The 115343-nt window shown below is 41.7% G+C and carries 113 protein-coding genes, 1 tRNA gene and 1 pseudogene (2 of these 115 only partly in view); 27 read left to right on the top strand and 88 right to left on the bottom strand.

What is annotated here, in order from left to right; translation table 11 throughout:
* The 27 genes from sigG to MKX97_RS05185 form a co-directional block, all read right to left on the bottom strand.
* A protein-coding gene (gene sigG, locus MKX97_RS05315; RefSeq protein WP_009765585.1) for an RNA polymerase sporulation sigma factor SigG crosses the window boundary here: on the bottom strand, window positions 1–116 show its 5' end (the start). Its footprint begins 673 nt before the window's first position; only the first 116 of its 789 coding nucleotides appear in the window; the start codon lies at window positions 114–116; its stop codon lies off the left edge, out of view.
* A gap of 104 nt (window positions 117–220) precedes the next feature.
* Window positions 221–931, bottom strand: a complete 711-nt coding sequence (gene sigE / locus MKX97_RS05310) for an RNA polymerase sporulation sigma factor SigE (RefSeq protein ID WP_009765586.1) — start codon at window positions 929–931, stop codon at window positions 221–223.
* Entirely contained in the window at window positions 925–1773 is an 849-nt protein-coding gene (locus tag MKX97_RS05305; RefSeq protein WP_078817808.1) for a sigma-E processing peptidase SpoIIGA, read from the bottom strand. The genes sigE and MKX97_RS05305 overlap by 7 nt, the downstream gene beginning before the upstream one ends.
* Window positions 1774–1883: 110 nt before the next feature.
* A complete protein-coding gene (locus MKX97_RS05300; RefSeq protein WP_176132548.1) occupies window positions 1884–2051 on the bottom strand; it encodes a hypothetical protein in 168 nt (55 codons plus the stop codon).
* 537 nt (window positions 2052–2588) lie between these two features.
* Complete coding sequence (gene ftsZ, locus MKX97_RS05295; protein WP_009765590.1) at window positions 2589–3755, bottom strand: cell division protein FtsZ; 1167 nt, start codon at window positions 3753–3755, stop codon at window positions 2589–2591.
* A gap of 47 nt (window positions 3756–3802) precedes the next feature.
* Window positions 3803–5089: a cell division protein FtsA gene (gene ftsA, locus MKX97_RS05290; RefSeq protein WP_078817809.1), complete on the bottom strand. Its 1287-nt coding sequence runs from the start codon at window positions 5087–5089 to the stop codon at window positions 3803–3805.
* A gap of 100 nt (window positions 5090–5189) precedes the next feature.
* Window positions 5190–5555, bottom strand: coding sequence for a small basic family protein (locus MKX97_RS05285; protein ID WP_078817810.1), 366 nt, complete (start codon window positions 5553–5555; stop codon window positions 5190–5192).
* Between the two features lie 4 nt (window positions 5556–5559).
* Window positions 5560–6279: a DUF881 domain-containing protein gene (locus MKX97_RS05280; RefSeq protein ID WP_078817811.1), complete on the bottom strand. Its 720-nt coding sequence runs from the start codon at window positions 6277–6279 to the stop codon at window positions 5560–5562.
* 121 nt (window positions 6280–6400) lie between these two features.
* On the bottom strand, window positions 6401–7126 hold the full coding sequence (locus MKX97_RS05275; RefSeq protein ID WP_009765594.1) for a DUF881 domain-containing protein: 726 nt from the start codon (window positions 7124–7126) through the stop codon (window positions 6401–6403).
* On the bottom strand, window positions 7098–7883 hold the full coding sequence (locus MKX97_RS05270) for a cell division protein FtsQ/DivIB (protein ID WP_342537136.1): 786 nt from the start codon (window positions 7881–7883) through the stop codon (window positions 7098–7100). Before MKX97_RS05270 ends, MKX97_RS05275 begins: the two co-directional genes overlap by 29 nt.
* 14 nt (window positions 7884–7897) lie before the next feature.
* Window positions 7898–8986, bottom strand: coding sequence for a putative lipid II flippase FtsW (gene ftsW / locus MKX97_RS05265; RefSeq protein WP_009765596.1), 1089 nt, complete (start codon window positions 8984–8986; stop codon window positions 7898–7900).
* A gap of 57 nt (window positions 8987–9043) precedes the next feature.
* Window positions 9044–10393, bottom strand: a complete 1350-nt coding sequence (murD, locus tag MKX97_RS05260; RefSeq protein WP_342537135.1) for a UDP-N-acetylmuramoyl-L-alanine--D-glutamate ligase — start codon at window positions 10391–10393, stop codon at window positions 9044–9046.
* Window positions 10394–11365 carry a phospho-N-acetylmuramoyl-pentapeptide-transferase gene (gene mraY, locus MKX97_RS05255; RefSeq protein ID WP_078817814.1) on the bottom strand — a complete coding sequence of 324 codons (972 nt, stop codon included), beginning with the start codon at window positions 11363–11365 and terminating at the stop codon, window positions 10394–10396.
* Between the two features lie 53 nt (window positions 11366–11418).
* On the bottom strand, window positions 11419–13314 hold the full coding sequence (locus tag MKX97_RS05250) for a penicillin-binding transpeptidase domain-containing protein (protein ID WP_221836216.1): 1896 nt from the start codon (window positions 13312–13314) through the stop codon (window positions 11419–11421).
* Window positions 13315–13389: 75 nt separating this feature from the next.
* Window positions 13390–15570 carry a penicillin-binding protein gene (locus tag MKX97_RS05245; protein ID WP_245799496.1) on the bottom strand — a complete coding sequence of 727 codons (2181 nt, stop codon included), beginning with the start codon at window positions 15568–15570 and terminating at the stop codon, window positions 13390–13392.
* Between the two features lie 32 nt (window positions 15571–15602).
* Window positions 15603–15974, bottom strand: a complete 372-nt coding sequence (ftsL, locus tag MKX97_RS05240; protein ID WP_078817816.1) for a cell division protein FtsL — start codon at window positions 15972–15974, stop codon at window positions 15603–15605.
* An 18-nt stretch (window positions 15975–15992) separates the two neighbouring features.
* Window positions 15993–16925: a 16S rRNA (cytosine(1402)-N(4))-methyltransferase RsmH gene (gene rsmH / locus MKX97_RS05235; RefSeq protein WP_342537134.1), complete on the bottom strand. Its 933-nt coding sequence runs from the start codon at window positions 16923–16925 to the stop codon at window positions 15993–15995.
* A 17-nt stretch (window positions 16926–16942) separates the two neighbouring features.
* Window positions 16943–17374: a division/cell wall cluster transcriptional repressor MraZ gene (gene mraZ / locus MKX97_RS05230; protein WP_040758850.1), complete on the bottom strand. Its 432-nt coding sequence runs from the start codon at window positions 17372–17374 to the stop codon at window positions 16943–16945.
* Between the two features lie 882 nt (window positions 17375–18256).
* Window positions 18257–18448 carry a hypothetical protein gene (locus tag MKX97_RS05225; protein WP_078817818.1) on the bottom strand — a complete coding sequence of 64 codons (192 nt, stop codon included), beginning with the start codon at window positions 18446–18448 and terminating at the stop codon, window positions 18257–18259.
* A 194-nt stretch (window positions 18449–18642) separates the two neighbouring features.
* Entirely contained in the window at window positions 18643–20259 is a 1617-nt protein-coding gene (gene bshC, locus MKX97_RS05220; protein WP_078817819.1) for a bacillithiol biosynthesis cysteine-adding enzyme BshC, read from the bottom strand.
* An 86-nt stretch (window positions 20260–20345) separates the two neighbouring features.
* Complete coding sequence (locus MKX97_RS05215) at window positions 20346–20726, bottom strand: DUF3397 family protein (protein WP_009765607.1); 381 nt, start codon at window positions 20724–20726, stop codon at window positions 20346–20348.
* Complete coding sequence (locus MKX97_RS05210) at window positions 20726–21622, bottom strand: 2-dehydropantoate 2-reductase (protein ID WP_342537133.1); 897 nt, start codon at window positions 21620–21622, stop codon at window positions 20726–20728. The genes MKX97_RS05215 and MKX97_RS05210 overlap by 1 nt, the downstream gene beginning before the upstream one ends.
* A gap of 56 nt (window positions 21623–21678) precedes the next feature.
* Window positions 21679–23229 (bottom strand): acyl-CoA carboxylase subunit beta, encoded by a 1551-nt coding sequence (locus tag MKX97_RS05205; RefSeq protein ID WP_342537132.1) that lies wholly within the window; start codon window positions 23227–23229, stop codon window positions 21679–21681.
* A gap of 18 nt (window positions 23230–23247) precedes the next feature.
* Window positions 23248–23463, bottom strand: coding sequence for a biotin/lipoyl-containing protein (locus MKX97_RS05200; RefSeq protein WP_009765610.1), 216 nt, complete (start codon window positions 23461–23463; stop codon window positions 23248–23250).
* Window positions 23464–23599: 136 nt separating this feature from the next.
* Window positions 23600–24403 (bottom strand): enoyl-CoA hydratase/isomerase family protein, encoded by an 804-nt coding sequence (locus MKX97_RS05195; RefSeq protein WP_340758504.1) that lies wholly within the window; start codon window positions 24401–24403, stop codon window positions 23600–23602.
* 80 nt (window positions 24404–24483) lie between these two features.
* A complete protein-coding gene (rpmF, locus tag MKX97_RS05190; RefSeq protein WP_009765612.1) occupies window positions 24484–24657 on the bottom strand; it encodes a 50S ribosomal protein L32 in 174 nt (57 codons plus the stop codon).
* A gap of 24 nt (window positions 24658–24681) precedes the next feature.
* Window positions 24682–25215: a YceD family protein gene (locus tag MKX97_RS05185; RefSeq protein ID WP_342537130.1), complete on the bottom strand. Its 534-nt coding sequence runs from the start codon at window positions 25213–25215 to the stop codon at window positions 24682–24684.
* Window positions 25216–25341: 126 nt separating this feature from the next.
* On the opposite strand from MKX97_RS05185, the gene MKX97_RS05180 reads away from it, so the two are divergent.
* Window positions 25342–26544: a nucleotidyltransferase gene (locus tag MKX97_RS05180; RefSeq protein WP_342537129.1), complete on the top strand. Its 1203-nt coding sequence runs from the start codon at window positions 25342–25344 to the stop codon at window positions 26542–26544.
* A gap of 7 nt (window positions 26545–26551) precedes the next feature.
* On the opposite strand, the gene MKX97_RS05175 is transcribed toward MKX97_RS05180, so the two are convergent.
* Window positions 26552–27598 (bottom strand): SepM family pheromone-processing serine protease, encoded by a 1047-nt coding sequence (locus MKX97_RS05175; protein WP_340758501.1) that lies wholly within the window; start codon window positions 27596–27598, stop codon window positions 26552–26554.
* 128 nt (window positions 27599–27726) lie between these two features.
* Here MKX97_RS05175 and MKX97_RS05170 point away from each other — a divergent pair, with 128 nt between their 5' ends.
* Complete coding sequence (locus MKX97_RS05170) at window positions 27727–28614, top strand: hypothetical protein (RefSeq protein ID WP_342537127.1); 888 nt, start codon at window positions 27727–27729, stop codon at window positions 28612–28614.
* Window positions 28615–28697: 83 nt separating this feature from the next.
* On the opposite strand, the gene coaD is transcribed toward MKX97_RS05170, so the two are convergent.
* The 3 genes from coaD to MKX97_RS05155 are packed head-to-tail and all read right to left on the bottom strand — an operon-like array spanning window position 28698 to window position 31178.
* Window positions 28698–29180: a pantetheine-phosphate adenylyltransferase gene (gene coaD / locus MKX97_RS05165; RefSeq protein ID WP_040758278.1), complete on the bottom strand. Its 483-nt coding sequence runs from the start codon at window positions 29178–29180 to the stop codon at window positions 28698–28700.
* A 4-nt stretch (window positions 29181–29184) separates the two neighbouring features.
* The gene (gene rsmD / locus MKX97_RS05160) at window positions 29185–29739 is read right to left on the bottom strand and encodes a 16S rRNA (guanine(966)-N(2))-methyltransferase RsmD (protein ID WP_009765618.1); all 555 of its coding nucleotides are present in this window, start codon (window positions 29737–29739) and stop codon (window positions 29185–29187) included.
* A complete protein-coding gene (locus MKX97_RS05155; RefSeq protein WP_342537126.1) occupies window positions 29736–31178 on the bottom strand; it encodes a hypothetical protein in 1443 nt (480 codons plus the stop codon). The genes rsmD and MKX97_RS05155 overlap by 4 nt, the downstream gene beginning before the upstream one ends.
* Window positions 31179–31282: 104 nt before the next feature.
* Here MKX97_RS05155 and MKX97_RS05150 point away from each other — a divergent pair, with 104 nt between their 5' ends.
* Window positions 31283–31678, top strand: a complete 396-nt coding sequence (locus MKX97_RS05150) for a methylthioribose kinase (protein ID WP_342537125.1) — start codon at window positions 31283–31285, stop codon at window positions 31676–31678.
* 5 nt (window positions 31679–31683) lie between these two features.
* On the opposite strand, the gene MKX97_RS05145 is transcribed toward MKX97_RS05150, so the two are convergent.
* Complete coding sequence (locus MKX97_RS05145; RefSeq protein ID WP_040758281.1) at window positions 31684–31956, bottom strand: YlbG family protein; 273 nt, start codon at window positions 31954–31956, stop codon at window positions 31684–31686.
* 245 nt (window positions 31957–32201) lie between these two features.
* Between MKX97_RS05145 and MKX97_RS05140 the strand changes: the two genes are divergently transcribed.
* Window positions 32202–33080 carry a glycerophosphodiester phosphodiesterase gene (locus MKX97_RS05140; protein ID WP_342537124.1) on the top strand — a complete coding sequence of 293 codons (879 nt, stop codon included), beginning with the start codon at window positions 32202–32204 and terminating at the stop codon, window positions 33078–33080.
* A gap of 624 nt (window positions 33081–33704) precedes the next feature.
* Here the strand turns inward: MKX97_RS05140 and MKX97_RS05135 are convergent.
* Both MKX97_RS05135 and MKX97_RS05130 read right to left on the bottom strand, forming a co-directional pair.
* Entirely contained in the window at window positions 33705–34148 is a 444-nt protein-coding gene (locus MKX97_RS05135) for a YlbF family regulator (protein ID WP_009765623.1), read from the bottom strand.
* A 68-nt stretch (window positions 34149–34216) separates the two neighbouring features.
* Entirely contained in the window at window positions 34217–35629 is a 1413-nt protein-coding gene (locus tag MKX97_RS05130) for a UDP-N-acetylmuramoyl-L-alanyl-D-glutamate--2,6-diaminopimelate ligase (protein WP_342537483.1), read from the bottom strand.
* Between the two features lie 135 nt (window positions 35630–35764).
* On the opposite strand from MKX97_RS05130, the gene MKX97_RS05125 reads away from it, so the two are divergent.
* Complete coding sequence (locus MKX97_RS05125) at window positions 35765–36496, top strand: aspartate kinase (RefSeq protein ID WP_009765625.1); 732 nt, start codon at window positions 35765–35767, stop codon at window positions 36494–36496.
* On the opposite strand, the gene MKX97_RS05120 is transcribed toward MKX97_RS05125, so the two are convergent.
* Window positions 36493–37560, bottom strand: coding sequence for a CAP-associated domain-containing protein (locus MKX97_RS05120; RefSeq protein ID WP_340758496.1), 1068 nt, complete (start codon window positions 37558–37560; stop codon window positions 36493–36495). The two genes, MKX97_RS05125 and MKX97_RS05120, sit on opposite strands and share 4 nt — an antisense overlap.
* 215 nt (window positions 37561–37775) lie before the next feature.
* On the opposite strand from MKX97_RS05120, the gene MKX97_RS05115 reads away from it, so the two are divergent.
* Both MKX97_RS05115 and ytvI read left to right on the top strand, forming a co-directional pair.
* Entirely contained in the window at window positions 37776–38135 is a 360-nt protein-coding gene (locus MKX97_RS05115; protein WP_176132551.1) for a YugN family protein, read from the top strand.
* Window positions 38136–38239: 104 nt separating this feature from the next.
* Window positions 38240–39295, top strand: a complete 1056-nt coding sequence (gene ytvI, locus MKX97_RS05110) for a sporulation integral membrane protein YtvI (RefSeq protein WP_078817830.1) — start codon at window positions 38240–38242, stop codon at window positions 39293–39295.
* A 50-nt stretch (window positions 39296–39345) separates the two neighbouring features.
* Here ytvI and MKX97_RS05105 read toward each other — a convergent pair whose 3' ends face one another.
* The 7 genes from MKX97_RS05105 to cyoE all read right to left on the bottom strand — a co-directional run bounded on the left by MKX97_RS05105 (window position 39346) and on the right by cyoE (window position 45960).
* Window positions 39346–39807, bottom strand: a complete 462-nt coding sequence (locus tag MKX97_RS05105) for a DUF420 domain-containing protein (protein WP_078817831.1) — start codon at window positions 39805–39807, stop codon at window positions 39346–39348.
* Window positions 39808–39832: 25 nt separating this feature from the next.
* Window positions 39833–40765, bottom strand: a complete 933-nt coding sequence (gene ctaG / locus MKX97_RS05100) for a cytochrome c oxidase assembly factor CtaG (RefSeq protein ID WP_078817832.1) — start codon at window positions 40763–40765, stop codon at window positions 39833–39835.
* A 221-nt stretch (window positions 40766–40986) separates the two neighbouring features.
* Window positions 40987–41334, bottom strand: coding sequence for a cytochrome C oxidase subunit IV family protein (locus MKX97_RS05095; RefSeq protein WP_078817833.1), 348 nt, complete (start codon window positions 41332–41334; stop codon window positions 40987–40989).
* Between the two features lies 1 nt (window position 41335).
* The gene (locus MKX97_RS05090; RefSeq protein ID WP_009765632.1) at window positions 41336–41962 is read right to left on the bottom strand and encodes a cytochrome (ubi)quinol oxidase subunit III; all 627 of its coding nucleotides are present in this window, start codon (window positions 41960–41962) and stop codon (window positions 41336–41338) included.
* A complete protein-coding gene (locus MKX97_RS05085) occupies window positions 41962–43839 on the bottom strand; it encodes a cytochrome c oxidase subunit I (protein WP_078817834.1) in 1878 nt (625 codons plus the stop codon). The genes MKX97_RS05090 and MKX97_RS05085 overlap by 1 nt, the downstream gene beginning before the upstream one ends.
* A gap of 33 nt (window positions 43840–43872) precedes the next feature.
* Window positions 43873–44940, bottom strand: a complete 1068-nt coding sequence (coxB, locus tag MKX97_RS05080; protein WP_078817835.1) for a cytochrome c oxidase subunit II — start codon at window positions 44938–44940, stop codon at window positions 43873–43875.
* 102 nt (window positions 44941–45042) lie between these two features.
* The gene (gene cyoE / locus MKX97_RS05075; RefSeq protein WP_078817836.1) at window positions 45043–45960 is read right to left on the bottom strand and encodes a heme o synthase; all 918 of its coding nucleotides are present in this window, start codon (window positions 45958–45960) and stop codon (window positions 45043–45045) included.
* Between the two features lie 412 nt (window positions 45961–46372).
* Here cyoE and MKX97_RS05070 point away from each other — a divergent pair, with 412 nt between their 5' ends.
* The gene (locus tag MKX97_RS05070; protein WP_040758288.1) at window positions 46373–47281 is read left to right on the top strand and encodes a heme A synthase; all 909 of its coding nucleotides are present in this window, start codon (window positions 46373–46375) and stop codon (window positions 47279–47281) included.
* A gap of 119 nt (window positions 47282–47400) precedes the next feature.
* Here MKX97_RS05070 and pyc read toward each other — a convergent pair whose 3' ends face one another.
* The 3 genes from pyc to MKX97_RS05055 all read right to left on the bottom strand — a co-directional run bounded on the left by pyc (window position 47401) and on the right by MKX97_RS05055 (window position 52374).
* Window positions 47401–50847, bottom strand: coding sequence for a pyruvate carboxylase (gene pyc, locus MKX97_RS05065; protein WP_078817837.1), 3447 nt, complete (start codon window positions 50845–50847; stop codon window positions 47401–47403).
* A 14-nt stretch (window positions 50848–50861) separates the two neighbouring features.
* On the bottom strand, window positions 50862–52028 hold the full coding sequence (locus MKX97_RS05060) for an FtsW/RodA/SpoVE family cell cycle protein (RefSeq protein WP_009765638.1): 1167 nt from the start codon (window positions 52026–52028) through the stop codon (window positions 50862–50864).
* 64 nt (window positions 52029–52092) lie between these two features.
* The gene (locus tag MKX97_RS05055) at window positions 52093–52374 is read right to left on the bottom strand and encodes a YlaN family protein (protein WP_040758289.1); all 282 of its coding nucleotides are present in this window, start codon (window positions 52372–52374) and stop codon (window positions 52093–52095) included.
* Window positions 52375–52725: 351 nt separating this feature from the next.
* Between MKX97_RS05055 and MKX97_RS05050 the strand changes: the two genes are divergently transcribed.
* Both MKX97_RS05050 and MKX97_RS05045 read left to right on the top strand, forming a co-directional pair.
* Window positions 52726–53226, top strand: coding sequence for a hypothetical protein (locus MKX97_RS05050; RefSeq protein ID WP_078817838.1), 501 nt, complete (start codon window positions 52726–52728; stop codon window positions 53224–53226).
* A 13-nt stretch (window positions 53227–53239) separates the two neighbouring features.
* A complete protein-coding gene (locus MKX97_RS05045) occupies window positions 53240–53443 on the top strand; it encodes a YlaI family protein (RefSeq protein WP_078817839.1) in 204 nt (67 codons plus the stop codon).
* 858 nt (window positions 53444–54301) lie between these two features.
* On the opposite strand, the gene MKX97_RS05040 is transcribed toward MKX97_RS05045, so the two are convergent.
* Window positions 54302–54637 carry a YlaH-like family protein gene (locus MKX97_RS05040; RefSeq protein ID WP_245799498.1) on the bottom strand — a complete coding sequence of 112 codons (336 nt, stop codon included), beginning with the start codon at window positions 54635–54637 and terminating at the stop codon, window positions 54302–54304.
* 24 nt (window positions 54638–54661) lie between these two features.
* Window positions 54662–56503: a translational GTPase TypA gene (gene typA / locus MKX97_RS05035; RefSeq protein WP_009765644.1), complete on the bottom strand. Its 1842-nt coding sequence runs from the start codon at window positions 56501–56503 to the stop codon at window positions 54662–54664.
* Window positions 56504–56801: 298 nt separating this feature from the next.
* Between typA and MKX97_RS05030 the strand changes: the two genes are divergently transcribed.
* Entirely contained in the window at window positions 56802–56987 is a 186-nt protein-coding gene (locus MKX97_RS05030) for a YlaF family protein (RefSeq protein WP_009765645.1), read from the top strand.
* Between the two features lie 67 nt (window positions 56988–57054).
* Here the strand turns inward: MKX97_RS05030 and MKX97_RS05025 are convergent, their stop codons facing one another.
* A complete protein-coding gene (locus MKX97_RS05025) occupies window positions 57055–57846 on the bottom strand; it encodes an inositol monophosphatase family protein (RefSeq protein ID WP_078817840.1) in 792 nt (263 codons plus the stop codon).
* A gap of 151 nt (window positions 57847–57997) precedes the next feature.
* Complete coding sequence (locus tag MKX97_RS05020; RefSeq protein WP_009765647.1) at window positions 57998–58198, bottom strand: hypothetical protein; 201 nt, start codon at window positions 58196–58198, stop codon at window positions 57998–58000.
* Between the two features lie 159 nt (window positions 58199–58357).
* On the opposite strand from MKX97_RS05020, the gene MKX97_RS05015 reads away from it, so the two are divergent.
* Window positions 58358–58990 carry a DUF1054 domain-containing protein gene (locus tag MKX97_RS05015; RefSeq protein ID WP_176132552.1) on the top strand — a complete coding sequence of 211 codons (633 nt, stop codon included), beginning with the start codon at window positions 58358–58360 and terminating at the stop codon, window positions 58988–58990.
* A 97-nt stretch (window positions 58991–59087) separates the two neighbouring features.
* Here MKX97_RS05015 and MKX97_RS05010 read toward each other — a convergent pair whose 3' ends face one another.
* From MKX97_RS05010 to MKX97_RS04980, 7 genes are all read right to left on the bottom strand, one after another.
* Entirely contained in the window at window positions 59088–59360 is a 273-nt protein-coding gene (locus tag MKX97_RS05010) for a UPF0223 family protein (RefSeq protein WP_078817841.1), read from the bottom strand.
* A 12-nt stretch (window positions 59361–59372) separates the two neighbouring features.
* Window positions 59373–60335: a nitronate monooxygenase family protein gene (locus MKX97_RS05005; RefSeq protein WP_342537123.1), complete on the bottom strand. Its 963-nt coding sequence runs from the start codon at window positions 60333–60335 to the stop codon at window positions 59373–59375.
* 76 nt (window positions 60336–60411) lie between these two features.
* Window positions 60412–61824: a dihydrolipoyl dehydrogenase gene (lpdA, locus tag MKX97_RS05000; RefSeq protein ID WP_342537122.1), complete on the bottom strand. Its 1413-nt coding sequence runs from the start codon at window positions 61822–61824 to the stop codon at window positions 60412–60414.
* A 5-nt stretch (window positions 61825–61829) separates the two neighbouring features.
* On the bottom strand, window positions 61830–63188 hold the full coding sequence (locus tag MKX97_RS04995) for a dihydrolipoamide acetyltransferase family protein (protein WP_342537121.1): 1359 nt from the start codon (window positions 63186–63188) through the stop codon (window positions 61830–61832).
* A 39-nt stretch (window positions 63189–63227) separates the two neighbouring features.
* On the bottom strand, window positions 63228–64205 hold the full coding sequence (locus MKX97_RS04990) for an alpha-ketoacid dehydrogenase subunit beta (RefSeq protein WP_340758493.1): 978 nt from the start codon (window positions 64203–64205) through the stop codon (window positions 63228–63230).
* Window positions 64206–64208: 3 nt separating this feature from the next.
* Complete coding sequence (gene pdhA / locus MKX97_RS04985; RefSeq protein WP_009765654.1) at window positions 64209–65324, bottom strand: pyruvate dehydrogenase (acetyl-transferring) E1 component subunit alpha; 1116 nt, start codon at window positions 65322–65324, stop codon at window positions 64209–64211.
* Window positions 65325–65604: 280 nt separating this feature from the next.
* On the bottom strand, window positions 65605–66240 hold the full coding sequence (locus MKX97_RS04980) for a YkyA family protein (protein ID WP_342537120.1): 636 nt from the start codon (window positions 66238–66240) through the stop codon (window positions 65605–65607).
* A gap of 98 nt (window positions 66241–66338) precedes the next feature.
* On the opposite strand from MKX97_RS04980, the gene def reads away from it, so the two are divergent.
* From def to MKX97_RS04965, 3 genes are all read left to right on the top strand, one after another.
* Window positions 66339–66896 (top strand): peptide deformylase, encoded by a 558-nt coding sequence (def, locus tag MKX97_RS04975; protein WP_009765656.1) that lies wholly within the window; start codon window positions 66339–66341, stop codon window positions 66894–66896.
* A gap of 241 nt (window positions 66897–67137) precedes the next feature.
* Entirely contained in the window at window positions 67138–67347 is a 210-nt protein-coding gene (locus tag MKX97_RS04970) for an RNA polymerase epsilon subunit (protein WP_040758295.1), read from the top strand.
* Window positions 67348–67351: 4 nt separating this feature from the next.
* A complete protein-coding gene (locus MKX97_RS04965) occupies window positions 67352–69019 on the top strand; it encodes a ribonuclease J (RefSeq protein WP_009765658.1) in 1668 nt (555 codons plus the stop codon).
* A gap of 54 nt (window positions 69020–69073) precedes the next feature.
* On the opposite strand, the gene MKX97_RS04960 is transcribed toward MKX97_RS04965, so the two are convergent.
* From MKX97_RS04960 to MKX97_RS04940, 5 genes are read right to left on the bottom strand one after another with little or no spacing between them, the layout of a single operon-like run.
* Window positions 69074–69733, bottom strand: a complete 660-nt coding sequence (locus MKX97_RS04960) for a TrkA family potassium uptake protein (protein WP_078817846.1) — start codon at window positions 69731–69733, stop codon at window positions 69074–69076.
* Window positions 69734–69778: 45 nt separating this feature from the next.
* Window positions 69779–70852, bottom strand: a complete 1074-nt coding sequence (locus MKX97_RS04955) for an ABC transporter substrate-binding protein (RefSeq protein WP_342537118.1) — start codon at window positions 70850–70852, stop codon at window positions 69779–69781.
* A complete protein-coding gene (locus MKX97_RS04950; protein WP_342537117.1) occupies window positions 70849–71649 on the bottom strand; it encodes an ABC transporter permease in 801 nt (266 codons plus the stop codon). Before MKX97_RS04950 ends, MKX97_RS04955 begins: the two co-directional genes overlap by 4 nt.
* Window positions 71633–72457 (bottom strand): ABC transporter permease, encoded by an 825-nt coding sequence (locus MKX97_RS04945; protein WP_342537116.1) that lies wholly within the window; start codon window positions 72455–72457, stop codon window positions 71633–71635. The genes MKX97_RS04950 and MKX97_RS04945 overlap by 17 nt, the downstream gene beginning before the upstream one ends.
* Complete coding sequence (locus tag MKX97_RS04940) at window positions 72447–73553, bottom strand: ABC transporter ATP-binding protein (protein ID WP_009765664.1); 1107 nt, start codon at window positions 73551–73553, stop codon at window positions 72447–72449. The genes MKX97_RS04945 and MKX97_RS04940 overlap by 11 nt, the downstream gene beginning before the upstream one ends.
* Before the next feature lie 202 nt (window positions 73554–73755).
* Here MKX97_RS04940 and MKX97_RS04935 point away from each other — a divergent pair, with 202 nt between their 5' ends.
* From MKX97_RS04935 to MKX97_RS04920, 4 genes are all read left to right on the top strand, one after another.
* Window positions 73756–74058 carry a hypothetical protein gene (locus tag MKX97_RS04935; protein WP_342537115.1) on the top strand — a complete coding sequence of 101 codons (303 nt, stop codon included), beginning with the start codon at window positions 73756–73758 and terminating at the stop codon, window positions 74056–74058.
* A 175-nt stretch (window positions 74059–74233) separates the two neighbouring features.
* On the top strand, window positions 74234–74776 hold the full coding sequence (locus tag MKX97_RS04930) for a peroxiredoxin (protein WP_078817851.1): 543 nt from the start codon (window positions 74234–74236) through the stop codon (window positions 74774–74776).
* Window positions 74777–74880: 104 nt separating this feature from the next.
* On the top strand, window positions 74881–75336 hold the full coding sequence (locus tag MKX97_RS04925) for a TlpA disulfide reductase family protein (RefSeq protein ID WP_078817852.1): 456 nt from the start codon (window positions 74881–74883) through the stop codon (window positions 75334–75336).
* Between the two features lie 138 nt (window positions 75337–75474).
* The gene (locus tag MKX97_RS04920; RefSeq protein ID WP_221837003.1) at window positions 75475–76665 is read left to right on the top strand and encodes an MFS transporter; all 1191 of its coding nucleotides are present in this window, start codon (window positions 75475–75477) and stop codon (window positions 76663–76665) included.
* 315 nt (window positions 76666–76980) lie between these two features.
* On the opposite strand, the gene MKX97_RS04915 is transcribed toward MKX97_RS04920, so the two are convergent.
* The 7 genes from MKX97_RS04915 to MKX97_RS04885 form a co-directional block, all read right to left on the bottom strand.
* On the bottom strand, window positions 76981–77868 hold the full coding sequence (locus tag MKX97_RS04915; protein WP_342537114.1) for a LysR family transcriptional regulator: 888 nt from the start codon (window positions 77866–77868) through the stop codon (window positions 76981–76983).
* Window positions 77855–79321, bottom strand: a complete 1467-nt coding sequence (locus tag MKX97_RS04910) for an MDR family MFS transporter (protein WP_342537482.1) — start codon at window positions 79319–79321, stop codon at window positions 77855–77857. Before MKX97_RS04910 ends, MKX97_RS04915 begins: the two co-directional genes overlap by 14 nt.
* A 95-nt stretch (window positions 79322–79416) precedes the next feature.
* Complete coding sequence (gene cbpB / locus MKX97_RS04905; protein ID WP_009765673.1) at window positions 79417–79860, bottom strand: cyclic-di-AMP-binding protein CbpB; 444 nt, start codon at window positions 79858–79860, stop codon at window positions 79417–79419.
* 143 nt (window positions 79861–80003) lie between these two features.
* Entirely contained in the window at window positions 80004–80231 is a 228-nt protein-coding gene (locus MKX97_RS04900) for a hypothetical protein (protein ID WP_009765674.1), read from the bottom strand.
* 76 nt (window positions 80232–80307) lie between these two features.
* The gene (locus MKX97_RS04895) at window positions 80308–82326 is read right to left on the bottom strand and encodes an EAL domain-containing protein (RefSeq protein WP_342537113.1); all 2019 of its coding nucleotides are present in this window, start codon (window positions 82324–82326) and stop codon (window positions 80308–80310) included.
* A gap of 236 nt (window positions 82327–82562) precedes the next feature.
* Entirely contained in the window at window positions 82563–83432 is an 870-nt protein-coding gene (locus MKX97_RS04890) for an NAD(P)-dependent oxidoreductase (protein ID WP_342537112.1), read from the bottom strand.
* Between the two features lie 181 nt (window positions 83433–83613).
* Window positions 83614–83784, bottom strand: a complete 171-nt coding sequence (locus MKX97_RS04885; RefSeq protein WP_078817856.1) for an aspartyl-phosphate phosphatase Spo0E family protein — start codon at window positions 83782–83784, stop codon at window positions 83614–83616.
* A gap of 451 nt (window positions 83785–84235) precedes the next feature.
* Here MKX97_RS04885 and MKX97_RS04880 point away from each other — a divergent pair.
* Together MKX97_RS04880 and MKX97_RS04875 are read left to right on the top strand one after the other, a co-directional pair.
* Window positions 84236–84409 (top strand): annotated as a pseudogene (locus MKX97_RS04880) (DUF2187 family protein); the annotation flags it as partial.
* Between the two features lie 59 nt (window positions 84410–84468).
* On the top strand, window positions 84469–85125 hold the full coding sequence (locus MKX97_RS04875; RefSeq protein WP_342537111.1) for a hypothetical protein: 657 nt from the start codon (window positions 84469–84471) through the stop codon (window positions 85123–85125).
* A 76-nt stretch (window positions 85126–85201) separates the two neighbouring features.
* On the opposite strand, the gene MKX97_RS04870 is transcribed toward MKX97_RS04875, so the two are convergent.
* Window positions 85202–86584 (bottom strand): ATP-binding protein, encoded by a 1383-nt coding sequence (locus tag MKX97_RS04870; RefSeq protein WP_040758304.1) that lies wholly within the window; start codon window positions 86582–86584, stop codon window positions 85202–85204.
* A gap of 184 nt (window positions 86585–86768) precedes the next feature.
* Here MKX97_RS04870 and MKX97_RS04865 point away from each other — a divergent pair, with 184 nt between their 5' ends.
* On the top strand, window positions 86769–88535 hold the full coding sequence (locus MKX97_RS04865) for a B12-binding domain-containing radical SAM protein (RefSeq protein ID WP_342537110.1): 1767 nt from the start codon (window positions 86769–86771) through the stop codon (window positions 88533–88535).
* A 58-nt stretch (window positions 88536–88593) separates the two neighbouring features.
* On the opposite strand, the gene MKX97_RS04860 is transcribed toward MKX97_RS04865, so the two are convergent.
* The 5 genes from MKX97_RS04860 to MKX97_RS04840 form a co-directional block, all read right to left on the bottom strand.
* Window positions 88594–89943: a TrkH family potassium uptake protein gene (locus tag MKX97_RS04860; protein ID WP_342537109.1), complete on the bottom strand. Its 1350-nt coding sequence runs from the start codon at window positions 89941–89943 to the stop codon at window positions 88594–88596.
* Between the two features lie 370 nt (window positions 89944–90313).
* A complete protein-coding gene (locus tag MKX97_RS04855) occupies window positions 90314–91072 on the bottom strand; it encodes a TerC family protein (protein WP_040758305.1) in 759 nt (252 codons plus the stop codon).
* Window positions 91073–92163: 1091 nt separating this feature from the next.
* Window positions 92164–95235: an efflux RND transporter permease subunit gene (locus tag MKX97_RS04850; RefSeq protein ID WP_342537108.1), complete on the bottom strand. Its 3072-nt coding sequence runs from the start codon at window positions 95233–95235 to the stop codon at window positions 92164–92166.
* A 172-nt stretch (window positions 95236–95407) separates the two neighbouring features.
* On the bottom strand, window positions 95408–96982 hold the full coding sequence (locus tag MKX97_RS04845; protein ID WP_342537107.1) for a peptide chain release factor 3: 1575 nt from the start codon (window positions 96980–96982) through the stop codon (window positions 95408–95410).
* Between the two features lie 102 nt (window positions 96983–97084).
* A complete protein-coding gene (locus MKX97_RS04840) occupies window positions 97085–98575 on the bottom strand; it encodes a UDP-N-acetylmuramoyl-L-alanyl-D-glutamate--2,6-diaminopimelate ligase (RefSeq protein WP_342537106.1) in 1491 nt (496 codons plus the stop codon).
* 438 nt (window positions 98576–99013) lie between these two features.
* On the opposite strand from MKX97_RS04840, the gene MKX97_RS04835 reads away from it, so the two are divergent.
* Entirely contained in the window at window positions 99014–100096 is a 1083-nt protein-coding gene (locus tag MKX97_RS04835; protein WP_078817350.1) for an ATP-binding protein, read from the top strand.
* Here the strand turns inward: MKX97_RS04835 and MKX97_RS04830 are convergent.
* Together MKX97_RS04830 and MKX97_RS04825 are read right to left on the bottom strand one after the other, a co-directional pair.
* Window positions 100073–101461, bottom strand: a complete 1389-nt coding sequence (locus tag MKX97_RS04830) for an aldehyde dehydrogenase (RefSeq protein ID WP_078817376.1) — start codon at window positions 101459–101461, stop codon at window positions 100073–100075. The two genes, MKX97_RS04835 and MKX97_RS04830, sit on opposite strands and share 24 nt — an antisense overlap.
* A gap of 93 nt (window positions 101462–101554) precedes the next feature.
* Window positions 101555–103660 carry a heavy metal translocating P-type ATPase gene (locus tag MKX97_RS04825; RefSeq protein ID WP_342537105.1) on the bottom strand — a complete coding sequence of 702 codons (2106 nt, stop codon included), beginning with the start codon at window positions 103658–103660 and terminating at the stop codon, window positions 101555–101557.
* A 324-nt stretch (window positions 103661–103984) separates the two neighbouring features.
* On the opposite strand from MKX97_RS04825, the gene MKX97_RS04820 reads away from it, so the two are divergent.
* Window positions 103985–104617 (top strand): LysE family transporter, encoded by a 633-nt coding sequence (locus MKX97_RS04820; RefSeq protein WP_340758478.1) that lies wholly within the window; start codon window positions 103985–103987, stop codon window positions 104615–104617.
* A 246-nt stretch (window positions 104618–104863) separates the two neighbouring features.
* Here MKX97_RS04820 and MKX97_RS04815 read toward each other — a convergent pair whose 3' ends face one another.
* The 7 genes from MKX97_RS04815 to MKX97_RS04785 all read right to left on the bottom strand — a co-directional run bounded on the left by MKX97_RS04815 (window position 104864) and on the right by MKX97_RS04785 (window position 111758).
* Window positions 104864–105778: an RluA family pseudouridine synthase gene (locus MKX97_RS04815; RefSeq protein WP_342537104.1), complete on the bottom strand. Its 915-nt coding sequence runs from the start codon at window positions 105776–105778 to the stop codon at window positions 104864–104866.
* A 202-nt stretch (window positions 105779–105980) separates the two neighbouring features.
* Window positions 105981–106053 (bottom strand) — tRNA-Val (locus MKX97_RS04810).
* A gap of 187 nt (window positions 106054–106240) precedes the next feature.
* Window positions 106241–106390: a hypothetical protein gene (locus MKX97_RS04805; protein ID WP_009765693.1), complete on the bottom strand. Its 150-nt coding sequence runs from the start codon at window positions 106388–106390 to the stop codon at window positions 106241–106243.
* A 364-nt stretch (window positions 106391–106754) separates the two neighbouring features.
* Window positions 106755–108737: a TRAP transporter permease gene (locus tag MKX97_RS04800; RefSeq protein ID WP_342537481.1), complete on the bottom strand. Its 1983-nt coding sequence runs from the start codon at window positions 108735–108737 to the stop codon at window positions 106755–106757.
* 40 nt (window positions 108738–108777) lie between these two features.
* A complete protein-coding gene (locus tag MKX97_RS04795) occupies window positions 108778–109305 on the bottom strand; it encodes a DUF1850 domain-containing protein (protein ID WP_342537103.1) in 528 nt (175 codons plus the stop codon).
* A 93-nt stretch (window positions 109306–109398) separates the two neighbouring features.
* Entirely contained in the window at window positions 109399–110406 is a 1008-nt protein-coding gene (locus MKX97_RS04790) for a TAXI family TRAP transporter solute-binding subunit (RefSeq protein WP_009765696.1), read from the bottom strand.
* Window positions 110407–111203: 797 nt separating this feature from the next.
* Window positions 111204–111758 carry a phosphatidylglycerophosphatase A gene (locus tag MKX97_RS04785; RefSeq protein WP_040758313.1) on the bottom strand — a complete coding sequence of 185 codons (555 nt, stop codon included), beginning with the start codon at window positions 111756–111758 and terminating at the stop codon, window positions 111204–111206.
* A gap of 109 nt (window positions 111759–111867) precedes the next feature.
* On the opposite strand from MKX97_RS04785, the gene MKX97_RS04780 reads away from it, so the two are divergent.
* The 3 genes from MKX97_RS04780 to MKX97_RS04770 all read left to right on the top strand — a co-directional run bounded on the left by MKX97_RS04780 (window position 111868) and on the right by MKX97_RS04770 (window position 113641).
* A complete protein-coding gene (locus MKX97_RS04780) occupies window positions 111868–112590 on the top strand; it encodes an alpha/beta hydrolase-fold protein (RefSeq protein WP_009765698.1) in 723 nt (240 codons plus the stop codon).
* An 87-nt stretch (window positions 112591–112677) separates the two neighbouring features.
* Window positions 112678–113193: a YjcG family protein gene (locus MKX97_RS04775; protein WP_009765699.1), complete on the top strand. Its 516-nt coding sequence runs from the start codon at window positions 112678–112680 to the stop codon at window positions 113191–113193.
* A 7-nt stretch (window positions 113194–113200) separates the two neighbouring features.
* Window positions 113201–113641, top strand: a complete 441-nt coding sequence (locus MKX97_RS04770) for a GNAT family N-acetyltransferase (protein ID WP_009765700.1) — start codon at window positions 113201–113203, stop codon at window positions 113639–113641.
* A 63-nt stretch (window positions 113642–113704) separates the two neighbouring features.
* On the opposite strand, the gene MKX97_RS04765 is transcribed toward MKX97_RS04770, so the two are convergent.
* The 5 genes from MKX97_RS04765 to MKX97_RS04745 all read right to left on the bottom strand — a co-directional run.
* Window positions 113705–114016, bottom strand: a complete 312-nt coding sequence (locus MKX97_RS04765; protein ID WP_009765701.1) for a hypothetical protein — start codon at window positions 114014–114016, stop codon at window positions 113705–113707.
* An 83-nt stretch (window positions 114017–114099) separates the two neighbouring features.
* The gene (locus MKX97_RS04760; RefSeq protein ID WP_009765702.1) at window positions 114100–114354 is read right to left on the bottom strand and encodes a stage VI sporulation protein F; all 255 of its coding nucleotides are present in this window, start codon (window positions 114352–114354) and stop codon (window positions 114100–114102) included.
* 15 nt (window positions 114355–114369) lie between these two features.
* Window positions 114370–114513: a YjcZ family sporulation protein gene (locus tag MKX97_RS04755; RefSeq protein ID WP_078817345.1), complete on the bottom strand. Its 144-nt coding sequence runs from the start codon at window positions 114511–114513 to the stop codon at window positions 114370–114372.
* A gap of 71 nt (window positions 114514–114584) precedes the next feature.
* Complete coding sequence (gene spoVAE, locus MKX97_RS04750) at window positions 114585–114947, bottom strand: stage V sporulation protein AE (protein WP_009765704.1); 363 nt, start codon at window positions 114945–114947, stop codon at window positions 114585–114587.
* Window positions 114944–115343, bottom strand: partial view of a stage V sporulation protein AD gene (locus tag MKX97_RS04745; RefSeq protein ID WP_342537100.1) — the final stretch only. The gene runs 620 nt beyond the window's last position; only the last 400 of its 1020 coding nucleotides appear in the window; its start codon lies beyond the right edge, outside the window — the gene reads right to left on this strand; its stop codon occupies window positions 114944–114946. Before MKX97_RS04745 ends, spoVAE begins: the two co-directional genes overlap by 4 nt.

Genomic DNA, 115343 nt, shown 5'->3' with positions numbered 1-115343 from the left:
CTGGCAAATTCGTCGCCGCTTTGCAAACGAATGAATGTTTCTTTCATCACATCGCTTGTTAATAATGGCAGCTCGGACGTATTGATTCCACAAATTTCTACTCTTGTACGTACCATTGGCTTTTCCTCCGCATTCTATAGGTGAGTGTACAAAGTAGTTTGTCCTCAACGCTTTAGAATATGCGGTTTAGAGAATCGCCAATTTCTACCGATACGTCCAATTAAGAAATGGGCTGGTTGAGCCGATCACGAAGCTCGGAAATGATTTTTTTCTCCAATCTTGAAATATAGGACTGTGAGATTCCTAATAAATCCGCAACTTCCTTCTGTGTCATTTCCATTGTGCCCATCAGTCCAAAGCGCTGTTCCATAATATATCGCTCTCTCTCATCAAGGCATTGAATAGCATCTATCATATATTGACGTTCCAACTTTTTTTCAACATCATCTGTAATAATATCTTCATCTGTACCCAGAATATCTGATAGCAGCAATTCATTCCCATCCGCGTCTGAATTCAACGGTTCATCGAATGATATCTCTGAACGCATTCGGCTTGTCTTGCGTAAATGCATCAAAATTTCATTTTCAATACAGCGTGATGCGTACGTAGCGAGCTTAATATTTTTATCAGCTTTAAAAGTTTCGATTGCTTTTATAAGGCCAATTGTTCCGATGCTGATCAAATCTTCAATATTCGTATTGGTATTATCAAAACGTCTTGCAATATACACAACTAACCTTAAATTTTTCTCAATTAAAGTATCACGTGCGGCTGGATCGCCATTCATTAATGCTTGAATTGTTTTGGCTTCCTGTTCTTTGTCCAGTGGCTTAGGGAGGGATTCATGTCCTCCGATATAAAATGTTCCATTCTTTTTTCTAAAAAAACCTGCGATAAAGGAAACCCATTTTTTCACTTCAATTAACATGTATCCGTTCTCCTTTCTTCTTTCATCACTTCCATTGCGCTGACTTGCAAAATTGCTGATGCGCCTTGTGGATATTGACGTTGCTCTTTCGTTAGGACAATATATCCTGAAGGCAATGGCTGTTCATCCACCAACCAGCTTTTGAATTTGATACCAACAGTCCAAGATGCACCCTGTACAGTTTGTAGGCGGATAAGTCGTAGATCTTTTTGATACACAGAAGGAAATCCAGATAGATCAGGCGAATTGTCTGGTTTCCATTTTTCCAAAGCATCTGCAAAATCGGCAGGTAACTGTTCTTTTACTGCCTGATATCCAATAAAATGTACAGGAGCTCCTGAAATCGGCTCAATACAATGATTGCCGGTGTCAATAAACACTTTTAACGGAATAGATTGTCCCCATAGTTGCACGACGGAATCCAGTGTATAACGAATTAAGCTTGTGTTCTTGCGTGTATCTAGCCATTTGATTTTCACAATATAAAGTGAGAGATAAGTTAGTCCGATAGCAATTAACAATAAGTTGTTGTTCTGCATGGTTGGGACATTTGCATAGACGAGTGTCAGAAGTCCACCTGCAAAAAATGCAGCGATTAGGACCGCAAGGACGGAGCTTTTCCAACTGCTGAGCGTTTGTCCAAAGGCGATATATGTCATGCCCAAAAAAGTTACAATGATCGCTAGCATGGAGTATGGAAACAACGTAATAAAGAAGGCTCCGATAAACGAGGCACTCCATAGCCTCCTTCTGCTCGTCTGATGGTTTCCTACTTTATTCGTGAATGACAGGATGGCGTAGTTAAAGAGCATGTTGATTCCTATCATTAGTTCCCCATACATATGCCGGCCTCCTTAGGAATAGATTATCATGGACCTCCTAAAAAAAATGTCAGGACGCGGACGCTTTCCGGCAAAGCCTTCGACAAAGTTTGAGTAGTTTGCTTGTGGAGTTAAATGCAAGACAGGACCAGGAACAGAGTAATTTCATCGAACACACTTCGGCGCTGGCAGATGGCTCCCGCGATGAGCCAGTCAGGAAGACCGCCTGTCTGTCTCGTCGCTACGCCTACCGCTTGTAAGGCGCCTTCGTTTAGCAAATGGAAGAAAAGGAAGCTCATTTTCTGCACAAGCTAGCACTAACAACAAAGTGGTTATTAGATTAAACACCACACATTATTTTAACCACACTAGCGAAGCAGCAACTGCGGGGTCGGCCGTTGCCGTGAGACGACTAGCGCTCTTTGCTAATTGGCTCATGGCAGAAGGCAATCCCCCAGCGGCGAAGCGATGACAATGTACAACCCTATATCCTTGCCTGAATCCACTGTAAGTCGAGCTACGAGACAACGTAATAGTACTTTTTTAAATACTATACTCAAGCACTTTACGCACTCTAGCGTAGCCGCAACTGCGGGGTCGGCCGTTGCCATGAGCCAATTAGCGCTCTTTGCTAGTTGGCTCATGGCAGAAGGCAATCTCCCAGCGGCGAAGCGGTGTCAATGTACACACCCCGTCTCTTGCCAGAACCCACTATAAATCGAGCCACGGGACAAAACAAGCTTCTAAAATTGAATACATCGGATACAGGAGCATGCAAAATAAAAAAGCTTCCCACTAGAGAGCTTAGTCTCATGTGGAAAGCTTTGGTTTATAAATTATTTACGTCGTTGACGGTTGCGTAAGAACGTTGGGATGTCCAGTTGTTCTTCGTGTTGGTTCGTTTGTGGCTGTCTTGGTTCAGGTTGCTCGTAACGAGGCTCTTCACGTCTAGTTGGTGTAGGTGCCTGTTGTTGAACCGGCTTGCTTTCGCGTTGACGAATGCCGCTTCCAACTCCTGGGCCTCTGCCTGGACGTGGTGCTGTCAGGTGTTCTTCGTTAAAACCGGTTGCGATGACTGTGACGATGATTTCGTCCTTTAGGTTATCGTTGATGACAGAACCGAAGATCATGTTAACATCTTCATCGGATGCTGTCGCTACGATGTCTGCCGCTTCTTGTACTTCAAATAAACTTAGGTTAGAGCCGCCTGTAATATTCATCAGGACGCCTTTTGCACCATCGATGGACGTTTCAAGCAATGGACTGGAAATCGCTTTTTTGGCTGCTTCCGCTGCTCTGTTTTCTCCAGTGGACATGCCGATCCCCATCAAGGCAGAACCTTTATTTGACATGATCGTTTTGACATCTGCAAAGTCCAAGTTAATAAGTCCAGGAACCGCGATAAGATCGGAAATACCTTGAACCCCTTGACGCAATACATTGTCGGCTTCTCTGAACGCTTCAAGCATTGGTGTATTTTTATCGACGATTTCAAGCAATTTATCATTTGGAATAACGATTAATGTATCGACAGCTTCCTTCATGCCGGTAATTCCACCGATGGCTTGTGTCGATCTCTTTCTTCCTTCAAACGTGAATGGACGTGTCACGACACCGACCGTCAATGCACCTAGATCTTTAGCAATTTGAGCGATGACAGGTGCTGCACCCGTACCCGTACCTCCACCCATTCCCGCTGTAACAAATACCATATCTGCTCCGCGTAATGCTTCTTCAATTTGTTCTTTGCTTTCTTCTGCTGCCTTTTTCCCTACTTCAGGATTCGCACCAGCACCTAGACCCCTAGTCAATTTCTCCCCAATTTGCAACTTCACTTCAGCCGAAGAAAGTTTCAATGCTTGGGCGTCTGTGTTAACTGCAATAAATTCAACGCCTTGCACCCCGTGTTCAATCATTCGATTCACTGCGTTGTTCCCGCCGCCACCTACTCCAATAACTTTTATTACTGCTAATGCATCTACATTCGTCTCAAATTCAAGCATTGGTACTCCTCCTCTTCTTTATCTGCAATTCCCGTCTACACTATTTCTTATTCAAAGAAATTATCAAACATCTTCTTGGCTTTTTTCATGAAGCCTTCGCCTTTTTCTTTTTTCGGTCTGACCAATTTGGTGTTTTGTTCAGCTGGCTCATAAACCGCTTCATCCGCTTGAGACAGACTAGCCTGTCCTTCTTCATGACCAAAGAAAACATCTTCCATGTATGCATAGCGGATTAAGCCAACTGCAGTGGAATACATCGGTTCTCTTACACCTATATATTCTGGCGTATACAGACGAACTCTTGTCTTGAAAATTTCACGCGCTAATTGTAAAACACCATCCAATTTAGCCGTGCCGCCGGTAATGACGATTCCGCCAGGCAAGTCATGTATTCCAGCTTCATATAAATCTTCTAATATCAAATCAAATAATTCTTCTAAACGTGAACCGATGATTTCAGAAATATAACGCTGGCTGTACTGATCCTTGGAGTCTGCCCCAATTACCGGCACTTCAAATAATTCATCATCTGAAGCATCATCATAAAAGGCATGTCCGTGTTGATGCTTAATCATTCTGGCTTGTTCAGTCGGTGTCTTTAAAACAATCGACAAATCTTTCGTAATATGATCTCCGCCGATCGGCAACACAGACGTTTTGACCAAACGATTTTCTGCAAATACGGATATCGTAGTGGAACCGCCGCCAATATCGATAAAGGCTGTTCCATGATTCATTTCGTCTTCCGACAATGCGAAGGTACCTGCTGCTAAAGGTTGCAAATAAATCTCACGTATTTGCAATCCCGCCCGTTCCACACATCGTAAAATGTTATGTACTAGAGTTTTGGACGTCGTAATTAACGTTGCGTCCATTTCCAATCTAACCCCCATCATACCACGAGGATCAGTAATTTCATCATAATCGTCTACAATAAATTGTTTAGGGACAAGATTGACGATCTCTCTTTCAGGCGGCACATTCATCACTTGAGAAGATTTCATGACGCGTTCTAAATCATCATCAGTGATTTCACGGTTCTCTGAATTGACTGCCACTACTCCCTTGACATCTTGAAGTTGCACGCCATTTGCCGGGATTCCGAGAACAACGTCTTCTATTTTCAAGCCCGTCATGCGCTCCGCCTGTTCAATTGCTTTTCGAATTGATTGAACCGTTGCATCGATATCAATAATTGTACCTTTTCGAATGCCTGCTGATTGAACATTTCCCACACCGATTACATGCAGGGAGTTATGATCCATTTCTCCGATCAACACTTTAATAGTGGATGATCCTATATCAAGTGATACATAATTATATGATTGACTCAATTATTGACACCTCCTAAAGGCAACTATTAACTTACATTCTATTGTATTTTGACTACTTTGTCTAAATATTTTCAGCACCCTCTTCTGTAAATGTTTTACGTCAGACATTCGTACTGGAATTTTGTTTCCTCGATGTCCACTTTGCCAGCAAAATTCTACGGATTACAGCTATGTTTTGGAACAACCTAACACCAAAGGCAAAGACTGCTGCAAGATAAAGGTCTAAGCCTAAATGCACGCCAATAAATGCCAAAGCTGCTGCAAGGAGAATATTAAAGAAGAACCCCGAAACGAATACTCTGTCGTCATATACTTGCTGAAGATGAGCGCGAATTCCGCCAAACAGTGTATCAAATGCGGCCAAAATCGCGATGGATAAATAATTATTATAGACTTGCGGGATTTGAATATCCGAGAGCAAACCAAGTGAAACGCCAAGGAGCAGCCCAAGCAGTGGTAGCCACATATTGTCATTCCTCCTTCGTTTGTTCTTTTAAAAATTGATTTTCGAAACCACCCGTCCAGCTTTGTAACGTTATATGATCTACCGGCTTACTGATGGTGAGGATAAGGTTATCCAAATAAAATTCGTCTTGTATCGCAGAAGAAAGCAAATGATTGTAGAGTTTCTTACTATCCTCAATTGTCGGCGATACGACTTTGATTTTGAATGGCGGTGTAGAAACATTTTCCCCATTAACGGTTAACTTTCCATTAATATCTCGGATCCAACTAAGTGTTGTGAAACGTTTCTCATCAATTTCCAATTCATTACCTTTATATTGATTCACCACATTGATAAACCGGGTTAGAAGCTCAGATGATAAAGGCTCCACTTCATAACCGAACGCGATACTTTCAGGAGATGGTGCTACTTCTATTACAAAGCCTGGACCCGTGGTCGGCATAAAACCCGCTTGTTTGTACAATTTATCCAATGTATTCTGCAAAGCTTCAGCTGTTTTTTCATTCGTTAATTCTGTATAGGAAGCAAGCGTTTGATCCACTTCCCGTATCTCACCTAATAACTCGGAATGAATTTTCTTTTCTTTGGCCAATTCATTACGGATGGCCCACATATCTCTTGTATCTCGGGTAGATGGTGTGTTCATGGAATTGTATTGCAAAGCTAGCATGAAGCCGACAATGCATAAAATTAATGTGAACTTCCAGTTTACTTTCCCACTCACTCTAACCCCCCTCTACCTCTTGATCTTTGTTCAGCTGGCGTTTGAACACCCTCTGAACAGGAAATAAAACCGCATTCATTCCACAACCTAAGAGAAGTGAGAGTCTTCTACTGCATAAAGATTAGGCTTTATCACGGATTGCTGGTAGTTGAATTTCTTTTATTTCCTCTGTTGTGACAACGATATTATCTCTCAGCAGTCCGTCTATTACCCCTCCTTTCAAATGCAAAGCAGGAGACAGCACTTTCGGGTCGCCAATTGCTTCGATTGTAAAGGGGGCTGGAAATGTCCGGCCATCAATCATAATAACAGGGCCTGTACATTTTATGTACGAATTGGAATTGACTCGCTGCCCGTTAATTGCCACGCCTTGAGCACCCGCTATCTTCAGCTCGTTGACCACACGTAATACGTGGCTTTCATGGACAATATAGTCGTTCGGATTTTGTATAGATGGATCATAATCCGAATCTTCCATTGTTACCTTGATGCCTGTACCTTTGGCAGGAATCACACCTAATAGTAAACGTAAATCTTGCGCTTTATCCACCAGCACTGCATGATCTTTCTGCTTGCTGGAAAAATCTTGTTCGAATTCATGCACTTTTTTTTGCTTACTTAATAATTCGTCGGTTAATTCTTTATTTCGTTCTTGCTGCCCAATTAACTCTTCTCTATATTGCTCTTCCTGCAAAAAAAGTTCGGATTGTACTTCATCCAACTCTTTATGATTGCTGCCGATCGTTCGATAGGAGAAAGCAAGAATGAAGCCGAGCACAAGGAAGACGACAGAGTATAGCAACTGCTTTCCTCTTTTTTTACTCGATTGTTTCGGTTTCTTCTCCATCTTCCTCCCCCTGTCCCAGTTCGGCATAATAGTCAGTAAACGTTTTAAAGAACACACCGATTTCTATGTCCAGTACACCTTTTTCTTCTTTAGGCAACTGTGCAATAATTTCAGGATAATAGGACATTTTTTCAGCAAAGCTCATGATCGCCGCGTGCACCTCATATCCATCGTTCATGAATACCCGGATTTTATCTTCCTCAATATATTGAAGTTCTGAAATCAACTCAAAGACAGAGTTGTCCATCTTCTGAAGCTGCTGAATCGTCTGTTCAATCACATCCGGCTCAGTGAACCCCGAAAGAATAGGTGCATGCAAGAGCGAATCTGCCTCATTCGCTTCAATGCGATCCCCATTCACCAGCAATAAATCATACTGTGCTTTATCTTCTATATACGCTATCGGTTCCCATTCAGTAATCGTAATCTTGACGTTGTTGAGGAACTTTCTGGACACCGTGACTTCTTTTACACCTGTGATTTTCAATAATCTCTTTTCGATGTCCTCTGTATGGAACCCCCACAATGATTGACCGGTAAACAACCCGCTCTGATTTTTGTAGAAAGCCCCATCAGATAACTTCGTATCATTGATGGTTATATCTTTAACATCACTCAATGGAGATTGAAAATACAGCAATGAAAGGAGAACAATTAAGAATAAAGAAACGAGTAGAATAAATTTTTTATTCGTCTTCCTCCTGCGCTTCTTACGCATTGATGGGATTCGTTCTTCAATATCGATTACTTTATCCATACGCTGTTCTCCTTTCAGCCCATCCTTTTGCCTTTTGAAAAGTGTAAGATCGTTCCAACCGCTAGCCAGGTTGTCAATAGCGATGAACCGCCATAACTAATGAAAGGTAATGTAACCCCTGTAACGGGCAGTAACCCCGAAACGACACCCATATTTAAAAATGTTTGGAAGATAATCATGGACACCATACCGGATACGACCAAAAACGAATTCCAATCACGCAGCCGAATGGCGATACCAAATGTCGATGCCAACAATAATATGAAAAGCAAAATGATAGATGCTGCGCCGATAAAACCGATTTCTTCCGCAATAATCGAAAAGATGAAGTCATTTTGAGGTTCTGGTAAGTATAAGAACTTCTGACGACTATTTCCAAGTCCATGTCCGAACAATCCGCCTGGTGCTATGGCAAACAAGGATTGAATTCCTTGAAAACCTGTTCCTAACGGGTCATTCCATGGATCGATATACGATTTTATTCGATCTAATCGGTAAGGTGCCGCTAAAATCAGCCCGATAAATGCAGTCACTCCCGAAACAAAAAGAAAAATAAAGAAAGAGAGTGGGTAGCCCGCTAAGAAAAGAATCACAAAAGCAGAAACGATCATTATGACGGCAGAACCTAAATCAGGTTGCATCATAATTAAAGTAGCCGGCAATAAAATGAGTGCGAAATCTTGCCATTGCCAAGATTTCTTCTTATTCCGCTTCATACTGCTGGCCAATTTTCCAAGCAAGGCAACCTTCACAAACTCGGCGGGCTGCAAACTGATCGGTCCGAGTGCTATCCAACTTTGAGAGCCGTTTCGCACAACTCCAATGCCAGGAATTAAAACTGCTACTAACATCAAGATCGAACCCACATAAAAATATGTCCAAAATTTTGGATGTGAAGTCAATGGGCTTCTATATAATGCATAGGCGATACTTAAAGAAACAGCCATATAAATCGCTTGCTTGACGATGAATGGAGAGGAATCCTGATAATGCACTTCTCCCCAATAAGAACCCGCCGATTGGACAAACACGAGCCCAATCACCGACAGCAACAAAGCAGATGTCAAAAAGACTGCACGATATGTTCTTTCCAGCGTTCGCATCCTTCCGCAAATTAATCAGTCGCTTTTCAATTATACGCTCCTACTATTACAACTCATTTACAATTTCATTACCGCTTGAATAAATTGATCTCCTCGGATTTCAAAGTTTGGATATTGATCCCAACTGGCACAACTTGGCGATAATAAAATGACATCATCTTCTGCACTTGATTCATAAGCAATTTGCACAGCATCTGGCATAGTAGAAGCGATGAACGTTTGGGGGACACCGCACGACGTTGCGAATTCGGTAAAACGCTGAGCAGTCTCCCCTATCGCAACTACAACACGCACATTGGCCATATAGGGACGCAATTCCTCAAAGGAATGTCCTCGCTCCAAGCCCCCCGCTATTAAGACAATCGGTGTGCGGAATGAGGATAAAGCGCTTTTCGTGGCCAAAGTGTTCGTTGCTTTTGAATCATTATAAATGGTGCGGCCTTTCAGCTCCCTGACATATTGCATCCTGTGACGGACACCCGTAAACGAACTCAAGACATTTTCAATAGCCGACTTTTCACATCCTGAGAGAATTGCAGCCGCAGTTGCCGCCAAGATATTTTCCAGGTTATGACGTCCTGGCAATTTGATAATTCTTGTTTCAATAAATGGCTCTCCCAACCAATAAATCCATTCTTCATCGGCTGAAATACCGGTAGTTTTTTTCCCTTCCACAGAAAATGGAACTTTTTGAGAAGACAAAGATTCAACGGATCGGCTCACAACCTCTTGATCATCATTGTAAATCAGGAAATCATCCATTGTTTGATTTCGAGCAACCTGTAACTTGGCTTCCAAATATTCGTCGATCGAACCGTGATAATCTAAATGAGCTTCGTACAAATTAGTAAAAATGGCGATTTTAGGCTTGAAATTTTCAGTGCCTGCTAATTGAAATGAAGATGCTTCTAATACCATAACTTCATCCGACTTTGCTTCTTCCGCTACCGTACAAGCAACCGTTCCAATGTTACCGGCGATAAGCGGTTTTTTCTTCCCGATATTCAGCATGTGGTAAAGCAGAGTCGTCGTTGTCGTTTTACCGTTTGAACCGGTAATCGCAATGATTGGTGCCTCACTAATTATTCCAGCCAATTCGATTTCGGTCCAAATCGTACTATTTGCAGCAACTGCTTTCGCAATCAATGGATTACTATACGGAATCCCCGGACTTTTCACGATAAAGTCAAAACCCCGTTCCAATAAATCACTCGGATGACCGCCGCCAATCACTTCAACACCTTGCGCTTGAAGTTCAGCGGCTTCCTCATTCCCCTCAAGCGGCTTGGCGTCATTGACCACTACCTCCGCTCCAAGACGCCGCAGTAAACCTGCAGTTGCAAGACCGCTTTTAGCCAAACCAACAACCAACACTCTTTTCCCTATGAATTGCTCTATATTTTTCATCTACATGACCTCCAAAAAGACCGGTACGAGAGCAGCCAATAATGCCACTCCCCAAAATACAACGACGACTTTCCATTCAGACCATCCTGATAATTCAAAATGGTGATGAATCGGACTCATTTTAAAAACACGCTTTCCTGTCAACTTAAAACTAATAACTTGAATGATGACAGACAAGGTTTCAACAACGAAAACTATACCGATCACGAGCAATAGTAATTCTTGTTTGATCAGCACGGACATCATGGCAAGAACCCCGCCAAGCGCCAATGAACCTGTGTCTCCCATGAACACTTTAGCCGGCTTAATATTAAACAATAAAAATCCTAGCATCGCACCCGCCACAACAAACGCAAACAATGCAATGTCATTTTGCTCGTAAACTAAAGCAAACACACCAAACGTTGCAAATGCAATCGTCGATGTTCCGCCAACGAGACCATCCAGTCCATCTGTCAAATTGACGGCATTGGAAAAGCCGACTAGCCAAAAAATAAGAAACGCCACATAAAATACGCCTAGATCCAACCCGATCGTAGTGAACGGTATGGTGACTGTTGTTTCGAATGGCCCTAACTTCAACAAGAAAAAAGCGACGATCGCAATTACGATCTGTCCTATTAACTTCTGCAGCGATGTCAATCCTAAGTTTCTTTTCGCTATGATGATAATGAAGTCATCCAAAAAGCCAATGAACCCAAAACCGAGCAGCACAATTAGCAATACAATTGTATGAGTTGTCAGCGAATCATTTATGTAAGATAGAGCAAGTGTTGAAATTGTAATGGAAATTAGGAAGATAAGTCCCCCCATTGTAGGGGTACCGGCTTTTTTCATATGCGCCTGTGGACCTTCCTCCCTAATGCTTTGGCCAAATTTCAGCCTTCTGAGTAATGGGATGATGATCACCCCGACAATTGCTGAAACAAAGAATGCTACAGCAATTGTCGTGACTGTCGTACCGAGTGTCATGATAGGTTCTCCTTCTAATTTACAGCAGATACATATTGGTTCTGCTGTTTTTGTTATTCTGTGTACAGATGAATCGTATCCTCCACGGTCATTAATGTATTCGGAGCCGGCAATTGACGAATGACTTTTTTGCCTTTGCCGTGCCATTCCATTTTGAACGTGTACTGTTGGGCAAGCAATTCTTTTTCACTCATGCCCAGTAGATCAGGCGCGCGAAACGTAACAGCATCCCCCCATCTGTACTCTTTTTCGAGCTGGTCTTTCCTTCTTTCGATCTTCGCAATCGGTGCCACTTCTTCTATGATCCGCCCGACAATAGGTGCGGCAATAACACCACCGAATTGAACCGAGTTTTTCGGGCTATCCACTGCTACGTATACGAGTAGTTCAGGGTCATCCGCCGGCGCGAAACCAATGAATGAAACAATATAATCACCATCTTTATATCGACCATCAACTACTTTTTGAGCCGTTCCGGTTTTGCCACCAATTCGTAAACCATCCGCAAATGCATTGCGTCCGGAACCATTAGCAACGACAGATTCGAGTGCATGTCGGACCTGCGCAGAAGTCTCTTCACTGATTACTTTTCTTTTCAGTTCTGGTTCGAACTTTTTCAATGTCTTCCCTTCGGAATCTTTTATTTCTTTCACGATATATGGTTTGAAAAGATTTCCTCCGTTAATAGCAGCGGCTACTGCTTGAACCTGCTGTATCGGTGTAACGGAAATTCCTTGTCCGAAAGATGTTGTTGCTTGTTCAACAGGACCAAATTTTTCTTTGGAGAACAATATCCCTTTCGCCTCACCTGCGATTCCAGAATCCGTCGTTTCACCAAATCCGAATGACCGGATATATCGATCCAGCTTTTCACTTCCTAAGCGCTGCCCCATCGTGATGAAACCTGGGTTACACGAGTTTTCCACGACTTCAAGAAACGTTTGGTCTTTATGTCCTTCTCGCTTCCAGCAACGTAAGCGAGCATTCGCGACCATCGTGTAGCCTGGATCATAAAAACTTTCATTTTCCAAATCAATGACTTTTTCTTCAAGACTGGCGGCTAAAGTGACGATTTTAAAGGTAGAGCCAGGTTCATATGTCATCCAAACCGGTAAATTGCGATTATAGATTGTCGAATCCGTCGATTGATAATTTTTGGGGTCGTAGCCAGGGACGGATGCGAGAGATAGCAATTCCCCTGTCTTAGGATTCATGATAATCGCCAACGCTTGCGTAGCTTCATACTTCTCCATCGCTTGGATCAGTTCACGCTCCACGATTTGTTGCATTTTCAAATCAATGGTCAGTTCTAGAGATGATCCTTCTTTCCCATGTTCAAAACCATCTTCGACATGTGGCAACGGAATTCCTTTCGCATCTGTAAACAGTCTAATTTTATCACCAACACCGCTCAGAATCTCATCATACGCATACTCAATTCCTGCCAATCCTTTACTGTCATACCCAGTAAATCCAATTAACCTAGCCAGCAAGTCGTCATATGGGTAATGACGAACAAAATCCACACCTACATACAAGCCTTGTACTTGAAGTTTCGTTATTTCATCTGCTTGTTGTTTCGATATGTTCTTTGCCTCTGGTGCCAGTTTTACCATGTATTCCTTTTTCTTCATTTTCTCTTCCAATACTTCTGGAGGTAAATCAAGAATTTTGGCGATATCAGGTATCGAACTGGAGATATCTGGATTTTGAGAGGGCATAAAATATAGGGTAGGCGCTAATTTATTACCCACCAACAGGTCGCCATTGCGATCCATAATGTCACCTCGCATGGCGCCAAAAGGAATTTCCCGATCCCAGTTTTCTTTTGCTCGTTCTTTTAACCATTCGTGCTTAATGATTTGCACGTGAAATAATTTGCCCACAACTAGCAGCATACTGATAAAGAAAATGATAAAGGCTGCTCGTAAACGTTTCTTCGACTGCATATCAATGAAAGACCGCAATGACTCACTACCTTTTGTTTTTCTACTAAGGTATGTCACTGGAATGCGCCCTATTCATTAGCCGCCCATGATTACTTCCTCTTCTTCTTGCTCTTTAGACTTCTTATCGTTATATTGTTCTTCAGGTGTACGCAACTCAATGACAATTGGGTCATCGGCGCTTACTTTCGTCCCCTTGGTTACACTTTGACCAACTACATACCCTTCACCGTTTATCCGTATATCCAGATTGGAAAGATGTTTGAACGACAGCACTGTTTTTTTAGACCAGCCTTGGAAATCTGGGAGAGTTGTTTTTCCAGAAGTTTTCAAGAGAACAACTGAGTTCTCCGTCAATTTCGTTCCCGCCGCTGGGATTTGTTCTGTCACTTTTCCGCCTTCACCTATAGTGATCGGCTTAAAGCCTTCCTGCTGCGCAAGTCCTGCAACTGTCTTGGCATCTTTCCCCACATAATTACCGACTTTCTTGACTGGTATTTCCGCTTCATTTTCCGGAGCGATGTTTAAATACTTTAAACTATTTTCCATAATCGGGTTGAACACTTTCGATACAGGATCGGAACCAAATTCTCCAGCCTTTAATTTTGGCTGTTGTACTGTCACATAAATCAATAGTTGCGGATCATCTATTGGTGCCATTCCAAGGAATGAATACAGATAGTTGCCAAAGCCGGACATATATCCCGGACCTTTCTTTCTAGGAATTTCAGCTGTCCCTGTTTTCCCGCCTACTGCATAATTGGGCAGATTGTATTTTTGTGCGGTCCCTTTATCTGAAGTTACTGTAGTAGCCAATATTTCCCGCACTTTTTTCGCTGTTTCAGCAGATATTGGAGAGCCGCTTTGTTCAGGTTTATGATCCTCTAAAACTTTGTTCGTATTCGGGTCGATAATTTTATCAATGACATATGGTTTCATCATGACGCCGTTATTAGCAATAGCAGAAGCTGCCTGAATCATTTGCAACGGCGTAACAGTAGAACCTTGACCGTATGATGTGGTCAAGCGTTCTGCCGGATAATTATCGAGCACAACACCTTTTGCTTCGTTCGGCAAATCAATTCCGACACGTTTTCCAAAGCCGAAGTCATGAATGTATTCAATGAATTTTCGATCGCCTATTCTCTCAAGCAAATAGGCCATTCCTACGTTGGAAGATCGCTGAAGTCCTTCGAGGAAAGTGATCGTCCCCCAACCTGTGCCGTTGACGTCACGAATGATTCGGTCATAAATTTTGTAGGATCCCGATTTGAAGTATGCATTTGGATCCCATTTATTCTCTTCGACCGCAGCAGCCAATGTGAACATCTTCATCGGAGAACCAGGTTCGATTGTCTGTTCTACTGCATCGTTCAGCCAGTTTTCCGTCAATCCTTCCCTCGTCATCGGGTTAAATGTCGGTCGTTGGCTCATCGCTAGAATTTCACCTGTTTTCGGATCGGATACGACCACCAACATTTTCTGGGGTGCATATTCTTTTTCAACTTGGTCCATCGCTTCTTCTACAAAGTTTTCAATCGTTTTATCGATTGTTAGCTTGATTGTATGGCCGTCTTTAGGTGGCACCACTTTTTTATCGGTCGATGGCAAGATATATCCCCAGCTATCAGACTGGTAATTTACCTTTCCATCTTTTCCGGCCAATTGCTTATCATACGTCTTTTCCAACCCCATCTTGCCGACGGTTATAGCTTTCTTATCTTCGGTTTCTTCTTTTTGAGCAAAGCCTACTAGATAAGAAGCAAAACGGCCATTCGGATAAAATCGTTTCTTGCCTTCCACAAACAAAATTCCCGTCAAGCCTTTGCGTTCAAGCTCCTCATCCATCTTGAGAACTGTTTCACGTTTTAAATCCCTACCGGCTCGACCAAATTCAATTTGCCAAGTACCCTCTTTAGCATTTTTCATTTTCGCCAAGATTTCCTGCTCTTCAAGGGGTATATACTTCGCTAACACTTTTGCGGTTTCTTCATAATCAACCACATGATAATTTCTTTTACTATTTTTACTCGCAGCTTCACTTAATACTGCCACTACATGGTAGCTGAGTGTATCGGATGCAATCGGGTCATCATTTCGGTCTACGATAGACCCCCTATTCGCCTGCAAAACACTATGCTTTTCATATTGGTTCGCCGCGATTTTGGCTAGTTCTTTGCCGTCTACTTGGCCAGTCAGCTGAATAAAAAGAATTCTGCCGAATAATATGAAAAAGAGCCCTCCGAATACTACAAACATTAGAAAGGCTCCCCATTGAAAACGAAACTTCTTCATCGTCCCGGCACGACCTTTACATTGTTCTTGTTGAGGTTCAAGCCATTTTCTTGTGCTTTTTTCCAAATGCGCTCATACGTAGACTTATCGCTCACTTGGATGGACAATTCGGTATTCTGTTTTGTAGTTTCATCAATTTCTGAATTCAGCAATTGTACTTCTTTATTCACAGCATTTAAATCGGAATGCGTTTGTAGGAGCATCGAAGAAAGAAAGATCGTAAATGCTGCAGATAAAGCGAACAATATATTTTCGCCTTTAGAAAAACGTCTTTTGACACGGCGGACAACATGCTGTTGTTCTTTCGGTGTATGCTGTTCGACTTCCGGCGTATGTGGAGTGTATAGTTTCCGTTGTTCTAGTCCCATTTCTCGATTTCCCCTTTTCTACTTTTTCTCTGCAATCCGTAATTTTGCTGATCTAGCCCTTTTATTACGTTCGATTTCTTCATCTGTAGGAACGATGGGCTTTCTAGTAATCAGCTTAAAATCCGGGTCCATTCCCTCTGGTATTACAGGTAAATTAGGCGGCAGGTCTGGCATAGACGCTGCTTCCTTAAAGATATTTTTACATAAACGGTCTTCTAACGAATGAAATGTAATGACACTTATCCGGCCTTTTCCCCTCAGTACGGTTAATGCGTCTGTCAGCGACTGTTCTGCCGCTCCCAACTCATCATTCACTGCAATACGTATCGCTTGGAAGACTCGTTTAGCCGGATGTCCGCCTGTCCTTCTGGCTGCGGCTGGAATACCTGTTTTGATAAGCTCCGCCAATTCCCCTGTTGTGCGGATTGGTTCATTTTTTCGTGCTTCCTCAATTTTTCGGGCAATTTGCTTCGAAAACTTCTCTTCGCCATAGCGGAAAAAGATTCTCACCAAATCTTCATACGGCCATTCATTCACCACTTCATATGCCGTTAAGGGGGCTGAGGTGTCCATTCTCATATCGAGAGGTGCATCATGATGATAACTAAAACCTCTTTCGGGCGTGTCCAGCTGTGGTGATGAAACGCCGAGATCATACAAAATGCCGTCCACTTCAGTAATACCTAGATTTTCTAGTTCTTTTTTAAGTTCTTTAAAGTTTGCATGAACAAATTGCACTTGCGCTGCATATTTTTCTAATTTTTTCTTTGCTGCTTCAATAGCTGTCATATCTTGGTCAAAACAGATAAGCTGACCTTTCGGAGAAAGAAGCTTAACAATTTCTTCACTATGTCCTGCACCGCCAAGGGTACAATCCACATAGATACCGTCTTCTTTTACATTTAAGCCTTCGACGGCTTCATGCAATAAAACTGTTGTATGGTTAAACATAATTACAACGCCTGCTTTCAAAAATCAAAATCAATAAGGTTTTCTGCAATGTCGTTAAATGATTCCTCTGATTCCTCGTAGTACGCTTCCCAAAGTTCTGTAGACCAAATCTCGATTCGGCTTGATACGCCGATGACCATACAATCCTTTTCAATCTTAGCAAACTCCAGCAAGTTGGCAGGAATATTTACTCTGCCTTGCTTATCAAGCCCTACTTCAGCGGCCCCTGAGAAGAAAAAACGAGTGAATGCTCGGGCATCTTTTTTCGTAACCGGCAACGCTTTCAACTTCTCTTCGAGTCGTTGCCATTCATCCAGTGGGTATCCGAATAGACAATTGTCTAGTCCGCGGGTCAAAATAAAGCCTTCTGCTAACTGTTCCCGAAATTTGGAAGGAACGATTAAACGGCCTTTCATATCAATCGTATGTTGATATTCCCCCATGAACATACCCTTCACCCCACTATATGAAATAATGTACCACATCCCCCCACTTTCCTCCACCCACTTGGCTATTTTTCTTTGCATAATTAATAAAATGTGTCAATAGTACTTCTTTAGTTATTGGTTTGCGCGTTTTCTCGCTATGTATTCATGTTTTTCCGCATGTTCTGCGAGTTTATTAATCAATTTCAGTTCAGCGTACATCCATTCAAAATTTTTCAAGCTCCGGTAAAAAGCTCTCCTAAAAGTCTGAAGCTCCTAAAGTGACCTTTGACCTATAACTTGTCAGTCACTGTCGATCTCTCCGTCGAAGGGGGAACCTTAACGAATTTTGGAAGACCATATTTTCTTATTGAGGTATATGATATGTGCTGAATTAACTTACAGATAGGGTCATGAAATGTGCTATGGGAAAGGATGAAGTGTAACTTTGAGGAAGGTAGATGGATGGATGTGCAGATATCTTGCAATCAGCCAACCATTCAATTGGATAGACAGGTTTATGCCGTGCACTACAGTTTGTGCGGGTTGTAGTTTTATATCCGTATTATGTAGCATTTAGATAAACAAACAGGGCTAAGTTAAAACTAATTTGTTCATAATGAAAGACGAACGATCGCAAAAAACACAATAAAGTTCGGGTTACTTAGCGTGCGGTTAGGATTTTCCCGCAGCGGAAATTCCATACGCGGCTCCAAGTCTGCAATACTTTTGCATTAGAAAAAACCGAACGATTACAAAACTATGATCGAATGTTTTGTAATCGTTCGGTTTTTTAATCGTTTGGAACCCTTTTGTCCCAACCTCTGTTTGTCGAAATAATCACTTTGCTTTTAAGGTGATAATGATGCATGTTTTTTTTAAAAAAACCTAAAAATGAGCAAACTTCTAGTGGTCTTCTTTACTTTTTTCCGGTTTTTCACTCGCCTCTCTTTCTTTCTCTGTTGCTGAAGATTTTATCTTAATATCATAATATTTTTCAGCTCCTAAACCACCTTCGCTGATCATTTTTGCTATTTCCTTTGTCCGCATCTCTTTATCCTTGTCTATTTTGATCTTAGTTCTGTCTTGATGTGTCATCTCTAATCCCTTCCTTTCTAGTTATTATTTATATTCTAACAAATTTTGAGTGAAAAATCAGTCGATTAGAGTTGCTAATAATAACTTCAAAGGATGTTTTATGAATTCACTAACAAACAGGCATGATTAAGAAGCCCAGCTAATCCTTGGAGAGTTAGCTGGGCATTTAAATATATAGGCACGCTATTAGTAGATCAGAGATAAACCAATTGGTGAGAACCATCGAATTGATAAGGCTGTTTCAGTAATTGATCGATGAATCCTTCCCCATATTGATTGATGAAAAAGTAAGGTGAATACAAGCGTTCCTGCAAAGAACCTTCCGGGAAGAGCTGTTCACTAAGCGTCTGGTAGCGCTCATATTGCACATGATGTTTCCGTAAGATGGACTGCTCTTTAGTCTTTTGAAGGTAATCAAATTGACTCTGATGGAACTGGAGATTTTTCTTCACTACAGGCAGCAGCCCTGGATCCGTTTTCAATAAATGGGATTGCATCTTCTCATACTGCAATTCGAGCAGTTTCTTTGACTCCTCAAGAAGTGAGTCGAACTGCTCATCCCGCTGCTCATTCATCCATTGTTCTTGGCGCCAAGGAAGTTGACCATCAAGTACTTCATTGATTGTTAAACCTGTCTGTTTCAAAGCTTCTTGCGTTTTTCTCGTAATTAATGTGATGGATAATCTTGGGACGATAACGGGCATACGGATCCCCAGCGTATGGAAAGCCTCACGCAATAATGACCAGTACGCAATTTCCCCCGGCCCTCCGACAAAAGCCAGAACCGGAAACACGAGATCCTGCATGAGTGGCCGTGTTGCCACATTATTGCTTAACAACCAAGGTTGCTCGGCTGCGATTTCATGCATCTCTTCCTCTGAAAAAGACAGACCCGTCTGCTCATTAACGAATTTCCCCGCTTTTCTTTTCAGCAGCACACGGCCTGTTTCATGCACGTAAAATAGGTTCGCATCCTGCGCTTCGGATTCGATCGGCTTTTTATGACCCATGGCATGCAGGTCCTGCTCTGCCGAATAAATGGTTGAAGCCATTTTATCCGCATTCTCAATCATTTGCGAGAAGTACTTTGACTCCAACTGACGAAGCGGTTTGTAGGCAGCATCAAGAAATAACAAACCATGCTGAGTGAACAACTCGTTCATTAGCGAAGTAAAGAATCCGGTATACGTCTGCTGTTCCTCCACAGTTCGCAGTACGTTCTCCAATAAATCATGCGTGTAAGCTGTTTCTCCATAGCTTTTGAAGATTTTTTTGATAAACGCAGTCAGTTCTTTCTGGTCATACACGGTATCTGAAGCCATGGTTTTCAGCACGGTCGGCTGTTTGAATTGCCGCTTCACCGCCTTCCCTAGGTTCGCGGTATATGTATGATTGATTTCATTAATATCATGATCTTCTCCTGCAATCCAAAAAACGGGCACAACAGGTTTCTGAAGAAGTTCTCTTTGCTGACGAGCCATTAAAATGACCGAAACCGCTTTATGTACAGAATATAAAGGTCCTGTTAAAATCCCTGCCTGCTGACCGCCGATCACTACGAATGCGTCTGAAGAAAGCTCTTTAATATACTGCGCTGCTAGCGGGGAAATTCCGTGCGGCTGCATATATTGTTCGATCACAGCTGCAAGCTCGGCCCTTTGGAAAGAACGTTGCATCAGCTCCTGTGCTCTGGCTTCATATCCAGCAGCCGACAGTTCATAATCGAAAAATCTATGAGAAAATTGAGGATCATGTTGATAAGCTTCCATTAATTTGTTTTTTCTTGGCAATTCCATTGTGTCCAGTTCCATCTCATAAACTCCTTTATGTCAAATACTAACGCAAGTATATCATCTCACTCAGACAGGTTGAATAGATACGCCTGAAGAGATGTTGATCAATTGGCATATTGTATGATTTGCAATGCAATCCCTATCCCGAGCAAGAGAATATATGCACATGTCAAAAGCAGAAAGTAGACTCGCCATGTCTTGCGGAGTACAAGAAACGTCCGAAATTCTTTCATCTGTAAACGCTCAACAATAGAAAATAAAATAGCCAAAATACAGACGGTTCCTGCTACATAGAACCCAAGCCACTGGTCCCAAATCGTATGTATGAGCACTGTCACTGAAACGCCTAAAAATGGTGTAGTCCAATCAACAGCAAAACCGAATCGTCTCGACGGCGATACGCCTATTTTTTTTGAAAGTATCAAACAGACGATTAATATGAGAAACGGAAATAACAAAAGTCCGCCAAGTATGTTTTGCAGCATTAGCTTTCTTCACTCCCATTAATACCGAGCAGCATCATTTCAAGATTTTTCAAGATTGGGGCGTGCCCTTTCCTTTGTTCAATTTTATGTAAAACTGCTGTAACAATCGTTTCAATCTCCATCGCATTTCCTTTTATTCGATCCACTAGCATAGAGGATTGATTATTGGCTGTCCTTTGACAGACCAATGCGATGTCCTCAAATGTCAACATATCTTCCATCTCCGGAAAATTGGTGAGTAATTCCTCGCACAGCTGACGAAAAAGCTGATAGAAATGAAAGTTTTCCGTCAACTGTCCATTCCTCACTTGCAAGATCGCAGTCAGCGGATTAATCGCACAGTTGATCAACACTTTTCTGAGCAGCAATTTCTCGGCATTTTCTTGTATTTGTATAGGAAAACACTGTGGATCAATTTTTTCCAGCCACTTGATTGTCTGTTCATTTTTTTCATCCACGGCGATCGTGATCGGACCGATCCCATTATGAAGAACCGTTCGATCGTCCACTCTTCCTGCCCCGTGTTCTACTGTGGCGAAGGAAACATGGCCAAGTTCAAATTGATCGACGAGCGACAAATGACCAATACCATTTTGGATAAATAGCAAATTCGGCTGTCGCGGCAGGCTGCTGATAGCCGGCAATACCTCTTGCAATGCATCATATTTCACTGCAATAATCCATAAGGCGTCTAGCGGAAGATCTTCCATATTGGTCACGGCAGCCACTTCAAAACGGGTGCGCGCTTTAGAACCATCCAATCGAATCAAGCCTTGCTTCAGCTGGGTTGCCTGCGTTTCCCGCCGCACCCAAAATGTCACGTCTGCTTTATTTTGCGCCAAATAAGAGCCGATCAATAACCCTATGGAGCCTGCACCTACTACTACAAACCGCATATTTTTCCTCCTTGAAAAGAGAGACCCATCAAAGGCGCCTCTCTCGATTGACTCTATTATACAGGATAAACGGGATGTTTTCTCGGGGGACGAGCGATTTCTTTCGTTTCATAATATGCAAACCTATCCGCTAGTACTTCTCGAAGTTCATGTGGCGCAACGATTTCATCGATGATCATTTCAGAAGCCATTTTATAAATATTGATTTCCTGTTTATATTCCTGCTGCTTTTCTTTAATGAATGCAATTTTTTCTTTCGGGTCGGTGATCGCTTCGATTTTATTGGAATACACCGCGTTGACAGCCGCCTCTGGGCCCATGACAGCTATTTGGGCAGTCGGCAGCGCGATACAGACATCCGGCTCAAAGGCAGGACCTGCCATCGCGTATAAGCCTGCTCCGTACGCTTTACGTACTATCACAGAAATTTTGGGAACGGTTGCGGAGCTCATCGCCATGATGAGCTTGGCACCGTGGCGAATAATTCCTTGCCGCTCGACTTTCGTTCCGATCATAAAGCCAGGGACATCCGCTAAGAAAAGCAGCGGAATGGAGAATGCATCGCAAAGCGTGATGAACTTGGTCACTTTATCTGCCGAATCAACAAACAATACGCCGCCTTTTACTTTTGGCTGATTCGCGATAATTCCGACCGGACGACCGTCAAGCCGGGCGAGTGTCGTAATCACTTCCGCGGCAAACAGCTCTTTAATTTCAAACAAGCTATTTTCATCAACCAATCGATCGATCGCTTCATACATATCGAACGGTGCGTTTTGATTTTCAGGGATAATTTCTTCCAGTGAACGTCCTTCCTTTATTTCTCCAGGCTTCGCTGCCCTGGCAGGGGCTTCGTAATGTGCAGGGAAGTAGGATAGATATCTCCGGGCTTCAACGATCGCTTGTTCTTCACTTTCAACCAAGACATCCCCGCATCCACTGACTGAACAGTGCATGTGCGCGCCGCCCATCTCTTCAAGCGACACTTTTTCTCCGATGACCTTTTCTGCCATCCGAGGCGACCCTAAATACATCGACGCATTTCCCTCAACCATGATGACAATATCACAGAATGCGGGAATATACGCACCGCCAGCAGCCGATGGTCCAAATAAAATACACACTTGCGGAATCATACCCGATAGGCGAACTTGATTGTGAAAGATCCGTCCTGCCCCTCGGCGGTTCGGAAACATATCCAACTGGTCTGTAATCCTGGCGCCGGCAGAATCCACTAAATACAGCAGCGGAACCCGTAGTTTCTCAGCAGTTTCCTGAATGCGTATGATTTTTTCAACCGTCCGTGCTCCCCACGAACCTGCTTTTACAGTGGCGTCATTGGCCATGACACAGACTGTCTGTCCATTTATCTTACCTGTCGCCGTCACGACTCCGTCTGCTGGAAGATCGACCGCTTCACAATTGGCAAACTTGCCATCTTCCGCATATTTCCCCTCATCAAACAGCAAGCGAAGGCGGTCTCTGACAAATAATTTTCCTTGCGATTCAAGTTTATTGTGATATTTTTCGGCTCCGCCAGTAAAGACTCGGTTGGCCGTTTCCTTCAATTTTGCATTATAAGCTGTCTCTGTCGAATTGTTTGTCAATAAACTCCCCACCTTCCGTCAAGATTGGATTGTCACCAACACATCATCTTCGTTTACAAAATCGCCTTCATTCCCGTTAATTGCGGTAACGGTGCCGTCAACTTCCGCTTCCAAAGGGATTTCCATTTTCATAGATTCCATGATCAAAACGACTTGTCCTCTCGTTACAACATCTCCCACTTTTATCTCAATCGAAAAAATCGTGCCTGCCATAGCAGCTTTCACTTCTTGCATACAATCACTCCTCGTATTCTATTTGTCGAGATGGTTGTTGCATAAGGCTTATTCCATTTAGTGTAACTTATTTATGAAATCGTTTACAAGTAAATAGATAGTGCCCCAACAGTGTATGTTTTTCGGTTGTCAAACTTTACTTATTTTTAGTCAAGAACCTTTGAACTGCCTCATGATGCGCGTCACTTTCCCAAAGCACAGAACAGACACGCGCTTCTTCTTGCATCGCTTCTCTCAAATTATTCGCCTGCCATTTTCTTGTCGCGATAGATTTATATGCACGATGTACATTGCGATGCACTTTTAGCATAGGTGCTAAAAATTGATCCAAAGCCGCATCAGCATCTCCATTATAGACCTCCGTAGCCCATCCGAGTTCTTTCAACTTATCTGCCGAATGAACACTCGCTCTGCTTGTCAACTGAAGAAGTTGATCATGAGGGCTATTCTTCTCGAACAATAATGTAGCTCCGCCCCAGCCCGAAGTAATTGCCAAAGTACCTTGAATGAAACCTGCCTTCGCATGGGAGGCAACCAGACGATAATCGCAAGCCGTGGCAAGCTCACAGCCACCGCCAACTGCTGCTCCATTTATTAAGGCAATCGTCGGCATCGGCAATGTCGCAATACGATAGAGAATTTTAGCTCCTCTGCTTAACATCGGCCAAGCATCCTCCGCTGTTTGGAAGCCATGAAAATCACTTAGGTCGCCCCCCGAACAAAACGCCAAATTGCCTTCACCAGAAATGACTGCAAATGAAATTTCCGGGTCGTCCTCAATCCGATCCAAGAATTCTTCCAAACCTGACATAACGTCATAGTTAACCGCATTTCTCATTTCAGGTCTCATGATACGAAAATACGCAATGGACTCCCCATTTATGGTTGGTTCGATTACAAATGAAAAAGACAAAACAATTCCCCCTTTTCCACTTAGCATACCATTTTTAAGAAAAACAAAAAAGACTGCTCTGAGCCATGGTCTCAGGGCAGTCTTCTATTCGCTGTGTAGAATCTAAATTATTCGCCTACAACGTCTTTTCCTTTGTAGTGTCCGCATGATTTGCAAACGTGGTGTGCCAATTTCATTTCGCCACAGTTTTCGCAAGTAGTCATACCTGGCGCTTCAATTTTGAAATGAGTTCGACGCATATTTTTCTTCGTTTTAGAAGTTCTTCTTTTTGGTACTGCCATTGGGGGGCACCTCCTTATAAGGGTTTACTCTTTATCGGTTTCAAAAAAATTAGCCAATCCCGCTAAACGAGGATCTACTTTTTCTTCTGCTTCTTCTTGCCGTTTCGCTTCCAATTCTTCATCGGTTGTATAGGACCATCCTTTGCCTTCTGCCTGCTGCATATCTTCTGCTGATTTGCAGAATACTTGTAACGGGATTTCAAGCAAAATGAGTTCTTCCAATACAGGCGTAAAATCGATTATTTCTCCTTCAACAGGATGAATTTCATCATCTGTCAAAAGCGTTTCCTGATCCCAACTGAATTGTTCTATCGATTCAATGGAGAAAGGATAATCGACATCTTCCCACGTACGTGCACAAGGCAAAATCATCGAACCTTCTAGCCGGAGCTGGCATGTTAACTTTTTCTCACCAATTGAACATGTTCCGCTTACTCGAACAGGCTGAATTGCCCTAATTTCTTCATTCCGCTTTTTGACGGAATCTAAATTTACTGCTTCGTCAAGCAGTAGCGGGCCTTGCCTATGTTTCCGTAATTGATGAATGGACCATTTCATGTCTATCACCTCAAGACAACAATGTTGATTATAGTATTTTAAATAATGGATGTCAAGATATTTTCTTGTCACTTCATCAAGCTTAACGTTATAATTCACTATACACAAGCAGAAAGGATGATTCCATTGATAGCTACTGGAATTGTAGTCGAATATAATCCATTTCATAATGGCCATCTTTTCCATTTACAAGAGGCAAAAAGACAAACAGACGCCGACACCATTATTGCCGTCATGAGCGGAAACTTCCTGCAACGCGGAGAACCTGCCATAGTGGACAAATGGACACGGACAAAAATGGCACTTGCCGGCGGAGCCGACCTCGTCATCGAACTGCCGTATGCATTTGCTACTGCTCATGCTCCTCAGTTCGCCAAAGGTGCCATCCAACTTCTTGACGCGCTGTATTGCAGTTATTTTTGTTTTGGCAGCGAGGAAGGATCCATTGCACCTTTTACGAACAGTCTCACATTAATTTCTACACATCAGCAACTTTACGAAAATGTGATAAAAGAAGCGATGAGAGAGGGGATAAGCTATCCGAACGCATTGCGAAAAGGCTATGAAGCCATATCCCATGATACATCGATCGACTTAGCCGATTTATCCGAACCAAATAACATTTTAGGATTTCATTATATGCAAGCAGCAAATGACATCCACTCTTCCATGATCCCGCTGACAATCGAACGAAAAGGAACGCATTACCATGATCCCGCTTTGCCTGCCGACTCCATAGCGAGTGCGACAAGCATCCGGAAGTCCATTTTCACAAACGAATCGGCTGAAGACGTGCAACCTTTTATGCCGTCAACAAGCTATCGTTTATTGAAAAACTGGGAAGATCTGTATGGTTTTCATAGTTGGGATGCGCTTTATCCCCTTCTCCGTTATAGCATTCTTCGCGAGGAGCCACAACGGCTTATAGAAATCGCTGACATTAGAGAGGGCATTGAATTTTCTTTTTTTCGCGCAGCAAAAGAACAGACCACTTTTCAAGGGTTTATGCAAGCTGTCAAATCCAAACGTTACACGTGGACGAGTATCCAACGAATGCTCGTTCATATTTTAACAGGTTATCGGAAAGCTACACGCGAGCAAATCACAGATCCCTCTTATATCCGATTGCTCGGCATGACAGTGTCGGGACGAAGCTATTTACGTTCCATAAAGAAACAACTGCCATTACCCCTTGTCAGCAGAGTGGCTTCGCTGTCCGACCCTGCTTTGCTGATGGATGTAAAAAGTACGGATATTTACATGTCCGGCATCCAATCACCTGCCCTTACGCTCGGAAAGGATTATAGGACGCCGCCGATTTTTCTCTAACGTCCTTTTACTTTTCTTCTAACTGTTCTAAATAGCGCAGCGCATCATCCACTGTTTTTACGGGTACGATTTTCATTTTGGTACCGATTTTTTCTGCAGTCGCTTTTGCTTCTTCATAATTGGACACCAACTGCGGATTTTTCTTCTTAACTTCTTCAGGCAGTTCATCGTCAGGTGCAAAGAAAATCTCGATGTCCTGGCGATCTGCCGCAATTACTTTAAAGTCGATTCCACCGATTCGCCCAACCGATCCGTCTTCCAACATTTCTCCTGTTCCAGCAATATTATATCCTTTCGTCAAATCTTCATCCAACAAGCGGTTCATCAGCTCTAGCGTGAACATCAGGCCTGCTGAAGGACCACCGATGTCTTCTGTAAAGATATCCACTTTCGGTTCCGTTTGAAGCTCAATCTGTTCTTCGAATTGAATGCCGAGACCCACGCGTTGATCGGTTCCTGGAAGTTTTTTTAATTGCAGAGGAATAGTCAACTTCTGGTCTCCACGCTTTACTTGAAGGCTTACTTCGGCTCCTTCATCTTTTGCGCTAATTTCATCCATAAATTCTTCAGCAGAAGACAGCTTTTTTTTATCAATCGACTCAATCAAATCACCGACTTGCAATTTTTCGTCAGCGGCCCCGTTCGGGATCACTCCAGCAACATACACACCGTTAAAAATCCGTTCCATCGGCAGTCCCGTTTTATCAAACGCGACAGAAATCGCATGTATTTTGGAGTCTGTCATTAGTTTTTTTTGCCGCACAGAGTATTCTTCGTCGCTTTCCCCATGCCTTCTCACTTTTGTGGCAGGCATCAGTTTCATTTTATCTGACACAAATGAAAACGCGTAAGTTATAGGCGTTGCTTTCCCAATTGCGATGGTCATAAGACTAAAAGTCCCGCGATCGTCTGAATCTCCTCCCGCCACTTCTACAAGCGGCTCCAAATTATAAGCGCCTCCCGGCCGGGAAATATACATATCTAATGGATATAAGGCCAGAACCGCTACGAGGACAAGGACTACAGCCAATATCCCCCACTTACGCATCTTCATAAAAGCACACCTCCATTAATAGCCTGTACGAATACAACATATATATTACGGTAGATTTCATTGTAGTTCAAAATATAGGAAGGAGAGAGAGATTTGAATAGCCATTTTCCTATCCGCCACACTTGCCTATGATAAATGTTACGGTCATTTGGGCTTTGATCATCCTCTTCATTATCCAGCCCGATATTGCACACGAAGGCGCTGTTTCAGGTGCTCAATTATTTGTCCATGCCCTGCTGCCCTACTTGCTGCCCTATATCATTTTAACGCAATGGCTATTGAAAATGCCCAGCAATCATCTTCCTTCGAGTCAGTGGAGCAGATACATAAAAGCGTATGTACTCGGTTCTTTCGGAGGTTTTCCGGTTGGTGCTGTGACAGTCAGCGAAATGAAGAAGAACGGAGAGATTTCTACAACCGAAAGCAGTTTGCTGCTTGCGTCCTGTCATGCGCCTGGACCGATGTTTATAATCGGATTTGTTGGGAATGAACTTTTCGGCAGCGTAGCGAGCGGCTGGAAACTGCTTATCGCCATACATTTGGCTAATATTATGTTCTTCCTTGTACTGCTAGTGTTTTTGAGGAAACAACGGGTGAAGACAGTGCCGCAGCCACCTGTTGAACGCGATCAAAAGACATCTCCTCTGCTAGGTTCAATTAAAGATAGCTCTTCAGTCATTTTGTTGGTAGCCACCACAGTGATTTTCTTTTCTTCATTGGGAAATGTCCTATCGCATTTAGTCTCGAGTATTTTCCCTATCGATATGGGTATTTCGAAAACCTTATTATTAGCTGTCTTTGAAATGACTTCTGGTGTTCAATCCGCCACGGAACATTTTAGCGGTGACGCAATGTATCCGATGCTCATAGCTGCCATCATTTCAATTAACGGTCTAAGCATCCACATACAAGTCATGACGCTGGCAAAAGGTGCTGGCATCAGCATCCTACCCTACATCATCGGAAGAGCTTGGAATACCGTTCTGGTCCCTCTGCTGTTTATCTTGATTTATTAAGTAGTTACCATACTAAGGAAAAATGGTTATGATGAAAAATCCATCATAACCATTCTGTAGTATATCTAATTTTCAACTATCTATTACTTACGGAATTTTTCAATCAATGCCTTATTCACATGCGGCGGAACGAGAGAAGAGATATCGCCGCCATACTGAGCAACCTCTTTAACAATACTAGAACTCAAGAAAGAATATTGGCTCTTCGTCATAACGAAAAACGTCTCAATACTTTCATCTAGCACTCTATTCATAGACGTAATCTGCATTTCATATTCAAAATCTGAGATCGCCCGCAAGCCACGGACGATAACAGATGCATTGATTTTATGCGCGTAATCGATGAGTAGTCCTGAAGATGAATCGATGGTTATATTGTCGTACTGAGAAGTTACTTCATGGATCAGCGCAATCCGTTCTTCCACTGTAAAAAGCGGTTTCTTAGAAGAATTATTCATGACCGCCACATGCACTTGCGGGAATGTCCTGGCTGCTCTTTGTATAATATCTAAATGTCCATTCGTCACCGGATCAAAACTTCCCGGTACGATTGCGATTTTTGACATGCGATTATCCTCTTTTCTCATAAATTGTGATAGCTGTATTTCCATATATTTTAGAGCTTATTTGGGTATACGCTTCATACTGTTCAGGCAATGTCACTTCTTTCTCATGTTCACAAACCACCGTTGCATCTTCCGCTACCAGGCCCTGATCGATGAGTTCTTTTATACCATCATAATAATCCACTGCTGCGTAAGGCGGATCGACAAATAACAAATCAATCCGCACGTTCTTTTGCTTCAGGACCGCAGCAGCTTGTCTTGCATCTTTTCGTTCAATATGTACTTGCTGTTCCAATCGGCATTTTTCAGCATTGGCTTTAATGACTGCACAGGCTTTCGAATTTTTTTCAAAAACAATCGCTTGATCCATTCCCCGAGATAACGCCTCGATTGAAATAGAGCCACTGCCACCGAAGAGTTCGACGACAGTCCCTCCATCGAAGTATGGTCCAATTTTATTGAATACTGATTCTTTTACTTTGTCGGATGTCGGACGCGTGGAAGTACCCGGCAAAGATTTTAGCGGCGTACCTCTTCTGGAACCAGAAATGACCCTCACTCTTTTTCCATCCCCTTTATTAGCCGTTCAATCTGTTCAATGGCGATTGACTCATCGGACTTCTCAATTAACACTAAAAATATCCGTCTTAACCAAACTTCATCGAAATATAACTTTCCATTGATATACTTGTACGGTTCTTCTTGGTAGTCGTATTTCCGGTCATTCATGACGTAAAAAGGTTCGATCTTGGAAAAGCGGTAATTACGTTTTGGACTTTCAATATAGATGGATTGCTCATTTGAAGTGATTTGATAACCCATCCGTGTTAATAATTCGTCTGCCGGATACAAGCTTTTCCCATCTTGAACAACCGCTTTTAGATCTTTTATTTCTTCTCCATCCAACAACACATTTCGCGAGTCCAACAACAAAAATGGATAACTATATTGCTGTTCATGCATCGTTTTTTGGAAATATTGCGAATCAAAGTTCGTCACGTTCTGCAATTCCTCGTCTAACTGCGCAGCCGACAATTCTTGTCCAATTCGCCCACGTACTTTTTGACGGAACGCATTGTATTTCTCTTCGTCCAATGATTCCTTCAGGCGATTAAAAGCACCTTGTTCAGCTTTCGTCCCAATTGCCTGATCGCCAAGAATGGATGCCAGCATACTATTCATCGATGGCTCATTCGCCGGTATCATAAAACGCGACTGGACACTCATTCGAGCTACTTGCTTTACTACCTGATCCATATTCATCGGTTTCTCCACTACAAAACGCTGCGCATATAAAGTTTTATTGAGAGGCGACAATACCACGCTCACGTGATCACCGCCGATCTCCTCCAGTATGTTCTCCATCTCTTTGATTTGCTTCTCTTTGATCCCTTCACCGTATACAGACAACTTATTACCGGAATACGCAATCGGTACATCTTGCGGTTGCCAATACAACTCATTAACAAAGCCTACTCCGCGATATAATCGATAGGAAATTCGCTCTTTATCCGCTTTGCCGACTCGTTCAAGACCATTCACCCACATGCCGCCGATATTTTGTTCATCCGTCATATGAAAGACTGTTGTCAATGGTTTGGCATCTTGAAGCAAAACAAAAGGTCGTTTGAATAATTTCCGACCTTTTAACGAACCTTTCTTCGGTATTTTATACGCAATAGACTGCTGATCTCCTTCTCCTTCATCGAAAGCGATACCCGCTTCATTCAATCGGGAACAGGAAGCGGACCCCTCAGTCAGACATTCTTGCTCTACACTCCCCTCAGGCCAAATTATTTCGTATCGGCCTGTTGCCAAATCATAAAAGTGGTGACGGATGTATAATCCATCTGCACGATTAATGACTTCAATTTCTTGGCGGTACGTATCCGGATGATCCTTCGCCCCATTTGCTGCAGCCGACTGACTATAATGCAAATAAAGGAGACCTGCATTTACTCCTAGTAAAAGAAGCAAAATCCTCAAGATGATTTTCAAAGTACAACACCTCATCACATGGTATGATGTATAAGATCCATTCACAAGACTATAACTACAACGGCAGTTGCATGAACCAATTGCATGAAAGGAAGAGTACTAAAATGATTCAACAACGTTTTATCGAACTGGGAGAAGGCTATAGTGACATTTACGAATTACTTGAGTTAATGTCCACAAATTCCCACAGGATCTATAAATCCTATATTTTTTCATCCGGAGACGGTTCGGCTGAACGTCTTTCATTTGCCGTATCATTTTCACCGGCACGTGCCGACAGCCATTATATGCCGATTTATATTTGCCGTGAAGGCATCACATATTCTGCAGATAAACCATCCAAACGATATGATTTGTTTGTTGAGCATGCAGAAGCGATGAATGCATCACCTATTAGAGTAGAAGTTAAGCATTCATCTCAATTTGCTGAAAAAGATTTGTTTTACCAGTACATTATCGGTATTTTACGTTTGAATCACTTGCTGCCGCCACTTCAGTGAGAACATTATAGGCCAGTTTTATAATCATATTCTTTGGCTTTATCAGGTTTGGCATTTTCATATACGGTGCTTACGAACGGCCGCTGGGAAGGCAAAACCTTTTTCACAGCAGGCAAACGTTCCAACTTGCCCATCGTAGCTTCCACGTCGTCTTGATCACAGTATAGGACGACGTATTTCATTTTTTTAGAAATATAGTGAACATGCCCAAATTTGCGCAATGATTTTGCTTGTTTTAAATGATGGAGATAGACAATTATTCCTTGCCGATCAATCATAATTCTCCCCCTCTTTCTTACTCCATACAATACCATAGGTGAGAAAAGTCCTGCAACCTTGCATGATTAATGTTTACATTATGTTGCATATCATGAGAGCGGACATCTTCATCGGCTAAATATCCATCAATCAATGATTGCGCACATTCCAATGAATGAGTTACACTAGGTAAGGTATATATTCAGTAAAAGCTGGGTGAGAAAAAATACAGTGGAGAATGACTGACTACTGAGGAGGTTTTTGAGTGGGGAGGAAAACAAAAGTTGCTTTAACTGTAGGAGCCGCGAGTGTTGCTGCTTGGGCGGCTTCAAAAGTTGTTGTGAAACAAGAGCCGCGGGAAGAGAAGAAAGCGCTTCAATTTTCTGAAATAGCAGTATTAGCAAATGTCGATATTGCCGAAGACCCTTCCGTCCATTTGCTCACAGCATACACAAATGCAGCCGATTTGGGCGTACACGGATTTGCAGTGAACATCCGGCTTACAAAAGATGAAGAAATTATTTTAGCACCGAGCCATGATCTACAGCTTACCGGTGTTATTGCAGACTATACGTTAGCAGAATTACAGAATGAGAAACTTCCTGTTATTGATGATTCCGAATCGCTTGCAGATCAAGAGGCCTCATCTATTGTATCTCTGCGCGAACTGCTGGAAACGTTCCCACAGCTTTTGCATGTCATTTCAATGAGTGACTCGCCTGATACATATGAAGGCAGCTTAATCCCTTCGAAGTTGTGGCGATTGCTGAAAGAGATGGATGCTGCGGATCGGGTTGTAGTGACAAGTTCATATGATGAACAAATCGATCGCTTTAATTTATATGCACAAAACTCTGTTGCGTTGGGTGCCGGCAACGAGGAAATTAAAAAAGCTTACGTGGCGTATTCGAGTAAATTTGGTCATTTATACAAACCAAACGCGGACTTATTTTGCCTGCCGGAGAAAATCGGAGTATTCCCTCTTGCATCGGATGGGTTCGTGCAATTTTTGCAGCAATTGAATATCACAGTGCTATATGAGTTAACCGACACAGTTGATATTCAAAAACTATCTAAACTGGAAATCGCCGGATTTATCACAACAGAACCTAAACAGGTCTTGAGCTATTTCAATGAAAACTAAAACCGTTGCATGGTTTTTGCAAGGGTTAAGCTTTTTAACAAAAGATTTGGCAAGTGGGTACGGCACCGTTGATCTACGTTCCAGGCGGACGCTTTCCGGGGGCGTGGCTTGAGCCTCCTCGTTCGCTTCGCTTCCTGCGGGGTCTCAAGGCGCACGCTGATCCCCCAGGAGTCGCCTTCCACTACGATCAACTAGCGTATCTTCCTAACTTTAATGAGTTGACCGTCTATCCTAAGAATGTTGTAAATACAAGAAGTAACGTCCAAGTGAAAGCACTGGTATTTTTCTGTTCAGGTGGGCTCTAACTCGCACTTCACACTATCTACAGAGAGTTCACTATGTGTCACAATTCACTTTTAGAGATTGGTGCGGAAGATGGGCGACTCCTGCGGGATTAGCGTGACAGGTGAGACCCTGGACTGAGCGAAGCGAGGGAAGCGGCTCACCGCACGCCCCGCGGAAAGCGTCCCATCTGGAGCGCAAATCTCCGGAACGCAAGCCTACTTCCTCTTGCTTTATTTTTCTACGGCATTAATTCGACTTTATTACTCTAATATTCGCCAACAAACTAAACCCTGCATTTTAAATGCAGGGTTTTCTCGTAGAAAGAAATTGTAGAAGTTTTTACGCTGAGCAGGAGCAGCTGCCGCCTGAGCTGCAACCTCCGCCACAGGAGCTGTTTGTGAATGCTCCGTCTCCAGCAGGAACTTTCACAGCTTCTGACACGGAGTTTCCGATCAGAATACCGACTTCATCCAAAAGCGATTGGACATCGTTTTCTGCCAAACGTAGAGCCGCCACTTCTTCGCGCAAATCCAAGGCTCTTTTTTGAAGACGTATTTCCTTCATGATCACTTTATAATCAGGATGATATCGTCCAAAACGTTGAACCTCTTCATATTGTTCTTTCATTTTATTAAAATCAATGATCTTTTTCCGCAGATCAGAATTTGAATACACACGGGCGTACGCGTCTTGATAGGTTTTCACAACCTCAGAACGCAGCAGCATATCGGAAAGTTCTTCCGCCATATCGATGACACGCATCCATTCATCCGTCATCATCATAAATTGCCGCACCTCCTATCTCCACCATCATACCAAAAAAGAACCCGTTCGCCTATTCATTAAGAATTTCAATCCAAACGGTTTTTATCGAAAAAAGCATGCTTTACTTCTTCCATATCGCAAAAATGATAAACGTTATCGCCAATCTGCTGTGTCTGTTCATGACCTTTCCCAGCAATCAATACGACATCTCCAGCTTGAGCTATTCGTATCGCATACTGAATCGCATATTTTCGATTGAGCAGGACATCTATCGGCGTAGGAAAGCCTGTAGTACCTGCCAAGATGTCTAAGATGATCTGCGAAGGTTCCTCAGACCTCGGATTATCTGAAGTAAGTATGACATGCGTGCTGTACTGTGCGGCTATCGCCCCCATTTGAGGTCTCTTTTCATGATCCCGATCTCCGCCGCAACCAAATACCGTGATTACCCTCTGGCTTGCATGCGCACACAAAGCCTCTAGTACGACTTGCAAAGCATCCGGTGTGTGCGCATAATCTACATAGATTTCTACCCCGTCTTGGCTATATCTCTCAAGTCGCCCTTTTGGCAAGCACAACGCAGACAATTTGGAATGGATTTCATTATATGAATACCCTAATGCCAATAATGCACAAATAGCTGCTTTTGCGTTCATTTCATTATGCTTTCCCAACACAGAAAAAGAAGACTCCTTAAGTTTGTCGGCAGGATAAGGCTTACCATTCAAATGCGCAGCACTGAAATACATCGGCTTGCTCGCTGAGTCCTTGCTCATCTCATAACAAATTGGGTCGTCTTCATTGGCAATCAGCTTTTCAGCTAACAGAATCAAACGCTTTTTCGCCTCTATATATTGCTGTTTTCCTCCGTGTTCAGCATAATGGTCAACCCCTATATTCAAGAGGATGCCAATTGAAATAGGACAATGCGCCAATCGATTAGAAGATAGGCCTAAAGAAGAAGCTTCAAGTACAACATGAGTGATTTGTCGATCTACACATTGTCTTAGAATAGGATGCAAACGTTCTGCCGGCATTGTAGTCATGGAATCTTGTATGGTCTCTGTCAGTTCTCCATTCATATAAACCCCCGTCGTACCAATTATAGCTGTCCGGCATCCTGCAGCCATTAATAATTGACCAATGAAATGACTGACAGTCGTCTTTCCATTCGTCCCTGTAACCGCAATGATCGTCAGTTCCTCACCTGGGGTCCCAGCCAATTTCGCGCTTCCATAAGAGATAAATAAGGAGCTATCCGGAACCAGTAGAACGGTGATCTCCGAAGGAATATTTGAAAGATCCAAATTGACTCGATCCACTACGATCGTATTCGCCCCTTTGATTAATGCTTCCTCAACAAAGTCCAATCCATCGCGTACAGTGCCTTTCCTTATTACAAACACATATCCCTCCTTAATACATTCTGAAGATTCAGTGATACCATTAATTTTTTGACGGATAGAACCTTTAAGCAACGTACATGGCCAATCCTTCATTAATTCAGATAAAAGCACGGAGTCTCGCCCCTTCCCGAACATTTTGTTCAAAGCAGAATATAATGAAACGAAACATAATTTCACTGTATCTTATGAGGGCTGTAAGAAGAATGTCACGAAGAAAGTTGGGATTCTATGATTATCCAAAAATTCGGTGGTGTCGCTATGCAGAATCAGCAACAACGGGCGAAGTGCATTCAACATATTAAAAAAGCTTTATTAAAGTATCGTTCAGTAGTCGTAGTTGTTTCTGCAATGGGGCGCGGGGATGATGCGTATTCAACGGATCGATTGCTGAACGTAACAGACGCTTTCGAAAAATCCAGCGAAGCAAAAGACTTAGCCGCTGCTTGCGGAGAACTCATCGCATCCGCCGTGATGTCCGCGGAATTAGTAAGTGAGGGAATAGACAACACGATCATCTATGGACAAAATACAGGCATTCGGACAAACGGTGATTTCAGTAACGCAGCAATTGAAAAAATTAATACTTCCCATTTGTTGAAAACGCTGGAGACTCATTCTTGCTTAATTGTTCCGGGTTTTCAAGGGATGAATAAACAAGGGCAATTCATGACACTCGGAAGGGGTGGAAGTGATTTAACGGCTATCGCTCTCGCAGCCGCGCTCCAAGCAAGCCATGTAGAATTTTATAAGGATGTGCCGGCCGTCATGTCTGCAGATCCGCGCACAGTAACTCATTATGAACGTTTTGATAAACTAACCTTCGACGAATTTCTCCCATTATTAGATTGCAGCCGGCCCATTATTCAGAAGAAAGCCGCCATTCATGCAAAAAAAACAGCGACGCCTCTCCATATAAGAGGCATCGCGTCTAATGAGGAAGGTACTTGGATTCTTCCTTAGTCAGTTAATTCCTGTGTCTTTGCAATGGATGATTGGGTGTAGTATTTGTTATACACTCCGATACCTGTATGCGTGAAAGATGGATTGAGTAAAACTTCTCTGTGTTTCGGTGAATTCAGCCAGCCATGAACTGTTTCAATCGCATCAATATAATTAAAAGCAGTATTTTCTCCAGCTTTATTCGCTTGAATTTCCATCACTTTCAAACGCTCGGAAAAATTCTCCACTGGCTCTTCACTGTGTGAGCTGTACTTCTGGAAAATCATTTCTTGGCTATGCTCCCACGATAGCGTAGCCAATTTCGTGTCTTCCTCCAAAATGGGCAGATCATGTTTCTCTCTCAGTTGATTCGTTAGCTCAAATGTTTGCCGCTCCATCGACCGATCGACTTCTGTCTGAACAGCAGAGGAAGGCTTTGGAGCTTCAATTATTTCTCCTAAATACGTCATATCATAAGGCTGATGCTTCACTAGCGTACTTGGGCTGAGGAACCGGACCCCTTCTAACTCTTCATCCACTTGGTCGATATAAAGCTGTACATATAAGCCTTCATATGGGATCAAAATTCGGTTTTTAATATCTTCACTGTTCAATGAAAAAGTATATACATTCTCTTCTATCGCTACATCTATTTCTGACTCTATGGGTGTGAAACGATGGATCTCCTGTACATTTTGTCCAATCGTGAAAGGTGCAACGTCTGCAATTTCATCAGATGTATAGATCTGGTTCACTTTTCCATTTAGAACTCCCGCCAGAAAACTCGGCTCGCCCGTATATACCCACCATTCATATTGAAAGCTCGAAGGTTCGATCCGTGCGGGCTTGCCGAACTTTTCCTCCAGCTTTTCTGACTTTTGCCCGACAAGTAAAGATATTCCTTCCTCGGGTCTTGGCATATTTTGCCCTCCCATCGATTGGCCTTTTTCAGGTACAGCAATGGGAGAGCCATGCTGGACAGGTGATTCAAGCGGCTCGTTTTCACTAATCCTGTCACTCATCACATAAAAAATTCCCATAACGACAACTAAAATGAGAAGTATTTTCCAACCTACTCTCCACATGTAATCTCCCTTTCCTTTATTACTAGTATACTTAAACCGTTATCTCCCCTAGAACGTTTCTTTCCCTTATTGTACAGAATCCGACTGCTGTAGTCACCTATATAAGATGGTACAGAAAGCGTTGACACAATGTTGTCATTGCAAGTAAATTTAATTTGTTCTATGATATAATGGTATAAGTATTCGTTTGGACGAACATGAAAGGGGATTTACAGATGTATGTTGAAAATATAGGCATTGATGGCCTTGTAACGGATCTAAAGTTAATGGAAGAAGTTATGTTGAAGAATGGTCTTGTTCTTGAAGGACAATGGGATTATGAGCGTGTAACTTTTGACAAAAAGTATGTCATTCGAGAAGGTACATATTACTTACGCATTTTCGGCGAATTGGTCGAAGGCGATATTGACGGCAGAAAAGCAACGGTTCGCTTGAAGCAACCTGTCCTTGGTAAGTATTATTATCCTTTTGGCGTCGAATACGGCGAAGGTGAAGAATTTCCCGCAAGCTTAGTCAAAGATTGTGAACTAACTGCTAAAGCAGTGTATGACGAGCTAAAGCAATATAGTGTGTAACAATGAAAAAAGCCGACGAGCATAATGTTCTTCGGCTTTTTCCTATTATTACTCCACTTGTTTGGTTATAATAAACTCAGTACCTATGTGGAGGACGATGACTTTTGAAATTACTCACGAAACGAAATTTGATGATTGTTTTAACTACTGTTGTTTTATTAGTAATTGCGTTTTTTATTTTGCCTGTTTCAATACCTATCATTTTAGCATTTTTAACGGCTCTTTTTCTAGACCCTCTCGTGAAGTGGGTGGAGCGCAAGTTTAAATGGAAAAGAAAAGTATCCGTTATAGTGAATTTTATTGCTTTTGTGGGTGTCAGTATATTTTTCTTTTTCTATACCGTCAATACACTCATAGGGAAAATCGTCCATTTCACTAAAGAGATTCCTAATTACTTGAATTCCCTTTCTAGCGTTTGGATTAATACACAAAGTAAACTTTTTCAATACACAGTAGGAATGCCCGAAGATATTATTAAAATGCTTGAGAATGAGTTTAACGAGATTATTGAATCCTTCCGTGTTTCTTTGATTACACTTTTGAGCTATGATAAAATTTTGGGATTGATCTCCGAAATACCGAATTTCTTAGTCAGTTTCATCGTGTTTATGATTGCTTTATTCTTATTCATGCTTGAACTGCCAAATTTGAAGAATACTTTTTATCGGCATTTGACTGAGACGACAGCTCAAAAAGTTCACTATATGACGAATAAATTAAACAGCGTGATATTAGGTTTTGCTAAAGCACAACTGTTGGTAAGCCTGATCATTCTTGTTGTTTCATTTATTGGATTATTGTTAATTGCCCCTAAGTATGCAGTCGTGATGTCCCTTGTCATTTGGATCATTGATATCATTCCCATACTAGGTTCCATCATTATTCTGGCTCCCTGGTCAATCTATCAGTACGTTTCAGGGGACATAGCATTGGGTACAAAACTCGCGATATTGGCGATTATTCTGCTGATCATCAGACGTACAGTCGAACCGAAAGTAATGGGTTCACAAATCGGATTGTCTCCATTGCCTACTTTAATTGCCATGTTCATTGGATTGAAGTTATTTGGAGTCCTGGGCTTTTTTATCGGACCTATGATCGTCATTCTCTTCAATACAGCGAGGGAAGCTGGCATCATCAAATTGAATTTCAAGATTTAATGCAAAAAGGGTATATCTCGGAATATGAGATATACCCTTTTATTATTCAATTAAATCCCCAAGATAGCTTTAAACATAGAAGTCGTTTCGCCGCCTTTGTAGAAAACATAAAGAAGCAGATAGACAGCTACCCCAGTAATTGCTGTGACAAACCAAATCATACTTGTAATAGGACCTATTTTCCGATGCAACGCCAAGTTATTCTTAAATCCGGCAATAATCGTTATAACCCCAAATACAGCCCCTACTGTAGCCAAGATGATATGGAAGACCAGAAATACAGTGTAATAAATCTTTAGATGATCAGGTCCGCCGAAAGAAGTATTACCGATAAATATGGTCCGTGAAATGTAAATGATAAAGAACAGTACAGCAGATACAGCTGCCGCAACCATAGTTTTTTGATGAGCCAGCTTTTTCTTCTGAAGAATTAAATACCAGCCAATTGCAACTAAAATTGCTGATAATACAATGAAAAATGTACTAATAGTCGGTAATAACGGAAGTTCCATCCCTATTAACCCCTTTTGTTCTCAGTCAGCCATGCATCGTTAATTTCTGACGCTTTAGCAAATCTTGACGTGTAATTTCGTCAGCATTCTCTCTTTCATATTTTGCCCAGCTCATGAAAATACGTCCGATTACTACAATGTATATAATCTCCTGAATGACTTTCATCAGAATACCGCCTAATTGCTGATCATAAAGTGTCGGCATGTCCGTAAAAAGCTCAGGACCTGACAAGCCGATGTTTGATAACCCGGCAAGTGTACTGCTAGGCACACACAATGCCATTGCTTTTAGCCACGCTTCTCCACTGCTATACGTCTCATAAACCGGGACGTCCACGAAAATGATCAATGAACAAGCAGGCGTGATCAGTAAAGCACTTAATATGACATAACCAATTTTCTTCAATCCATGCAATTGAGGTTGCCCTTTTACTGTATTAACGACTGGCCACCATAAAAAGATAGCAGAAATGAAAAGTGTCACTGTGAAGACGGTATGCAACGGTAAACTTAACTTCACTTGATCCAAAATAAGTGGATAATGGTACATCGAAAACATAAGGGTGAATAACAATAAGCTAATTATAGGTCTAGTTAGCAGCATAAAAAGCTTTTTAAAAATCGCAACAGTTAACAGTCTTTCCCATACCCAATTGGGGATACCAATTATGAAAAATGGTGCTACCACCAGAAGCAATAATGCCATTTGTGCCATATGAACAGAGAACAGAATATGACCTATTAAATCCATTGGCGATCCTTTAACTATATACAACAAAACCATCGAAGCTAGAAAGTAGCTGATCTGACGCTTAGTTACTGGTTCAGACCCTTCAAAACGATCTCTCCATTTAACGGTGATAAGATAATATAGGACTATGCCAAGTGCGATAGCTAATAAGAAATAAGGGCTCCACAACGCCCGAAAACCAAAAATACTTAATGGCAATACAGTCACTCTCCTTTTATAATCAAGCTGCTGGATCCGCGTTCCTAAGTATCAATCTAAGCTGTATATATTATGCAAAACAATACGTTCGCACAGCAAGGTTACCCGGATAACATCCCTCTTTCCATTATACGAGCAACTAAACCATAACTCAATGTACGAACTTTGACAATTTCACGATCAACAAAAAAAGAGCTTATGGAAGAATCCATAAGCTCTTTTTAGTACAATTACCACCAAACGATTGTTACAAACGTTAATGGAATTAAAAATCCTAGTACTGCGCCTGTAAACATAAACATTTGTGGAATGCCATGTCCTTTTTCACTCATATGCATGAAGTAGTAAAGTTGTAACCCAACTTGAACCGCTGCAAAAAGGAATAATGTTGGAATGACAAAGAATTTAGAAAAACCAACAACGTCAGATAGATGAGCAACTACCATCGAAAATGAAATGAGGGTTAAGAAGATCATCAAAGAAAACATTGCAACTTGATTACGCATCGCTTCTTTCGCACGACGTTGTGCCAATGACTGTTCAGCTGGAGATCTTTTAATAATTTGAATATCCGCCATCTTAACCAATCACTCCCATCAAGTAGACTACAGTGAAGATGAATACCCAAACTACGTCAATGAAGTGCCAGTATAGTGAGAATGTATAATACTTAGTTGCGTTATACAAATTCAGTCCTCGTTTGGAGTTACGGAAAATTAATAATGTAACCCAAACCAAACCAATTGCTACGTGAAAACCGTGTGTACCTACTAGTGTAAAGAAAGAGGAACTGAACGCACTATTATTAAACGTAAAGCCTTCTTGAACATAGTGAGAGAACTCATAGACTTCTAGCATCAAGAATCCAAGTCCTAAAAATGCAGTAAGGGCTAACCATAATTGCATCTTTTTGAAATTGAAACTCTTCAAATGATACATCGCATAAACACTTGTCAATGAAGATGTCAGAAGCAACATCGTCATAACAAATACTAATGGCAATGTGTACAGCTCTTGCGTAGTAAAACCAAAGCCGCTTGGCCCTTTATTTTTCAGCGCCATATACGTTGCAAACAAAGTAGCGAATAGAATTGTCTCTCCGCCAAGGAAAAGCCAAAAACCAACGAACTTGTTTTTTGCTTCCAGGGTAGCCTTCTCAGGATGAGCCGGCCATGTTTCAGGGGTGAATTTCTTGTTCAAATCCATTAGTTACGCCCCCCTTTTTCATTCTTCATATCTTCAAGGATTTGCTCTTTTGTTACATAGAATCCAAGATCATCTTTCAATGAACGTGCAGCCATCATAACAAATGTAAACGCTAGACCAAATATCAATACAGGAAGTCCCCAAGAAGTCTCTTGGTGGAACATCGCACCAAATCCTGCGATGAACAATCCTAATGTCATCAATAATGGAATGATTGAACCATTCGGCATATGAATATCCGTAACAGGTTCAGCCGGCGTAATCATTTCTTTACTGCCGTCCATCTTCTCAACCCATAATGTGTCCAAACCACGAATCAATGGAGTTTGAGCAAAGTTATAGAACACTGGAGGTGAAGGGATCGCCCACTCAAGTGTACGTCCATCGCCCCATGGATCATTTCCGACACGCTCGTTCTTAATAGTTGTCATAACGATATTGATGACCATTACAGTGAAACCAATCGCCATCAAGAGCGCACCAATCGTACTGATCATGTTCGCCATATTCCAGCCCTGTCCGTCCATAAATGTCCAAACACGACGTGGCATTCCCCAGAAACCTAACCAGTGTTGAATTAGGAATGTCATGTGGAAGCCGATAAAGAAGAATACAAACGTTATTTTTCCTAAGCCTTCATGCAACATCGTACCGAACATTTTCGGCCACCAGTAGTGAAGTGCCGCGAAAATTGCTAATACAACCCCACCAACGATAACGTAGTGGAAGTGAGCTACGATAAAGTACGTATCGTGCAATTGATAGTCAAGTGGTGCAGCACCTTGCATAACTCCAGTAACCCCACCCATTACGAATGAAGGGATAAATCCTAGAGCATACAACATTGGCGTTGTAACTTTAATGCTACCGCCCCAAATTGTGAGCAACCAGTTAAAGATCTTAACACCTGTCGGTACAGCAATCGCCATAGTTGCAACTGCGAAAATCGCGTTTGCTGTCGGTCCTAGACCAACTGTAAACATATGGTGAGCCCATACCATGAATCCTAAGAAACCGATTAATACTGTAGCGAATACCATCGCTGTATAACCAAAGAGACGTTTACGTGAGAATGTCGCAAAGATCTCAGAGAAAATACCGAATGCAGGCAAGATCAAGATATATACTTCAGGGTGACCGAATATCCAGAAAATATGCTCCCAAATAATCGTGTTACCACCCATTGTATGATCAAAGAAGTTACCACTGAACATACGGTCAAACGTCAAGAAGAACAATCCAATTGTTAATGGAGGGAAAGCGAATAAAATCATCGCTGATGCAACAAACGTAGTCCATGTAAACAATGGCATACGCATGTACGTCATCCCTGGTGCACGCATGTTGATAATTGTAACAAGGAAGTTAATCCCTGCCATTAATGTACCACCACCGGCGATTTGTAACCCAATTGCATAGAAATCAATGCCATGACCCGGTGAGTGAAGTGATAAGGACGCATACGATGTCCAACCAGCATCTGGAACTTCACCGAAAAGCCATGAAATGTTTAGGAATAATCCACCAAAGGCGAACATCCAAAAGCCTAATGAGTTGATGAATGGGAACGCTACGTCACGTGCCCCGATTTGAAGCGGAACAATGGCGTTCATAAAACCAAATAAAATCGGCATCGCTGCCAAGAATATCATGGTTGTTCCGTGCATTGTAATTAAGTCATTAAAAAGCCCTGCACTTACGAGATCGTTGTTTGGCGTCATCAATTGAAGACGAATGATCATCGCTTCTATACCACCAAGGACGAAGAAGAATAATCCCCCAAGGAGATAAAGAATTCCAATCTTCTTATGGTCGACTGTCGTCAGCCAATCCCAGAGTGTTGCGCCAAAGCCTCTTTTTTGAGCAACTGAACTCACTGTGTTACCTCCTATTCAATTTCCGTTTGAAAATTATTTTTCGACTTTTAAGCCCATTAAGTAATCCGCCAATGCATCTAGCTCCGCGTCAGAAATCTGATCTTCGCTAAATGAAGGCATTATATTGCCTGGTTTATGTTTCTGTGTATCACGAATCCAGTCTTTCAGATTCTCTTCATCGTGCTCTAGGAAACCAGCTACTCGGTTACGATCTCCAAATGTAGCTAAGTTCGGACCTTGGGCACCAGATTCCCCTACTCCTGAAACTGCGTGACATCCGATACAGCTCTGTGCGAATACTTCTTCACCGTCAGCATTAGCAACGACAGGCTCATCAGCTGTTTTTTGCATTGAAGCAACCCAGTCATCAAACTGGTCTCTCGGTAAAGTTTTCACCTTGAAGTCCATCAAAGCATGCGAAGGTCCGCAAAGCTCCGCACATTTTCCGTAGAAAACGCCATCCTTCAAGCCTTCAGATTCTTTTTCGAATGATAGATAAAATTTATTCACGTTCTCAACGTTCGTATCTAGTTTACCTCCTACTGAAGGTATCCAGAATGAGTGCTTTACATCTGCAGCGATCAAGTTGAAATAAACTTTTTCGTGTGTAGGCACGACTAGCTCCTGAGCTGTAACAATTCCTAAGTCAGGATACTCGAACTCCCACCAATACAATTTTGCTGTAACATCTACTACTAGATTTTCAGCATTTCCATCTTCATCGACCGCTTCCATTGCTTTTACGTCACCAAGTTTGTACGTGTAGTAAACCGTCGGGACTGCAAGGATCAGAACCAATAGAATTGGAATGAACGTCCACACCATTTCTAGTGTATGACTCCCTTCCACTTGCTCAGGCATATGATCTTCACCCAATTTGGAACGTCTGAAGCGTACTAGTGCAATTAAAAAGATTGCTACTACTACGATAATGACTAGTAACATGATTCCTGAAGCTAACAGCAACAAGTTGAACTGATCTTTAGCGACTTGCCCAGCTGGTTGGAAAGTTGAGATTTCTTCTTGTCCACAACCTGCTAAGAACACTGCGAAAACCGCTAATAAAGAAAAGAGACGCCACTTTTTGAGTCCTTTAATCATCGCTAACTAATACCTCTCTTTCTAAAAAAATGTTTTTCTACTTAATGGAGGACTTGAGCCTCTCTATGATGAATTCCTGTTTTAAAGAAAGAATTCCGTATTTCAGATGAATAGTGAGAAAATAATCATGGATACAAACAAAATAGTCATGTAGTTCAATGAATACACAAACATAGATGTTGCCCATTTCAAATCTTCTTTTGCTTTAAATCCTTTAATAGCTAAATAAAGCCAACCGACATTCAACAAAGTTGCAAATACCACAAACCCCGTGCCGAGTCCTTGAAGTAAGAAAGGCAGTGGGAAAAGCAATAATACCCACATAAGCATGGATTTCTTGGTCCGTTCAAACCCTTTTACTACAGGTAGCATAGGAATGTTCGCTGCACGATATTCCTCAGTTCTGCGCATAGCCAACGCATAAAAATGGGGTGGCTGCCATATGAACATGATCAGGAACAATGCCCAGGCTCCCATCGGCAGTGTAGGATCGACCGCTGCCCATCCAATAAGGGGTGGAATTGCACCCGATAAACTTCCCACAACCGTATTACTGACATGCTGACGCTTTGACCACATGGAATATAGGACGACGTAAGCTAATACGCCAGCGATTCCAAGCCAACCAGCCATCCCGGAAGCAGAGAACAATAGAACTTCTCCAGCTACTAGAAAAACAATCGCCAATGTCAATACAGCAGGCGTTTTAAATCTTCCAGTTACTGTCGGTCTAGACTTCGTTCTCGACATGATTGGATCAATATCCCGGTCAATCAAATTATTCAGAGCTCCAGAAGCTGCAATGATTAACCCAGTACCCAAAATTGCAAATACCAATAGATCGATGTTATGGAGAAAACTCTTCCCAGTGAATTGAAATGCCAAAAATAGACCGGTGAACGTAGTAATCAAATTTGAATTGACGATACCTATTTTGATAAGCGCCAAAAAGTCTTTCCATAATGTAATTGTCTCCACTTTGGGATTTGCAACCGTCGAAAGCGTTCGACCGTTTGACATAATAACCCTCCTTTCAAAGTTTTCAGCAAAGACCCTAACACTTACTATATCGAAATTCGTCGAAAATTTCTAGACCATTTCGCAATTTATAGCTGTTTAGTGCAACCTAAGCGTCTTTGTCCTTCACCTACTATATAGTAAAGCATTTCTACAGGGCATTTGTGAAGTTAAAGAGGCTTTTTTATGAACAATTTGTGAAAAGCCTTTCACCTTGCTGGTTTATTGACCTACGGCATTGTGTTTCATTGTTTTTTTAGATATCATAATATTTGGAACGTGTGCCCGAAATACACGATATTTCTATACTTTTGCGAAGTCATATACTTTACTAAGTTTTTTGCGTTTTTGGGCAAAACATCATTTAGATTGGCCTGATTCAAATGGTCAAATCATAGAAGAAGGTGTCTCATACTTGCAATACAATCGATTTTTAAAATGGTTCGGAGTCGCTTCAACTATTGGCATGCTTGCAATCTTGCTCGGAGGAGCGCTCGTTACAAAAACAGACAGCGGGATGGGTTGCGGCAGACACTGGCCCGGCTGTAACGGCCAGTTGATTCCGGATGAAATTACTGCTGAAGTACTTATTGAGTTTTCCCACCGTCTTGTAACAGGCGGCGTTGGAATTTTTATTGTAGTTTTAGCGGTATGGTCATGGAAATCTCTTGGTCATATACGTGAAACAAAATTTTTAGCCTTCATGGCCGTATTCTTTTTAATACTCCAAGCATTAATTGGAGCAGCTCAAGTTTTATGGGGTCAAGGTGATTTTATTCTTGCCTTGCACTTCGGGATTTCCCTTATTTCATTCGCAGCTGTCTTTTTGTTGACATTACTGATTTTCGAGGTCGACCAAAAATTTGACGCAGATAAAATCAGGATAGGTTCCTCATTACGATTTCATACAATCGGAGTAACCATTTATTCTTATTTCGTTATTTATACAGGGGCGCTCGTTCGTCACACCAATTCCGGTCTCGTCTGTTCGGATTGGCCGCTTTGTCGAAATAACGAATTCAGCCTACCTCTTAATATGTATGAATGGGTTCAAATGGGACACCGTTTGGCTGCGGCTCTCATTGTTGTGTGGATCGGTTTTATCGCGATTAAGGCTATTAAGCACTATAGCGATCAGCGCGTGATTTATTGGGGCTGGATTTCTGCATTTGCCTTAGTACTCGCACAAGCGACAACAGGGATGATCGTTGTTTTAACGAAATTAAACCTTTACATTGCCTTGTTGCATTCGCTTTTCATCACATTATTATTTGGTTTATTGACGTATTTAGTGCTCCTTGTTTCAAGAAGTCGTTCGAAGTAATCAATTAAACTTCACTATAAAGCGTACAAAAGTTGTTTAACAGCTCTGTACGCTTTTTCATATGGATGTTTGACCATAGAACAGCTCCTGCAGCCACATAAGGCTGTAGGAGCTGTTTCTTAGTGTTCTATTTCAATTAGTAAGTCACCAGTCGAGATAGAGTCTCCTGGACCAGCGTAAATTGCTTTCACGACGCCATCAAATGGAGCTTGGATCGTTGTTTCCATCTTCATCGCTTCTGTAATCAGCAAATGTTCTCCACGTTTCACCTTAGCGCCTAATGACACAGCTACTTGAAGTACAGTTCCTGGCATTGTAGCCGCGATATGAGTCTCATTTGAAGGGTCTGCTTTTTGTTTCTTCACGTCCTTCGTCTCGATTTGGAAATCTTGAATGACGACCTCACGCGACTGACCATTCAACTCAAAGTAAAGTACTCGAGTTCCATTTGGCTGCGGCTCTCCAATCGATACAAGCTTAACAATCAAAGTCTTGCCGATTTCAATTTCAATCTCGATCTCCTCGCCTAAACGAAGACCATATAAGAATTCAGGCGTATTAATTACCGAAACATCGCCGAATTGTTTTCTCGTTTCGATAAATTCCTCAAACACTTTCGGATACAAGACGTAAGCTAGCGCATCATGCATCGTAGCAGGCTTCTCCATCTTTTCCGTCAGTTCGCTCAATACTTCTTCAAAATTAACAGGTTCTAACAGCTCGCCAGGACGAACTGTAATCGCTTCTCGGCCCTTCAATATTACCTCTTGCAGTTCTTTCGGGAAGCCGCCATAAGGTTGTCCGATCGAGCCTTCAAAGAATTCAATAACCGATTCCGGGAAATCAATTGACTGACCTTTAGAAATGACTGAGTGTTCATTCAAGTCGTTTTGAACCATGAAAAGTGCCATATCCCCTACTACCTTAGAAGATGGAGTTACCTTCACAATATCTCCGAACAGGAAGTTTACACGAGAATACATTTTCTTTACTTCTTCCCAGCGCTCACCAAGACCGACCGCTTTCGCTTGTTGCTGCAAGTTGGAATACTGGCCTCCCGGCATTTCATGAACATAGATTTCGGAGTGCGGGCTATTCATACCACTCTCAAATGGCTTGTAATACTTTCTTACGTCTTCCCAATAATGAGAAAGTTTTTCTAAGGACTCTGTTTCCGCACGAACTTTCCTCTGGTTATCCTGCAGTGCATATGCCAGTGAGTTAGCAGAAGGCTGAGATGTCATGCCAGACATTGCGCCGATTGCCGTGTCAACGATATCCACACCTGCTTCAATCGCTTTGGCATACATATAAATTCCGTTTCCGCTTGTATCATGTGTATGCAAATGAATTGGAAGATCAGTAGTAGCTTTCAATTCGGATACTAGTCGATAGGCAGCTTCAGGCTTTAATAACCCCGCCATATCTTTAATTGCCAACATGTGAGCACCGACTGCTTCTAATTCTTTCGCCATTTCTTTGTAGTAATTGACCGTGTACTTGGCACGATTATCATCGAGAATATCACCTGTATAGCAAATTGCTGCTTCTGCAATTTTGCCTGACGCGCGCGTCTGATCTATGGCAACTTCCATTCCTTTGATCCAGTTCAAGCTATCGAATATTCTGAACACGTCAATTCCAGATGCCGCAGATTCCTTAATGAACTCCCGTATGACATTATCCGGATAATTCGTGTAACCGACTGCATTCGCACCTCTAAAGAGCATTTGGAACAATACGTTCGGAATTTGCTCACGAAGTCTTTCCAAACGATCCCACGGGCTTTCCTTCAAGAAACGATAAGCAACATCAAATGTGGCGCCTCCCCACATTTCAAAGGAAAATAAATCTGGCAGTAGATGCGCACTTTCCGTAGCGATTTTAGTCAATTCAGATGTTCTCATGCGTGTTGCTAACAAAGACTGATGTGCATCTCTGAAAGTCGTGTCCGTCAGTAACACATCTTCTTGCTTGCGAATCCAGTCGACCAACCCATCCGGACCTTGCTCGTCCAATATTTGCTTTGTCCCCTTCGGCAGCGGAGCATTCTTGTCAATCTCAGGAATCCTCACCGGGTGCAAAACAGGTCGTGTCGGGTCATCAATGCCTGGGAATCCATTAATGGTAACGTTTCCAAGATAGGATAGCATTTTCGTACCGCGGTCTTGTCTGTTATCAAAGACAAATAGCTCGGGTGTTTCATCAATAAAGCTCGTATTGTATTCGCCAGATAAAAAGTCTTCATGGCATACTACATTTTCAAGGAATGGAATGTTAGTTTTAATCCCTCTGATTCTGAATTCCTTCAAATTTCTGAGCATTTTGCTTGCAGCATCGCCAAATGTCGGTCCCCACGTAGAAACTTTGACTAGCAATGAATCGTAGTATGGACTGATGACAGAGCCTTGATATGCGTTTCCTGTATCTAACCGAACCCCAAATCCGCCTCCGGAACGATACACGCTCATCTTTCCAGTATCCGGCATGAAATCGTTTAGCGGATCTTCCGTCGTTACACGAGACTGAATCGCATAACCGAACAATGGAATGTCTTGTTGTTCAGGAATATTTACTTTGCCAGAATGAAGTTCTTCGCCCCCTGCAATATGAATTTGCGATTGGACAATGTCGATACCTGTAATCATTTCAGTTATAGTATGTTCCACTTGAATACGCGGATTGACTTCTATGAAATAAAATTCGTTGTCTGCTACTAAAAACTCAACGGTTCCAGCGTTTATATAGCCTACATTTTTAGCCAACTTGACAGCAGCTTCACAAATAGATTCTCTTAATTCATTTGTTAAAGAGATGGAAGGTGCAATTTCTACTACTTTCTGATGACGTCGCTGGATCGAACAATCACGCTCATACAGATGGACAATCTCCCCATATGTATCACCAAGTATTTGCACTTCGATATGTTTTGGCTGGTTAATATACTTTTCTACATATACTTCATCCGAACCAAAAGCTGATTTCGCTTCAGATTTCGCACGATTATACGCTTCTTGTACTTCATCTGCAGATTCCACGATACGCATGCCACGTCCGCCTCCGCCTAATGAAGCCTTTATAATAATTGGGTATTTATGCTGCGCACCGAAAGCCTCTACTTCCTCGACAGAAGTTACCGGTCCGTCCGTTCCTGGAATGACTGGGATTTCCGCTGCAATTGCTTGCTCGCGCGCCTTCACTTTATCTCCGAACATCTCTAAGTGTTTAGATGTTGGCCCGATAAAAATGATACCTTCCTCTTCCAATCGAGCCGCAAATTCTGCATTCTCTGCTAGGAATCCATAACCCGGGTGAATCGCATCAACATTTGCTTTCTTTGCAATGTCTATAATCCCTTCAATGTCCAGATAGGCATCGATCGGTTTTTTTCCTTCACCTACTAAAAACGATTGGTCGGATTTATATCGATGTAAAGATGCACGATCTTCTGCTGAATAAATACCAACTGTAGCAATACCTAATTCTGTACATGCTCGAAACACTCGGATCGCAATTTCCCCGCGGTTTGCGACCAGCACTTTCTTAATCTCTCTTCTCTCCACCAACAACACAATCCTCTCTACTTCGATTTCTCATACTTCACAAACATAGATACATTCATCAGTATACCAAGCGCAATCGACAAGAAGACAACAGACGTACCGCCATAGCTAATAAACGGCAGCGTGACACCTGTTAATGGAATTAATCCTGTTAAACCACCTAAGTTTACTAGTGTCTGAATGGAAATCAGACTACCGACACCGGCTGCCAACATTCTTGCATGTGCATCTTTCGTGCGCAAGGCGACAATAAACGCCCTCGATACAATGAAAAGCAAACCTCCTAGAACAGCCGTCGTACCCAACAAACCAGTTTCCTCGGAGATTACTGCCATTATGACATCTGTATGAGGTTCAGGTAAATAACCAAGTTTTTGTATAGAGTTTCCAAGCCCCACCCCTTTCAAGCCACCGGCACCTATTGCAATATAACCGTTGACAATTTGTAAACCCGACCCTTGAATATATTCAAACGGATCGGTGAATGCAAGAAAACGTCCGATACGGGAACCCGTCATGACGTCATCCCACTTTATCCATAAAAGGAGGCTCAACGCAACCCCTAATACAGCAAAAAACTTACTAATTTTCAAATAATTCCTCATATTCATTCCACTTGCTGCAATTACTGACACCGCAACAAGGAACAAAATCATAGTCGCTCCAAAGTCAGGCTCCAGGATGACTAGAACAAGTGAAGCGGTCAATACGGAGAATGTCGGAATGATGGTAGTCTTAATTTCATCAAGCGTACCTGCATAATATTTATTCGCAAATACACCTGAGAAATAAATGATAAATGCAATTTTAGCTACTTCTGTCGGCTGAAGATTTCCTAATCCCGGAATTGCTATCCAACTTTTCGCGCCTACCGTATCTCCGAAACCAATCATCTTGACAAGAATTAATAGAGCAAACATTACTCCAACTGTGAGATACAAGAATTTTTTATTTCGATAATGTCTGTAAGGTATGATGGCTGTTATAAGAAATGCAGGTATAGCAATAATCAGATTTATTAACTGCTTTCGATAAAAATGAGTTGGTTCAAAATTATAAATATTTACTGACCATACCATACTAGCGCTGTAAATCATAATTAATCCGAATAAACAGAGCATCAAATAGACTGCAAATAGCGGATAATCAAAGTTTCGTAGAATTCGGTTTACATAAGTCTTCATGTACTAGTTACCTCATCGTCCTAAATAAAAAACTCAAACCGTATGAGAAGTTTGAGTCTTTCATTTATTTTTTTGTATACAGTTCGTGCAAGACGTTCAACTCTTTTTCCAACAACGCGAGTATCTCACGGCCTTTTTCTTGCTCAACCAGACCGAGTTTCACAGCAAAATCAATTTCACGAGATAGCCCGTACATTTGCGTATCGAGCACTTCCTCGTAAAGCGGGCATTGCGGCATAGTTAAGTTGTCCATCTGAACCTTTATCAACTTAGCAATCTTCTCCGCATCTATATGCAGCTGCTTCATCGCTTTTTCTTTGTAAGTATCTTGAACTTCTATATCCATGGAGACGCCCCCATTATTCATTATTCCCGCAAGGTGTTGATGTCTAAATTGTATCTTTTGCAATTAAAAATTGCAAGTATTACCCGATGAAAATATATAACCAAAATGAATTCCTTTTCACTTCTATGATGAAAAGGTATACTTAAAATAGTTTATTTGAATTCAGCAGAAAGCTTCCACTTCTAAAGGCAGTGAGGGAAATGCAATTTTGTTACTGTTCAGATGGTGTTCAAACGCTTGTTGAATTCAGATAAAGCTTCCGGCGAATGTCACAGAGATTTAGAGCAAGCTAGAAAAATCCGGATATAATTCTGCCGTGGCATAATGGATAATGATTGAGGGGGAAGAATTTTGGAATCAATTGTACCAATTAGAGGTAATGTGAAGCACGCTATCACATTGGACCCTACAGTTTGGATATTTGACGATCGGCGTATAGATCTAGATATTTTCTTTACAGAGGATTTTGTTGAAAGAGATGAAATGGAAGAGTATAAAGAAAAAATGGGCAAGCACTGGTCAAGAGAAATCATGGAAGGTGCTACATATCCGCCAACTTTAAAAAGTGAAAAAAGATATGAAAAAGATAAAATGTTGACAGGCAGCTTCGCTATGGTTCTAGAGCCTTTCATTCACAATGCAGTGCCGAATGCTAGCGCATCAACGTTTTCACTCATTACAAAAGACAATGAAAAATACACGTATCCACTTTCCGATGCTACAAATATTCTTTTTAAATTCAGTCATGAAGGCAAACCTCTGAGAGAAGACGGGCCTGTACATGTACTATTTAAGGACGGCTCGAATCAACACTCCCCGATCCGTCATGTTCAAGCAATCGAAGTGGATTGAAGGAGATGACCGCATGCGTGTCAAATGCGTCCTATGCGACCAAATCGACCAGTTAGCAGATGATGATCCTCATGCTAAAAAGCTGCGAAATCGGCCCATTCACACATATATGTGTCCCACATGCAAGCTGCGAATCAGCGAATTAACCGAGTCGAGAATAGCAACAGGCAACTTCGTTTTCCATCGAAGTTCACACTTAACTGAAAAAGATTTTTGATTTTTAAAGCAAAAAACTCCGTTGTCATCACACAACGGAGTTTTTTGCTTTATAGATATTTTAAGTGCTGAGTAGTGGAGTTTAAAATCAATAAAAGAAAGCTGGGATTGCGGTTCAGGATTTGCGCTCCAAATGGAGACATTTTCCGTAGGGAGTGGCTAGAGCTAATCGAACAGCGAATGGTCCGATTTGTAAAATTACTGTGTTTCTTTGCAGAATTTTTACAGCACATACTCCTAACGCTTTGCACAGTCCAAGGCCACAAGAAGAACGCTGATCCTCCCGAAGTCGCCCCATCTTCCGCTCCAATCCTTACTTCGAATGTAGAAGCATATAGCAATCTCACTGGATTTTTTCTTAAAATCTAAGAAGAATAGCCTTACTCAGATTATAAAACGGGCATCTTTCCTTGATTATGTTCAAAGACATTAAGCGAAATGTGCCGCTAACACTTTGCTTTTGTTCCAATCTAGATAGTTAGCTCGGATACGTATTGAATTCTTCGTTTACAGCAAGTGTTTGCTTGCTCGTAATGAAAAGCCTTTAAGTCCGAGATGTTCTTCCTTGTTTTATAGCTTTCTGAGCGCGAAGATACACTCAATAACTTCAGTTAAATACGCAGTTGATCGGAGTGCAGGGTGGCGAAAGGCAAAGATATGCTCTCAACGCTACGCTTTTGTTCGCAAAAGCAGTTCCACGTTACGGCTATTCCTGTGGGGGACAGCGCGACAGGTGAGAACCCGCAGAAGCGACGAGGAGGCTCACCGAGCGCCCCACGGAAAGCGTCCACCCGGAACGCAAATCAACGGTGCCGTACCCTCTGTCGAATTCTTCTATTCACATAAAAAGACTCCGTTGTCATTGCACAACGGAGTCTTTTTTATGTTCATTTAAACGACGAACACGGTAAATAATAAGAATGGCAGCGGCTACGATCAATCCTTCTACGATTGGAAGGAAGAAGGCCAAGAAAGTCAAAACCAAGCACCCTATAAACAAAAATGCATAGATTACGACATTCTGCCAAAAATTGATTTTTTTCGCAAATCCAAGCTTATAAACAATAGCAGACATGATGAAAACGAGGGCGAACAGAATATAGCCCGCGATGTCGAAATTAGGAGCTAGTTCATAGACCATCCGTGCGATTCCCGACATCCGATTGTAGACCATTTCCGAATCCTCTACTCTCATTCCATACATTCCCTTCTATCTATATTATTCCCCAAGTTTTTTCCTTTTATTTGCGCGATCACGTTCACTCTTGTCGAGAATTTTCTTTCGTAAACGAATCGTTTGTGGGGTAATTTCACAATACTCGTCGTCCCCAATATACTGAAGAGCTTCTTCTAGTGACATAATACGCGGTTTTTTCGTCGTAACCGTTTGATCTTTCGTAGCAGAACGGACATTAGTCGCGTGCTTAACTTTTGTTAAGTTAATCGTCAAATCGCTGTCACGATTGCTCTCGCCCACTACCATACCTGCATAGATTTCAGCACCTGTTTCAACAAACATTGTACCACGGTCTTCTAGTTGCATAACTCCGTAGCCCGTCACAGTTCCATTTTCCATAGAAACTAGAACTCCGTGTCTTCTTCCACCAATTTTACCTGAAGTGACCGGTTTATAGCTATCAAATGTATGGTTTAAGATACCATAACCACGAGTCAATGTAAGGAATTCAGTTGTGTAACCGATCAACCCACGCGCAGGCACTAGGAAAATTAGACGAACTTGTCCATTCCCATTGTTGATCATATCTAACATTTCACCTTTTCGCTCACCGATCGACTCGATGATCGAACCCGTATGATCTTCTGGAACGTCGATCTGAACACGCTCAAAAGGCTCGGAACGCACACCGTCAATCTCACGGATAATGACTTGCGGCTTCGATACTTGCAATTCATATCCTTCGCGACGCATATTTTCAATTAGGATGGATAAATGAAGCTCACCGCGTCCTGAAACGATCCACTCGTCCGGGGAATCAGTAGGATCTACACGTAATGAAACGTCCGTCTCCAATTGTTGATCCAAACGCTCTTGAATCTTCCGGGCTGTAACCCATTTACCTTCCCGACCTGCGAATGGACTGTTGTTCACTAAAAATCTCATTTGAAGCGTCGGCTCATCAATATGAAGTTCTGGTAGAGCTTCCTGATGATCCGTCGGACATACAGTCTCTCCGACATCAATATTGCCCATTCCTGAAACCGCCACGAGATCTCCCGCAAAAGCTTCCTCAACTTCCACTCTCTTTAGACCCATGAATCCATATAATTTAGTCACGCGTAGATTTTTCACAGACCCGTCACGTTTCAATACGGAGACTTGCTCGCCTACTTTCATCGTTCCACGGAAAATTCGTCCGATTCCGATACGGCCAACATAATCATTATAGTCCAATAGAGACACTTGGAACTGTAAAGGCTCATCACGATTATCGATCGGCGCCGGGATATGTTCCAAAATCGCATCATATAGAACACGCAAAGTATCTTCCTGTGTTGCTGGATCCGGCGAAAGACTCGCAGTACCATTAAAGCCTGATGCATACACTACAGGGAATTCTAATTGCTCATCGTTCGCATCCAGCTCAATGAATAATTCCAATACTTCATCAACCACTTCTTCAGGTCTTGCGAATTCACGGTCAATTTTATTTACTACAACGATTGGTTTCAAGTTCGTTTCCAATGCTTTCTTCAAAACGAAGCGAGTTTGAGGCATACACCCTTCAAACGAGTCGACAACTAGGATTACGCCGTCTACCATTCGTAAAATTCTTTCCACTTCTCCACCAAAGTCCGCGTGTCCTGGTGTATCCATGATGTTAATTTTCGTATCTTTATATTCAATAGCTGTGTTTTTAGCTAATATCGTAATTCCGCGTTCACGTTCCAATTCATTAGAATCCATCGCCCGGTCGTCTACATGCTCATTTGATCGGAAAATACCTGACTGTTTTAACAACTGGTCAACTAATGTAGTTTTACCATGGTCAACGTGGGCTATAATTGCAATATTTCTAAGATCTGCTCGTTCGTTTGTCATTTTTTCACTCCGTTTATCTTTTTTCAGATGTTCAACTGTGTTATTATAGCACAAGATAGTTCATTTCAATAATATTTAATTTTATCTTTTTTCAGCAGAAGACTTCCACCTCTATAGGTGGTTGGGATGATTGCAGTTTTATTTCCTGTTCAGCGGGTGCTCAAATGCTTGCTGAACAAAGAGATAGCCTCCGATTTTGATGGTGTTAAAGGTTAACTGCCTGCGTCACGCAGGCCTAAGCACAATTCAAAATCTGGACACAATTACACCGAGGCATAATTGATAAGGAGGGATTTTCTTGAAAGATATTAAGTGGATTTTTGTTCTTTATTCACTTGGGGCCGTTTTATCTATGTCTGCGATCGGCATTGGGATAGGCATGCGGAGCATTTTTGTTGTCGTTCTTGCCATCGTCGCCCTTATTCTAATCATGGGGAATGGCTTTAAAACAAAAGCTCGTATGCGCGAACAAGGTACATTGTAACTATATTTTACATACAGGTAAAGGGACTGTACATTAAACCAAACCGGTTTAACAAACAGCCCCTTTTTTATTTTAGTCGGATATATTTTGATAGTATTTCCTCATGCAAACCTGGTCGTGTTACAATAAATGTATCCGTCCCAAGTAAATGAGGCGCTTCGCCTTGCAAGCTTGTTGCTACAGCTCCTACTTCTTGGGCAATTACGATGCCGCCCGCTATGTCCCATGGCGCTAATCGCATCGAGATATAGGCATCGATCCTGCCTGATGAAACGTATGCTAACTCAATCGCCGCAGAGCCATAAGAGCGCGTTCCTCTACAACGAGTTACGAGTTGAATGATTTTATCATTATCTACCTTAGTGTTTGGCGCCACCCAACTTGCATTAATACCAATTAACGCTTCCTCAAGAGGCGTTATTTCAAGTTGTGGAAGTCGCTCATCATTGAAGTAAGCTCCCTCGCCTTTTGCAGCGTGATATAAATCATCACCCATTACATCATATATGTAGCCCAGCATCCCCACGCCGTCTACATAAATCCCCAAGGAAATAGCGAAATTCCTTCTTTGATGGATGAAATTCATCGTCCCATCTATTGGATCCAAGAACCATACAGTCCCGTCCAATGAAGTAATTTTATCTCCAAATCCCTCTTCAGAAACAATTTTATGTTCCGGAAAATCTTGTTTCACTCGATCCACAACGAACCTTTCGATTTCCTTGTCGATATTTGTAACTAAATCATTTGCATCTGCTTTTGAATCGATGTCTATCGTATTAAAAAAAGACACACGTATTTTGTGGCCAGCCTCTTTGATTAACGATTTTGCATATCGATCGATCGCATTAAGATTCATCTTGCCACCTCTTCCCATTCCGACTAGTGTTAGTATAACATACAGTAGAAAGAACAGAAGAGAATACGGTTACAGCCTGTTAAGTAAAAAGGCATCCGTCACATTTTCTTCAAATCTGAAGGAAATGGGGATGCCTTTTACAATTCGACACTCACGCTGTGAAAACATTTAGCGTCTCCAACTCGCTGTGGATTTCAGCAAGCCGTTGTTTACTTTTTTCAACTTGTTTTGAATCCTCTTCTTGCAATGCATCATACAGAGTCGCCAATTCGTAATCAAGTTCTAAATTCAGCGTTCGGACATATTCTCTTTCCACATCTTCTTTGCGTATGAAATGAACAACTTGTTTCATGAGTAAGCACCCCTTTTAATTAATTAGCTTTCACTAACCGCCTTATATCATAGTATGTGAAAATTCCGACTTTAAGTGGTTAGAAGCCTTGTTATTTTAAATTATTCCCCGTTTATTGATAAGATAAACGTAGACATTTCAAACTGGAGGAGAATTTCATTGACTCAAAATTATTGGTCAGCAACAGATTTCAATGTTTTTACGATAGAAGGCCTTGATCAACGCATGGCTGCACTGCAACAAAAAATTCAACCGAAATTCAAGGAATTAGGAGACCATTTTTCACACACCCTTTCAACTCACGGTAAAGGAGAATTTTTCCCTCATGTTGCAAAACATGCTAGACGTACAGTAAATCCACCAAAAGATAGCTGGGTGGCATTCGCTCCCGCGAAAAGAGGATACAAAGCGTTACCTCACTTTCAGATTGGCTTGTGGGGCACTCATTTATTCATCGTGCTGGCAATTATTTATGAAAATCCTGATAAAAAAGGGATTGCAGAACGGTTAGAAAAAAACTTGGAAGTTTTGACGTCTTTGCCGAATGATTTCATTGTTTCGGGGGATCATATGAAGCCGGACGTCGACTTAATTAGCGAAGTACGTACAGAAGGCCTTAAAAAACTGTTGGAGCGCTTGCAGACAGTGAAGAAAGCTGAATTTCTAGTCGGACGGCATCTATCTAAAGAGGATGCAGCAGAAATGACAGAGCAGCAATTTTACAACTTTGCCACAGATACGTTCAATCACCTTCTGCCTGTCTATGATATTGTGATAAATTCTTATGATTGATATGTTGAACAAAAAAACACGGTATCAGTAATTTACTTCTGATACCGTGTTTTTCAGTATGTTTTTTTCAATGCAAGCAGTGTTAGATTTATAAGTATTACACTTTTAACAACTCTCCAGCTTTGCGTTCTCTCGCTAACTTTACAACTCGATAAGCGACATAACCGCTGCTTTCCTCGAACTCTTTACACAACGTCTTTTCTTCCGCCATAGAGGGCACAACTTTCTTGAATGAACGATAATGGTTCATAAAATCTTCTCGCTCAACAGAAGACTCGTAGGCTTGTTCTACTTTAGTGAAAAAATCGATTACTGACACGATTTCTTCCGTAGACCAATCTGCTCGCAGCGGATATTGATATTCAGCCATTTAGCTCTCCCCTTATTGGATATACCATTTTTCTTGGATGTTTTCAGCTTCATTTTTCATTCGAGCAAATAACTCAGAAACACTCGGGACGTCGTCAATCATTCCAGCGATCTGACCGCCCCATCCAAAGCCTTCGCTTGCAGCTCCATCGTGGATGAGCTTACAGTTCGCTTCGCCGCTGACATACGATTTTAATCCCTCATAATCGGCGCCCTCAGCCTCTAACCGCAAAATCTGCTCGGTCCATTCATTCTTCAATGCACGTGCCGGTGCTCCTATTGTTCTTTTAATTATCGTAGTATCTTGCTCCGTGCTGTCCAGCAAGGACTGAACGTAAGCTTCAGATGCATGAACACATTCTTTTGTGGCGATAAATCTGGTACCCATCTCAATACCTTCCGCGCCAAGAGCATGCGCAGCCATCCAGCCGCGGCCGTCTCCTATTCCACCTGAACCAATGACAGGGATACTCACAGCGTCTGCAATTCGAGGAATCAGCACCATTGTTCCAATATCATCGCGCCCTAGATGACCTCCGCCTTCCTGTCCGACAGCAATAACTGCATCCGCACCAATTTCTTCTGCTTTTTGTGCCTGTCTCCTTGCAGCTACCAATACCATCTTTTTAACGCTCGTTCCTTTTAGCATATCAAATAAAGGTGCTGGATTTCCACCTGTCACCGAAAGAATCTCTACATCTTCTTCAAGGGCAGCTTCCACCATCGATTCATACGCTCTGCCGTGATTACCAATTGCGAAGTTCACTCCGAACGGCTTAGCTGTTTTCTTTCGTACACTGCGTATTTCCTGTTTCAATGCTTCCGGCGAAGGTAGACTCATTGCGGTAATTTGCCCTAAACCTCCAGCTTCCGAAACTGCCGCAGCCAAATCTGCATAAGCTAAATACGCAAGACCTCCTTGTACAATTGGATATTCAATTCCAAACAACTCAGTCACCCTTGTTTTCCAAATCACAACTCCACCCCTTTTCTCAATTCAAAAACAACTCATGAGAAAGTAATCCCCATGAGTTGTTTAATTTCTAGTTGTTTTATTTCGTCATCATATGGATTGGCTTACCAAGAGCAACTTCAGCTGCTTCCATGGAAATCTCGCCAAGTGTAGGATGCGCATGGATCGTCATAGAAATATCTTCAAGAGTCATTCCCGCTTCAATGGCTAGTCCCATTTCAGCAATCATGTCAGAAGCATTTTCACCAACGATTTGTGCACCTAGAAGCAAACCGTCTTCCTTACGTGCAACAAGCTTCACGAAGCCGTCTGTTGCATCCAAAGAAAGTGCGCGACCATTTGCAGCAAACGGGAATTTACCGCTTAATACATCATAACCTTCATCTTTTGCTTGTTGTTCATTCAAACCAACAGTAGCAAGTTCAGGATCTGTAAAGCAGACAGCCGGAATAGCCAAGTAGTCTACTTCAGATTTCTCACCAGAAATTGCTTCAGCTGCGATTTTCGCTTCATAGGAAGCTTTATGAGCAAGTTGTGGACCTGGTACGATATCACCGATTGCATAGACATTCGGAACATTCGTACGGCACTGTTTATCCACTTCAATCAAGCCGCGGTCTGTCATGTTCAAGCCTAGTCCTTCAAGACCGATTTCGTCAGTGTTCGGACGGCGGCCAACTGTCACAAGAACATAGTCCGCTTCAACTTTTACTTCTTCACCGTTTGCTTCATACGTTACTACTACACCATCTTTTGTCTCTTCTACACCTTTAGCAGATGCTTTAACGACAACTTCAACGCCCTTTTTCTTCAGGCCTTTTTTAACGATTTGAGTCATTTGTTTTTCAAAGCCTGCAAGAATGTCATCTGCCCCTTCAATGATCGTCACTTCGGAACCTAAGTTCGCATAAGCCGAACCTAGCTCAGTGCCGATATATCCGCCACCAATAACGACAAGTTTTTTAGGCAATTCCTTCAGATTTAAAGCTCCTGTTGAATTAATTACACGGTCAGTAAATTTGAACGATGGGATTTCGACAGGGCGTGCACCTGTTGCAATGATCACATTATTGAATTTATATGTTTGTGCAGAGTTATCTGTCATCACACGTACTGTATTAGCATCCACAAAGTATGCTTCACCATTAACAGTTTCAACTTTATTGCCTTTTAAGAGTCCTTCCACGCCGCCTGTCAATTTAGAAACTACTCCGTCTTTAAATTTCTGAGCTTTTGAGAAGTCTAATTTGACAGATTCAGTAGTGATCCCCATAGAATCAGAATCTTGAGCTGCTGCATACCGATGTCCGACAGAGATCAGCGCCTTGGATGGAATACATCCTACGTTCAAACAAACGCCGCCTATCGTCTCTTTTTCTACGATTGTTACTTTCTGTCCCAGTTGAGCTGCACGAATTGCTGCTACATACCCTCCTGGGCCTGACCCGACTACGAGTGTGTCTACTTCGATTGGAAAATCTCCTACTACCATGTGCTTTACGCCTCCATTAATAAAAGTGATGGGTTACCTAGTAATTCCTTAAGATAGTTTAACGCTAATTGCCCCGTTACGCCATCAATTACTCGGTGATCGAACACTAAAGATAATGCTAACATAGGTGCTGCTACAATTTCACCATTTTTTACTACAGGTTTTTCAGAAATTCTTCCGACACCTAAAATAGCTACTTCTGGATGGTTAATAATTGGTGTAAACCATTGGCCGCCTGCTGAGCCGATATTCGTGATCGTACATGACGCGCCTCTCATTTCTGAAGCTTGCAATTTACCTGAACGAGCTTTTTCAGCCAATTCATTTACTTCATTCGAAATAGAGAACACGGATTTACGATCTGCATTCTTCACGACAGGTACCAAAAGGCCGCGATCTGTATCTGCCGCAATCCCAATATTGTAATAATGTTTCTGAATCAATTCTTCCGTCGCATCGTCCAGTGATGTATTCAGTTGCGGGAATTCACGAAGAGTCGCTACCAAAGCTTTGACAACATACGGCAAGTACGTCAGCTTAATGTCTCTTTCCGCTGCAATCGCTTTGAATTCTTTTCGGTGTGCAACAAGTGCTGTGACATCTACTTCATCGAGCAATGTAACATGCGCTGCTGTATGCTTGGAATTCGACATAGCCTTCGATATCGCTTTACGTATAGGAGACAATTTTTCACGTGTTTCAGAGAATTCACCTTCAAAAACAGGTTTCTGTTTTTCTGAAACAGTTTCATCCACCGCAGGCTCTTCTGTTTGAGGAGCTTCTGCGCTTGGCTGTTGCTGACCGCCTGCTTTAAATGCATCGATATCTTCTTTAAGTACCCGGCCGTTTTTCCCGCTACCTGTAACGCTTGAAATCGTTACATCTTGCTCTCTTGCATACTTACGGACAGAAGGCATAGCGATTACTCTGCGATGTTCATCAGCAGATTGTGAAGAACCCTCTTGTTTTGTTCCGACAGGTTGGTGATCATCAGCAGGCTGCTCCGGCTTTTTCGCTTCGGCTGCGCCAAACGCCTCTTCCACTTGTTCATGTGATTTTTCAGCGCTCGCTTCTTCGGATGAAGAATCTTGACCAGCGCCCTCATCATGATCCGGAATATCATGATCCGGTGCGTCAAAACGAACTAACTTATCGCCAACAACTGCCACTGTGCCTTCATTGACATAGATTTCTTCAACTGTACCTGATACAGGTGATGGGATTTCCACCACGGCTTTATCATTTTGTACTTCTAGCAATGTATCATCTTCCTGGATCGAATCGCCTGGTTTCACAAACCATTTTACGATCTCTCCTTCATGTATACCTTCCCCAATGTCCGGTAAACGAAATTCATAGGTCACGTAATTCACCCTTTCTGGATTGTCTTACAATTGGTCTGATTAAAATGTCAGTACTTCTTTTGCTTTTGCTGCTATATCTTTCGCATTCGGAAGCCATGTATTTTCACCAGCTGCAAACGGATAAACAGTATCTGGCGCTGTTACACGCAATACAGGCGCTTCCAAACTCAAAATTGCTCGTTCAGTGATTTCCGCTACGACATTCGCTGCGATCCCTGCTTGACGCTGCGCTTCTTGAACAACGATCACGCGATTGGTTTTTTCGACAGAGTTAATAATTGTTTCGATGTCGAGTGGCTGAATCGTCCGCAAGTCGATTACTTCCACAGAATACCCTTCTTTTTCCAACGCTTCCGCAGCTTTCAGGCTTTCTTGAACCATCGCACCGTAGGCAATGATCGTCAAATCTGTTCCTTCACGCTTAACATCTGCTTTCCCTAACGGAATTGTATACTCCTCTTCAGGTACTTCCTGTCTGAATGAACGATATAATTTCATATGCTCTAAGAATATTACAGGATTATCATCCCGAATCGCAGAGATCAACAAGCCTTTTGCATCGTAAGGTGTAGAAGGGATGACGACTGTTAAACCAGGCTGCGCTGCCACAAGGCCTTCTAAACTATCTGCGTGCATTTCCGGAGTAGCTACCCCGCCGCCAAACGGCGCACGAATCGTGACAGGTGCATTGAAGTGGCCACCCGTTCTAAAGCTCATTCTAGCCAATTGTCCGCTAACGGAATCCATTACTTCAAATAAGAAGCCAAAAAATTGAATTTCCATGATGGGACGGAAGCCGGTCAACGCCAGCCCGATTGCCAATCCGCCAATTCCTGATTCGGCAAGCGGCGTATCGAATACACGCTCTTCCCCGAACTCTTTATGAAGGCCTTCCGTCGCCCGGAAGACACCTCCGTTTGCACCTACATCTTCCCCGAACAACAAAACATTTTCATCCGCTTTTAGTTCAGTGCGAAGTGCTTCTGTAATTGCTTGAATCATTGTCAACTGTGCCATCGATCAATTCGACTCCTTTCCAACATACACATCCAATTGTTCTTGTAAATTAAATGGCAGATCGCCTTTATACATGATTTTCATAAAATCGCTTGCTTTTTGTTTTGGAGCCGCATCTGCTTTCTTAATTGCTTCTTTAATTTCTTCTTTCGCCCGTTCAATAACTTTTTCTTCCTGTTCTTTAGACCAGATGCCTTTGCCCTCTAAGTAAGTTCTGAAACGAACGATCGGGTCACGTTTTTCCCATTCGCTGTCAATATCAGATGTACGATAGCGTGTTGGGTCGTCCCCAGCCATTGTATGTGGTCCGTAACGGTAACACATCGTCTCGATCAATGTTGGACCGTCGCCATTGATTGCACGCTCTCTTGCGTCACGAGTCGCTACATATACCGCCAACGGATCCATGCCGTCAACCAGAACACTTGGCACGCCTGCAGCCACGCCTTTTTGAGCTAGTGTCTTTGCAGCCGTCTGCACATCCCGATGAGTAGAAATTGCATATTGGTTATTTTGGATAATGAAGATTGCCGGTACTTTGTAAGCTCCCGCGAAGTTCAACCCTTCATAGAAGTCACCTTGAGAAGTACCACCGTCACCTGTATATGTTATAACAACTGCTTTCTTTCCTTTTTTCTTATAACCCAGACCGACTCCCGCTGCCTGTATATATTGAGCGCCAATGATGATCTGAGGAGGAAAAATATTTAAACCATCCGGAATAACGCTGCCTTCATAATGGCCTCTTGACCATAAAAACGCCATATCTAACGGCCAACCGTGGAAAAGCAATTGAGGCACATCACGGTAACCTGGAAGAATGAAATCTTCTTTTTCCAAAACATACTGAGAAGCAAGCTGAGAAGCTTCTTGACCTGCCGTAGGAGCATAGAAACCTAATCTCCCCTGTCTGTTTAAAGAAATGGAACGTTGATCCAAAATTCGTGTATAAACCATGCGAGTCATCAATTCAACTAATTCTTCGTCAGGAAGTTTCGGATCTAGGTCCTTATCTACGATTTTTCCTTCTTCATTGAGAATTTGCACCATATCAAATTGGCTTTCAATCAGTTGAAGCGCTTTCACCGGATCATACTGATTTCCTTTTTTAGCTACCATATCTTGATCTCTCCTTCGTATCTGTATTATATTGTTTTCGAATAAAATTAATACAACTAACTATATTTCCAAGTATACTCAAAACTGAGCGCTTGGTCAAACATTGTATTTAAAGAGTTTCCGCTCATTACCTGTCTTTTCAAAAAACAATCTGTACTAAAACAATATGACTTCTGTATTGGTACAGATGCTGCAATTCCACTGTTTGACTAGTCAATATTCCTCCCGAAATTAGACTCTCCAAAAAAGCAGGGTATATTCTCCCTGCTTTTCTCTTTCCTTATTTCGCTTTCTCTAAACTTCCAAACGCACGTGTTTGTAATCGATTGACCTCATTTGTGGATTTATTGAATTCGTCTATTTTCTGTTGAAGACCAGAAGTTAAGATATTCACTTCCTTAACTTGTTTTTGTAATTGGCTGGAGCGAATTTCTCGGTCTTCCAATTGAGTATACAGCTGAGTTTGTGCATCAATGAGTTTTTTGTAATCCGAAATCAATTGCTCATGTTTTTCAAAACGTTCTTCTAAAGCTTGAATTAGTTTTTCCAACGTCTCTTTTTCTGCTTTGTCCACTATGTCAATCAACGCAGACAACTTGTCTGCCGCTTCTCTAGCCTCACTTAAAGCTTTCTCTTCTTTTTCTATTATGATCGTTCGTTCTCTTGCTGATTTTTTCAAAGATGCAACTTGCTTTTTCACTTCTGGATATTGTTCTTGGGTTAGTTCCATCGTATCGGTGAATCGTTTTTGTTCTTTTAATTCTTGCTGGTTCAGCTTTTTCACGTAGCTTATTCCTTGTTTCTCCTTTTCATTCACGTCGGCCAGCGTGTCTGTAAGCTGCTGTTCCACTGTCTGGTCTTCAGAGCATGCACTCAACACTGCGACCATTGCAATTATCAATATTATTTTCTTCATAGAAGAAGCCTCCTAAACTATTCTCCGTACTTTTCTCTTTCACCATTTTTCAGGTTCGTTTATACTAGTAACAACCATATCCGAAAGGAAGAGTAGAAATGATTTTAATGAAAGATATTATTCGTGAGGGGCATCCAACCTTGCGCGCGAAAGCAAAAGAGATGACTTTCCCATTAAGCGTTGAAGATCAACAATTATGTGATGACCTATTAGAATATATAGTAAACAGTCAAGATGAAGAGCTCTGTGAAAAATATAACTTACGTTCAGGAATCGGTCTAGCAGCACCTCAAGTGAATGCTTCAAAAAGAGTATTTGCTTTGCATATACCTGACGATGAAAAACCTTTGACGAACTTCATTGCCATTAATCCGAAAATCGTAAGCCACTCTGTAGAAAAAACGTATATTTCTTCTGGAGAAGGCTGCTTATCTGTAGACCGTGACGTACCAGGATATGTCCCACGTTATTCGCGCATCACAATTAAAGCATATGATAAAGAAGGCAATGAAATAAAGAAACGTTTAAAAGGGTTACCTGCCATCGCTTTTCAGCATGAGCTGGATCATCTAAACGGCATTATGTTTTATGACCATATTGATGAGAATGCTCCTTATAAAGATATCCCAGGTGCTATCCCATTCGAAAGAGAGTAAAGGAATAAAACTTGACAGAGAGTTCAGATTATGGTATAGTCTTGTCAAGGAGTGATGAAGCCATGTACAAACGTCTTAAACGCAAATTGCTTAGACGACTGAATGGCCTGCTCGGTAAAAAGACTATTGCCTAGACTTTTACGCCCGCCAAGCAATTGGTGGGCTTTTCTTTATTTTAAAGAAATTAAGTGCTATTATGAAGAATATGTTTTATATCGAACGTAAAAAAGGAGAGTTCATTATGATTTTTAAAGTTTATTACCATGAAAACGTACACCAAGTTCCAGTCCGCGAAAACACACAGAGCTTATACGTTGAAGCCGAAACAGAGAAGGCCGTCCGCGATCAGTTGCAAGACCGCCAGATTATGATCGAATACATTCAAAAGCTGGAAGGCGAACATTTAGAGTACGAACAAGCTTCCCCTCACTTCCAGGTCGAGCAGGTCTAAATAAATGAAGTCGATTAAAAATAACGAAACGGCCGTATTTGCCCTAGGCGGACTAGGTGAAATCGGTAAAAATACGTATTGTGTGCAATTCCAAGATGAAATTATCATCATTGACGCTGGGATTAAATTTCCTGAAGATGACTTGTTAGGCATTGACTATGTAATTCCTGATTACACATATCTTGAACGTAATGTCGACAAAATCAAAGGACTTTTTATCACGCACGGACATGAAGACCATATCGGCGGAATCCCTTATCTATTGCGCAAAGTAAATATCCCAGTCTATGGAGGAAAACTTGCGATTGGTTTATTACGTAATAAATTAGAAGAACACGGATTGCTTCGTACTACGAAGCTACATGAAATCGAAGAAGATGATTTTATTAAATTCCGTAAAACAGCCGTATCTTTCTTCAGAACAACGCACAGTATACCAGACGCTTTTGGTGTTGTAATCAAAACACCATCCGGCAATATCGTGCATACAGGAGATTTCAAGTTCGATTTCACGCCTGTAGGAGAACCTGCGAACTTGCACAAGATGGCGAAAATCGGAAGCGAAGGCGTGCTATGTCTACTATCAGATAGTACAAATGCCGAAGTTCCGAACTTTACAATGTCCGAAAGAAAAGTCGGAGAAAGCTTGAATGATATCTTCCGTACTGTAGATGGACGAATCATTTTCGCTACTTTCGCTTCGAATATCCACCGTTTGCAACAAGTGATCGAAGCCGCTCAAAACTTCAACAGGAAGATTGCTGTTTTCGGACGCAGTATGGACAATGCCATCACGATCGGACGAGAACTAGGTTATATCGATGCACCAAAAGATTTATTCGTCGATTCCCAATCACTCAATCGTCTGCCTGCAAATGAAGTGATGATTCTTTGTACGGGCAGCCAAGGGGAACCAATGGCGGCACTATCACGTATTGCAAATGGTACGCATAGACAAGTACAAATTCAGCCGGGTGACACGGTGATTTTCTCATCTTCTCCGATTCCTGGCAACACGCTCAGCGTCAACAAGACGATAAATTCGTTATTCCGCGCAGGAGCAGAAGTCATCCACGGTCCGTTAAATAATATTCATACATCCGGTCACGGGTCACAAGAAGAACAGAAGTTGATGCTACGTCTGATCAAGCCGAAGTACTTCATGCCGATTCACGGTGAATACCGTATGATGACGATGCATGAACAACTCGCTGTAGATTGCGATGTAGAGCGTGAAAATGTATTCATCATGGCGAACGGTGATGTGCTTGCACTTACTGATCAAACAGCCAGACTTGCCGGCCGAGTTCCTTCTGGGGATGTCTACATTGACGGAAGCGGCATCGGCGATATCGGCAATGTAGTATTGCGCGACCGCCGAATTTTATCAGAAGACGGTTTAGTCATCGTTGTCGCAACGATCGATACGAAGAAAAACCGCCTTGTATCCGGTCCTGATTTGATTTCCCGCGGATTTGTTTACATGCGTGAATCAGGCGCCATGATCAACGAAGCGCAATATATGCTTTCCAAAACATTGAAACGGAAATTGGAAACTAAGCCAGATTCCGTTAATCAATTGAAAAGTGATATTATCGACACACTCGTTCCGTATCTCTACGAAAAAACAAAACGTAAGCCGATGATTCTTCCGGTTATTATGGAACTATAAAATGGTATACAAAAAGCAAGTGCATCTAATCTGCACTTGCTTTTTTGTTAAGTATTAGTGTAGCGCCTTTCGTTCAAAACGATGAATATCTAAATCCGAACCGATGACAATCAATATATCATTGACTTCGATTTGTTCTATCGCTTGAGGGGACACCAGAATGTGCGTACCTCTTTTGATCGCGACGATATTTACTCCAAACTTAGCACGGATATCCAAATCAATCAGGGAAGATCCCGCAAGATGATCGTTTGCTTGTATCTCCACGATGGAATATTCATCCGACAGTTCCAAGTAGTCCAGTATGTTATTGGAAACTAAATTATTTGCAATACGCTTCCCCATATCACGTTCAGGATGGACGACTTGATCTGCCCCTATCTTCCGCAGCACTTTCTCATGATAATCATTCTGCGCTTTGACTGTGATCCGAGAGACACCAATTTCTTTGAGAATCAACGTGGTTAAAATGCTAGCTTGAATGTTTTCACCAATCGCGATGACAACATGCTCAAAATTTCGAATACCTAAAGATCTCAAAGCCGCTTCATCTGTCGTATCGACCGCTACTGCTTGTGTAGCAATGTTCGCAAACTCATCCACTCGTTCCTGTGATTTATCAATCGCCATAACATCCGCTTCAAGTTCGATCAGTTCTTTGACAATACTGCCGCCAAAACGCCCTAAACCGATGACCACAAATTCTTTTTTCATATCCATGCTCCTCACATTACGCAGAAACCATCCGGCTCCCTTGCCTTATCGTAATCCCATTTTGAATTTCTGGAATAACTCATTATACACTCCGAGCGTCTCCAGTCCCAAATTCTTATACACTTCCAAATGTTCTCTCGCCTCTTCATCCGGATAGAATCTTTCATCTTCCGTGATTTCCTCATCCATGAAGGATAACGCTTTAACATTCGGCGTAGAGTAACCTACGTATTCCGCATTTTGCGCTGCAACTTCAGGGTCCAACATGAAGTTGATAAATTTATAGGCACCTTCAATGTTTGTAGCAGTGCGAGGGATAACAATATTATCAAACCACAGATTCGATCCTTCTTCAGGCACGATATAATCAATGTCTTCGTTTTCTGAGATCATATCTGCCGCTTGACCCGACCATGTAAGTGCGACAGAAGCTTCGTTGTTAATCATCAACTGGGTAACTTCATCACCAATTACAGCTTTTACATTGGGGCCCATTGTTTCAAGTTTATCCGTAGCCTCTTTCAACTCCTGCAAGCTAGTCGAATTCAATGAATAACCAAATGAATTCAATGCGACACCAAGTACTTCCCTTGCACTGTCGACTAGAATCACCTTCTGACGCAATGATGCGTCCCATAAACTTTCCCAACTCTCGAAAGTCTGTCCGTCCAAAAGAGATGGATTATAGGCAATGCCCAGCGTCCCCCAAAAGTAAGGAATCGAATATTTATTTTGCGGATCAAACGCGAGATTCATAAAATACGGGTCAATATTCTTGATATTCGGGATTTTATCAAAGTCCAAAGGCAGTAATAAATCCTTTTGCTCCATCATTTGAACAGCGTATTCTGAAGGCACCGAAATATCATAAGAAGTACCGCCCTGCTCAATTTTCCCCATCATTCCTTCATTTGAATCAAACGTTTCATATATTACTTTAATACCTTCCTGTTCTTCAAATTGCTTCAACAGTTCCGGGTCGATATATTCTCCCCAATTATAGACGGTTATCGTATCTTTCCCTACTCGCCCATGTTTATTTTCAAGCTGGAGGTTGATGAACAATAAGACAAAAGAAACGAGCAAAATGGTTGCCGCACTGCTTAAAAGCCCTTTCATCTCTTCACCCCCTGGTTAGGTGATTTCGTTTTATTGCCGATGATATAATAACCCAGCACCAATACCATGGTAATAACGAAAATCAAGCCGGACAGCGCATTGATCGTCAATGTAATACCTGTTCGAGCCATTGAATAGATTTCAACCGACAACGTCGAGAAACCATTCCCTGTCACGAAAAAGGTCACCGCAAAGTCGTCCAATGAATACGTCAACGCAAGAAAGAATCCAGCGAAAATCCCCGGCTTAATATACGGCAGTACTACACGTGTCAGAACGTCTCTGCGAGAAGCCCCGAGATCGAGTGCAGCATCCACTAGAGAAGTGCTCATCTCAAGCAGCTTAGGCAGCACCATAATCACCACAATCGGTATACTGAACGCAATGTGTGAGATTAAGACGGAAGCAAATCCCAGTTTGACACCGATCAGTGTAAATAATATTAAAAATGATGCACCGATGATTACATCCGGGCTGACAATTAAGATATTATTCAATGACAATACAGTTTGCCGCATGGATTTATTTTTCATGAAATAAATTGCTAACGCTCCAATTACCCCGATGGTTGTAGATAATAAGGCAGACAGCAAAGCAATAATTATCGTATTCATGACGATGATCAAAAGGCGTGTGTCCTGGAACACCGCTTGATAATGTTCCAAAGTAAAGGATTCAAAATTAGACATCCCGCCACCGGAATTAAAGGAATAATAAATGAGATAGAAAATAGGAGCATATAAAACTACAAAAACTAGGGCCAAATAGATCCTTGGCAGACTACTTAGTTTTCCCATTAGCGGAGGCTCCTTTCTCTTTTCCTGATGTCAGCAACATGATCAAAAACATGAAGATAATGAGGAACACTGCTATCGTCGATCCCATTCCCCAGTTTTGTGTTACTAGGAATTGCTGCTCAATTGCGGTCCCTAACGTAATCACTTTGTTGCCCGCGATCAACCTGGTGATCATGAACAAAGAAAGCGCAGGAATGAAGACGACCTGCACACCCGACTTCACACCATCGATCGTCATTGGCCATACGACCCGCTTAAACGTTACCCAACTGCTCGCACCCAGATCTTTCGAAGCGTCAAGCAAAGTCGGGTTGATTTTATCAAGCGAATTGAAGATCGGTAAAATCATAAATGGTATAAAAATATAGACCGATACGAATACAAAGCTGAAATCTGTAAATAAGATCTGCTGACTGCCGATTCCGATCGTTTCCAAAAAACCATTGATCGGCCCATACAGCCCCATCAAACCAATGAATGCGTAAGTCTTCAATAGAAGATTAATCCAAGAAGGAATGATGATCAACAGCAACCACAATCGCTTATGCTTTGTTTTTGTAAGGAAATAAGCCGTCGGATAGGAGATCAGCAAAGAAAAAAAAGTAATTAGAAATGCATACCAAAAAGAACTCATCGTCAACTTAAAATAGATTGAACTGAAGAAGTTACGATAATTACCTAGCGTTAAATTCCCCGACAAATCAAAAAATGAATAATAGACTATGACCGCTATCGGAGCGAAGACAAATAACAGCATCCACACAGCATACGGCACGGCATAAACAAAGCGCAGCGGATTATTCTTCATCTTCCGCCACTCCAAACGACTCCAGACGTGCATCAAAGTCTTCTTCCGATTCATTCAATCGCATGACATGAATATCCGCCGGAGCAAAATCCAATCCAATCATCGTGCCTACGTCTGCAGGCTTCGTCGAATGGACCAACCACTCATTACCGTCCGTGTCGTAAGTAGATAATTCATAATGAACTCCGCGGAATAGCTGTGTATCTACTGTGACACTCAGCTTCCCTTTTTCAATCGTGGTCATCTCCAGATCTTCGGGACGAATGACAATGTCTACTTTCTCATTCGGATAAAATCCACCGTCCACACAGTCGAATTGCTTACCTGTAAACTCCACTAAATAATCTTTGATAATCCTTCCAGATACAATATTTGATTCACCGATAAAATCTGCAACAAAACGGTTGATCGGTTCATCGTAAATATCGATTGGGGTGCCGGATTGCTGGATCTCTCCATTGTTCATTACGAAAATTTCATCCGACATCGCAAGCGCCTCTTCTTGATCGTGTGTTACAAAGACGAATGTTTTTCCAAGTCTCTGTTGCAGTTCCCGCAATTCATACTGCATTTCTGACCGCAACTTTAAATCGAGCGCCGATAAAGGTTCATCCAGCAAAATCACTTCAGGGTCATTGATAATTGCTCGTGCAATAGCAACACGCTGACGCTGGCCACCTGACATTTCTGTGATTTCTCGAGATTCATAGCCCGCCAAATTGACAAATTTCAACGCTTCTTTCACTCTGCGGTCAATTTCATTCTTTTTTACTTTTTTAATGCGTAATCCAAATGCTACATTTTCATATACATTTAAATGGGGAAAAAGTGCATAATCTTGAAATACAGTGTTCACTTGTCGTTCGTTTGCCGGAACAGAATTAATCTTCTTTCCATTGAAAAGAATTGTGCCATCCGTAGCTTCTGTAAATCCAGCAATCAAACGTAAGATTGTAGTCTTCCCACAACCAGAAGGGCCAAGCAATGTATAAAATTTCCCCCGCTCCATTTCAAATGAAACGCGATTGAGTACAGTCGTCGACTCGTCATATCGCTTCGTGACATTTTCAAAGCGGATAATCGGTTGATTTGTCAATATGATTCCTCCTTACACTACTCTACTTATTACATATACTACATGAAAACTTATAAACCTAATCATTATACACAAAACGATCCCGAAAGCAAATATCCTCATGGTTTCAAGCGAAAATATAACATACAGGAAAATAGTCATGAAAATTGTTTTTTTGCAACGGGCATAGTAAAATAAAGCCATTGATTAAGGAGGGATTCAGTTGGAAGACCATTTGTTTTTTTATTTGGATTCTGATGCCAAGCGGAATCGGAAAACAGAACCAGCAACGAGAGAAAATCAACTAGAGGGAATCTTTCTTGTAAACAAGAAGAAAATCCGATCTTGGAAAGAAATGGCCTCTCATTGTATTGAGTGTATGGAACCTCTGCATTATAGCGATAAGTTTGATGCACGCTACTGCAAAGACTGCGATGAATGGCGTGAAATGATCTGTGATCCCAATTGCCAAACCTGCCAATCGCGACCATTGAAGCCCTCTGACTGCCAACAAGATTTTGAGTAAGCTTACACTTAGCTTGCCCAATTTCTTCGCATATACTATCTTCACTAACATTTACTAATTGTTATAATTTTCAAGTCAATCTAATTGTATTTGGATTCACTATTTGATAGTCTATATAAGAATTGTGCAATACAGACTAGGTTTTGCATACAAGATTAATTGGAGGGGTTTATAAATGGCTGAGCGCATGGTAGGTAAACAAGCTCCAGATTTCACAATGGAGGCAGTATTAGCTGACAAATCTTTTGGGAAAGTTAGTTTACAAGAAAACATTAAAAACGACAAATGGACAGTTCTTTTCTTCTATCCAATGGACTTCACTTTTGTTTGTCCAACAGAAATCACTGCGATGTCTGATCGCTATGATGAATTCGAAGACTTGGATGCTGAAGTAATCGGCGTATCCACTGATACCATCCATACACATCTTGCATGGATTAATACAGATCGCAAAGATAATGGCCTTGAACAACTTAACTACCCACTTGCAGCAGATACGAACCATGCAGTATCACGTGATTACGGCGTATTGATAGAGGAAGAAGGAATCGCATTACGCGGTCTTTACATCATCAATCCTGAAGGAGAACTTCAATACCAAACAGTTTTCCATAATAACATTGGTCGTGATGTGGATGAAACTCTTCGTGTACTGCAAGCATTGCAAACTGGCGGCCTTTGCCCTGCAAACTGGCGCCCGGGTCAAGAAACACTTTAATTTACTCCGATTTCAAGATGGACAAGCAACCCCACGCATGACACCAATCGTGGGGATTTTTTTATAAAATTTATTCTTTTACACTTAGCTAGGAGGAACTTTGGATGAAATTACGTACACAAATGCCTGAACTCCAAGGTGCGACAACTTGGTTAAACGGTGAAACTACTAAATCTGAACTAGTTGGAGAAAAACCGACACTGATTCACTTTTGGTCTATTAGTTGCCACCTTTGTAAAGAAGCAATGCCAGATGTAAACAACTTCAGAGATCAATATAAAGATGAACTCAACGTAGTAGCTGTGCATATGCCGCGTTCAGAAGACGATACCAATCTAGAAGAAATCAAAAAAGTAGCAGCTGAGCATGATATAACTCAACCCATTTTCGTAGATAGTGAACTAAAGTTAAGCGACGCATTCGAAAACCAATATGTGCCTGCTTATTATGTCTTTGATAAAGATGGACAGCTTCGCCATTTCCAAGCAGGCGGCAGCGGTATGAAGATGCTCGAAAAGCGTGTCAATCGAGTATTGGATGAAATGAAAAAAGAAGATTGATCACGCAACCGGTTCCTTAGACTAGGAACCGGTTTTTTCTGTTTCGATCAAACCAAAGAAAATTACAAGCACAGCAAGTGTCATCCTCTTTGCTTTATGATACGATAGACAAAAAGTTCCTAGAAAGCGAGCAGTCGAATGGCCATACAATCAAAAAACTTTGCCCTCTACATCTTAATGTTCAACATGTTTATCGCGATGGCAGGAGTCGGACTTATTATTCCAATCATGCCCGAATACTTAGGAACATTTGGAGTAGCAGGACAAGCACTCGGACTCTTAATTGCAATATTTTCATTTGCTCAATTTATTTTCTCTCCTTTTTCTGGAAACCTTTCAGACAAACACGGCAGAAAACGTATTATCATTATCGGTTTAATTATTTACGGATCATCTCAGTTAGCTTTCAGCTTATCAACTGATCTTTGGATGTTGTATATTGCCCGCTTCTTTTCCGGCTTCGGCGCTGCTTTTATCATCCCTCCGACAATGGCTTTTGTTGCGGACATTACATCTCTCGAAAACCGTGGTCGCGGCATGGGACTTCTCGGCGCATCCATGTCATTAGGCTTTATGATTGGTCCTGGAATCGGCGGATTTCTATCGAAAATTAGTCTGGTCTTTCCATTCTATGCGGCAACGGGTGCATCCTTCTTCGCTGCGATTTTCTCACTAATTTTCTTGCCCAACCCTAAACCTGTTTTACAGGGTGCAACGACTGCTGAAAACCTATTACAGCAAATGTGGCGTTCTACAAAAACCCCATATTTTGTGATGCTCATTGTTATGTTCGTCTTTTCTTTCGGATTAGCGAACTTCCAATCTACCATTTCACTCTATGTCGATCACAAATACGGTTATACACCTTCTCAAATCGCAGTTATTATCACAGTCGGTGGATTTGTCGGTGTTATTATTCAGACTTTCGTCATCGATCGACTCTTCAGGCGCTTTGGTGAGATGCGTATAATATTGATTAATTTAATCGTCGCTGCATTCGCCATGCTCGGCATCTTGTTCGTCAATACATTTTTCACAATCTTGTTGGTGGCAACGATCTTTTCTACCGCCACTTCCTTATTGCGACCAGCAGTCAATACACTCGTTTCAAAATTAGCCGGAAAAGAGCAAGGGTATGCCGCCGGGATGATGAATGCCTATATGAGCTTAGGCAATATGGTCGGTCCCGCTACGGCCGGCTACATTTTCGACATCAATATGAGTTCTCCATACGTAGTCGGTATGTTCATCCTGTTACTATGCTTTTCTCTCGCAGCCTATTGGGCAAAGAGCAACAAAGAGCTTCTGCAGTCTTCAAGGACTACCTAATCCACAGCAAAAAGGCCTTCCTCTATGGAAAGGCCTTTTTATTAATGTTTTCCATCCAGACGCCAGAAGAATGGGCGAATGGTAAAAGAACCGTTGACCTACGTTCCAAATGGATGCTTTCTAAACTTCAATTAAGCTTTTTATCAAACTAAACGCAAAAAAGTAGAATATCAATAGTGTGTATATCGGGATTTGCATTCCAGACGGTACGCTTCACGGAGGGCACCCCTTCTCTAGCTCAAACTCCCGAACCAATGCCGCTATTTATCTTAAAGCTGAAATCCCAAAGTGCTGTGAATACAGTATTTGTGCTTTTTATGATTGCTTCGTTAATATCTCGGCATGCTTTTGAACGATTTCCACGAATGCCTTTACTTGCTTCAGTTCAAAAGTGGAGTTGTAGCCGATTAGCCATGTATCTCGCGTCAGCTCAAATTCCTCTTCACTATTCAACAAAGGAATACGATTCACACGCTCGTCGCCTGAGAGCGTGATGGAAGGTAAGATCGCATAACCAATCCCATTTAAAGCCAATTGCTTACACGTCTCTATTTGATCCACAATAATTTGGCGGCTTGGGTGTTGATTGAAATGCTTGTTCCACCAGCGCTGTATTTCCATATAATAATTCGAATCGCTTTTAAACTGGATAAAATGCCGATTCGTATCTTTCAACTCGTCGATCGTCGATATTTCTCGATCGACTAAATATAACTGATCACGGAATAAATACTTTCGATTGCTTTTCCAGTCCGTCTGGCCTCTGACAATCCCAATATGCGCTTCTCCTTCATACAGCGCATTGGAAATTTCAGAGCTCCAGCCGGTCATCAATGAAATTTTGGCATCCGGATACAAAGCCACATACTCTTTCAATACTTGCGGGAGCCATGTCTGACCAATGATGGATGCACAGGCAATCTTCAGCGTTCCATGCACTTTATCCTCAAGTGATGCAATCAACTCCAACGTTTCATCCCGTTTTGCTAAAGACTCTCTCGCATAGGCGATCACATGCTCACCGGCAGGCGTAGGTTCAAGCCCTTTTTGGGAACGTATGAACAACTGCATTCCCCATTCCTTTTCAATTGTTTGCAGTCTTTGAGAAAGCGCAGGCTGGGATAAATGTAATCGCTCCGATGCTTTTCGCATATTTCCTTCTTCTGCCAGCGCTTTTATAATATCTAACTCAGTTGTCGACATGTTCATACACCTTTCCTCGAGGTATTCGTAAAATCAGTAGTAAACTTATCCATGCAAATATGGCAATTGCAATATAGACCCAATGCAACGAGTTTTCTAAACCGGTTTGCAAGCTTACAAGCTCTTTAATCGGTATTAACGATCGGCTTTCTTCCGTCAGCAAGCTATTTACATCATCTACGGAATACGTTAACTTTTCTGCCGCAAAATAAGAAAGCAATGTACCATTCAAAATAGCACCGAAGACGGAAGCACCTAGCGTATTCCCAAAGTTTTTCATGAACATATTTGCAGCTGTGGCAGAACCTCTTTGCGCTCGCGATACAGCACCTTGAATCGTCACGATAAACGATGTGTTCGTCAGCCCCATCCCAACCCCAATGAAGAAGCTCGAACACGCTGCCCAAATCGGACCTAAACCAGCATTCATGAAGACGAACATCATCGAGCCGACCACAAGTGATATACCGCCGGCAAACGAAACGAGAAACGGTCCAAAACGAATGAGCAGATGCCCGGCTAACGATGAGGCTAATGGCCAGCCGATCGACATCGCGGTCAATGCAAATCCAGCTATAATCGCCTTCTGTTCCATAACACCAGATACATACGTAGGTAAGTAGGATGAAATACCGATTAAAATAATACCAGTTGTTAAGGAGACTAAATTCGCATACAAAATGATGGGATTCTTCCAGATGCTAAACGATATGAGTGGATCCTTTGCCAACTGTTCTTGTCTAAAAAATAAAAAGAACATGACAGCAGATACTGCTAACAATAGCAGTCCAATTAAAGAGAACCGTCCAAATGCTTGTCCACCTTCCACAAGCCAAACTAAAATTGATGACAAAGCGATCGTTAGCAAAACCGCTCCTCTATAATCAACCGATGCGTTGCGCGTCTCTTTTGGCTCATGCAAGAAAAAGAAGATGCCTGCCATGGCAAGAATTCCGAGCGGAACATTCACCCAAAAGACAAACTGCCAGTTCACGTATTGAACAAGCAAACCGCCAATGACTGGACCGGAAACCGCAGAAATCCCCCAGACGCTTGATAAGTATCCTTGAATCTTTGCTCTCTCCTCGGTTGAGTATATATCTCCAACAATCGTCGTGGCAATAGGCATGACAGCCCCTGCTCCTATTCCTTGTACAAGGCGGTAAATGATCAATTGTTCCATCGAACCCGCAAAACCGCATAATATGGAGCCTATCAAAAAAATCGTCAATCCTACAAAGAATATAGGTTTCCTTCCAAAGACATCTGCTAATTTCCCATAAATCAATACGGTGACGGTACTCATTAATAAATACGAGGAAAATATCCAGCTATAACGTGAAAAACCGCCTAGCTCAGATGCGATAGTCGGCATGGCAGTTGTAACGATCGTCGCCTCAACAGCTCCGACAAACATTGCCAGCATCACTGCCGCAAGCACGAGCGGACGCATTGTTTCCTTTTGCACTGAGCGCTCAACTCCATTCTAGATAGAAAAAGACTCCATAAGAGGAGCCTTGTTGTCATCTAACTATACAAACTATCAATTTATGCTTGAACATTATAAAGATATTTCTTAAACTCTTTCATAACTACTCGTCTAGTTAAAATACCTGCAAACGTCCCATCCTCTTCTGTCACGCATAAAAATGGATGATTAATCAACAGGTCCATCGCTCGTTGAAAACGTTCATTTACTCGAATCGTCGGAAGCGATGTTTCCATAATCTCATCTACCTTAATATTCTCTAATCGTTCATATTCAATACGTTCTAAACCTAAAATGGCATCTGTAATCATACCTATCCCGAGTAAGCCTTTTAAATGATACTGGTGATCAAGTACAGGGATGGCAGAATAACCTGTCTTCGTTAAAACGAGAAGAGCGTGTTCTGCGTTATTACCGATTTGCACATGAGCAACTTTTTCTGAAGAAATTATTTGGTCAGCAATCGGCGCAAAGAGAAACTCTTTATTATTTATAGAAACCATACGTAATCGCTCCTTCTGTTCGTCAAATCGTTTAACTATCAATGAAAAAGTAAAAGTATCCGCTTCCATTCCATCATACCACAAATAGCCTTTTTTCACCTCAAAACATGAATTGTTTCCAAAAACAAAAACCTCTTCCTTCATTAGGAAGAGGCCCAATAATAAAAAATTACAAACAAGGCAAAGAAAGTGGCGATAAGTATGATCCAGAGTATCGGATTAATCGTATAAGGATGCTCTGCTACCGTCTCAGGAATTTGGTCTTTTTCATTCAATTGCAGCGAACGACTCGATTTTCTGACTGCAGCCAAACAAATCCACAGCATAATAGCACTCACAAAAATCATAGGCCATAGCCATATATCCCACATAATCCATCACTCCTTTTGCACATCCATTACAATAAAGTTTGTGCAGAAGGCAGAAATTTATGTGTCTCTTTACACATTACTGATGAATTTCTAAATAGTCTCGTTCAATGACTTCTGATGGCACAGCCTTACTGTATAGAAATCCTTGCGCAATCCGGCATTTGGATTCCTTCAAAATTTCAGCCTGTGAAACGGTTTCAATTCCTTCAGCAATCACATTCATACCTAAGCTATGTGCTAAATTAATGATCGTTTTGGCAATTGCTTCATTTTTGGCATCCATTTCGATATCTTGTATAAAAGAACGGTCTATTTTAATTATATCGATCGGATATTTTTTTAAGTAACTCAATGAAGAATAACCCGTTCCAAAGTCATCAACGGAAATAGTAAAGCCCATCTCTTTAAGTTGTCGTAAAGACTTTAACGTTTCATCCGGCCTCATGAGCGCACTCTCTGTTATTTCAATTTCAATACAATTCGTCTGTAATTCGTATTTACGTACGGTATCAAACAGTTTAACGCAAAAATTTTCTGATCTGAACTGACTTGGTGAAATATTGATCGCAACTTTCACAGGTTTATACTGTTTTTTTTGCCACTCTTTCAAATGCTGGCACACTTGATCGATAACCCAGTCCCCAATTACATGAATAATACCGGAAGCTTCAGCAAGTGGAATGAAGTCGGCTGGAGAAACCTCACCAAACTTGCGATTATTCCAACGCAGTAAGGCTTCAAAGCTTGTGGACGTCCCCGTTTCTAATTCCACTTGCGGCTGAAAACAAACTTTCAATTCATCAAACTCAATTGCACGCCGTAAGTGAGATTCCATCAACGCTTCATTTGTAAACGTTGCCTTCATATCCTCTTCAAAATATCGAAAATGAGCACGGCCTCGTTGTTTTGTGACGGACAAAGCTTGCTTGGACTTTTCCGTCAGCTCATCAATGGTATTTCCGTGTTCAGGAAACGTAGAAATACCTATAGAAATAGATAAATAATATTCTTGGCCGTTAAACAGAAAAGGCTTTTTAAAAGAACGTAACACTTCATTACAAATTCGCTCCGTTTGGGCGAAGCTGTATTCCTGAACGAGAAAAATAAACTCATCTCCACTATTACGATAAACTTTCTCACCCGCTGTACAAATCTTTCTTAAACGCTCAGCAACCATCCTCAAGATTTGGTTGCCTGCCATATAGCCCAGTGACTCCACTATCACTTTAAAACGATCAATACCTAAATGAATAACGCGGAGTTTCCCCTTTTCATTCACAGCCTGAAGTGAATCTTGGGCGAAATGAATTTTCAACATTCGGCGGTTCCACAGTCCTGTCAAGTGATCATGGTATGAAAGATAATACATTTTAGAATTACTGATCAAATAGTTTGGTAATTCCTTTAAGATGACTTGTGTCTCCAGATGCTCTCCCTTCACTACAACAGGCAGTGCTTTTAGCGAAACCAGCAATTCATGGCCTTTTTGATGCATTAGCTCGATATGCGGCAATTCAAATGTCTTTCCAAGTTTCACGTAAGACCATAACTGCCTGAAACTTAGCTGATCTACTTCACTTACAAGCTGATGAAACGGCTTGCCGATCAATTGTTTCGGCTTATAATTAAGTAGTTTTTTTATCATAGGGTTGCAAAATGTAATTTGTCCTTGTCCATTTAATGTAAGCAGTGCGTCTGAATTGGAAAATAGAAGGGATTGATATTTTTCTTTCCATAGCTGATTGGCATTCCGGGAGACAGAATTCTGAAATTCCAAGAGAAGTAAAAAACCTTTAGAGGAATCAGCTAACTCCTTCATAGTCATTTTCAATGGCTCTTGTCCGATAATAGAAATCTGGCATGAACCTAGAGTAGCAGCTTTTTCTACTATAGCTTCTCGGATTGCTGACCAATATAGACCAAAAAACTGCTCAGGCGAATGTTTACTCGATGAAAAGAATGATGTAGAACTTTCATTTGTATACAAAATCTTCATATGTTGATTGGAGCTTACATCTAAGATGACGACCATAGTAGAGTGAGCTTGCGGCTCTTCCTTTTGAAGAAAATGATCAAATGGTTCTTCATTGTTCATTTTGAGACGCTTCCTTTCGTTTACAAATTCTATTGTGCACTTTTAATTATTTTTAATACTTAAGATATAGTTAGATTCACCTTTATCAATAAGTATACAGCTATTTAATCTGCTATAAAAGACTAGATACCTAGATTATACTTCCCTTTGTGACTATTCATGTAACGTTTCCTAAAGACAAGTTAATTGAATAGAAAAAGAAGCAAAGGGACTAGAACGCCCCTATGCTTCTTTACTTAATCGATATATTGTTTAATCAGGACTTGAGTACCTTTTTCTCCGTATCCTTGATCCAGCAATTCTATATACATTTTGCGCGCAAGCTTCAGGCCCGGTAACTCTAAATTCAATCTTTCCGTCTCCTGTAACGCAATATTTAAATCTTTCACAAAGTGCTTCACAAAAAAACCAGGCTCGTAGTCTTCTTTAATGATTCGCGGACCGAGAGCCGATAAACTCCACGAACCGGCGGCACCCGAAGCTACCGACTGCAGCATAGTATCTGGATCCAGTCCTGATTTCATAGCATAAGCGAGTGCTTCACACGCACCAATCATATTTCCTGCCACTGTAATTTGATTGCACATTTTGGCATGTTGCCCCGCTCCTGCATCGCCTTGATAGACAATTTGCTTTCCAAAAACAGAAAGTATCGGCAACAAACGATCATATAGCGCTTTTTTACCGCCACACATAATAGAGAGAGTGCCATTTTGTGCGCCTATATCGCCGCCGGAAACGGGTGCATCGAGAGTGTGCATCTGCAGCGACTCTGCTTTTCGAGCTATAGCAATAGCCAACTCCGGGCTCGATGTTGTCATATCGACTACCGTTTGAGAAGGACGACCATTCGCAAAGATGCCGTTCTCTGACAGATAAACCTCTTCCACATCTGTCGGCATGCCAATCATCGTAAAGATAATATCTGCTTCACGCACAGCTTCTCCTACAGAGTCTGCCCACCGCGCGCCAAGCTCAACCAAAGGATCCGCTTTAGACTTCGTCCTTGTATACACCGTTACATCGTAGGATGCGTTTACTAAATGTTTTACAATACTCGCACCCATCACACCGGTCCCAATAAATGCTATCTTTTCATTTTTCATTTAATCACTCCTTACAATATATTTATATATTCCATCGTATAGGAGTCAGAATTTATTTACAATAAAGGATACAAAAAAAGAGGACCAATCTTATAAATAAGATTGATCCACAAAAGGGGGAAATGAGAATGTTGCTGTGTTCAATTATATTATGCCCCCTTTTCGTATATATAAACATAAATTACAAATTTTTTTCAAAACTTTTTTCTTTTTGTCTTTCATATTCATTTATCAGTAAGTCCAGCTCACGACTCAGAATAATTGTACGCTCAGAATGCATCCCCTCATGTTGAGCGACTTCTATTAACTGGTTTCTAAGACATTCGATTTGAATTTCAAAGTTACAGTTCAAACACTACACCTTCCATCATAATAGGCTACTTTTTATATTATACTAAAAGCATGAATAATTAGCTCTATGAAGTTGTCGACACTTTCCGACAACTTTATCTTTATTCAGCGGAAGACTCTACCTGTATAGATGATGAAATTAATGCCGTTTTATTTCCTGTTCATTGGTTGTTCAAATGCTCGTTGAACAACAGAAGTACGCAGGCTAAGATCGCCCAATGCCCGCATGATCTACTTCCTGTAGACTTAAGCACAAATCAAAATCTGGACGCAATTACGCCGAGACGTAATTGAACTTTCTTTTTATCGACTTCTTAGAAGATAACCCTTTACCTTTTGTAAGTTTTCAGGCAAACTAGAAAGTAATTCTCAGGAATAGATTTGTACCACTCTACCATAACTAGAGTAATTCATGAAGATAGAAAGGAAGTTGTATGATGACGATTGCAGAAGTCGGGGATATTATTGAATTCAAAGATGGTTTACAAGGGATTGTGGAGAAAGTCAATGAAAACTCTGTTATTGTGGATTTGACATATATGGAGGATTTCGATGAGTTGGAGATGGAGGAAAAAACCGTTATCAACCATAAACGCTACAAAATTATCCATAGTGCGGCAGAATGAAACCTTCTTCTCGCCTATCCGTCCAATTAGTAGAATCGTAAATAGAGGAGTGAATCGATATGAACAACAAATGGCGCATTATTTTCGCTTCATTTGCAGCATCCTTACTGCTCGCAGCTTGCGGAACATCTAATTCAGATGACAATCCTTCATCAACTGACGGCACGAATGGAAGTGCAGTGGAAACACCTGCTGACGAGCCTGAAACGGACATTGAGGAAGACGTTGACAGTGCAACTGCAGAGGGAGATGAAGCAGACAGCACAGAAGAAGAAGACTTGCTTAAAGACGCAGTCGAAACAAAAAGTGATGCTCAAGACTATTCGGTTATGGTGATGCCAGGATATACATTAACAAGTGAAGAGCCTGGAAGAGATAGCTTATATGTAGACGAAGACAGCGAAACGTTTATGCGAATTGAAACGACAGCGAAAGACGAAGAAGCTTTCAGTTTCGATGAATGGTATGAAAACATGGAAGAATTATTAGCTGCGTCAACAGATGGGGCTGAGCCGACTGAATTAACAGACGAAGCAGAACTTCCTCAAGGTGAAGGCATTACGAACGTAAAAGGAGCCGAAGCTAAATCCGCTGAAGGATACTTCAAAGGCTTTGTGATGGAACGTGAGGACAAGTTAGTACGCGTGACAATTTATGCTACAGAAGACAATGAGCATATTAAAGAATTCACAGAAATGGCTTCAACGATCAAGTAATCTCCATCTATATAGAAGGCCGACCCGCTATATACAGCAGATCGGCCTTCTTTTTGTTTAAAATCTAAAGTCCTGTTCAGGTGCCAACGACAGACACTCGCGGAAATGTCAATTTAAAGACAGACCCTACGCCTTCCTCACTGCTAACGGCTATGCTACCACCATATTCAGTGACCGTTTTCTTGACGAATGGAAGACCAAGTCCCGTGCCGCCTGCTTTACCAGAAACAAACGGCAAGAAAATCTTTTCCATCATCTCTTCGCTCATACCAGTGCCTGTATCTGAAATTAGAATGTCTACATTTTGCTGTTCTCCTTCACAAACATGAACAGTCAGCGTCCCTTTTGGCCCCATTGCTTCCATCGCGTTTTTAAGAAGATTTACCAAAATCTGCTTGACGCGATTCGGATTTGCTTTAATTAAAATGGGTTCCGTGATAAAATTTTCATTAAATAAGTTTATTTGGTCAAGTAAGGCTTTCGGCTGTAATAATAACAATACTTCTTCCATTAGGACAGTAAGTGAAAATACTGTAACTTCATCGACACGAGGTTTGGAAAGAGCGAGCATTTCATTTAAAATTTCGTTCATCCGCTTTACTTCGCCTTGAATCACAGTTACATACTTATGGGCACTTCCTGTTACCTCATGTTCCAATAACTGAAGAAAACCGTGTAATGTAGTCATGGGGTTTCGGACTTCATGTGCTATACTAGCCGCAATTTCACCTGTCGTGGACAGTTGGTCGGAGTGTGCAAGCAATTGAAGCATATGTTCCTGTTCTGTCATATCTAGGACTCGCAAAATAAACATCTCGGTAGCTGAGTCGACTTCCAAGAGAAGGTTGAAGTATTGTATATCACCATTTTTCTGGTAGGACAATTTCCTTTGAGCAACACCTTCATTTTTCGCCTGAACTACGTATTCCGTATAACAAAATTCTTCATCGTGGTGGAAGTTTTCTAGGAAGCTCTTGAGGTGTATAGAAGTCCCGCGAGTTGGATCGAAGAAGGTCTTATTGAATTCCTCATTCAAGGACACAAAGAATCCCCATTCATTAACTAATGCCATCGGGATCTTAGCTGTCTGAAAGGCACTTTCGTATAATTGACTTAAGGTTTTCGTCTGTTCATCCATTTTTATCGTAATAATAGCCTTTTCACTACGAGGCTGGTATATAATATAGCATGAGACATGTTTATCGCAGTCATCTTTTAGACATCCCTTTACACGTTCCTGTACAGTAATTTGTTGAAAGCTAGAGTGCACCAGGATGTTTTCAATTTGAACGAGTAGTCGTTCGTCGAAAATTTCTGATATATATTTCGGTAAGTCATTTTCTTTCACTAATGATTTAAAAGCTTTTGTCATACCCAATATTTCACCATTGTGATTAATAATTATTTTAAAAAGAGAACTTTCGAGAAATTTATTGATATCTGTTGATTTCAATACCATAAACATGCCTCCCTCTTTTATTTCAAAGTGTAACTTGATAAGTTTGCTAATCTCTATTTTGAAAATTTGAAATATAATCCTTTGAATTCTCATTATGTCATATTTTTGGAACGCTTTACATAGGACCATAGTCTCTTTTAATTACCTAAAGTATACCAATATTTTTTCGTATAGGAGTATAATCATGAAAATTGTTTTATCTACTTTAAATGCTAAATACATACACACTAACATTGCAATCCGCTATCTTAAGGCATACGCAGAGCCAGAATACCCATGTACTTTGGCGGAATTCACCATCCATGACCCAACACTCTCGATCGTCTCTGAACTTTATCAACATTCCCCTGATGTTGTCGGTTTCAGTGTTTACATCTGGAACATTGAAGAAACTATCAAAGTCATTCGATTGCTTAAATTGACGAGTCCCGAAACTATTATCGTTTGTGGTGGGCCAGAAGTGACCTATGATTATGATCAATGGCTTGAACGCGTGCCAGAGATTGATTTTATCGTCATTGGCGAAGGCGAGCGGACATTTAAGGATTTACTAGAAGCGATTGACGGGAAAACTGAATTATCGAGCGTGCAAGGGATCGCCTATCGCCAAGATGAACAGTTGAAGATTACAGCGCCTGGACCAAAATTGGATTTGCGGACACTGCAATCCCCTTTTCGTTTTGTTGAGGATTTGCCTCATCTTAGAAATCGAGTGATGTACATCGAAACGAGCCGTGGCTGCCCTTTTTCTTGCCAATTCTGTCTTTCTTCAATCGAAGTGGGCGTCCGCTATTTTAACCGGGAAGCAATCAAAGAAGATATTCGATATTTGATGAAACACGGTGCCAAGACGATAAAGTTTGTCGATCGTACGTTCAATATCAGCCGTAGTTATGCGATGGAAATGTTCCAATTTTTAATTGACGAACATGTTCCAGGCACTGTCTTTCAATTTGAGATCACGGGCGATATCATGCGGCCGGAAGTCATTGAATTTTTAAACGAAAATGCACCCGCAGGACTATTCCGTTTTGAAATCGGTGTCCAATCAACAAATGATCTGACGAATGAACTCGTTCAAAGAAGACAAAATTTCAGTAAGCTTTCTCGTACCGTTACCATGGTCAAGGAAGGCGGAAAAATTGCGCAGCATCTAGATTTAATCGCTGGATTGCCTGAAGAAGATTACGATTCTTTCCGCGATACTTTCAATGAAGTATTTGCTTTACGACCAGAAGAGCTGCAATTAGGTTTCTTAAAATTACTGCGGGGTACTGGTCTGCGAATTCAAGCAGAACAATACGGTTATCGTTTCATCGACACAGCTCCTTATGAAATCGTATCAAATAATGTGTTGTCCTTTGATGATATGCTGAAGATTAAACAAACAGAAGACATTCTCGAAAAATATTGGAATTCAGGTCGATTTATACACTCTATGGAATATATCGTTACCGAATTGGTCGATACACCTTTCGACTTCTTTCAGCTATTCGGCGCTTTTTGGGAAAACCAAGGGTGGTCAAGAATCGGCCATCAGTTTGAAGATTTGTTCACACGTTTGGAACAATTTTTAAAAGAAGTTTTGAAAGTTGATACAGAAATCGCACGAAGTCTGTTAAAAATTGATTATCTGGCACATCAGAAATTCCTCCCTAGAAAAATATGGTGGGGCCCTTCTACTTTACAGGAAGAACAATTGAGGGAGATCAATCAGTTTTTGGTTCGCTCCCCACATCTACTCGGCGAGAGGTTTGTAGCACTCGGCCATACTGATCGAACGATCCGGAAACAAGTTTTCATCACAGATACTGCTGCCAAGTTGGAAGAAGATCTCACTGTGAAAAAAGATCGCGGGTATCTCATTTTCCAATATAGTCCGAGTCAAGAAGCACAATACTTCCACCTCTCTGACCAAGTTTTAGAGAATTTGAAGGAACAGAAGCATTAAAATAAGCAGGCTGAGAAAATGACCATATTTTCTCAGCCTGCTTTTATTTACGTAATCATTATCCGATAATCACACGTTCTTTTGGATAATGATAAGGTGTTTTATTCGTTTTACCGCCTATTGTATAAAGAAATGAAATCAATCCTACGCGCCCGATAAACATCAAAACCATAATGATGAGTTTCCCAGCTACAGACAGATCCGATGTAATTCCAAGCGACATTCCGCAGGTCCCGAATGCTGATGTAATTTCGAATAGTAAAGAAACGACCGGGACGCCTGGCTCCGTAAGCAACAAAAGGAGCAATGCCGTCATGACCATAACACAAGCTACGAGAATGACCGCATATGAACGAAACACATCAACCAATTTAATTTGCCGTTTAAAAATGTGGATGACATCGTTCCCTTTGGCAAAATTGATCAGGAATAATATCGCTATGGCAAATGTGGTTGTACGGATCCCTCCTCCAACCGAACTGGGTGAAGCCCCGATAAACATTAAGGAACTGACGAATATGTCGGTTGCATCGCTGAAGTTTGTAACGTCATACGTCGTAAGACCGGCTGATCTCGCTGAAACCGAGTGGAACAATGCCGTGAAAAATTGCTCATGCCACCTCATCCCTTTGAATGAATGAAATGATTCTAAAAGCCAAATCATCAAGGTACCGAAAACTAATAACAAGCCAAAGGTAGAAGTCGTGATCTTCGTAAATAAGGAGAAACGGAAATGAGGTACTTTTTTCGAAAAGTAACTTTTCACCTCAATTAGAACAGGAAACCCGATAGCTCCTAAAATAATTAAAACCATTAATATTAATTGAATAAAGTAGTCATTAAAATAAGGCTTCATGGAAGAACCGGTAATATCAAAACCTGCATTCGTAGTGGCAGAGACCGCCATGAACATCCCATTTAATAAGGCTTCACTGAACGAGTCGTAAAAACGAGAGATATAAAGTGTCAAAATCGCCCCGCCAATCAATTCGATTGCGACTATGATTTGAATAATTTGGCGAATGAGCTGCACAACACCCGCTAGTGTATATTGATTCGTGTCGACCATGATCAGCTGACGTTCTCTCATTCCAATTCTTTTTTTTACGAGCAACCAAAAAAACGTACCAATTGACATAATGCCGATACCTCCTAGCTGGAGGACCAACATGAGCATACACAAGCCAAAAACCGAGTAGGTTTCTCCGATGCTAATTGATGATAACCCTGTAACACTTACCGCACTTACAGCTGTAAATAAGCTGTCGATAAATGCTACATGGACGCCTGGCTTATAGACACCTGGTAAGTTCAACAGCAGGAAAGAAGAAGCAATTGCTAAAAAGTAATAGAATACGATGATTTGTGCTGGAGTGAATTTATGTAAAACTTCTCGGGAAAGCTTCATCTTTTTCAAATTCCTTTCATAACAGAAACTTTATTTTCCTACTTTATCAAATGCTTTGCTGAAAAGATAGCGTTACAAAGAACTTTACACTCTTTTAATAACCTTAAACCAACTAATCAATTACGCCTCGGTGTAATTGTGTCTAGATTTTGAATTGTGCTTAGGCCTGCGTGACGCAGTCAGTTAACCTTTAACACCATCAAAATATGTGACATCCGCCGGAGGCTATCTCTTTGTTCAGCAAGCATTTGAACACCCGTTGTACTGGAAGTAAAACAGCTTTCATTTTATCACCATATAGATGAGAGCCTTCTGCTGAATAAAGATAAAATGCAACTCCTTCTAAATATTAGAAGGAGTTGCATTTAGTTTACCCTTTCAACCGTTGTTTCACTACGGCTAACAAATAGCCGCCAACTGCCAATATCAACAGTATGATCCAGAATGTTGTTTTCCACAACGTCGAGTGCGGGAATGTCTCAGGAATAATTTGAAGCGCTGGATGTGCCAATGTCAGCACGACGAGTTTCACACCTACCCAGCCTACTATTAAGAATGCCGCAGTTTCGAGTGTCGGATATTTCTCCAGCAAAACGACAAACTGTCTAGCTGCGAAACGGATCATAATCAAACCAATCATACCGCCAAGTAACATGACAACGAACTGTCCACCATTGATTCCACCGACATGGAAATCACCCAATTCTGGCAATGTCACAGCGAGCGCCACTGCCGCCAACATAGAGTCCAAAGCAAACGCAATGTCCGCTAATTCTACTTTCAAAACCGTCATCCAAAAACCAGATTGTTTTCTCGGTTTTTTATTCGGATTATCTTTTTGCGAGTGCGTGAGCTTGTCATATATATTCTTACCTGAAATGATTAATAAGTATGCTGCCCCTAACGCTTGGATCTGCCAAATGTTCACCAAAAATGTAATCATGAATAAAGCTGTGAATCGGAAGACAAACGCTCCAACCAAGCCGTAAAATAATGCTTTCTTCTGCTGTGGTTTCGGCAAATGTTTGACCATTACCGCCATCACTACTGCATTGTCCGTCGCCAATAGCCCTTCTAGTACGATCAGTACGACAAGAACCCATGCGTATTCTAATAAAATCGCGTCCAACAAAATTCCTCCTTGTTTTATACAATATAAAAAGACCCTCACCTAATAAAAGGCAAAGGTCTCGCTAAGTCAGAATTTTGTATGTTCAAAATCCAGCTATCATAACCGATGGCAGTTTAGACAGCCACGTATTGACGATTATGAAATAGGTTTCCCTATAGCTACTCCCCTTTGACATTGCGTCAAAGTTATTAAGTTATTGGATACTTTTAAAGTATTATAACATAATAACTTCGCTTTGCAAATCGTTTAGGTGTTGTCTGTGAAACTATATAATTTTTAAATTATTTTAGCAGGTTGAACGAGCTAAGGGCTAACTTTTTATTGTTTCGTCGCTCGATTTTAGGTAAGTCCTAGATAGGTACAGGGTAGTACATTGACGCCGCTTCGCCGCTGGGGGATTGCCTCTCGCCAAGAGCCAACTAGCAAAGACCGCTAGCTGTCTCACGGCTACGGCGGACCCCGCAGTTGCGGCTTTGCTGGTGTGGTTAAGATAGTGGGTACTGTGTTTTCAAATGAAATACCAAGTGCTCCCGCTCACTAAACGAAGGCACCTGCCGCAAACGCCGAAGTGAGTTCAGTAAAGTTACTCTTTTTGTTGTCTCTTCGCTCGACTAAGTTGTGTGTCCAAACTAAGTATAGGGTTGTACATCGACGCCGCTTCGCCGCTGGGGGATTGCCTCCCGCCAAGAGCCAACTAGCAAAGACCGCTAGCTGTCTCACGGCTACGGCGGACCCCGCAGTTGCGGCTTCGCTGGTGTGGAAAAAATAGTGAGTGCTGTGTTCAAATGATATACCAAGTAGCTTCCACTTACTAAACGCAGGCGCCTTACAAGCGGTAGGCGGAGCAATGAGACAGACAGGCGCTCTTCCTGACTGGCTCATTGCGGGAGCCATCCGCAAGCGCCGAAGTGAGTTCAGTGACGACACCCTCATGCTATGTATGCTCCGAGAAATGTCTTCAGGACTCCCCTACTAATTATCATTGATCTCCTTACAGTGTACTTACCTCCATTGTAATTTATTCAAAATCCCCTTCAAACATCAAAAAAGACCGGCAAGTGGAGACCCTTGCCGGCCTTACATAAATTTTATTTAACTTTCACTTCTTTCGCTCTCCGTCTTGTTTCACGATCGAACAGACTGTAAATTACCGGAACGATATAGAGCGTTAGGAACGTAGAGCTTATTAGACCTCCGATTACCGCTATTCCCATCGGTTGGTTCATTTCCGTTCCTTCGCCAAGTCCTAGAGCCAGTGGCAGCAATCCGAGGATTGTCGTTAAGGCTGTCATGAGGATCGGGCGTACCCGGTCCCGGACAGAGGTAACAATCGCATCGTATGAGCTGAGTCCAGCTGCTTTTCTTTGGTTGATATAATCGACCAATACGATACCGTTGTTGACGACAATCCCTACCAAGATGAGAATTCCGATGACAGCCGTAACGCTGATTGGCGTATTCGTTGCCAGCAATCCTAGCGATACCCCAATGATCATCAATGGTACTGAGAACATGATAACGAATGGATATTTAAAGGATTCGAACTGTGCTGCCATGACGATATAAACTAACACGACAGCCAGGATAATTGCCATCAGCATATCGTTGATCGCACCTTCGAATAACTCGCGGTCTCCGCCGTACGAAAGTTCCACTTCATCCGGCAAGCTCAGATCATCTACCAGATCATTTACGCGCTTTGTCATGTCTCCAAGTGATTCGCTGGACAGATACTTTAGAGTGAAGGTAACGGAATGCGCCTGGTCCACGCGTTTAATCGCGACAGGACCTTCCGCAATCTTGACGTCTGCTACATCTTTCAATTTTACGTAGGCTTCAAACGGAGTTTTCAATTCTAACTCCTTCAATTTATCTACTCCATCTCTGAACGTTTCATCGTAGCTCACATTCACTCCGACTACTTCACCAGTTTTCCAGACGACTTGTGTAGCAAATACACCGCGTGTAACATCGCTAACTGTTTGGGCAATTTGATACGGTGCTAATCCTACGTCTGAAGCTTTCTCGCGATTCACTTCAATTTTGACCTCTTCTACTGTATCAATTAAGTCATTATCAACTTCTGTAACAGAATTCAATTCACGTAACTTTTCATCCAGCATAGTTACGGCTTTATTTAACCGCTCTTCATCCGTATCATTCAATGAGAAAGTTAATGTATTCGGGCTGGATCCTGCCGCGGTCTGCATATTGAAACTAACTTCTGCATCCTCGCCAATCGTATCCAAGATTCCAGGTTGCACTTCATCGACGAACTCAAATACAGAGCGATCTCGTTCATCGAGCGGCAGCAATTTCACATACATCTCGGCCATATTCCCTTCAGAACCGCCTTGCGCCATGCTCTGCTGTGTGCCGCCAACTAAACTAACGTATACTTCCACGTCTTTTTCTTTCTTAATTTTATCCTCGATTCGCTTCACAACTTTATTGGTCGAATCCAAAGAAGAGCCATTCGGAAGTTTGACGTTGATGCTGAAAAAGCCTTCGTCTGTCGCCGGGAGAAATTCCGTGCCGACTTTAAACAAACCAAAACCGCTTGCGGCTAATAAAACCGTCGTCAACAACAAGACAATAGCACGGTGACCTAATGCCCACTTAACCGACTTTTCAAAAGTCTGCCATTTCTTTGAACGACGTTTTCTTGCCTCCCGGTTTTTATTAGGCGCCTTCAGCATACGGCTAGCAAGCATCGGAACGACCGTCAATGCAACAACCAATGACGCAAATAAACTAAAGGAAATCGTCAAAGCAAATTCGGTGAAAATTTGTCCGATTAAACCACTAATAAAAATAACGGGTACGAATACGGCAAGCGTCGTTAGTGTAGAGGCTGTAATTGCACCGCCAACTTCCTTCGAACCGTCTTTCGCAGCCTCCTCCGGGTCTTTCCCCATCGCCAAATGCCGCTCAATATTTTCAATTACTACAATCGCGTTATCAACGAGCATTCCGATCCCTAACGCTAATGCCCCAAGCGTCATGATATTCAACGAGAAGTCTGCAAAATACATCAAAACAAATGTCACGATAACCGAATAAGGTATAGCCACGCCGATAATAATCGGACTCTTGATGCCACGCAGGAAGAAGAATAGTACAAGCATTGCGAACAAGCCACCAAGAATGAGCGATTGGCCAATATTGCCGATTGCAAGCTGAACATAGTCCCCTTGGTCAAAGAGAATATCGGATTCAATACCTTTATACGCGTCTTTTTCTAATAATTCATCCAAAGATTTCTTGAATTCCTTTGATACAGTGGCCGTATTCGCTCCAGATTCCTGAAGCACGGACATTAGGACAGCCTGCTTATCATTAGCTCTTGTCTCCGACTGTGCTTTCGGCTCAAGCAATGCAACATCCGCCACATCTGAGACTTTAATTTTGTCTCCAATTAACGGGTTTGTCCCAAGCTGAATGTCCCGGATGTCTGAAATACTCTGTAGTGGACTGATGATTCTCGTTGTCAATTGCCTTCCATCATTTGTATCGATTGGATCACCAGGCATGGAGACATTGCTCGCCTGAATCATCTGAACGACATCCGACTGTACAAGACCATATTCTTTTAATTTTTCAGGATTTAGGATCACTTGAACATCTTCAATGATTTTTCCGGACACATTGACGCTGGCTACGCCTTCAATACGTCGCAATTCCTTTTCCAAATCATCAGCAATACTTCTGATGTCAGCCCCTTCATCGACTGTTCTTAGGGATAATTGGATGACAGGAAATTGAGATGGATCGAATTTCATGAATCTCGGCTTATTCGCCTCTTCCGGAATCGCCACTTGGTCAATCCGTTGAAGTATATCCATTTGCACGTCGTCAATAGTAGAATTCCAATCAAATTGCAGGAAGATTAAGTTCGCACCTTCCTGAGAAGAAGATTGCATGGACTTCAAACCGGGTGCTGTGGACAAGCTCTCTTCTAAAGGTTTCGTAATTTTCTCACTTACTTCTGTTGGAGAGGCACCAGGATAATTCGTAACGACTACAGCAACAGGCGGATTCAAGTCAGGAATTAGCGTCATCGGAATCTTGAAAAAGGATACCGCCCCTAAAATAATGACTAAAAACATTGTAACTAATGTAAAAACAGGTCGTTTTACCGAAAAGCTGCTAATCTTCATTGATCTATTCCTCTCTGTACCAATCAAAAGAATTTCTATCTTCTTACCATACCATTTGTCCATATTTCTTTCATCATAGACAATTGAAACTCCTTCTTACAATAACAATAATTTTAGCAAAAGACCCAGCTGGATATCAATTAATCCAGCCGGGTCTGTAAGGAGTTATATATTAAAGGAGATTGTAAAGACGAATATCCGGAAACTTGTCTTGGAACCAGCGCATAGCAAAGTCGTTTTCAAATAAGAATACTTTTCGATCATATCGATCTTTCACTAACAATGCACGCTGTCCAGCCATAGATTCTTTGACGTCTTCTTCGTTCTCAATCCAACGCGCCACTTTTGAGCCCATTGTTTCCATCTGCACTTCGACATGATATTCCGCTCTCATGCGGTGTTCGAACACTTCAAATTGAAGCTGACCTACTGCTCCTAAGATAACCTCTTCAGTATGCAATGTCTTATAATACTGAATAGCTCCTTCTTGCACGAGCTGTAAAATCCCCTTATGGAACTGTTTCGATTTCATGACATTTTTAGCAGCCACTCTGACAAATAATTCAGGAGTAAATTGTGGCAGTGCTTCAAATTGGAAATTACTTTTCCCGCCGACAACCGTGTCGCCAATTTGATAATTCCCCGTGTCATACAACCCAATAATGTCGCCCGCCACTGCCTCGTTTACGGTTTCACGGTCATCCGCTAAAAACTGAGTGGTTTGGGAGAGTTTAAAGTTCTTCGATAATCTCGGCACATTCACGGTCATGCCGCGTTCAAATTCCCCTGAGACAATTCGCACGAAAGCAATACGATCACGGTGTGCCGGGTTCATATTCGCTTGAATTTTGAAAATAAATCCTGAGAATATTTCTGACTCAGGTTCCACTTCTTCCCCATCTCGGCTCTTTCTCGGTTGCGGTGGCGGGGCGAATTGTAAAAAGGTTTCTAAAAACGTCTGCACACCGAAATTCGTCAGTGCACTACCGAAGAACACAGGAGTTAAATCTCCTTTTGCAACACGTTCTTCATCGAATTCATTACCTGCTTCATTGAGCAGCATGACGTCTTCCAAGGCTTGCTGATAATACGAAGTGGCTGTCATTGAATGCTCGACGGCCAGTCCGCCTTCTTCAGTGATTGGCAGGAAACGCTCTTCTCCTTCAGGACGTGCCAGTTCAACACGATCGTTGTAACGATCGTAAATCCCGAGGAACTCTTTTCCCATACCGATCGGCCAGTTCATTGCGTAGGACTGAATCCCCAGCACTTCTTCCAATTCTTCCATTAACTCTAAAGGCTCTTTACCTTGTCGGTCCATTTTATTGATAAAAGTGAAAATAGGGATACCGCGCATACGGCAAACTTTAAACAACTTGATCGTTTGCGGTTCAATACCTTTTGCAGAATCCACCATCATGACTGCTGCATCAACTGCCATTAACGTACGATACGTATCTTCACTGAAATCTTCGTGGCCTGGTGTATCCAATATATTGACGCGCTTTCCTGCGTAATCAAATTGCAATACCGATGACGTAACAGAAATCCCACGTTGTTTCTCGATTTCCATCCAGTCCGAAGTCGCAAATTTGCCAGACTTCTTACCTTTTACAGTTCCTGCATCTCGAATCGCTCCACCAAAATACAGCAGTTTTTCAGTTATTGTAGTTTTACCGGCATCCGGATGCGAAATAATCGCAAACGTTCGCCGTGAATTTATTTCATCATGAATCTTCTTTTCCATCACGGGTACTCTCCTTTTGTTTACGTTTTCTATCATAGAGAGTATGGAGAGGCATTTCAATGCTTTTTCATTGATTTGCCAAAAAAACTATACGCTCTTTCCTTAGGAATTAACTGAAGTTCCACCGAATTTTTTTCCGGCCTCATCCAACGCGATTTCCGCATCTGAATGAGGGTATTTTGTATTGCCGATGATTTGGAAATCTTCATGCCCTTTTCCTGCAAAAATAATGATATCTCCTTCATTCGCCATGGCAATTGTATGACGAACGGCTTCTTCTCTGTCTCCAATACATGCATATTGATCATGAGGCATGCTGGCGCTTAATTCAGACAAGATCGATTCGTTTGGTTCATCTCTTGGATCATCCGTTGTGAAGACTACATAATCCGCTGCTGCAGCTTTTTCTCCCATGATGGGACGCTTCAAACGATCACGATTACCGCCTGTGCCTATAAGGAACAACAAGCGATTGCCTTCTTTTTTTAAAGGTTGCACAGTGTCGATCGCTTTTTCAATCGCATCGGGAGAATGTGCGTAATCAATGAAAATCGTCAACGGTAATGCTGTCTCCACTTTTTCTAAACGACCTTTCACCGTAGATACATTGGCAAGCAGTGGTAGAATTTCTTCGATCGTCATACCTTTCGCATATAGTGCGGCAACTGCCGCCAGTGCATTATAAACATTAAATTCCCCAATTAAGGGCATTGTGACTCGGTATGTACCATCCGGTCCCTGCAATTGAAATTCCGTACGATTTGAGAACATCTGAATCGCAGTTGCTTGAAATGTGGCTTTTAAGCGGATGCCATACGTTAAAACAGGAAACGCCGTCATCTCCGCCATTTTGCTGCTCCAAGGATCATCCGCATTAATAATCGCAATTTTTTTCTGGTCCAATTGTTGACCAAGCTGTGCAAATAATAAGCCTTTTGCAGCACTGTAATTTTCCATTGTTTTATGGTAATCCAAATGATCATGCGTCAAATTCGTAAAAATGGCAATATCGAATTCCGTTCCGGAGAGTCGTCCTTCCACCAGACCATGAGAGGATACTTCCATCGTCATGGATTGGCAGCCTTCATTTGCTGCTTGTGCAATCATTTGTTGTGTTGTCAATACATCCGTCGTCGTATTCTCTGTTTCATACAATGTATCATTTAACTTAAAACCAATCGTTCCCGACACCGCCGTCTGCTCTCCGGATTGCCGCAGCATATCATGGATAATGTTGCCGACACTTGTTTTGCCGTTTGTACCAGTCACCCCAATCATCGTCATTCGTTTGGAAGGATAGCCGTAAAACTTTGAAGCCAATTGCTGGATTGCTTTCGCCGTATCTTCTACATAGACCACCGCCACCCGCTCTTCATCCACCGTAATAGGCTCTGAAGCAATAAGTAGACGTGCTCCGCTCATTAAAGCACTTTTAACAAACTGATGGCCATTTACCGTGTAACCTTTCAAGCACACAAACGCGCCTCCATCTTGGACTGCTCTTGAGTCTACCGCTAAGTCCGTGATCGTTTCAGGCACAGTCCCTATTATCGTTTTAACAGGCAGCACCGATAAAAGTTCATTCGTATTCATATGGTTTCCTCCAATGGATAGTTTAAAATACTGAAAAATGTCATAAATCAAATACGCCTCGGTGTATTTACGTCCAGATTTCGAATTGTGCTTAGGCCTGCGTGACGCAGGTCAGTTAGCCTTTGCCGCAGGACGCGGCGAGTTTTGGCTAACTTCATCTTTTAAAGCTCCTCTCAAAATCTGTGACATCCGCCGGAGGCTTTATCTTTGTTCAGCAAGCGTTTTGACATCCGTTGAGCAGTAAGTAAATTCGCTTTCATCTCATCAACTTTGGAGGTAAAAGTCTTCTGCTGAATAAAGATAAATAAATTTCATTCAAAATGTCTTTGAATTTTTCAAAAATGAAGTAAAATATATTTAGCCGAATACTATCATCATACTCGTATTTCCTTGTCACATCCACCTTAGATGATCGCTTGGCCAGTAGCTTATTAGGGGGTGTTTAAAATACCTATACAACAGAGGGACACTACTCGTTATTATAATTACCTTGATCTTTTTTTCCAACAATCCCAAGATCCCATTTCCGTATTTGATCTGGACGACAAAATCGTGACAATCAATCCCGCATTTGAAGAACTTTACGGTTGGAAACTTGAGGAATGTTTAGGTAAAGTGATTCGCTTTTATCCCGATACTGAGTTAGAAAGTGTTCGAGCCCGCTGCGAGTTACTAAAGAAAGGAGAAAGTCTTAACTCTGTCCAAGTCATTGAAAAACGCAAAGATGGAACTTGCTTTCATGCTGAAATCACAATGGCTCCTATCTTCAATGAACACAACGAAGTAGTTGCCATTTCGAATATAACGAGGGACATCACCTTACGTTTACAAGCGGAGGCATACGCTTTGGAGATCGAACGACTTCGGACTACAAGTAATATTGCTGCCGTCGTGGCACATGAAATTCGAAATCCAATGACTGCTATAACAGGCTTCGTCCAAATGATGAATAACGATTCCGCGAATCCGTATTCACCTTTCACACAGATCATGGAAAGTGAAATCACGAATATCAATCAAATCGTAACAGATTTCTTAGTTTTATCTAAACCTACACTCCATCAATCCTCTTCCTTCTCAGTTATCGAGACGATTCAGGAAGTTATCGATGAATTTTGTGGCAAATTTAATAAACGGGAGATTACATGCCATCTTCATAGAATCAATCAAAACCCAGTACTCCTTGGGAATAAAGCATCGTTAAAACAAGTATTCTTTAATATTTTAACAAATAGCTGTGAGGCAATCGATCATAACGGTCAAATCGACATTACTTTCAGTTTGACCGATGAAACACTTTGTATTTTTATCCAAGACGATGGAAACGGAATGGATGAACCGACACTAGCAGCGATCTACCAGCCTTTCTTTTCTACAAAAGAACACGGCACAGGTCTCGGAATGCTGATTTCCAAGAAAATCATTGTCGATCATAAAGGCACCCTGGAGGTCGAAAGTCTCCAAGGCGCCTGGACAAAAGTTATTATTCACTTGCCATTATCGAATGATTCGCTTCACTAATGGAAGTTTCCCTTTATAAGGCGGATAACCGATTGGTACCGATACGGACGTACTCTTTTTCATCATCGATTTTGAATGAGAGAACGTATCGAAACTCGCCTTGCCGTGATACTGATTCATCCCTGAAGGTCCAACTCCGCCGAAAGGCAGATGAATATTTCCCACATGCGAGATTGTGTCATTTATACATCCCCCGCCAAACGGCAGTGTCTCTATGAAATATTCTGCGGCATTGTCGTTTTCTGTAAAAAAATAAGCAGCGAGCGGCTTGGGCATGGTGTTAATTTGCTGAATAACTGTTCCTAAATTCTCATAAGTGAGAAGCGGAAGTATCGGACCGAAAATCTCTTCCTGCATACTTGCACCATTCCAATTACCTAGTGCCAATATCGTCGGCTCAATAAACAAGTCATCCTGATCCAACTCTCCACCTTCTACGATATACGTTTGATCGTGTTCTAAGATGTTCGCCAATCGCTGAAAATGACGTTCATTAATGATTCGGCCGTAGTCCGGACTTTTCTGTACATTTTTTCCGTAGAATTTCTTAATAGCGCGCTTTAATTCATCAAGTAATTGGTCATAGATCGATATATGAGCCACTACATAATCAGGGGCAACGCAAGTCTGTCCATTATTCAAGAATTTTCCCCAGACGATCTTTTCTGCCGCTTTCTTTAAATCTGCCGTCTGATCCACGACTACAGGACTCTTACCACCAAGTTCTAGCGTAAATGGTGTTAGTCGTTCCGCACAAGCTTTCATGACGATTTTTCCTACAGCCGCACTGCCTGTGAAAAATACATAGTCAAATGGTGCATGCAAAAGAAGCTGGGTTTCTTCCTTCCCACCTTGCAAAATCGAGACATATTCTGGCGTAAAGATGCCGGTAATCATTCTCTTCATGACATCCGCTGTATGAGGTGTATCTTCAGAAGGTTTTATCACTGTACAGTTCCCTGCTGCTATGGAACCTACCAAAGGATCGAGCAATAGCTGAAATGGATAATTAAAAGGTCCGATGACCAACACACTGCCGTATGGCTCTTTAACAATAAAACTGGATGCCGGTTGCAAATGGATCGGTGTTTTCACTTTCTCTGGAGTCATCCATTCCTCTAAATGGTCCATTGTATGTGTAATGCTTGATAAAACAAATCCAATTTCCGTCACATAGGATTCAAACGGATGCTTCCGCAAGTCTTTACGCAACGCTTCAATAATTTCTTTTTCATAGTGCTGAATGGCGTCATATAATTTTTCTAACATCATTTTTCGGAATGAAATACTGCGTGTCACACCCGATACGTAATACGTCTTCTGTTTGCTCATGATGATTTCTAACTCATTACCTGAAAAATTCACAACACTCACGCTCCTCTTTTTCCTACCTCCTTCCATTCTATCAGTTTATCCAAAAGAAAAAACTCCGAACGATTGAAGATTCGGAGTTTATCTTTATACGCGACTTCTCATTAATCGCAAAGAGTTCAAAACGACAATCACTGTCGCACCCATGTCGGCCATAACTGCCATCCACAACGTTAACCAACCTGGAATAATTAATAGCAGTGCGATCACTTTCAAACCTAGTGCAATGGAGATGTTTTGAAGAATGATTTGCTTTGTACGCATACTCAAGTTGATTGTGTACGGCAGTTTTTCCAAATCATCTGCCATTAACGCGATATCCGCAGTTTCAAGCGCTGTATCTGTACCCGCACCGCCCATCGCAATTCCGATGTTCGCACTCGCCAAAGCAGGCGCGTCGTTCACTCCATCGCCAATCATAGCGACTTTCCCATATTGTCTCATCGATTTAATCATTGCCACTTTTTCATGAGGCAGCAATTCTGCCTTCACTTCTGATAAACCTAGTTGCTGGCCGATCGCCGACGCAGTGGATTGATTATCACCGGTAAGCATGACCGTCTTTCTTATCCCCATTTGATGAAGTTTCTGAATGACCGATAAGCTGCTTTTGCGGACTTGATCTGCTACAGCAATCATACCGTCTAGGCCTGCTTCGGACCAAACGAGCATGACCGTTTTTCCTTGCCGTTGCAATTCGAGTATTCGTTGTTCAAAAGACTCTTCTAAACGATCCATCTCTTTATACAGATTCGGACTGCCAACATAAACTAATCTACCGCCGAGCAATCCTTTCGCTCCCTTACCTGTGATCGATTGGAAATCCTCCACTTCCAATAAATCATTCGACAACTTCCCTGCTGCTCTCATGATAGCTGTTGCAAGCGGATGCTGAGAGAATCGTTCGATCGATGCAGCCTGTTTCAGTAATTCAGCTTCAGTGACTGCAGATACTGAAATAACATCTGTCACTTCCGGGCGGCCTTCCGTCAAAGTACCTGTTTTATCAAATGCAATCACTTTAATTTGTCCAGTTTCTTCTAAATGAATGCCTCCTTTAATCAAGACACCATTCCGCGCTGCATTCCCTATCGCTGTGACAATTGCAATAGGAGTCGAGATCACCAACGCACACGGACAACCGACAACAAGAACTACTAACCCTTTATAAAACCAGTCACTCCATAAACCACCCATAGCAAGGGGCGGGATCACCATAATTAGCACGGAAATCGCGAGAATAGCCGGGGTATAATATTTCGCAAATAGGTCCACGAACTGCTGGGTAGGTGCTTTTTCTGCCTGTGCTTCTTCTACCAAATGAATGATTTTTGCGATCGTTGTATCTTCAGCAAGCTTCGTGACACGTACTTGCATCGAACCTTCTTCATTTAGCGTTCCAGCGAAGACTTCATCACCGAGCACTTTATGAACAGGTACCGATTCACCTGTGATGGCCGACTGATTGACGGAAGAATTTCCTTGAATCACTTCCCCATCCATCGCAATCTTTTGTCCCGGTTTGATTAAGATCACATCATTGATCATTAATTCTTCAACTTCTACTTCATACTCTACGCCATTTCGCAATACAGTCGCTGTGGTAGGAGCGATTTCCATTAATGAACTAATGGAGTTTCTCGCTTTATCAATCGAATAGCTTTCCAGCGCTTCGCTGACAGAAAACAAAAACACGACAACGGCACCTTCCGCCCAATCTCCAATCAACGCAGCCCCGATGACCGCGATGGTCATTAATGTCGACATGTCAAATTCCAATTTTGAAAGATTTAGCAGTCCTTCTTTCATTAAACTGTAACCGCCAATCAAAATAGCCAATGCGAATAAGACAATGGATAACCAGTTATTCTGTCCATTGGCTGCTGAAACGCCATAGCCCGCCAGTAACAATACCAGCGAGACCAATGTCGTCTGGTTTTCACGTTTAAGCCAGAAAGGAATATGTTGCTTCGTGTTTCTTTGTTTTTCAGGAAAGACTTTTATGCCATCAAATGCACCCGCTTTTTCCAGTTGCAAGATCGAAACATCGCCATCCACCGTTAGCTTAGATGCCCCAAAGTTCAACTGCACGTCTTCCACTGTATCGATTTGCCTAATATTTTTTTCGAATTTCGCGGCACAACTTGTGCATGAAAGCCCTTGCAGACGGTAGACGTTTTTCTCAGTAGCCATGTGATCAGTCCTTCCCAAAATTCAGAGTAATCTATCTGCATTATCATTCAATCACCCGTTTGATTGATTACTTTCAGTATATTCAATCCAATAACTTTTGTCAATTCAATCAAGCACCAGTTTGAACGATATAACCAAAAGGTACTTAAGTATCTTACGTGCCTGAAAAAAAGAAATGATGGCAAGCATCACATCATACCAAGCTTCAACTATACTACCGTCTTTCAAGTTCAGATAATAATCCAATTAACTTATTAATTAGATATTTCTATTTCAACCTAAATGGTATATAGTGATATATAATTTATTGTTTGGAGGTAATACATGGATAATATAATTACATATATCATAATGATCGCAGTAATGGTTTTCATACCTGGTCCTGATATGATACTTCTTGTAAAAAACACAATCAGTCACGGAAAAAAAGCTGGACTTTATACTGTACTCGGAATGGCTATGGGACTTTCTTTCTGGACTCTCATTGCTGTCCTTGGATTATCCATGGCTATCGCACAGTCAGCGGTTATTTTCACTGCCATCAAATATTTAGGCGCCGCCTATTTATTGTTTTTAGGAGTAAGAAGTTTTTTCTCCAAAAACTCAATTTCTTTAGAAGCTATTCAAGAAAACCCATCTGACTCTTTAATGAAATCTTCTAATCAACATTACAAAGATTCCTTTACGCAAGCACTACTAAGCAATATTTTTAATCCGAAAACAGTTTTAGTTTATATTACAATCATGCCTCAATTTATTGATTTAAAAGGAAGCGTAAATCAACAACTAATCGTTTTAGGGTTGATCGCTACCGTAATCGCAGTGGTATGGTTTTTAGTTATTATTCATCTAATAGATCTCTCTAGAAAGTGGTTAGGTAATTCTAAGTTTCTTACGGCTTTTCAAAAGTCAACCGGTGTACTCTTAGCAAGTTTTGGCGTGAGAACCGCACTTTAACCTTCCGCTAATTTCTATATTTTAAATCACCGTTTGGATTATCCAAACGGTTTATTTTCGCTTCATACTTCAAAAAGAAGAAGGTTAATGAAGGGCGAGGGATACGTTCAATGGTTTGCTTTAAGATGGGTCACTAAACATAAAAAAAGAGACCCTTAGGCATCCGCCATTAGGATCTCTATGTGTTATAGAATAGTGTTCTGAAGGTCTTTAACGCAGGTTTGACTCCTATAATTCCTACTGATCTTACTTAGATCGTGTGATAAACATCGCAGGTACTTCTGCTTCAAATCGTACCAATTCACCGGTTCGTGGGTGTAGAAAGGACAATGCTGTCGCATGAAGCCCCAGTCTGCGTAGCGGATTACTTGTAGAGCCATACTTTTTGTCACCAAGAACAGGGTGACCTAATTCCTCCATATGCACGCGGATTTGATTTTTTCGCCCCGTTTCAAGGAGAACTTCCAACAACGAACACTCTTTGTTCGACTGAATTCTTTTGTAATGTGTAATTGCATGCTGACCACCATTATCAATCGGACTTGAATATACTTTGAACGCGCTATTTTCAGTCAACCAAGATGTGATGGTACCCGATTCACTTTTCACCTTTCCTTGTACAAGCGCAGTGTACATGCGCTCTTTTACTGACTCACTCCATGTATTTTGCAGAGTTTGTTGTGTTTTTTCATTTTTGGCAAACATCATGACACCTGATGTATCTTTATCAAGTCTATGCACTACAAAAATTCTATTTCTAACATCACTGCTTCGGACATAGTCCGTAACTTGTCGATATGCAGTCATCTCCCTTTCTCGTTTGGAAGCAACAGAGAGGATACCCGCTTCTTTATTGATCACTATTATATCTTCATCTTCATGTAAAATTGTTACGCCTACTAATTTCGAGATGTTTAGAGCCACTTGGTTACTTTGAATTTCAACCTTCTGACCAATTTGCAATGAGTAATTATGTTGCCTCATCATTTGCCCATCCACCATAACTTGGCCACGGGTTAGAATCGATTTAACCGAATTCCGACTGGTTTTTGACAGTACTTTCAATAAAAATGGTAATAACTCGATCTGTTCCTGAACAGTATATTCCGTTTTGCTAAATGCTTCTGGTTTTCTTTTCAACAAAAAATACCTCCTACTCATCTAATTAGGTTCTAGTATGTAAATAATACACCACGGTCTCTGGACTTGTACGTTCAAGCTGTTCCTGTATTACAGAAAAATAAAGTAAACCTATTTTAAATCGATTTAAACACAAAAAAGACCCCTAGGCATCCGGCCTAATAGGGTCTCTTGGTGTTAAAGAACCGTGTTCCGACGGACTTTAACTTAGGTTTGGCACCTATGATTCCTACTGGGCTCGAACCAGCGACCTCCACCCTGTCAAGGTGGCGCTCTCCCAGCTGAGCTAAGGAATCGAATAGAACTAAGATGTGCATACTATCGCAAATAAGTTCTCTTGGATAAGCACAAATATTATAATAGCATCATCTTCGCATATTGTAAATAGGAAAATTTAAAATCGGTAATTTTTCTTATCAAGAAGAAAAATTACCGATTTTTGTGGAACACTTTTAAAATGGCCAGTTGAGACTCTCCTTCCATCTACTGCATTTGATTTACTGATTCTTCCACTTGATCGTTATCAAAATACAGAAATTCTTCATGATCAAGTTCACCGATACGTTCCTTATTGAATCCATGTGCCAAGTGTCCCTCAAATAAATTTTCAAACCAAATATCTTGTGATTGCATAGTATTTCCTCTCCTTTTACGTTTTAGTCAAAATCCATAATCGTTGTATGTACATCAACATTTGTGATTGATTTGCTTATATGTAGTATAGACATAACCGTCCTTGGCAAAACTGCGTAATTAGTCCAAAATCAATTCTTTATATTATAGACCTTTGGAGTCTTGACATTTCAACACACACATGAATCGGACTAATCATTCTATCTAGCAACACGTCATTACTAGATTATCTGCAGTTCAATTTTTCTAAAGTAATAGTACTTTCCACACAACCTCTTCAATATGAATGACTACTATTATTAAGAAATAAAAAGACTTGTCTGCCCAGTTCCCAGTTTTACAGGAGTAGACAAGTCTTACTAGATTAATTTGAAGCAAGTTGTGATAAATCAATCTTTTTCTTAGAAATCAATTGAAGCACCAATAAAACCACGAACATCCCTAAACCGACCATATCCGTCATAGTTTCTGGATAAATCAACAACAAACCAGTTCCTACCGTCAGGATTCGCATGATCCAGTTCAATTTAAGATACCAATAACCGATCATTCCTGCGCCGATTGCTACCATACCGACAATGGCGGTAAACGTTACCCAGACAATCTCCAGTATGCTGGAATCTAACATTAACATCGCTGGATTGAATACAAACATATACGGAATAATGAAGGCCGCAATCGCCAATTTAGCAGAGGTAACACCTGTCTTAATGGGATCCCCGCCTGAAATTCCGGAGGCAGCAAAAGCAGCAAGTGCTACCGGCGGAGTGATATCCGCAATAATTCCGAAATAGAATACGAATAAATGTGCAGAAACGGCTACTACAATCGGCACAGCTGCCCCTGGAGGCGCATCCAGCATCAGCAATGTAATAATGGCTGGCGCCGCAATTGTAGATGTAATAACATAGTTCGCTGTAGTTGGCGATCCCATACCTAAAATGATCGCTGCTAACATCGTAAAGAACAATGTTAAGAAGATGTTACCGCCTGCAGCTGAAATCAAGCCTGTCGCTAAACTTAATCCCAGCCCGGTTTTCACTACGACTCCAACGATAATACCCGCACACGCTGTCGCTGCCGCAACAGCCAATGCAGTCCGTGCACCGTCTACCAGTGCATGAATCATATCCCGGATACCAATTCTCGTATCTTTACTGATCGCACTGACAACAATTGTTAACACGATACCTAATAGTGCTGCTTTCATTGTCGGAATTCCAACCAACAAGAAGACGATAATCCCAAGAATCGGAAGAAGCAAGTAAATTTTCTTTAATGTTTCTTTACGATTCGGTATTTGGGATGCATCCATTCCTTGCAAACCAACACGCTTCGCTTCGAAATGCGTCATGATCCAAATACCTGTAAAATAGAGCAATGCAGGAATGGCAGCTGCTTTGGCAATCTCCCAATACGTCACGCCTCCGATAAACTCTACCATCAGGAACGCTGCCGCTCCCATGATCGGCGGCATAATCTGTCCGCCAGTCGAAGCCGCGGCCTCTACCCCTCCGGCAAACTCTTTTCTATAACCTAACTTTTTCATCATAGGGATTGTATACGAACCTGACCCTACTACGTTTGCTACAGAACTACCTGAAATCGTGCCCTGCAAAGCACTAGAGAATATTGCTACTTTAGCAGGACCGCCAGTCAAGCGGCCAGCCAATACAACGGCTAAGTCATTAAAATAATTTCCTACTCCTGTTTTCACCAAAAACGCGCCGAATAATAGGAAGACGAATATAAAGGTGGCAGATACACTAATTGGCGTACCTAAAATACCGTCCGTTGTGAAGAACATCAGTTGGACAAGGTTTTCTACGCTTTGTCCTCGGTGCGCCAGAAACCCAGGGAAGTATGGCCCGAAAAAAGCATAGATTAAAAACACAACGGAAATGATCGTGATCGGCAAACCGACAGCCCGTCTCGCCGCCTCTAATGTCAATAGAACGGCTAATATACCGACAATCAAGTCGATATCCGAAACCCGGCCAACACGATATATGAGATCATCCATGAAAAGCGGCCAATATAAGCCAACTACGATCGCCAACAAAGCTAAGATAATATCATAAAACGGTACTTTATCACGACGAATTCCAATTTTCTTTCTAGCTGGGAACAATAAGAAAATAAGAGATAGCGCGAATCCTAAATGAATGGAACGCTGTATTTGCGCGGTGAATGGTTTACCTATCGCTGTATATAACTGGAAAATAGAAAATGCCAATAAACCGAAAAACACAATCTTACTTAAAATGCCCTTCAAATTTCTTGTATTGGACTCAGGGTCATATTTTTGAAGAATTTCGAGCTGCTCTTGTTCAGTCAGCGTCCCCATTTCTTCATTAGATAAACGTGGGATTTCTTCATTATTATCCTTATTTTTTGCCATCAATTCCAACTCCTCTCAACAACTCAAAATTCGATATCTTAGTTATATGAAAACTATACGAATGACCTTTCTGAAGAAAATCTTTCAAATTATAATCTTTGTTTTCATATCGCAAAGATAACCCGGTATCTACTCTACCTACATACAGAACAAATGAGTCGATCACACGATTTTCGAATGTAAGCGTATAAACACCATCTTCCACCGTCAAAATTTCGCCTTCATCCGCGTAACCCGGCAATCCGATGGCTACGTCTTCATACTGCATAAATTCGAAACGGAGCTTCTCGTTATCGGTAATTTCATATTGTTCCTTCACATTAGATAAGTGAATCGAATGAATATAATTTACTTGAAAATGACGATCAGTATGTAATGGAAGATAATACAATTTCGGTTGTTCGCTCCGCACTTCTTCAAGTACGATCACTTGTTTATAGGGATAAAACAGTAGTATAAGTACCGAACTAATAATTAGAAATATCAGCAGAAGAATGACTTTTCCGAATTTCATCCGCCTTTTCCTTCCTTTTATGAACAATTAAGAATGGGACGGATAAAGCTAAACGCTTCACCGTCCCTCTTCATCATTTCAAACTTCTTATTTTTATTTGTTTACTTCGTCAAAATACTTCTGTGCACCAGGGTGTACAGGGATACCAATCCCATCCAAGCCGTTTTCAGCCTTGATCAATGCACCTTTAGCATGTTGGATTTTTGAAGCGTTTTCATAAATTGCTTTCGTGATTTGGTAGCCAAGCTCTTCAGAAATGTCATTTTGCATAACAAGCATTGCACCTACAGAAACTGCCGGTGTATCTTCTTCAGAACCATATGTTCCAGCTGGAATAATTTCTTTTGCATAGTATGGATATTTCTCAATTAGTTCATCTGCTTTTGCATCTTCTACAGGAACGATGAATACTTCAGCTACCGCGTTCAAGCCTTCTACAGCACCTGTTGGAGTACCTGCAGTAATGAATGCCGCATCAATTTGCCCTGCTTGTAGGCTTTCTTGTGACTCTCCGAAGTCTAGGTTTTGTGGCTTAATATCGTCCATTGTAAGACCGTGAATCTCAAGTAACTGCTCAGCATTCGCATACGTACCTGAACCTGGAGCACCTACTGAAACGCTTTTACCTTTTAAATCTTCAAACGTTGTAATATTATTTTTCTTCAATGTAACCAATTGAACGGTTTCAGGGTATAAGTTACCGACAGCGGATACCTCGTCGATTACTTCTCCGTCAAACATCATTTCACCTTTAGATGCATAATATGCAATATCTGTTTGTACAAATGCGATTTGTGCATCTCCATCTTTTAATGCTGTCATATTGGCAGCAGATGCTTGTGATACTTCTGCAGTCGTTTTGATGCCGGTTTCTTCACCGATGAATTCTGCGAAAGAACCACCTAGCGGATAGTATGTTCCTTGCGTTCCACCAGTTAATAAGCTCAAGAACTTGTAATCTTGACCTTGCTTATCGTCTTCTTTGTTTCCATCCCCTGCATCCTTGTCTCCGTCTGTTGCATTGTCGGTTCCGCAAGCAGCCAGAACAAGAAGAGCAAGCATGGAAACTAGCGCCAATAGGCGAAGTGATTTTTTCTTCATGTGTCTTTCTCCCCTTTTCTAATATAGTCATAGACATTTTCATTCTACCATGAAAGCGCTTTAGTGTGTCAATGATTTTCAAAACAAACCGGCAAGTCGAACACTTAGCAATAATTAAATAGTACTGTACTTAAATGCTCGCTACTTCTAAAAATACCTGTACGCTGTTCTAGCGGTATTAGTACGCTTTAGTTTACAGCTAAGGGGATGCTCTCCGCGAGGCACATTAGCCGCTTTCCTCACTTCGCTCAGCATCGTGTCTCATCATTCGCGTTAAACACTACAGGAAAAGCCACCACAAAGAATGGCTTTCCCAAGCATTATCGAAGCGTAAGCAGTATATACTTTCAGTTGAGGTAGCTCAGCTGCGCCTTTCGGAAACATACTAATATTAGTAGTGCGGGCCAAGACAATGGTTTGTACTATTACTTTTCATATTAGAATGGATCACTAGAATGGATGCTAGTATCTTAGAATTCATATAAGGAAACCTACTCATTTCACCCCCCTATTTGAACCAGGTAAATATGTTGGATCTTCGAAATGGTGTATTAGAAAATAAAATCGATAAAGCACTGTGGAGAATTTTATGAAGGGTCAAAAAGAGAAAAAAGGATAGAAGATTTCCTTTCCTTTTTCCTGCTATACAGCATTTGAGCGGAGGACGTTTGACTCCAGGTAGACCAGCGTGAGCCTAGACTGAGATAAGAAGGTTTCCGTTCTCATTTATTCCTTCCTCAATCTACAAACAAAACGCACAAATACTATGAGTAAAGTATTTGTGCGTTTATTTTGATTTATTCGCTGTTTCCATTCCGTACATCTTCAAACGTCAGGCCCGCTTCTTGTAAGTCGCGTGTTCTATGGGCGATTCGAGATGCAGCACAGGCTGCCACACTAGCGACTAAGTCATCCAAGAATGTATGAATGCCTATGCCCTTTTTTGTATCCAAATCATTGATAATGCCAATTTTGTTTTTATCCAAATGACCGAATGTCGTAACTGCGATGGAACCGTACGTGTAAACTGCTCCTAACGCAATTGTTTCATCCACACCAAATAATCCTTCATCCGACTCGACAATTTGCTGAAGCGGAGCTGAAAGCTGACCTCTTTCCGCAATTTCATCCAATTCCACACCAACTAAGATCGCATGCTGCAATTCCCGCTTACGCAAGACATTTTCTACAGAGTCGATACATTGATCTAGAGACAAGCCCTTGTTATAAGGTACCTGCATCTCATAAACGATTTTCGCGATATCTTCAATTTTTACTCCACGGCGAAGCAATGCATCTTTTGCAGCTGCCGTCACTACATCGGAATGAACAATATTTTTACCTGCTACCATATTATTTCCCCTCTCTCTCCTCATACCAGATAGTTTTTCACTGGCTTTTCCCCATTACTTACCGGTATGATATCTTCTAAGTGTACATTATTTATGGAGGTCCTACAAAATGAACCCAGGCAAGATTGAAGAAATTCGTTTTTACAGCAATGAACTGCAAGAAGAAATGGAACTATTGCTTTATTTACCTTCCCATTACTCTCCTTTATACAAGCATAACGTCGTGCTGGCATCAGACGGAAAAGATTATTTTCAACTAGGCCGAATCGGTCGTGTTGCAGAAGAGTTGATGGAAGAAGAATTGATCGACCCTGTCATCATCGTTGGCATTCCGTACAAAACAGTTCCTGAGCGCAGACGTATGTATCATCCTGAAGGCGACCGCCACCAAGCGTATATTCGTTTTCTAGCTCATGAATTAATCCAGTATATTGATGAAACCTATCCAACATACCAAATGGGCTCAAGTCGTATGTTAATTGGAGATTCTCTAGCTGCTTCCATATCATTACTGACGGCAGCGAAATACCCGAATTGTTTCGGAAAAGTCGTCCTGCATTCTCCTTTTGTCAATGAACATGTCATGGAAGCTGTAAAGTCCATTCAAGATCCAGCTGCCTTGTCCATTTACCAGGTGATCGGTCAACAAGAAACAGCAGTCCCAACAACCGCTGATGGCAGACTAGACTTTTTAACGCCCAACCGTGAGCTGCATGAATTGATTAAAGAAAAAGGTTTCCCATATTTTTATGAAGAGCTAGACGGAGATCATACATGGAAATCATGGCAACCCGATATCCGACGGGCTCTCCTACAAATTAACAACTTATAGGGATAATAAAAGACAAGTCCGACTATTTTCTGATATACTGAAGTGGATGAACTAAAATTCACTCAATTCACGAGGAGGTAATCTTAAATGAAATACGGTATTGTTGCATTCCCTTCAAAGAAACTCCAAGACTTGGCAAATGGCTATCGTAAGAGATATGATCCGCATTACTCGCTGATCACACCGCATATGACTCTTAAAGATCCGTTTGAAGCGAACGATAAGGAAATTGAAGAAGTAGCAAAAGCGTTAAAAGAAATTACGATCAAGAACAGTCCTTTTGAGTTGAATGCCACAAAAGTAAGCACATTCGCTCCAACTACGAATACAATTTACTTCAAGGTTACACCGAACGATGAATTGCTCGAACTACACAAAGATTTGAATTCGAATTTTTATGAAGCAGAATCCAATTATGCGTTTGCACCGCACATCACAATTGCCCAAAACCTGACATCAGGAGAACATGACGATATAATCAGCCAATTGAAAATGGTAGGTGTCGACCATTCTGAACTCATCGACCGCATCCATTTACTGTACCAACTAGAAGATGGTTCGTGGACAGTGTACGAAACATTTCGTCTTGACCGGGAGTCTTGATTTGCTGATGACAGTGAAGATCGTCACAGATGATAAGGGTAGGGAGGATGCATTCTCTGTTCGCAAGAAAGTTTTTGTAGAAGAACAGGGAGTACCTCTACATTTGGAATTGGATGAATATGATCAAGACGCTACACATTTTGTCGTTTATGACAGCGAAGACAATCCAATCGGCGCCGGTCGAATGAGAGGATTAGTCAACGCGCACGGAAAAATCGAAAGAATCTGCGTTTTACCTGAACATCGAGGCAAGCATTTTGGCAATATGATTATGCATACATTAGAGGAACATGCGAGAAAAAGTTCTATGAAAAAACTTCTGTTGAATGCTCAGGCATACGCCGTGCCTTTCTATGAAAAATTAGGATACGTAGTTACTTCACCAGAGTTTATGGATGCAGACATTCCGCATCGAGCGATGGAAAAGAGCTTACTTGATGAATCATAATGCTGTGCCCAATCAAATACCCCTGTCAGCTTTGTTTAGCTGACAGGGGTATTTTTAGAGTTCTCACACATACGTGTTAACCGCTAGACCTTTTCCTACTACTGCCGCTATCTCGGGAGATAATTGCGTTGGGTTCGGAGCTATCGGGCCCCTTTTGACTAAAGGAAGCGGTGCACGCTTCATGTTCCGTTCTTCCATTTGCTCTACTTGTTGCCGATTCTCGTCCTCCAAGATATCTTCCCAATAACTAGATTCCTCATTTTCTAGACGTACTGGGCTTACTCGGCCAATATAAGCAAAATTATGACGTTCGTTATTCATTCGCTCTGCGTATTGTTGAGCCTGAAGTGGTTGGATCGGTAAAATATATCCCATGACGTGCACCTCCTTAGATTCTGTGCTTTCTATCTAGTATACCCATTAGTAGAAACTTTTAAACATCTTTTTTAAATATTTAATTAATTTCCATCAAGCATGTGATTAATATCGTTTAAGTTAAGCCCTTTTCCACTTTGAATGATCGAATTGACCAATTCATCTTCTACGTGTTGTGGGACGTCTTTTCTAGCCAACTGACTCACCTTTTGTACAATCTTTCTAACTTGACGTTCATCTTTAAAATCGGCAAACTGAATCGCGTTGGCTAAGGCAAAAACTTCTTCCATCGGGACGCCTGTCTTGGATTCTATTTTTCGAAAGAATGAATCATTCATCTTCAGATCTCCTCCTTAAAAATAGCTTCTGCCTACAATGATCAGCAAAATAAACAGGACCACAATTAAAACGAAAGAAGAACCGCCATATCTTTCTCCACAGCCTCCGCCGCCATATCCAAATCCACCTTGACCGTAAGACGGATAACATCCAAACATAAAAACCCCTCCTTCCTTCTTCTCTATCGTATGCAGAGAAGAACAAAATGGAGAGGGCGGTTAATATATTTTCACACATTTCCTTTCGAAGTAAAAAGAAGTGCTCCAATCAAACCGAAAACAATGGCTGCACTGATACCAGAACTCGTCACTTCAAACATTCCTGTCACTACGCCGATCAAGCCATGTTTTTCCGCTTCTGCTAAAGCCCCATGTGTCAATGAATTCCCAAATGAAGTGATTGGAATCGTAGCACCAGCGCCTGCAAAATCAATTAATGGCTCGTACCAACCGATCCCATCCAATACCGATCCAGCAACTACAAGTGAACATAAAGTATGCGCCGGGGTCAGTTTTGCAACATCCATCAAAAGTTGTCCAATGACACAGATCAGACCACCAACAATAAACGAAGTAATATAAATGGAGATCATATCATACTCACCTCATTTATCGAAATTTCTATTGCATGTGCGATACAAGGAATGGTATCTCCTTGCTGATAGGACAATGGGGATAGCAATGCACCTGTTGCGATCAGCAGCACACGTTGATATTCACCTTTTTGCAACTTCTGGTATACATCCGAAAAGAACACGGCGGCTGAACAGCCAGCTCCACTGGCACCAGCAAAAAATGAAGGATCCATCCCATAGAACTCTTCTCCTGCATCTCGAAAATTCTTCGTATGGGGTAGCCCTTGTTTATTTGCAAGAGCTTTTAAAAGCTTAAATCCACTGCTCCCCAGATCACCCGTGATAATCGTGTCATAATCATCAACCGTTTTACTGTGACCGTTTAAATGGCTAGATAAAGTGGACATCGCAGCA

This window comes from Sporosarcina sp. FSL K6-3508, assembly GCF_038615825.1.
In the GTDB taxonomy this organism is placed as follows: Bacteria; Bacillota; Bacilli; order Bacillales_A; family Planococcaceae; genus Sporosarcina; species Sporosarcina newyorkensis.
Note: the sequence above shows the minus strand (reverse complement) of the source record. Positions and strands in the feature narration are given on the sequence as shown.

Bases quoted from the DNA above. Each gene is read 5' to 3' on its own strand.
- sigE (WP_009765586.1), bottom strand. From the start codon at position 931: ATGTTAATTGAAGTGAAAAAATGGGTTTCCTTTATCGCAGGTTTTTTT.
- MKX97_RS05305 (WP_078817808.1), bottom strand. From the start codon at position 1,773: ATGTATGGGGAACTAATGATAGGAATCAACATGCTCTTTAACTACGCC.
- MKX97_RS05300 (WP_176132548.1), bottom strand. From the start codon at position 2,051: ATGAGCTTCCTTTTCTTCCATTTGCTAAACGAAGGCGCCTTACAAGCG.
- ftsZ (WP_009765590.1), bottom strand. From the start codon at position 3,755: ATGCTTGAATTTGAGACGAATGTAGATGCATTAGCAGTAATAAAAGTT.
- MKX97_RS05285 (WP_078817810.1), bottom strand. From the start codon at position 5,555: ATGTGGCTACCACTGCTTGGGCTGCTCCTTGGCGTTTCACTTGGTTTG.
- MKX97_RS05275 (WP_009765594.1), bottom strand. From the start codon at position 7,126: ATGGAGAAGAAACCGAAACAATCGAGTAAAAAAAGAGGAAAGCAGTTG.
- MKX97_RS05270 (WP_342537136.1), bottom strand. From the start codon at position 7,883: ATGGATAAAGTAATCGATATTGAAGAACGAATCCCATCAATGCGTAAG.
- ftsW (WP_009765596.1), bottom strand. From the start codon at position 8,986: ATGCGAACGCTGGAAAGAACATATCGTGCAGTCTTTTTGACATCTGCT.
- murD (WP_342537135.1), bottom strand. From the start codon at position 10,393: ATGAAAAATATAGAGCAATTCATAGGGAAAAGAGTGTTGGTTGTTGGT.
- mraY (WP_078817814.1), bottom strand. From the start codon at position 11,365: ATGACACTCGGTACGACAGTCACGACAATTGCTGTAGCATTCTTTGTT.
- MKX97_RS05250 (WP_221836216.1), bottom strand. From the start codon at position 13,314: ATGCAGTCGAAGAAACGTTTACGAGCAGCCTTTATCATTTTCTTTATC.
- MKX97_RS05245 (WP_245799496.1), bottom strand. From the start codon at position 15,570: ATGTTTGTAGTATTCGGAGGGCTCTTTTTCATATTATTCGGCAGAATT.
- ftsL (WP_078817816.1), bottom strand. From the start codon at position 15,974: ATGGGACTAGAACAACGGAAACTATACACTCCACATACGCCGGAAGTC.
- rsmH (WP_342537134.1), bottom strand. From the start codon at position 16,925: ATGTTTAACCATACAACAGTTTTATTGCATGAAGCCGTCGAAGGCTTA.
- mraZ (WP_040758850.1), bottom strand. From the start codon at position 17,374: ATGTTCATGGGGGAATATCAACATACGATTGATATGAAAGGCCGTTTA.
- MKX97_RS05225 (WP_078817818.1), bottom strand. From the start codon at position 18,448: ATGACACATCAAGACAGAACTAAGATCAAAATAGACAAGGATAAAGAG.
- bshC (WP_078817819.1), bottom strand. From the start codon at position 20,259: ATGGAACTGGACACAATGGAATTGCCAAGAAAAAACAAATTAATGGAA.
- MKX97_RS05215 (WP_009765607.1), bottom strand. From the start codon at position 20,726: ATGCTGCAAAACATACTTGGCGGACTTTTGTTATTTCCGTTTCTCATA.
- MKX97_RS05210 (WP_342537133.1), bottom strand. From the start codon at position 21,622: ATGCGGTTTGTAGTAGTAGGTGCAGGCTCCATAGGGTTATTGATCGGC.
- MKX97_RS05200 (WP_009765610.1), bottom strand. From the start codon at position 23,463: ATGCAAGAAGTGAAAGCTGCTATGGCAGGCACGATTTTTTCGATTGAG.
- MKX97_RS05195 (WP_340758504.1), bottom strand. From the start codon at position 24,403: ATGCTAAGTGGAAAAGGGGGAATTGTTTTGTCTTTTTCATTTGTAATC.
- rpmF (WP_009765612.1), bottom strand. From the start codon at position 24,657: ATGGCAGTACCAAAAAGAAGAACTTCTAAAACGAAGAAAAATATGCGT.
- MKX97_RS05185 (WP_342537130.1), bottom strand. From the start codon at position 25,215: ATGAAATGGTCCATTCATCAATTACGGAAACATAGGCAAGGCCCGCTA.
- MKX97_RS05175 (WP_340758501.1), bottom strand. From the start codon at position 27,598: ATGAAGATGCGTAAGTGGGGGATATTGGCTGTAGTCCTTGTCCTCGTA.
- MKX97_RS05170 (WP_342537127.1), top strand. From the start codon at position 27,727: ATGATAAATGTTACGGTCATTTGGGCTTTGATCATCCTCTTCATTATC.
- coaD (WP_040758278.1), bottom strand. From the start codon at position 29,180: ATGTCAAAAATCGCAATCGTACCGGGAAGTTTTGATCCGGTGACGAAT.
- MKX97_RS05150 (WP_342537125.1), top strand. From the start codon at position 31,283: ATGATTCAACAACGTTTTATCGAACTGGGAGAAGGCTATAGTGACATT.
- MKX97_RS05145 (WP_040758281.1), bottom strand. From the start codon at position 31,956: ATGATTGATCGGCAAGGAATAATTGTCTATCTCCATCATTTAAAACAA.
- MKX97_RS05135 (WP_009765623.1), bottom strand. From the start codon at position 34,148: ATGATGATGACGGATGAATGGATGCGTGTCATCGATATGGCGGAAGAA.
- MKX97_RS05130 (WP_342537483.1), bottom strand. From the start codon at position 35,629: ATGAAGGATTGGCCATGTACGTTGCTTAAAGGTTCTATCCGTCAAAAA.
- MKX97_RS05125 (WP_009765625.1), top strand. From the start codon at position 35,765: ATGATTATCCAAAAATTCGGTGGTGTCGCTATGCAGAATCAGCAACAA.
- MKX97_RS05120 (WP_340758496.1), bottom strand. From the start codon at position 37,560: ATGTGGAGAGTAGGTTGGAAAATACTTCTCATTTTAGTTGTCGTTATG.
- MKX97_RS05115 (WP_176132551.1), top strand. From the start codon at position 37,776: ATGTATGTTGAAAATATAGGCATTGATGGCCTTGTAACGGATCTAAAG.
- MKX97_RS05105 (WP_078817831.1), bottom strand. From the start codon at position 39,807: ATGGAACTTCCGTTATTACCGACTATTAGTACATTTTTCATTGTATTA.
- MKX97_RS05095 (WP_078817833.1), bottom strand. From the start codon at position 41,334: ATGGCGGATATTCAAATTATTAAAAGATCTCCAGCTGAACAGTCATTG.
- MKX97_RS05090 (WP_009765632.1), bottom strand. From the start codon at position 41,962: ATGGATTTGAACAAGAAATTCACCCCTGAAACATGGCCGGCTCATCCT.
- coxB (WP_078817835.1), bottom strand. From the start codon at position 44,940: ATGATTAAAGGACTCAAAAAGTGGCGTCTCTTTTCTTTATTAGCGGTT.
- cyoE (WP_078817836.1), bottom strand. From the start codon at position 45,960: ATGTCAAACGGTCGAACGCTTTCGACGGTTGCAAATCCCAAAGTGGAG.
- MKX97_RS05060 (WP_009765638.1), bottom strand. From the start codon at position 52,028: ATGAAGACTTATGTAAACCGAATTCTACGAAACTTTGATTATCCGCTA.
- MKX97_RS05055 (WP_040758289.1), bottom strand. From the start codon at position 52,374: ATGGATATAGAAGTTCAAGATACTTACAAAGAAAAAGCGATGAAGCAG.
- MKX97_RS05045 (WP_078817839.1), top strand. From the start codon at position 53,240: ATGCGTGTCAAATGCGTCCTATGCGACCAAATCGACCAGTTAGCAGAT.
- MKX97_RS05040 (WP_245799498.1), bottom strand. From the start codon at position 54,637: ATGAGAGTAGAGGATTCGGAAATGGTCTACAATCGGATGTCGGGAATC.
- typA (WP_009765644.1), bottom strand. From the start codon at position 56,503: ATGACAAACGAACGAGCAGATCTTAGAAATATTGCAATTATAGCCCAC.
- MKX97_RS05025 (WP_078817840.1), bottom strand. From the start codon at position 57,846: ATGAATCTTAATGCGATCGATCGATATGCAAAATCGTTAATCAAAGAG.
- MKX97_RS05020 (WP_009765647.1), bottom strand. From the start codon at position 58,198: ATGAAACAAGTTGTTCATTTCATACGCAAAGAAGATGTGGAAAGAGAA.
- MKX97_RS05010 (WP_078817841.1), bottom strand. From the start codon at position 59,360: ATGGCTGAATATCAATATCCGCTGCGAGCAGATTGGTCTACGGAAGAA.
- lpdA (WP_342537122.1), bottom strand. From the start codon at position 61,824: ATGGTAGTAGGAGATTTTCCAATCGAAGTAGACACACTCGTAGTCGGG.
- MKX97_RS04990 (WP_340758493.1), bottom strand. From the start codon at position 64,205: ATGGCACAGTTGACAATGATTCAAGCAATTACAGAAGCACTTCGCACT.
- pdhA (WP_009765654.1), bottom strand. From the start codon at position 65,324: ATGGTAGCTAAAAAAGGAAATCAGTATGATCCGGTGAAAGCGCTTCAA.
- MKX97_RS04980 (WP_342537120.1), bottom strand. From the start codon at position 66,240: ATGAAGAAAATAATATTGATAATTGCAATGGTCGCAGTGTTGAGTGCA.
- def (WP_009765656.1), top strand. From the start codon at position 66,339: ATGATTTTAATGAAAGATATTATTCGTGAGGGGCATCCAACCTTGCGC.
- MKX97_RS04970 (WP_040758295.1), top strand. From the start codon at position 67,138: ATGATTTTTAAAGTTTATTACCATGAAAACGTACACCAAGTTCCAGTC.
- MKX97_RS04965 (WP_009765658.1), top strand. From the start codon at position 67,352: ATGAAGTCGATTAAAAATAACGAAACGGCCGTATTTGCCCTAGGCGGA.
- MKX97_RS04960 (WP_078817846.1), bottom strand. From the start codon at position 69,733: ATGAAAAAAGAATTTGTGGTCATCGGTTTAGGGCGTTTTGGCGGCAGT.
- MKX97_RS04955 (WP_342537118.1), bottom strand. From the start codon at position 70,852: ATGAAAGGGCTTTTAAGCAGTGCGGCAACCATTTTGCTCGTTTCTTTT.
- MKX97_RS04950 (WP_342537117.1), bottom strand. From the start codon at position 71,649: ATGGGAAAACTAAGTAGTCTGCCAAGGATCTATTTGGCCCTAGTTTTT.
- MKX97_RS04945 (WP_342537116.1), bottom strand. From the start codon at position 72,457: ATGAAGAATAATCCGCTGCGCTTTGTTTATGCCGTGCCGTATGCTGTG.
- MKX97_RS04930 (WP_078817851.1), top strand. From the start codon at position 74,234: ATGGCTGAGCGCATGGTAGGTAAACAAGCTCCAGATTTCACAATGGAG.
- MKX97_RS04925 (WP_078817852.1), top strand. From the start codon at position 74,881: ATGAAATTACGTACACAAATGCCTGAACTCCAAGGTGCGACAACTTGG.
- MKX97_RS04920 (WP_221837003.1), top strand. From the start codon at position 75,475: ATGGCCATACAATCAAAAAACTTTGCCCTCTACATCTTAATGTTCAAC.
- MKX97_RS04915 (WP_342537114.1), bottom strand. From the start codon at position 77,868: ATGTCGACAACTGAGTTAGATATTATAAAAGCGCTGGCAGAAGAAGGA.
- MKX97_RS04910 (WP_342537482.1), bottom strand. From the start codon at position 79,321: ATGCGTCCGCTCGTGCTTGCGGCAGTGATGCTGGCAATGTTTGTCGGA.
- cbpB (WP_009765673.1), bottom strand. From the start codon at position 79,860: ATGGTTTCTATAAATAATAAAGAGTTTCTCTTTGCGCCGATTGCTGAC.
- MKX97_RS04900 (WP_009765674.1), bottom strand. From the start codon at position 80,231: ATGTGGGATATATGGCTATGGCCTATGATTTTTGTGAGTGCTATTATG.
- MKX97_RS04895 (WP_342537113.1), bottom strand. From the start codon at position 82,326: ATGAACAATGAAGAACCATTTGATCATTTTCTTCAAAAGGAAGAGCCG.
- MKX97_RS04890 (WP_342537112.1), bottom strand. From the start codon at position 83,432: ATGAAAAATGAAAAGATAGCATTTATTGGGACCGGTGTGATGGGTGCG.
- MKX97_RS04875 (WP_342537111.1), top strand. From the start codon at position 84,469: ATGAACAACAAATGGCGCATTATTTTCGCTTCATTTGCAGCATCCTTA.
- MKX97_RS04870 (WP_040758304.1), bottom strand. From the start codon at position 86,584: ATGGTATTGAAATCAACAGATATCAATAAATTTCTCGAAAGTTCTCTT.
- MKX97_RS04865 (WP_342537110.1), top strand. From the start codon at position 86,769: ATGAAAATTGTTTTATCTACTTTAAATGCTAAATACATACACACTAAC.
- MKX97_RS04860 (WP_342537109.1), bottom strand. From the start codon at position 89,943: ATGAAGCTTTCCCGAGAAGTTTTACATAAATTCACTCCAGCACAAATC.
- MKX97_RS04850 (WP_342537108.1), bottom strand. From the start codon at position 95,235: ATGAAGATTAGCAGCTTTTCGGTAAAACGACCTGTTTTTACATTAGTT.
- MKX97_RS04845 (WP_342537107.1), bottom strand. From the start codon at position 96,982: ATGGAAAAGAAGATTCATGATGAAATAAATTCACGGCGAACGTTTGCG.
- MKX97_RS04840 (WP_342537106.1), bottom strand. From the start codon at position 98,575: ATGAATACGAATGAACTTTTATCGGTGCTGCCTGTTAAAACGATAATA.
- MKX97_RS04825 (WP_342537105.1), bottom strand. From the start codon at position 103,660: ATGGCTACTGAGAAAAACGTCTACCGTCTGCAAGGGCTTTCATGCACA.
- MKX97_RS04820 (WP_340758478.1), top strand. From the start codon at position 103,985: ATGGATAATATAATTACATATATCATAATGATCGCAGTAATGGTTTTC.
- MKX97_RS04815 (WP_342537104.1), bottom strand. From the start codon at position 105,778: ATGAGTAGGAGGTATTTTTTGTTGAAAAGAAAACCAGAAGCATTTAGC.
- MKX97_RS04805 (WP_009765693.1), bottom strand. From the start codon at position 106,390: ATGCAATCACAAGATATTTGGTTTGAAAATTTATTTGAGGGACACTTG.
- MKX97_RS04800 (WP_342537481.1), bottom strand. From the start codon at position 108,737: ATGGGGACGCTGACTGAACAAGAGCAGCTCGAAATTCTTCAAAAATAT.
- MKX97_RS04795 (WP_342537103.1), bottom strand. From the start codon at position 109,305: ATGAAATTCGGAAAAGTCATTCTTCTGCTGATATTTCTAATTATTAGT.
- MKX97_RS04790 (WP_009765696.1), bottom strand. From the start codon at position 110,406: ATGAAGAAAAAATCACTTCGCCTATTGGCGCTAGTTTCCATGCTTGCT.
- MKX97_RS04785 (WP_040758313.1), bottom strand. From the start codon at position 111,758: ATGGTAGCAGGTAAAAATATTGTTCATTCCGATGTAGTGACGGCAGCT.
- MKX97_RS04780 (WP_009765698.1), top strand. From the start codon at position 111,868: ATGAACCCAGGCAAGATTGAAGAAATTCGTTTTTACAGCAATGAACTG.
- MKX97_RS04775 (WP_009765699.1), top strand. From the start codon at position 112,678: ATGAAATACGGTATTGTTGCATTCCCTTCAAAGAAACTCCAAGACTTG.
- MKX97_RS04770 (WP_009765700.1), top strand. From the start codon at position 113,201: ATGACAGTGAAGATCGTCACAGATGATAAGGGTAGGGAGGATGCATTC.
- MKX97_RS04765 (WP_009765701.1), bottom strand. From the start codon at position 114,016: ATGGGATATATTTTACCGATCCAACCACTTCAGGCTCAACAATACGCA.
- MKX97_RS04760 (WP_009765702.1), bottom strand. From the start codon at position 114,354: ATGAATGATTCATTCTTTCGAAAAATAGAATCCAAGACAGGCGTCCCG.
- MKX97_RS04755 (WP_078817345.1), bottom strand. From the start codon at position 114,513: ATGTTTGGATGTTATCCGTCTTACGGTCAAGGTGGATTTGGATATGGC.
- spoVAE (WP_009765704.1), bottom strand. From the start codon at position 114,947: ATGATCTCCATTTATATTACTTCGTTTATTGTTGGTGGTCTGATCTGT.